The 115,343-nt window shown below is 36.8% G+C and carries 123 protein-coding genes, 2 pseudogenes and 2 other annotated features (1 of these 127 only partly in view); of the genes and pseudogenes, 26 read left to right on the top strand and 99 right to left on the bottom strand.

What is annotated here, in order from left to right:
• Positions 1–259 precede the first annotated feature (259 nt).
• Positions 260–1,150, bottom strand: a complete 891-nt coding sequence (locus tag KHA94_RS12925; protein ID WP_213102548.1) for a superoxide dismutase — start codon at positions 1,148–1,150, stop codon at positions 260–262.
• 360 nt (positions 1,151–1,510) lie between these two features.
• On the opposite strand from KHA94_RS12925, the gene KHA94_RS12930 reads away from it, so the two are divergent.
• The 5 genes from KHA94_RS12930 (at position 1,511) to KHA94_RS12950 (ending at position 4,427) form a co-directional block, all read left to right on the top strand.
• Positions 1,511–2,050, top strand: coding sequence for a helix-turn-helix domain-containing protein (locus KHA94_RS12930; RefSeq protein WP_213102549.1), 540 nt, complete (start codon positions 1,511–1,513; stop codon positions 2,048–2,050).
• Between the two features lie 13 nt (positions 2,051–2,063).
• Positions 2,064–2,285: a PLD nuclease N-terminal domain-containing protein gene (locus tag KHA94_RS12935; RefSeq protein WP_213102550.1), complete on the top strand. Its 222-nt coding sequence runs from the start codon at positions 2,064–2,066 to the stop codon at positions 2,283–2,285.
• Between the two features lies 1 nt (position 2,286).
• Positions 2,287–3,186 (top strand): ABC transporter ATP-binding protein, encoded by a 900-nt coding sequence (locus tag KHA94_RS12940; RefSeq protein ID WP_213102551.1) that lies wholly within the window; start codon positions 2,287–2,289, stop codon positions 3,184–3,186.
• Positions 3,187–3,188: 2 nt separating this feature from the next.
• Positions 3,189–3,974, top strand: coding sequence for an ABC transporter permease (locus tag KHA94_RS12945; protein WP_213102552.1), 786 nt, complete (start codon positions 3,189–3,191; stop codon positions 3,972–3,974).
• A gap of 96 nt (positions 3,975–4,070) precedes the next feature.
• Complete coding sequence (locus KHA94_RS12950) at positions 4,071–4,427, top strand: PH domain-containing protein (protein ID WP_213102553.1); 357 nt, start codon at positions 4,071–4,073, stop codon at positions 4,425–4,427.
• A gap of 179 nt (positions 4,428–4,606) precedes the next feature.
• On the opposite strand, the gene KHA94_RS12955 is transcribed toward KHA94_RS12950, so the two are convergent.
• The 3 genes from KHA94_RS12955 to KHA94_RS12965 form a co-directional block, all read right to left on the bottom strand.
• The gene (locus tag KHA94_RS12955) at positions 4,607–5,026 is read right to left on the bottom strand and encodes a hypothetical protein (protein ID WP_213102554.1); all 420 of its coding nucleotides are present in this window, start codon (positions 5,024–5,026) and stop codon (positions 4,607–4,609) included.
• A 359-nt stretch (positions 5,027–5,385) separates the two neighbouring features.
• Positions 5,386–5,970: an SMC-Scp complex subunit ScpB gene (scpB, locus tag KHA94_RS12960; protein ID WP_213102555.1), complete on the bottom strand. Its 585-nt coding sequence runs from the start codon at positions 5,968–5,970 to the stop codon at positions 5,386–5,388.
• 78 nt (positions 5,971–6,048) lie between these two features.
• Complete coding sequence (locus KHA94_RS12965) at positions 6,049–6,801, bottom strand: segregation/condensation protein A (protein ID WP_213102556.1); 753 nt, start codon at positions 6,799–6,801, stop codon at positions 6,049–6,051.
• A 198-nt stretch (positions 6,802–6,999) separates the two neighbouring features.
• On the opposite strand from KHA94_RS12965, the gene KHA94_RS12970 reads away from it, so the two are divergent.
• Positions 7,000–7,095, top strand: coding sequence for a YjcZ family sporulation protein (locus KHA94_RS12970; protein ID WP_213102557.1), 96 nt, complete (start codon positions 7,000–7,002; stop codon positions 7,093–7,095).
• 159 nt (positions 7,096–7,254) lie between these two features.
• Positions 7,255–7,776 carry a DUF309 domain-containing protein gene (locus tag KHA94_RS12975; RefSeq protein WP_213102558.1) on the top strand — a complete coding sequence of 174 codons (522 nt, stop codon included), beginning with the start codon at positions 7,255–7,257 and terminating at the stop codon, positions 7,774–7,776.
• 79 nt (positions 7,777–7,855) lie between these two features.
• On the opposite strand, the gene KHA94_RS12980 is transcribed toward KHA94_RS12975, so the two are convergent.
• From KHA94_RS12980 to spoIIM, 17 genes are all read right to left on the bottom strand, one after another.
• The gene (locus KHA94_RS12980; RefSeq protein WP_213102559.1) at positions 7,856–8,206 is read right to left on the bottom strand and encodes a GNAT family N-acetyltransferase; all 351 of its coding nucleotides are present in this window, start codon (positions 8,204–8,206) and stop codon (positions 7,856–7,858) included.
• A gap of 1,049 nt (positions 8,207–9,255) precedes the next feature.
• The gene (gene lysA / locus KHA94_RS12985) at positions 9,256–10,575 is read right to left on the bottom strand and encodes a diaminopimelate decarboxylase (protein ID WP_213102560.1); all 1,320 of its coding nucleotides are present in this window, start codon (positions 10,573–10,575) and stop codon (positions 9,256–9,258) included.
• A 320-nt stretch (positions 10,576–10,895) separates the two neighbouring features.
• Positions 10,896–12,362 (bottom strand): spore germination protein, encoded by a 1,467-nt coding sequence (locus tag KHA94_RS12990; protein ID WP_213103239.1) that lies wholly within the window; start codon positions 12,360–12,362, stop codon positions 10,896–10,898.
• Entirely contained in the window at positions 12,352–12,939 is a 588-nt protein-coding gene (spoVAEA, locus tag KHA94_RS12995) for a stage V sporulation protein SpoVABEA (RefSeq protein ID WP_213102561.1), read from the bottom strand. Before spoVAEA ends, KHA94_RS12990 begins: the two co-directional genes overlap by 11 nt.
• 31 nt (positions 12,940–12,970) lie before the next feature.
• Positions 12,971–13,396, bottom strand: coding sequence for a stage V sporulation protein AB (locus KHA94_RS13000; RefSeq protein WP_213102562.1), 426 nt, complete (start codon positions 13,394–13,396; stop codon positions 12,971–12,973).
• A complete protein-coding gene (locus KHA94_RS13005) occupies positions 13,383–14,003 on the bottom strand; it encodes a stage V sporulation protein AA (RefSeq protein ID WP_213102563.1) in 621 nt (206 codons plus the stop codon). The genes KHA94_RS13000 and KHA94_RS13005 overlap by 14 nt, the downstream gene beginning before the upstream one ends.
• Before the next feature lie 112 nt (positions 14,004–14,115).
• Complete coding sequence (gene sigF / locus KHA94_RS13010) at positions 14,116–14,874, bottom strand: RNA polymerase sporulation sigma factor SigF (RefSeq protein ID WP_213102564.1); 759 nt, start codon at positions 14,872–14,874, stop codon at positions 14,116–14,118.
• Between the two features lie 11 nt (positions 14,875–14,885).
• The gene (gene spoIIAB / locus KHA94_RS13015) at positions 14,886–15,326 is read right to left on the bottom strand and encodes an anti-sigma F factor (protein WP_213103240.1); all 441 of its coding nucleotides are present in this window, start codon (positions 15,324–15,326) and stop codon (positions 14,886–14,888) included.
• A gap of 2 nt (positions 15,327–15,328) precedes the next feature.
• The gene (gene spoIIAA / locus KHA94_RS13020) at positions 15,329–15,679 is read right to left on the bottom strand and encodes an anti-sigma F factor antagonist (protein ID WP_213102565.1); all 351 of its coding nucleotides are present in this window, start codon (positions 15,677–15,679) and stop codon (positions 15,329–15,331) included.
• A gap of 288 nt (positions 15,680–15,967) precedes the next feature.
• The gene (locus KHA94_RS13025; RefSeq protein WP_213102566.1) at positions 15,968–17,134 is read right to left on the bottom strand and encodes a D-alanyl-D-alanine carboxypeptidase family protein; all 1,167 of its coding nucleotides are present in this window, start codon (positions 17,132–17,134) and stop codon (positions 15,968–15,970) included.
• Positions 17,135–17,300: 166 nt separating this feature from the next.
• On the bottom strand, positions 17,301–18,605 hold the full coding sequence (locus tag KHA94_RS13030) for a pyrimidine-nucleoside phosphorylase (protein WP_213102567.1): 1,305 nt from the start codon (positions 18,603–18,605) through the stop codon (positions 17,301–17,303).
• 27 nt (positions 18,606–18,632) lie between these two features.
• A complete protein-coding gene (locus KHA94_RS13035; protein WP_213102568.1) occupies positions 18,633–19,457 on the bottom strand; it encodes a purine-nucleoside phosphorylase in 825 nt (274 codons plus the stop codon).
• 15 nt (positions 19,458–19,472) lie between these two features.
• Positions 19,473–20,657, bottom strand: coding sequence for a phosphopentomutase (gene deoB, locus KHA94_RS13040; protein WP_213102569.1), 1,185 nt, complete (start codon positions 20,655–20,657; stop codon positions 19,473–19,475).
• 256 nt (positions 20,658–20,913) lie between these two features.
• Entirely contained in the window at positions 20,914–21,807 is an 894-nt protein-coding gene (xerD, locus tag KHA94_RS13045) for a site-specific tyrosine recombinase XerD (protein WP_213102570.1), read from the bottom strand.
• Between the two features lie 8 nt (positions 21,808–21,815).
• A complete protein-coding gene (locus KHA94_RS13050) occupies positions 21,816–22,046 on the bottom strand; it encodes a YqzK family protein (protein WP_213102571.1) in 231 nt (76 codons plus the stop codon).
• Between the two features lie 309 nt (positions 22,047–22,355).
• Complete coding sequence (fur, locus tag KHA94_RS13055; RefSeq protein WP_213102572.1) at positions 22,356–22,826, bottom strand: ferric iron uptake transcriptional regulator; 471 nt, start codon at positions 22,824–22,826, stop codon at positions 22,356–22,358.
• Positions 22,827–23,041: 215 nt separating this feature from the next.
• Positions 23,042–23,686, bottom strand: a complete 645-nt coding sequence (gene spoIIM / locus KHA94_RS13060) for a stage II sporulation protein M (RefSeq protein WP_213102573.1) — start codon at positions 23,684–23,686, stop codon at positions 23,042–23,044.
• A 167-nt stretch (positions 23,687–23,853) separates the two neighbouring features.
• Between spoIIM and KHA94_RS13065 the strand changes: the two genes are divergently transcribed.
• Complete coding sequence (locus tag KHA94_RS13065; protein ID WP_213102574.1) at positions 23,854–24,417, top strand: GNAT family N-acetyltransferase; 564 nt, start codon at positions 23,854–23,856, stop codon at positions 24,415–24,417.
• Positions 24,418–24,585: 168 nt separating this feature from the next.
• On the opposite strand, the gene KHA94_RS13070 is transcribed toward KHA94_RS13065, so the two are convergent.
• Together KHA94_RS13070 and KHA94_RS13075 are read right to left on the bottom strand one after the other, a co-directional pair.
• A complete protein-coding gene (locus tag KHA94_RS13070; RefSeq protein ID WP_213102575.1) occupies positions 24,586–25,752 on the bottom strand; it encodes a TIGR00375 family protein in 1,167 nt (388 codons plus the stop codon).
• Positions 25,752–26,303 (bottom strand): NUDIX hydrolase, encoded by a 552-nt coding sequence (locus KHA94_RS13075; protein WP_213102576.1) that lies wholly within the window; start codon positions 26,301–26,303, stop codon positions 25,752–25,754. The genes KHA94_RS13070 and KHA94_RS13075 overlap by 1 nt, the downstream gene beginning before the upstream one ends.
• Positions 26,304–26,379: 76 nt before the next feature.
• Here KHA94_RS13075 and mciZ point away from each other — a divergent pair, with 76 nt between their 5' ends.
• Both mciZ and KHA94_RS13085 read left to right on the top strand, forming a co-directional pair.
• Entirely contained in the window at positions 26,380–26,532 is a 153-nt protein-coding gene (gene mciZ, locus KHA94_RS13080; RefSeq protein ID WP_213102577.1) for a Z-ring formation inhibitor MciZ, read from the top strand.
• A 198-nt stretch (positions 26,533–26,730) separates the two neighbouring features.
• Positions 26,731–27,642, top strand: a complete 912-nt coding sequence (locus KHA94_RS13085; RefSeq protein ID WP_213102578.1) for an aldo/keto reductase — start codon at positions 26,731–26,733, stop codon at positions 27,640–27,642.
• A gap of 74 nt (positions 27,643–27,716) precedes the next feature.
• Here the strand turns inward: KHA94_RS13085 and KHA94_RS13090 are convergent, their stop codons facing one another.
• The 5 genes from KHA94_RS13090 to KHA94_RS13110 form a co-directional block, all read right to left on the bottom strand.
• Complete coding sequence (locus KHA94_RS13090; RefSeq protein WP_213102579.1) at positions 27,717–27,962, bottom strand: YqkE family protein; 246 nt, start codon at positions 27,960–27,962, stop codon at positions 27,717–27,719.
• Between the two features lie 38 nt (positions 27,963–28,000).
• Positions 28,001–28,378 (bottom strand): VOC family protein, encoded by a 378-nt coding sequence (locus KHA94_RS13095; RefSeq protein WP_213103241.1) that lies wholly within the window; start codon positions 28,376–28,378, stop codon positions 28,001–28,003.
• A gap of 123 nt (positions 28,379–28,501) precedes the next feature.
• Positions 28,502–29,170, bottom strand: a complete 669-nt coding sequence (locus tag KHA94_RS13100; RefSeq protein WP_213102580.1) for a CoA transferase subunit B — start codon at positions 29,168–29,170, stop codon at positions 28,502–28,504.
• A gap of 20 nt (positions 29,171–29,190) precedes the next feature.
• Entirely contained in the window at positions 29,191–29,880 is a 690-nt protein-coding gene (locus KHA94_RS13105) for a CoA transferase subunit A (protein ID WP_213102581.1), read from the bottom strand.
• A 64-nt stretch (positions 29,881–29,944) separates the two neighbouring features.
• Positions 29,945–31,132 (bottom strand): acetyl-CoA C-acetyltransferase, encoded by a 1,188-nt coding sequence (locus KHA94_RS13110; protein WP_213102582.1) that lies wholly within the window; start codon positions 31,130–31,132, stop codon positions 29,945–29,947.
• 234 nt (positions 31,133–31,366) lie between these two features.
• On the opposite strand from KHA94_RS13110, the gene KHA94_RS13115 reads away from it, so the two are divergent.
• The 3 genes from KHA94_RS13115 to KHA94_RS13120 all read left to right on the top strand — a co-directional run bounded on the left by KHA94_RS13115 (position 31,367) and on the right by KHA94_RS13120 (position 33,544).
• Entirely contained in the window at positions 31,367–32,272 is a 906-nt protein-coding gene (locus tag KHA94_RS13115) for a hydroxymethylglutaryl-CoA lyase (protein WP_213102583.1), read from the top strand.
• Positions 32,273–32,338: 66 nt separating this feature from the next.
• On the top strand, positions 32,339–32,470 hold the full coding sequence (locus tag KHA94_RS26295) for a hypothetical protein (RefSeq protein ID WP_275950896.1): 132 nt from the start codon (positions 32,339–32,341) through the stop codon (positions 32,468–32,470).
• A gap of 135 nt (positions 32,471–32,605) precedes the next feature.
• Positions 32,606–33,544, top strand: coding sequence for an alpha/beta hydrolase (locus KHA94_RS13120; protein ID WP_249365494.1), 939 nt, complete (start codon positions 32,606–32,608; stop codon positions 33,542–33,544).
• Between the two features lie 68 nt (positions 33,545–33,612).
• Here KHA94_RS13120 and KHA94_RS13125 read toward each other — a convergent pair whose 3' ends face one another.
• The 3 genes from KHA94_RS13125 to KHA94_RS13135 all read right to left on the bottom strand — a co-directional run bounded on the left by KHA94_RS13125 (position 33,613) and on the right by KHA94_RS13135 (position 35,564).
• Complete coding sequence (locus tag KHA94_RS13125) at positions 33,613–34,149, bottom strand: hypothetical protein (RefSeq protein WP_213102585.1); 537 nt, start codon at positions 34,147–34,149, stop codon at positions 33,613–33,615.
• A gap of 269 nt (positions 34,150–34,418) precedes the next feature.
• Positions 34,419–34,748: an iron-sulfur cluster biosynthesis family protein gene (locus tag KHA94_RS13130; RefSeq protein ID WP_213102587.1), complete on the bottom strand. Its 330-nt coding sequence runs from the start codon at positions 34,746–34,748 to the stop codon at positions 34,419–34,421.
• A gap of 81 nt (positions 34,749–34,829) precedes the next feature.
• Positions 34,830–35,564, bottom strand: coding sequence for a polysaccharide deacetylase family protein (locus KHA94_RS13135; protein ID WP_213102588.1), 735 nt, complete (start codon positions 35,562–35,564; stop codon positions 34,830–34,832).
• A 218-nt stretch (positions 35,565–35,782) separates the two neighbouring features.
• Between KHA94_RS13135 and KHA94_RS13140 the strand changes: the two genes are divergently transcribed.
• Positions 35,783–35,995, top strand: coding sequence for a CDGSH iron-sulfur domain-containing protein (locus tag KHA94_RS13140; protein ID WP_213102589.1), 213 nt, complete (start codon positions 35,783–35,785; stop codon positions 35,993–35,995).
• Positions 35,996–36,098: 103 nt separating this feature from the next.
• Here KHA94_RS13140 and KHA94_RS13145 read toward each other — a convergent pair whose 3' ends face one another.
• The 3 genes from KHA94_RS13145 to KHA94_RS13155 all read right to left on the bottom strand — a co-directional run bounded on the left by KHA94_RS13145 (position 36,099) and on the right by KHA94_RS13155 (position 38,450).
• Entirely contained in the window at positions 36,099–36,260 is a 162-nt protein-coding gene (locus KHA94_RS13145; protein WP_213102590.1) for a hypothetical protein, read from the bottom strand.
• Between the two features lie 180 nt (positions 36,261–36,440).
• The gene (locus KHA94_RS13150; RefSeq protein ID WP_213102592.1) at positions 36,441–37,136 is read right to left on the bottom strand and encodes an alpha/beta fold hydrolase; all 696 of its coding nucleotides are present in this window, start codon (positions 37,134–37,136) and stop codon (positions 36,441–36,443) included.
• A 309-nt stretch (positions 37,137–37,445) separates the two neighbouring features.
• Positions 37,446–38,450 (bottom strand): ketoacyl-ACP synthase III, encoded by a 1,005-nt coding sequence (locus tag KHA94_RS13155; RefSeq protein WP_213102593.1) that lies wholly within the window; start codon positions 38,448–38,450, stop codon positions 37,446–37,448.
• A gap of 183 nt (positions 38,451–38,633) precedes the next feature.
• Here KHA94_RS13155 and KHA94_RS13160 point away from each other — a divergent pair.
• A pseudogene (locus tag KHA94_RS13160) lies at positions 38,634–39,611 on the top strand (HD domain-containing protein).
• A gap of 166 nt (positions 39,612–39,777) precedes the next feature.
• On the opposite strand, the gene KHA94_RS13165 reads toward KHA94_RS13160, so the two are convergent.
• A complete protein-coding gene (locus KHA94_RS13165; RefSeq protein ID WP_213102595.1) occupies positions 39,778–40,110 on the bottom strand; it encodes a YolD-like family protein in 333 nt (110 codons plus the stop codon).
• A 32-nt stretch (positions 40,111–40,142) separates the two neighbouring features.
• The gene (locus KHA94_RS13170; RefSeq protein WP_213102597.1) at positions 40,143–41,402 is read right to left on the bottom strand and encodes a Y-family DNA polymerase; all 1,260 of its coding nucleotides are present in this window, start codon (positions 41,400–41,402) and stop codon (positions 40,143–40,145) included.
• A 212-nt stretch (positions 41,403–41,614) separates the two neighbouring features.
• Here KHA94_RS13170 and KHA94_RS13175 point away from each other — a divergent pair, with 212 nt between their 5' ends.
• The gene (locus KHA94_RS13175; protein ID WP_213102599.1) at positions 41,615–41,812 is read left to right on the top strand and encodes a YqzH family protein; all 198 of its coding nucleotides are present in this window, start codon (positions 41,615–41,617) and stop codon (positions 41,810–41,812) included.
• Positions 41,813–41,822: 10 nt separating this feature from the next.
• On the opposite strand, the gene KHA94_RS13180 is transcribed toward KHA94_RS13175, so the two are convergent.
• A complete protein-coding gene (locus KHA94_RS13180; protein WP_213102600.1) occupies positions 41,823–42,617 on the bottom strand; it encodes an SDR family NAD(P)-dependent oxidoreductase in 795 nt (264 codons plus the stop codon).
• Between the two features lie 49 nt (positions 42,618–42,666).
• Entirely contained in the window at positions 42,667–43,626 is a 960-nt protein-coding gene (locus tag KHA94_RS13185; protein WP_213102601.1) for an MBL fold metallo-hydrolase, read from the bottom strand.
• Between the two features lie 675 nt (positions 43,627–44,301).
• Here KHA94_RS13185 and tagU point away from each other — a divergent pair.
• Positions 44,302–45,216, top strand: a complete 915-nt coding sequence (gene tagU / locus KHA94_RS13190; RefSeq protein WP_213102602.1) for a polyisoprenyl-teichoic acid--peptidoglycan teichoic acid transferase TagU — start codon at positions 44,302–44,304, stop codon at positions 45,214–45,216.
• Between the two features lie 113 nt (positions 45,217–45,329).
• Here tagU and KHA94_RS13195 read toward each other — a convergent pair whose 3' ends face one another.
• Together KHA94_RS13195 and KHA94_RS13200 are read right to left on the bottom strand one after the other, a co-directional pair.
• On the bottom strand, positions 45,330–46,007 hold the full coding sequence (locus tag KHA94_RS13195; RefSeq protein WP_213102603.1) for an SOS response-associated peptidase: 678 nt from the start codon (positions 46,005–46,007) through the stop codon (positions 45,330–45,332).
• 281 nt (positions 46,008–46,288) lie between these two features.
• Positions 46,289–50,032 (bottom strand): endonuclease, encoded by a 3,744-nt coding sequence (locus KHA94_RS13200; RefSeq protein WP_213102604.1) that lies wholly within the window; start codon positions 50,030–50,032, stop codon positions 46,289–46,291.
• A gap of 420 nt (positions 50,033–50,452) precedes the next feature.
• Positions 50,453–50,676 (top strand) — a binding site (T-box leader).
• A 131-nt stretch (positions 50,677–50,807) separates the two neighbouring features.
• Here KHA94_RS13200 and proC point away from each other — a divergent pair.
• Entirely contained in the window at positions 50,808–51,638 is an 831-nt protein-coding gene (gene proC, locus KHA94_RS13205; protein WP_213102605.1) for a pyrroline-5-carboxylate reductase, read from the top strand.
• A gap of 152 nt (positions 51,639–51,790) precedes the next feature.
• Here the strand turns inward: proC and KHA94_RS13210 are convergent, their stop codons facing one another.
• Complete coding sequence (locus tag KHA94_RS13210) at positions 51,791–52,987, bottom strand: M14 family zinc carboxypeptidase (protein WP_213102606.1); 1,197 nt, start codon at positions 52,985–52,987, stop codon at positions 51,791–51,793.
• A 301-nt stretch (positions 52,988–53,288) separates the two neighbouring features.
• Here KHA94_RS13210 and namA point away from each other — a divergent pair, with 301 nt between their 5' ends.
• A complete protein-coding gene (gene namA / locus KHA94_RS13215; protein ID WP_213102607.1) occupies positions 53,289–54,308 on the top strand; it encodes an NADPH dehydrogenase NamA in 1,020 nt (339 codons plus the stop codon).
• 40 nt (positions 54,309–54,348) lie between these two features.
• On the opposite strand, the gene KHA94_RS13220 is transcribed toward namA, so the two are convergent.
• The 3 genes from KHA94_RS13220 to rnz all read right to left on the bottom strand — a co-directional run bounded on the left by KHA94_RS13220 (position 54,349) and on the right by rnz (position 57,619).
• Positions 54,349–55,680, bottom strand: coding sequence for a sodium-dependent transporter (locus tag KHA94_RS13220; RefSeq protein ID WP_213102608.1), 1,332 nt, complete (start codon positions 55,678–55,680; stop codon positions 54,349–54,351).
• A gap of 127 nt (positions 55,681–55,807) precedes the next feature.
• Positions 55,808–56,024: a binding site (T-box leader), on the bottom strand.
• Positions 56,025–56,115: 91 nt separating this feature from the next.
• On the bottom strand, positions 56,116–56,685 hold the full coding sequence (locus KHA94_RS13225) for a histidine phosphatase family protein (RefSeq protein ID WP_249365530.1): 570 nt from the start codon (positions 56,683–56,685) through the stop codon (positions 56,116–56,118).
• 7 nt (positions 56,686–56,692) lie between these two features.
• Entirely contained in the window at positions 56,693–57,619 is a 927-nt protein-coding gene (gene rnz, locus KHA94_RS13230) for a ribonuclease Z (RefSeq protein ID WP_213102609.1), read from the bottom strand.
• Positions 57,620–57,871: 252 nt separating this feature from the next.
• Between rnz and zwf the strand changes: the two genes are divergently transcribed.
• A complete protein-coding gene (gene zwf / locus KHA94_RS13235; RefSeq protein WP_213103243.1) occupies positions 57,872–59,341 on the top strand; it encodes a glucose-6-phosphate dehydrogenase in 1,470 nt (489 codons plus the stop codon).
• A gap of 129 nt (positions 59,342–59,470) precedes the next feature.
• Here the strand turns inward: zwf and gndA are convergent, their stop codons facing one another.
• The 6 genes from gndA to mce form a co-directional block, all read right to left on the bottom strand.
• Positions 59,471–60,883, bottom strand: a complete 1,413-nt coding sequence (gndA, locus tag KHA94_RS13240; protein ID WP_213102610.1) for an NADP-dependent phosphogluconate dehydrogenase — start codon at positions 60,881–60,883, stop codon at positions 59,471–59,473.
• A gap of 63 nt (positions 60,884–60,946) precedes the next feature.
• Positions 60,947–62,227: a DNA polymerase IV gene (locus tag KHA94_RS13245; protein WP_213102611.1), complete on the bottom strand. Its 1,281-nt coding sequence runs from the start codon at positions 62,225–62,227 to the stop codon at positions 60,947–60,949.
• 155 nt (positions 62,228–62,382) lie between these two features.
• Positions 62,383–62,856, bottom strand: coding sequence for a chemotaxis protein CheW (locus KHA94_RS13250; protein ID WP_213102612.1), 474 nt, complete (start codon positions 62,854–62,856; stop codon positions 62,383–62,385).
• A gap of 309 nt (positions 62,857–63,165) precedes the next feature.
• Entirely contained in the window at positions 63,166–64,284 is a 1,119-nt protein-coding gene (locus tag KHA94_RS13255) for a tripeptidase T (RefSeq protein ID WP_213102613.1), read from the bottom strand.
• A 199-nt stretch (positions 64,285–64,483) separates the two neighbouring features.
• Positions 64,484–66,034 (bottom strand): acyl-CoA carboxylase subunit beta, encoded by a 1,551-nt coding sequence (locus KHA94_RS13260; protein WP_213102614.1) that lies wholly within the window; start codon positions 66,032–66,034, stop codon positions 64,484–64,486.
• Positions 66,034–66,447 carry a methylmalonyl-CoA epimerase gene (gene mce / locus KHA94_RS13265; protein ID WP_213102615.1) on the bottom strand — a complete coding sequence of 138 codons (414 nt, stop codon included), beginning with the start codon at positions 66,445–66,447 and terminating at the stop codon, positions 66,034–66,036. The genes KHA94_RS13260 and mce overlap by 1 nt, the downstream gene beginning before the upstream one ends.
• A gap of 198 nt (positions 66,448–66,645) precedes the next feature.
• Between mce and prli42 the strand changes: the two genes are divergently transcribed.
• Positions 66,646–66,741, top strand: coding sequence for a stressosome-associated protein Prli42 (gene prli42 / locus KHA94_RS26300; protein WP_213102616.1), 96 nt, complete (start codon positions 66,646–66,648; stop codon positions 66,739–66,741).
• Positions 66,742–66,831: 90 nt separating this feature from the next.
• Here the strand turns inward: prli42 and KHA94_RS13275 are convergent, their stop codons facing one another.
• The 17 genes from KHA94_RS13275 to KHA94_RS13355 form a co-directional block, all read right to left on the bottom strand.
• Complete coding sequence (locus tag KHA94_RS13275) at positions 66,832–67,344, bottom strand: L,D-transpeptidase (protein WP_213102617.1); 513 nt, start codon at positions 67,342–67,344, stop codon at positions 66,832–66,834.
• A gap of 48 nt (positions 67,345–67,392) precedes the next feature.
• A complete protein-coding gene (locus KHA94_RS13280; RefSeq protein ID WP_213102618.1) occupies positions 67,393–68,388 on the bottom strand; it encodes an aromatic acid exporter family protein in 996 nt (331 codons plus the stop codon).
• Positions 68,389–68,542: 154 nt separating this feature from the next.
• The gene (locus KHA94_RS13285; RefSeq protein WP_213102619.1) at positions 68,543–69,265 is read right to left on the bottom strand and encodes an amino acid ABC transporter ATP-binding protein; all 723 of its coding nucleotides are present in this window, start codon (positions 69,263–69,265) and stop codon (positions 68,543–68,545) included.
• Entirely contained in the window at positions 69,258–69,917 is a 660-nt protein-coding gene (locus tag KHA94_RS13290; protein WP_213102620.1) for an amino acid ABC transporter permease, read from the bottom strand. The genes KHA94_RS13285 and KHA94_RS13290 overlap by 8 nt, the downstream gene beginning before the upstream one ends.
• Before the next feature lie 221 nt (positions 69,918–70,138).
• Positions 70,139–70,921, bottom strand: a complete 783-nt coding sequence (locus KHA94_RS13295) for a transporter substrate-binding domain-containing protein (protein WP_213102621.1) — start codon at positions 70,919–70,921, stop codon at positions 70,139–70,141.
• A 379-nt stretch (positions 70,922–71,300) separates the two neighbouring features.
• Positions 71,301–71,738: a BrxA/BrxB family bacilliredoxin gene (locus tag KHA94_RS13300; protein ID WP_213102622.1), complete on the bottom strand. Its 438-nt coding sequence runs from the start codon at positions 71,736–71,738 to the stop codon at positions 71,301–71,303.
• 162 nt (positions 71,739–71,900) lie between these two features.
• On the bottom strand, positions 71,901–73,022 hold the full coding sequence (gene meaB / locus KHA94_RS13305) for a methylmalonyl Co-A mutase-associated GTPase MeaB (protein ID WP_213102623.1): 1,122 nt from the start codon (positions 73,020–73,022) through the stop codon (positions 71,901–71,903).
• Positions 73,015–75,210 carry a methylmalonyl-CoA mutase gene (gene scpA / locus KHA94_RS13310; protein WP_213102624.1) on the bottom strand — a complete coding sequence of 732 codons (2,196 nt, stop codon included), beginning with the start codon at positions 75,208–75,210 and terminating at the stop codon, positions 73,015–73,017. The genes meaB and scpA overlap by 8 nt, the downstream gene beginning before the upstream one ends.
• On the bottom strand, positions 75,203–77,029 hold the full coding sequence (locus KHA94_RS13315) for a methylmalonyl-CoA mutase subunit beta (protein ID WP_213102625.1): 1,827 nt from the start codon (positions 77,027–77,029) through the stop codon (positions 75,203–75,205). Before KHA94_RS13315 ends, scpA begins: the two co-directional genes overlap by 8 nt.
• A 433-nt stretch (positions 77,030–77,462) precedes the next feature.
• The gene (locus KHA94_RS13320; protein WP_213102626.1) at positions 77,463–78,761 is read right to left on the bottom strand and encodes a dihydrolipoamide acetyltransferase family protein; all 1,299 of its coding nucleotides are present in this window, start codon (positions 78,759–78,761) and stop codon (positions 77,463–77,465) included.
• 175 nt (positions 78,762–78,936) lie between these two features.
• Positions 78,937–79,920 (bottom strand): alpha-ketoacid dehydrogenase subunit beta, encoded by a 984-nt coding sequence (locus KHA94_RS13325; RefSeq protein ID WP_213102627.1) that lies wholly within the window; start codon positions 79,918–79,920, stop codon positions 78,937–78,939.
• A 15-nt stretch (positions 79,921–79,935) separates the two neighbouring features.
• Positions 79,936–80,931: a thiamine pyrophosphate-dependent dehydrogenase E1 component subunit alpha gene (locus KHA94_RS13330; protein ID WP_213102628.1), complete on the bottom strand. Its 996-nt coding sequence runs from the start codon at positions 80,929–80,931 to the stop codon at positions 79,936–79,938.
• 57 nt (positions 80,932–80,988) lie between these two features.
• On the bottom strand, positions 80,989–82,410 hold the full coding sequence (gene lpdA / locus KHA94_RS13335) for a dihydrolipoyl dehydrogenase (RefSeq protein WP_213102629.1): 1,422 nt from the start codon (positions 82,408–82,410) through the stop codon (positions 80,989–80,991).
• A 12-nt stretch (positions 82,411–82,422) separates the two neighbouring features.
• Entirely contained in the window at positions 82,423–83,532 is a 1,110-nt protein-coding gene (gene buk / locus KHA94_RS13340) for a butyrate kinase (RefSeq protein WP_213102630.1), read from the bottom strand.
• Between the two features lie 136 nt (positions 83,533–83,668).
• Entirely contained in the window at positions 83,669–84,766 is a 1,098-nt protein-coding gene (gene bcd, locus KHA94_RS13345) for a branched-chain amino acid dehydrogenase (protein ID WP_213102631.1), read from the bottom strand.
• Between the two features lie 59 nt (positions 84,767–84,825).
• Positions 84,826–85,725: a phosphate butyryltransferase gene (yqiS, locus tag KHA94_RS13350; RefSeq protein WP_213102632.1), complete on the bottom strand. Its 900-nt coding sequence runs from the start codon at positions 85,723–85,725 to the stop codon at positions 84,826–84,828.
• A 136-nt stretch (positions 85,726–85,861) separates the two neighbouring features.
• Positions 85,862–87,931, bottom strand: coding sequence for a sigma-54 interaction domain-containing protein (locus tag KHA94_RS13355; protein ID WP_213102633.1), 2,070 nt, complete (start codon positions 87,929–87,931; stop codon positions 85,862–85,864).
• Positions 87,932–88,095: 164 nt separating this feature from the next.
• Here KHA94_RS13355 and KHA94_RS13360 point away from each other — a divergent pair, with 164 nt between their 5' ends.
• Positions 88,096–88,332, top strand: coding sequence for a DUF2627 family protein (locus tag KHA94_RS13360; protein ID WP_213102634.1), 237 nt, complete (start codon positions 88,096–88,098; stop codon positions 88,330–88,332).
• Between the two features lie 78 nt (positions 88,333–88,410).
• On the opposite strand, the gene KHA94_RS13365 is transcribed toward KHA94_RS13360, so the two are convergent.
• Positions 88,411–89,139 carry a glycerophosphodiester phosphodiesterase gene (locus KHA94_RS13365; RefSeq protein WP_213102635.1) on the bottom strand — a complete coding sequence of 243 codons (729 nt, stop codon included), beginning with the start codon at positions 89,137–89,139 and terminating at the stop codon, positions 88,411–88,413.
• Positions 89,140–89,177: 38 nt separating this feature from the next.
• On the opposite strand from KHA94_RS13365, the gene KHA94_RS13370 reads away from it, so the two are divergent.
• Positions 89,178–89,321 (top strand): YycC family protein, encoded by a 144-nt coding sequence (locus tag KHA94_RS13370; RefSeq protein ID WP_213103244.1) that lies wholly within the window; start codon positions 89,178–89,180, stop codon positions 89,319–89,321.
• Positions 89,322–89,390: 69 nt separating this feature from the next.
• Here KHA94_RS13370 and KHA94_RS13375 read toward each other — a convergent pair.
• A pseudogene (locus KHA94_RS13375) lies at positions 89,391–89,483 on the bottom strand (sporulation transcription factor Spo0A); the annotation flags it as partial.
• A gap of 445 nt (positions 89,484–89,928) precedes the next feature.
• Positions 89,929–91,014 carry a hypothetical protein gene (locus KHA94_RS13380; protein ID WP_213102636.1) on the bottom strand — a complete coding sequence of 362 codons (1,086 nt, stop codon included), beginning with the start codon at positions 91,012–91,014 and terminating at the stop codon, positions 89,929–89,931.
• 106 nt (positions 91,015–91,120) lie between these two features.
• Between KHA94_RS13380 and KHA94_RS13385 the strand changes: the two genes are divergently transcribed.
• The gene (locus tag KHA94_RS13385) at positions 91,121–91,498 is read left to right on the top strand and encodes a DUF6232 family protein (protein ID WP_213102637.1); all 378 of its coding nucleotides are present in this window, start codon (positions 91,121–91,123) and stop codon (positions 91,496–91,498) included.
• A gap of 65 nt (positions 91,499–91,563) precedes the next feature.
• Positions 91,564–92,193 carry a hypothetical protein gene (locus tag KHA94_RS13390; protein ID WP_213102638.1) on the top strand — a complete coding sequence of 210 codons (630 nt, stop codon included), beginning with the start codon at positions 91,564–91,566 and terminating at the stop codon, positions 92,191–92,193.
• A gap of 41 nt (positions 92,194–92,234) precedes the next feature.
• On the opposite strand, the gene KHA94_RS13395 is transcribed toward KHA94_RS13390, so the two are convergent.
• The 27 genes from KHA94_RS13395 to KHA94_RS13525 form a co-directional block, all read right to left on the bottom strand.
• Positions 92,235–92,897: a M15 family metallopeptidase gene (locus KHA94_RS13395; RefSeq protein ID WP_213102639.1), complete on the bottom strand. Its 663-nt coding sequence runs from the start codon at positions 92,895–92,897 to the stop codon at positions 92,235–92,237.
• Positions 92,897–93,280 carry a phage holin family protein gene (locus tag KHA94_RS13400; protein ID WP_249365495.1) on the bottom strand — a complete coding sequence of 128 codons (384 nt, stop codon included), beginning with the start codon at positions 93,278–93,280 and terminating at the stop codon, positions 92,897–92,899. The genes KHA94_RS13395 and KHA94_RS13400 overlap by 1 nt, the downstream gene beginning before the upstream one ends.
• 16 nt (positions 93,281–93,296) lie before the next feature.
• Positions 93,297–93,485, bottom strand: coding sequence for a hypothetical protein (locus KHA94_RS13405; RefSeq protein ID WP_213102640.1), 189 nt, complete (start codon positions 93,483–93,485; stop codon positions 93,297–93,299).
• 25 nt (positions 93,486–93,510) lie between these two features.
• Positions 93,511–95,229, bottom strand: coding sequence for a phage tail protein (locus tag KHA94_RS13410; protein ID WP_213102641.1), 1,719 nt, complete (start codon positions 95,227–95,229; stop codon positions 93,511–93,513).
• Positions 95,230–95,362: 133 nt separating this feature from the next.
• Positions 95,363–95,593: a hypothetical protein gene (locus KHA94_RS13415; RefSeq protein ID WP_213102642.1), complete on the bottom strand. Its 231-nt coding sequence runs from the start codon at positions 95,591–95,593 to the stop codon at positions 95,363–95,365.
• Position 95,594: 1 nt separating this feature from the next.
• Complete coding sequence (locus KHA94_RS13420) at positions 95,595–95,885, bottom strand: hypothetical protein (protein WP_213102643.1); 291 nt, start codon at positions 95,883–95,885, stop codon at positions 95,595–95,597.
• Entirely contained in the window at positions 95,885–96,277 is a 393-nt protein-coding gene (locus KHA94_RS13425; protein ID WP_213102644.1) for a hypothetical protein, read from the bottom strand. The genes KHA94_RS13420 and KHA94_RS13425 overlap by 1 nt, the downstream gene beginning before the upstream one ends.
• 56 nt (positions 96,278–96,333) lie before the next feature.
• Entirely contained in the window at positions 96,334–98,058 is a 1,725-nt protein-coding gene (locus tag KHA94_RS13430) for a hypothetical protein (protein ID WP_213102645.1), read from the bottom strand.
• Between the two features lie 16 nt (positions 98,059–98,074).
• Entirely contained in the window at positions 98,075–98,881 is an 807-nt protein-coding gene (locus tag KHA94_RS13435; protein ID WP_213102646.1) for a phage tail family protein, read from the bottom strand.
• The gene (locus tag KHA94_RS13440; RefSeq protein WP_338030775.1) at positions 98,878–101,178 is read right to left on the bottom strand and encodes a phage tail tape measure protein; all 2,301 of its coding nucleotides are present in this window, start codon (positions 101,176–101,178) and stop codon (positions 98,878–98,880) included. The genes KHA94_RS13435 and KHA94_RS13440 overlap by 4 nt, the downstream gene beginning before the upstream one ends.
• A gap of 297 nt (positions 101,179–101,475) precedes the next feature.
• A complete protein-coding gene (locus KHA94_RS13445; RefSeq protein WP_213102647.1) occupies positions 101,476–101,787 on the bottom strand; it encodes a hypothetical protein in 312 nt (103 codons plus the stop codon).
• A 90-nt stretch (positions 101,788–101,877) separates the two neighbouring features.
• Positions 101,878–102,477, bottom strand: coding sequence for a hypothetical protein (locus KHA94_RS13450; RefSeq protein WP_213102648.1), 600 nt, complete (start codon positions 102,475–102,477; stop codon positions 101,878–101,880).
• Entirely contained in the window at positions 102,474–102,848 is a 375-nt protein-coding gene (locus KHA94_RS13455) for a hypothetical protein (RefSeq protein WP_213102649.1), read from the bottom strand. Before KHA94_RS13455 ends, KHA94_RS13450 begins: the two co-directional genes overlap by 4 nt.
• Positions 102,848–103,297, bottom strand: coding sequence for an HK97-gp10 family putative phage morphogenesis protein (locus KHA94_RS13460; RefSeq protein WP_213102650.1), 450 nt, complete (start codon positions 103,295–103,297; stop codon positions 102,848–102,850). The genes KHA94_RS13455 and KHA94_RS13460 overlap by 1 nt, the downstream gene beginning before the upstream one ends.
• Complete coding sequence (locus tag KHA94_RS13465) at positions 103,284–103,640, bottom strand: phage head-tail adapter protein (protein WP_213102651.1); 357 nt, start codon at positions 103,638–103,640, stop codon at positions 103,284–103,286. Before KHA94_RS13465 ends, KHA94_RS13460 begins: the two co-directional genes overlap by 14 nt.
• Positions 103,637–103,918 (bottom strand): hypothetical protein, encoded by a 282-nt coding sequence (locus KHA94_RS13470; RefSeq protein ID WP_213102652.1) that lies wholly within the window; start codon positions 103,916–103,918, stop codon positions 103,637–103,639. The genes KHA94_RS13465 and KHA94_RS13470 overlap by 4 nt, the downstream gene beginning before the upstream one ends.
• 198 nt (positions 103,919–104,116) lie before the next feature.
• On the bottom strand, positions 104,117–105,385 hold the full coding sequence (locus KHA94_RS13475; protein ID WP_213102653.1) for a phage major capsid protein: 1,269 nt from the start codon (positions 105,383–105,385) through the stop codon (positions 104,117–104,119).
• Positions 105,379–105,960 (bottom strand): HK97 family phage prohead protease, encoded by a 582-nt coding sequence (locus KHA94_RS13480; RefSeq protein ID WP_213102654.1) that lies wholly within the window; start codon positions 105,958–105,960, stop codon positions 105,379–105,381. The genes KHA94_RS13475 and KHA94_RS13480 overlap by 7 nt, the downstream gene beginning before the upstream one ends.
• A complete protein-coding gene (locus KHA94_RS13485; RefSeq protein ID WP_213102655.1) occupies positions 105,953–107,140 on the bottom strand; it encodes a phage portal protein in 1,188 nt (395 codons plus the stop codon). The genes KHA94_RS13480 and KHA94_RS13485 overlap by 8 nt, the downstream gene beginning before the upstream one ends.
• Positions 107,141–108,871, bottom strand: a complete 1,731-nt coding sequence (locus tag KHA94_RS13490; protein WP_213103247.1) for a terminase large subunit — start codon at positions 108,869–108,871, stop codon at positions 107,141–107,143.
• 25 nt (positions 108,872–108,896) lie between these two features.
• A complete protein-coding gene (locus KHA94_RS13495; RefSeq protein ID WP_213102656.1) occupies positions 108,897–109,253 on the bottom strand; it encodes a P27 family phage terminase small subunit in 357 nt (118 codons plus the stop codon).
• 83 nt (positions 109,254–109,336) lie between these two features.
• The gene (locus tag KHA94_RS13500) at positions 109,337–109,804 is read right to left on the bottom strand and encodes an ATP-binding protein (protein WP_213102657.1); all 468 of its coding nucleotides are present in this window, start codon (positions 109,802–109,804) and stop codon (positions 109,337–109,339) included.
• Positions 109,782–110,084: an HNH endonuclease gene (locus KHA94_RS13505; protein WP_213102658.1), complete on the bottom strand. Its 303-nt coding sequence runs from the start codon at positions 110,082–110,084 to the stop codon at positions 109,782–109,784. The genes KHA94_RS13500 and KHA94_RS13505 overlap by 23 nt, the downstream gene beginning before the upstream one ends.
• A 94-nt stretch (positions 110,085–110,178) precedes the next feature.
• Positions 110,179–110,502 carry a hypothetical protein gene (locus KHA94_RS13510; RefSeq protein WP_213102659.1) on the bottom strand — a complete coding sequence of 108 codons (324 nt, stop codon included), beginning with the start codon at positions 110,500–110,502 and terminating at the stop codon, positions 110,179–110,181.
• 74 nt (positions 110,503–110,576) lie between these two features.
• A complete protein-coding gene (locus KHA94_RS13515) occupies positions 110,577–111,068 on the bottom strand; it encodes a hypothetical protein (protein ID WP_213102660.1) in 492 nt (163 codons plus the stop codon).
• 348 nt (positions 111,069–111,416) lie between these two features.
• Positions 111,417–112,160, bottom strand: a complete 744-nt coding sequence (locus KHA94_RS13520) for a type II toxin-antitoxin system PemK/MazF family toxin (RefSeq protein ID WP_213102661.1) — start codon at positions 112,158–112,160, stop codon at positions 111,417–111,419.
• A gap of 282 nt (positions 112,161–112,442) precedes the next feature.
• Entirely contained in the window at positions 112,443–112,826 is a 384-nt protein-coding gene (locus KHA94_RS13525; RefSeq protein WP_213102662.1) for an HTH domain-containing protein, read from the bottom strand.
• A 265-nt stretch (positions 112,827–113,091) separates the two neighbouring features.
• Here KHA94_RS13525 and KHA94_RS13530 point away from each other — a divergent pair, with 265 nt between their 5' ends.
• Positions 113,092–113,571, top strand: coding sequence for a hypothetical protein (locus KHA94_RS13530; protein ID WP_213102663.1), 480 nt, complete (start codon positions 113,092–113,094; stop codon positions 113,569–113,571).
• 228 nt (positions 113,572–113,799) lie between these two features.
• On the opposite strand, the gene KHA94_RS13535 is transcribed toward KHA94_RS13530, so the two are convergent.
• Entirely contained in the window at positions 113,800–114,354 is a 555-nt protein-coding gene (locus tag KHA94_RS13535) for a hypothetical protein (protein ID WP_213102664.1), read from the bottom strand.
• Between the two features lie 599 nt (positions 114,355–114,953).
• Positions 114,954–115,343 carry the final stretch of a hypothetical protein gene (locus tag KHA94_RS13540; RefSeq protein WP_213102665.1) on the bottom strand. 2,226 nt of this gene lie beyond the right edge of the window, so the window shows 390 of its 2,616 coding nt (coding positions 2,227–2,616); the start codon falls outside the window, past its right edge; it ends in the stop codon at positions 114,954–114,956.

The raw sequence follows: 115,343 nt of genomic DNA on the forward strand, positions 1-115,343 counted from the left end.
GGCTCGAGGTCTTAAGCCGTTCCGACAAAATGGTTAAAGAGCAACCTTTCTGCCGGCCCGTCTTAAGCTGGTCGCCCCTGAGCAAGCCGCCTCCGCTTTTCTGTTTGGTTTGTACAATTTTATGCAGGACAAGTATGGTTATGACAAAAAAGCTATTTTGAATGGGTCTTTAAAGAAAAAAATCAATGGTAGCAACATATAAAGAGGCGAACCTTTAAGAAATAAATCACCTTACTCTCAGTTAGCCTCTATGAATGTATTAATATGGCTTCCATTTAAGCTCAGAAGCTTTTTGAAAGCGCTCCTCTACATTTTTCCAATTAACAAGATTCCACCAATTATTGACGTAGTCTCCACGATTATTTTTGTACTGAAGATAATAAGCATGTTCCCAGACATCTAAAACAAGTAATGGGATTGTATCCCATTGTGTTAAATTCATATGCTTCTCTGATTGTAGAATTTCAAGATGACTTGACCTTGGTGACCAAACAAGTATAGCCCATCCAACACCTTCAACTTGCTTGGCAGCTTCGCTAAAATGCTTCTTAAAGGCTTCAAAACTGCCAAAATATGTTTCTATTTCTTTTAGTAGTCTCCCGGAAGGTTTCCCGCCACCCTTTGGCTTCATATTACTCCAGAATATTGTATGCAAGTAATGACCAGAGCCGTGGAAAGCTAGTTCACGTGACCAATGCTTCACAAGTGCATAATCTCCAGTTTTCCTTGCCTCATCAAGCTTTATTTCTGCTTTATTTAACCCATCGACATAAGATTTATGATGCTTATCGTGATGTAGCCTCATAATTTCCTCTGAAATATACGGTTCCAGAGCATTATATGGGTATGGGAGTGATGGGAGAGTATGCTGACCAACTGCTATGCTTCGTTCATGCATATAAATGCCGCCAACCTCCTGTCTTTCGGCAAAATATTTCTCTATCCCAGCGTGCAGCTCTTCAACCTGTTCCTGTACTTTTGATAAATCTTCAATATTCAATGGATTATTAATTCCTTCCATTATATCGGTAAACGAGTCCATTTTCCGCCAAATCTCAGTATTTTGATTGACATCCTCAGATTTAAGAAATACTCGCATCTCTTGATTCCACATAATTACATCTTGTATATACTCATCCAAACGACTCATTCTTAACCCTCTTTCCTATGAACTTTCTGATTTCCCTTTCTATCGTATGACCGATTGGCTGAAATATTGCATAAACAAAGTAATACGAAAAGCCTTCGGAACAATCATCTCAGTCACCAACGGAAACAGGACTAACTCCATTAACTTAGACAACTGTTCCTGCTATTCCCACAAACATGTTTATTTTTTGGCCACTCCTTCCCTCTCTAGTTACTAGATCTGTCCGATTAACTGCCGCAGCCTGAATTTTGAATAAAATTTCTTCATTCCTTCTGGAAAAATTTTTATAAATTGTATACATTTTATAAAAATAATGCTATTATCATTTTATATAATGATAATGACTTTGGAGGGATTTAAATGACAAGGAAAGCTGATCTGCTCCTTCATCCAATTCGAATGAGAATTGTGCAACAATTGCTACTAGGGAAACCGCTGACAATTGCGCAACTTTTAGATGTTCTTGGCGATGTTCCTCAAGCTACTTTATATCGTCATATTAATCTTTTAATAAATGCAGATCTTATTGAGATAATCGATACGAAAAAAGTAAAAGGAACGGAAGAACGAGTGTTTTCAGTCAAGAAAGAGAACTTACAGGTACCTGAAAGTGAAATAGAAGCTACTTCACAGGAAGATCATATACGTCATTTTTCAGTATTTCACGGTAATTTGCTTCAGTTAGCGACAACTTATCTGACGGAGACTTCACCAAAACAGTATGAAGAAGAAGGATTTGCTTATTGGTATACACCTATTCATCTAACAGACGGGGAATTTCAGGAGCTCGTCCAGTCAATTAATAAATCTATTGAAAAAGTGATAAATAACAAGCTGACACCTGAACGAACCACTCGAATATTTGCAGGCATGTTCATTCCACAAAAATCACGAGAATAAGGAGGAACCGCAAATGCATTATGGCTATGAAATTGGAATAGAAAAACTCGGGAATTGGCTGCCTCTTCTTCTTCCCATCCTCATTTTACAATTAATTTTAATTTCTGTTGCATTATGGGATTTGTTAAAAAGGGAACTTAGCAATGAATATAAATGGCTTTGGATCGCGATAATTGTTTTTGTTAGTATTTTTGGTCCGATTTTGTATTTTACCGTAGGGAGGAGAAGACGGTAATATGAACATACTCCAGGTAAGCCATCTTCAAAAGAATTACGGAGATCATGAGGTCATTAAAAACATTGACTTTCAAATCGATTACGGCGAATGTGTCGCTCTTCTTGGTCCAAACGGAGCAGGTAAAACTACTATTATTAAAATGCTTTTAGACATAACAAAACCTACTGGCGGTCAAATTCTATTCGAAGGAGAGTGTCATGACCAAAAGCGTCAGTTTATAGGATATTTGCCGCAACATCCCACTTTCTATTCGTGGATGACAGGAAAGGAATTGCTCGTATTCATGGGGGGGCTATCAAATATAGATAAGGAAAGCTTAGAACAACGAATAAATGAAATACTAGACTTAGTGGGACTGAGTAATGCGGAAAATAAGCAAATCGGAACCTATTCAGGAGGGATGAAGCAAAGGTTGGGCATCGCCCAGGCACTTATCCATCAACCCAAGTTACTTATTATGGATGAACCTGTTTCCGCACTGGATCCAATAGGGAGAAGAGACATGTTGGAATTGCTAAAATTCATCAAACAGAAATCAACCATCCTATTTTCCACTCATATTCTGCACGATGCGGAAGAGCTTTGTGATAAGATACTTATCCTTAATCAAGGTAAATTACTTGTCAATGGCTACATTAATCAGGTGATTAATCAAAATCAACAACCAGTATTTATTATTCAGGCACCTCGAGTTAACGAGTGGGCTCCACAACTAGTAAACGAAGATATCGTTGAATCTATTGTACAAACAGGAAGTATCGCAAAAGTCCATGTTAAAAACATTGAACAAGGAAGAACTTGGCTATTAGACAATATTTACCGCTTGAAACTGCCTATCCAAAAATTCGAACTAGTACAGGAAAGCCTTGAAGAGATCTTTTTAAGGATGGTGAAGTAAACATGGACCACCTATTTGTTCTATTAAAGAAAGAGTGGCTTGAAGCTAGAAGAAGTTACAAATTATTGTGGTTTCCTGTGGTATTTATGTTTTTGGGAATCATTCAGCCTCTTTCGTCCTATTATTTACCTCAAATATTGCAAATTGCTGGCGGATTGCCTGAAGGTATAGAGATTACATTGCCTAAATTTACTGCAGAAGATGTTCTGGCTTCGACCTTGACTAATCAATTTGACCAATTGGGCTTGATAATTATTGTAATTGGTATGATGGGGATCGTAGTATCGGAAAAAAACAACGGAATGCTCGCGTTTATTTTGACACGCAACACAAGATTAGGAGAGTATTTACTTAGCAAGTGGATTGGGCAGGCTGCTATTGTCGCAGGGTCAGTTGCAATTGGATTTCTGATGGCAATATTTTATACCTCCTATTTGTTTAAGGCTGTGTCATTAGCTAGAGTCGCTGCAGGGCTTGGTGTTTATTACATTTGGTGTCTGTTCATATTAACTTTTGCACTTATGTTGGGTGCGTTACTATCTAGATCCTCGGCAGTCGCTGTATTATCCATTTTTGTTCTAATACTTTTGAAAGCCACAACTCCACTCGGGGCTGGATTTCAAATCTTAAATCCCGCGTATTTGACGAATCATGCGGTCAACATCATGATATCCGGCAATGCTTTACCTCATCTTTTAACAACAGTGACTATTACTTTATTCCTCAATGTACTTTTCATGTTTTTATCAAAATATTATTTAAAAAGAAAAGAGTTGCCCTCTATGTGACTTAATATGTATACCAACAACCATGATGAAGCTTTTGTATAAAGTGAGAATTATTAATAAACCAATCATGCATTTATAACAAGGAGGAGATAAAAAATGAGTATTCAAGTTGTATTGGAAAATAGCGAATTAATATTGGATATTTCAGGCTGGACAGCGGTAACTAATTTAAGACGGAGGATAAAGATTCCTTATAATTCAGTCGTTGACGTACAGACGGGTAATTTCAAGTTTCCCTTGACAGCTATAAAAAGAACAGGCATTACTACATTGGATTATAAAGCTGGGATTTTCCTTATTGATGGAAAAAAACATTTCTTAACCTATCATGAAGACAGTAAAGTAATAATTCTAAGTTTGAAAGAAAATGAATTTGACAAGGTAGTAATTGAAAGCGAAGATCCAGAACAACTAGCAAACAATATTTTGCTTCGTTGCTCTTCACTTAAATAATCAAAATTGCTTAATGATTAAACGGTACACTTTTTTGGACATATAAATTGGTCTTCCTTTATCTTGTCTGAGGGATTAGTCTTTCTCTTTCCCATTTGTAAAATCCACTTCTTTAACTTCTGGAAAGGATTGGCTAGACTTAATAAGAGCAGCTCGAAGGCTGCTCTTTAAGACAGTTATTATTGCGGTTGAACAATATATTCTAATGGCGAACGCAGATTATAGCTATTTTGGCTATTTAATGATTCAAATATTGCTGGTAGTTTTGAAAAATCTATATCTTGAAAATATGATGCAAATTCGATTTTGGAATTGATATAGACTCTTCTCCGATGGCGAAATCCTGGATTTTTCAATAAACAAACAAGTGCAACAATATCTTTTAGTTCTACATCTGCTGAACCTGCTTTAAAAATTGGATTCGATTCGAATGGAGTAAACTCATTAACTAATTCTTCAAAATAACGGACATACAATACATGCAATGTTTTTTCTTGTCCATCTTCTTCAAAAGTTATTTCACTTCTGTTAAAAAAATCCTCAGATGTATTAGATTTTTCCTTTTCGAGTTCATAGCCTTTACACTGTTTAATAAGCATGTAAGCCCCTCCTAGAACATATTCCCCGTGTGTAAAATTACATGAGTAATGCACAAATCTATATTATCATAAAGTTCAACTAACAATCAGTGGTTGTTTTCGTGACCACTGATTGTTAATTGAATTTATCATGAGTAGGCCACGTCTTCCCAAAAGCATCCCTTTTGGTCGTGCGATGAATCTCTGACGAAGCATTCCTTAGCCTCCGGCATTCACCTGACTAGGACATCCTTGTTCGTCGTCGGACTTTACAGGCTATTGAACCCCTACCTAGAATTTTTTATTCCCTAAACTTCATTTCGTTATCGGGCATACAGCCAATTAATCTGCGATAAATAATTTCAACTAAATGACTTAACTTAAGAATCAAAGGTTTCCTTAAACTTATCAAAGAATAAATCTGCTTCATCCTGAAGGAATTCTTCATCAACCTTTTCGGGAAGCGACGGTAGCTCTTCTATTCTTTTTAAACCAAAATAATCAAGAAATTCTTTGGTCGTCCCATATAAATAAGCCCTACCAGTCCCTTCTGCTCTGCCCACTTCTTTAATTAATGCTTTTGCTGCTAATGTATGTAATGGCCTTTCCGTTTTTACACCTCTAATTTCTTCTATTTCCGCTCTTGTAATTGGCTGCTTATAGGCAATAATAGCAAGGGTTTCAAGTGCTGCCTGAGATAGAGTGGCATTGGAAGGAGACACAACAAGTTTCTTTAGATAATCGGAATTTTCCTTTTTAGTAGCTAGCTGAAAGGTTCCAGCTATCTCGACAATTGTTATCCCACGTTCGGTTGTCTTATAATCCTCCATTAACTCTCTGAGCACAGTTTCAGACTGCGACTCGTCCATTTCCAATACAAGGGCAATTTGTTTTAGAGAAAGCCCTTCATCCCCAGCAGCGAATAAGAGACTTTCTACAATTCCCTTCCAATTAATGATCTCCAAGTAATACTACCCCTTTCGTTGTTCGAAAAGTGAGAAACCTTTCAGCTTCTAGTGTCAAATTGAATCAATGGTGCGAAGCTAGATAATAGTTAAAAAGATTTCCGAAAAATTTCTTTCTTGTTCCATATGAATTTCCTTGCGTTTTATTAGCTCTAAGACAGCAAGAAAAGTAACAACAATTTGCTCTCTATCAGGTATTGGAAACAGGTCGTTAAAGCTTTTCCTTCCTTTATATTCCTTTAAATCGTTTAAAATTTCATCCATTCTTTTCTCAATCGGAATTTCCTGACGGGCAATTTTTGTTGTAAGAGGTTTTTGCAATTTTTGCCTGCGTAAAAGCTTCTGAAACGCACCTAACATGTCATAAAGAGTTACATTTATATCAGTTTTCTCAGGCTTTATTTCTTTGGCAAAATCTGATAGGTCACTCGGTGGCTTAGTAAAAATTAAGCCCCTTTCCTGCTCTAATTCTTTCAACTCAACAGCTGCTTCTTTATATTTTCGGTATTCAATTAATCTTTCAACTAGCTCGTCCATTGGATTCTCTTCTTCTTCAATGGAATATTCATTTTCCAGTAATTCCTCTTCATGCTTTGGTAGCAGCATTTTGCTTTTGATTGCTAGAAGAGTTGCAGCCATAACTAAATACTCGCTCGCAATATCAAGCTGAAGCTCTTGCATTGTGTGGATATATAATAAATATTGCTCCGTTATTTCTGCTACGGGAATATCGTAAATATCGATTTCAAGACGATTTATCAAATGAAGGAGAAGATCGAGCGGCCCTTCAAAAGCATCAATCTTTACATTATAATGCTTTATTTCATGCATACTTTCTCACCAAAATTTCTAAGTATTAGTTTCCACATAAAGACTATATTAAGTATAAATTATTCATACACGTTATCCAATAGAAAAATAACTCTTACTAAGATTGGTGAAAATAATGAATCCGCCCATACCATTTCACATATGCCTACATAAGATGATTTTGAACAATAAATTAAGAAGAAACAGGAGGTATTAAATATGTCTGGTGGCTTTGGTTGTGGAGGCACAGGATTTGCCTTAATTGTCGTATTGTTTATTCTATTGATTATTGTAGGTGCTTCTTGGTGCTTCTAATGAAGTAAATCTGAGAGTACTCTTTTAAAGGCGTTAAGATTGCCCGGTTTTATGCCGGGTTTTTATTATGCCTATTTTATTTTAAAATCCTCAATCCAAACATATCAACATCGTTCGCAGCAGGCTTTCTATGGTAATATTAAAAAGGGGGTGTAATGGTTGTTTCCAAAAGAATATATTGAATTTTTAGTTCATTTCCATAGTGATCGAGATTATTTTGAGTGTCACGAGGTGCTTGAGGATTATTGGAAAAGTGTAGACCCAAGTAATAAAAGATCCATCTGGGTAGGTTTTATTTTATTTGCAGTTTCTAATTATCATCATCGGAGAGGAAACTACAGCGGAGCAAAAAGAACATTGACCAAGTCTATCAGCATTTTTCATGCAAATATAAATCAACTATCCATGTTAGGCATAGATAAAGAAAAATTTCTTAAAGATTTAAGATTAAAACATAATGATATTTCAAAAGGAAGTAAATATATAAGCTATAACTTGCCACTTATTGATCAGTCTTTACTCTCTCAATGCATAAATAAATGTCAAAAAGACGGCCTAAAATGGTGTTCTGCTAGTAATTTAGAAAATGTACAGATCATTCACCGCCATTTACTTCGAGATCGCAGTCAGGTCATTAACGATCGATTACTTGCATTAAATAATAAAAATAGCAATCGATAAATCACGATTGCTATTTTTAAATTAGACATTTACAGGAAGCAACAATAAAAACAGAAATTACTCGCTCCCTTATCTAAAATTATCCCTCAAAATCGCATTTTTGAAGAAATGATTTCGTATTTTCGTTTGGTATAAGCTCTTTCGCTGGATACATTTCTTTGAATGCTTTCACCATTGTTTTTCCAATCCCTTGATGCCTATGTGAAGGGGTGACAGAAATATGTTCAATCATTGTAGCACTATCCTGAAATGAAACCCCCATTAAACCAATTATATCGTCCCCATCTTTCCATAAAAATAATTGCTTTGTATCATCATTTTCATATTGCTTCATTGTCTGCTGCAATATTTTTAAATCTTTTTCATTTGGCATAAATGATAACAGGCCCATTGCAATCTTCTCAAATGCTTTCTTATATCGTATTAACATATTATCCCTCATTATTAGAAAAACTTGCGTTTGCCAGGTTTTTCGGCAAATGCTTAGTTTTTCTTATGCGATCTTATTAGCAGAAACTTAATCAATTTCACACATTTTATTTATTAAGCTAATTAATATAATCATTCTTTTTAGCTTAGAAAAACTTGCGTTTGCCAAGTTTTTCGGCGAATGCTTAGTTTTTCTTATGCGATCTTATTAGCAAAAACTTGTAATAATATCTATTATCTGTCCAACCATTATAACACTATTTTTTCCATAAACTCTTCATTTCAAACTTACTAATAATATATGTATCCAGCCTCTCATTGTTCCTTCAGACTAACATTGTCTTTTACTTTGATGGCATAATCACAAACCAATAAAAAAGCCCCCACAAAATGCTAAACACTAAAAATAGAACAAAAAGAAACCAATTATTTTTCTTCATAAATCTTAAGTTGCCCTCCCGTAAACAAATCTAAAAAAAACTTGGACAATTTTATTTTACACGAAACCCATTTATATTTCCATGATCCTAGGTAAAAAAACAATTGAACAAATACGCAAGCGCCTTCGGAACAATTAAAGGACAAATTGTTCCTGAGATGAATATTCAAAGAAGCTTTCCTTAGTGCTCACCTCCGACAAGCACAAGACTAGCCTCACGGAAAGGTGTTCTTTACCTTTCTGAGAGGATTGATCGAAATGTGAAGGCGACTGTTTAGGGACGACTGCATAAGACGAGCCCTGTAAGAAGACGTTCTTTGTCTTCTGGAAGGGATCGGCTTATGACGCGAGTCCCTAGGAGCCGTAACTAGACAAGCTTGTGACCTCGAGGTCGACAAAAGCGCGACGTCCTCCCAAAAGCTTCTCTTTTGGTCGTGCGATGTGTCGCTGACGTAGCTTTCCTTGTCCTGTCGCATTGTCGACACTAGTACGTCCTGTACGTCGGAGGTAGGCGCTGGAGCTGAACGTAGATAAACTATATCTCAAGTTATCAAAAGATAGCGAAAATTATTATTTCCTATACAATAAAAAAACTGCCTAAAAAAGGCAGCTTAATTATTTATCCTTTTTTTAATCGACATGTCCATACGAATTAAATCCTCATAAGTTTCTCGTTTTACAACAAGCTTTGCTACTCCATTTTCAACAAAAACAACAGCAGGTCTTGGCAAGCGATTATAGTTATTAGCCATTGAATAGCCGTATGCACCTGTACAGAAAACTGCTAAAAGATCATTGCTATGTGACTTTGGAAGCGGGAGATCCCAAATGAGCATATCGCCAGATTCACAGCATTTTCCTGCAATTGAAACTGTTTCACTAGATTTCTCAAGAGGACAATTTGCAATTACAGCTTCATATTTGGCTTGATAAAGTGCAGGTCTTATATTATCATTCATACCTCCGTCAACTGCCACATAATTTCTTATATTCGGTACTTCTTTTCTTGAACCAATTTTGTAAAGAGTTGTTCCAGCATCTCCTACTAGTGAACGTCCTGGCTCAATCCAAATCTCAGGCATTTTCATTGAATAATGGGATGCTTGCTTCTTAACTTCTTCAATAATTTCCGCAACATATTGAGCAGCAGGGAGGGGCTGATCTTCGGCTGTATATCTAATACCAAATCCGCCACCTAAATTTAATACCTTCGATTCAAAGGCAAATGCCTCTTTCCAGTCATGAAGTTTTTCGAATAATTTCTTTGCTGCTAAAATAAAGCCAGTCGTTTCAAATATTTGTGATCCAATATGGCAATGAAGCCCAAGTACTTCAATTCTTTCTAATTGAAGAGCCTTTGCCAATGCTTCTTCTGCTTGCCCATTTTGCAGATCAAAACCAAATTTTGAATCAGCTTGTCCAGTTAAAATATAGTCATGGGTATGGGCTTCGATTCCAGGTGTAACTCGTAATAGGATTTTCGTATTCACTCTCATAGATTCACAAATGGAATTAAGCAATTCCAGTTCATAAAAATTATCAACAACAATGCAGCCTATTTCGTTCTTTAATGCCATTTCAAGCTCTTCTTTACTTTTATTGTTTCCATGAAAATGGATTCGCTCTTGTGGGAATCCAGCTGCTAAAGCTGTGTATAATTCACCGCCTGATACGACATCCAGAGAAAGACCTTCCTCATCTGCTAGTTGAACCATTGCAATCGTTGAAAATGCTTTGCTTGCATAAGCCACCTGTGCTGGTATGTTTAAGTTTTCAAATGTTTGTTTAAATCCTCTAGCTCTTTCCCGTATCAAAGAAACATCATATACATATAAGGGTGTGCCGAACTCATTGGCCAGTTCAACTGTATCAATACCACCAATCTCAAGATGTCCTTTCGCATTCACTTTCGAAGTTCCGTGAAAATACATAGTTCCCCCTCTTCCCTATCTAAACTTATATAGAAAAACTTGTCGTTCGCTAAGTCATACTAGCAAATGCTTCGTTTTTCTTATGTGATCTCCTTTGCAGAGACTTAAACGATATCTCATATTTTCTTTATCACGTTAATATGCTTTAACCTTACTAGCCAAAAATAGACAGATTTCACAAGGAATCTGTCTATTCTATTATTTCGCATCTTCAATTATTTAATTTTACAATTATTGAACTAATTTAAAAATATTAAAAATACTTTATCATAAATTGAATTGAATCGCAATTACTATAGTGAAATCTGAGTAATTCGTATTTATTTTACTGATTGCTTATATCGGTTATGCGTATGAACAATACTTGGACGAACTACTGATCCTGGTACAGACGTCCTTACCAATACATTCCATAAAGCTATAGGATGAAATGGGATAAATGGCCATAAATAAGGAATATTGAGTGGTTTATTATTAGCTAGCCAGATAATAAAGAATGTCCCCCCGATTATAAATCCAGGTGCATGAAATATAGCAACAATTGCCAAAAAGATGAGACGCACAATTTTATTTGCGATGCTTAATTCATAGCTTGGCGTAGTATAATTTCCAATAGCTGATAAAGCAACATATAGGATTACTTCGGGTGTGAATAAGCCAACATCAATTGCAATTTGTCCAATTAATACTGCAGCAATTAAACCCATCGCTGTTGATAAAGGTGTAGGAGTATGAATAGCTGCCATACGGAAAAATTCGACACCTAAATCGGCAAGGAATATTTGAAGGATTATCGGAATATTATTTTCTTCATTAGGGCCAATAAATGAAAGCTTTTCAGGTAATAAAGACGGCTCTATTACAAACAGAAACCATAGCGGCAGTAGGAAGAGTGATGCAATGACTCCAAGAAAACGAATCCACCGTACAAAAGTCCCTACTGCTGGTGATTGTCTAAATTCCTCTGCATGCTGCAAGTGGTAGAAATATGAAGTTGGTGTAATCATAACACTCGGCGATGTATCAACATAAATAAGAACATGTCCATCTAGTAAATGTGCAGATGCCACGTCAGCACGCTCTGTGTAACGAACTTGTGGAAAAGGATTAAATCCTTGCTTAAAAATAAATTCTTCAACCGTTTTGTCCGCCATTGTAATTCCATCAATATCAATTGAATTAATTTCTTTTCTGACAATTTCAACTAAATCAGGATTTGCAATATCCTTAATATAGCCAATCGCAATATCTGTTTTAGACCTTTCACCGACACGAGTGATTTCAAAGCGGAGTCGTTCATCCCGAATTCGCCTTCTCGTTAAAGCAGTATTAACAATGATATTCTCAACAAACCCATCCCGTGAGCCGCGTACAACCCTTTCCGTATCTGGTTCCGTCGGTGTTCTGCCTGGATAGCTGCGAACATCAACAACAAAGCCGACGCATTCTCCATCTATTACTACAACGATAAGTCCGGACAATACTTGATCCACGAGTTCATCCATTGTTTTTATTGGTACAATGGATGGATGAACAAGTCTATTTTCAATGATCTCAAAGAGATTGCTTGATAACTTCTCGTGATCGTTTATTGCAACAAGCTCTTCAATCAGTTCAACGATTATTCGAGAATCTGTTAACCCGTTAACATAATAAATTTGAACATTTTTACGAAGAATTTTTAACTTTCTTACACCTAAATCGAAGCTTTTCCCAAGCCCAATTTTCTCTTTCATATATTTTTCTATTTTATCTACTGATTCTGGAATAGGCATTTTATTTTTCATTTTGTTCTCTGTCACGAAATCCGCTCCTTTCCAAAATAAGATCTACTGCTTTTCTTGTAATTGGCGAACCATTTTCATAATGATCTTTCTTAGCCATTTTTCCAATATCTCCAATTCCAACAATGATTGGAACATTAAGCTCATCTAAACAATAAACAGTATCTCCATAAACCCTCCCCATATCCATTTCAGGCAAACCATACTTATCTACCCCGTAAGGAGTTAATACACCATCACGATCGATAGAAATATTTACCCTAGTCCATTCTGCCTGCCTTGTTTTTGCTGCGACAGCAATAATTCCTAAGACCTCAATATCTTTATGACTTGCAACATATTTTAAAGCCTTTTCTCCTGCACCTTCTCCAACAAATCCACTGTCGTCAAACATAACAAAAACAGGATCATGAGGAGCTTTTTTAATTAGTTTAACAAGCACTGGTCCATCCAAAGCTGAAGGATTCCCGTGCGATGACGTGATGCACCTGCCCCCTACCTCTTTTGCAATAAATTCCACGGATCTTCTTGCATAATCATCCCCATCGGTTATTAAAATAACTCTCCTCCTATCATCCATGTTTTTATCCCTTTCCTATTAAGTTGGTTTGTTATTTATTCACAAAATACATCCATTGATAAAGGGAGCCAAAAATTTTCCCAAATACAATAGCCATTAATAAAATCACAATCTGTCCATCAATTCCGATCCTTTTCGCTAGTATCGGAAGTACATTCAGTACTTCAGTTAATGCTGCAGCCAGCATTCCAACAAACACCCCTGCCGCTAAACCAATAGGAATTAATAAAGAAGGTGTGAAAACGAAGATTGGATTCCATAAAGTACACATACCTCCAAGGACCGCACCCATAATAACTGCCCATTCATAAAAACGGATCATTTTCATTGTTTTGGTCAACTGCATGAGTCTGGGAATAATGCCTAACACGGTTAAAAATGCAACGAAACCCGAGCCGACAGCTAGTCCGCCAGCTAGGCCGATAAATATGACTAAGACAATATTAATGGTCGTCAAAATTCTTCATACTTTCTTTGTTTTCATTAAAAGCAATATAGTTATCAAGATCCATTTGATAATTAAAAATTTCTACTTCTAAAGGGCTCGGTTCCTCATTAATGCGCTTTTTAAATAAATGATTAAAAAAAAGGATCATTCCCAATCCTAAACCAAAAGAGTATGGTATTTGGAAAATTAATGGTTTCGAATCAACCTCACCAGTCATAATTGTATAAATTCGCTGTTGAACTTCCTGCATGCTTACGTCCTCATGAAAATTCATTATCGTAAGGGCCGCACCAAAAAATAATAATAGCCAGACTAAAATAAATAGAGGCAATGATACCTTCCGTTTTTTGAAAACAACCTCGATAATTACCTGCGCGGGACCAATTGTTTGAATATCAGCTTCTGGAATAATACTATTTATTGATTTGATCACCTTCATTACATCGATAACAATCATATTTTGATCCTTTTCACTTACCTCATAAATCTTTAAATTTCTTATTTGTTCATAAATATTTTCACCAGCAATAATTTGCGCAATGTCCTTTAGTAAAATGGATTCGTACGGACGAACTTGCAAACGATGTCGCAACCGAATATATACCGTTTGTTCCATTTCATTCACTTCCCACACATTGATTTACTTGTATAAGTAGTATGAGTTACATATATTTACTTCATGATGACCAATAATTGGATAATCGAAAAAGCAAAAAGACCGTACGGATTTATATATCCATACGGTCTTTCATTTGCTGGAGAATCTTTTTTTCCAGCCTTGAAACTTGAACTTGAGAAATACCCAATCTTAAGGCTACCTCAGATTGAGTTTGATCTTTGTAATATCGTAAATAAACAATTAATCTCTCTCTCTCATCCAATTCATTAATAGCTTCCTTTAATGCAATTTTATCAAACCATTTCCCTTCATTGCCATCATCGATTTGATCAAGAAGTGTAATTGGATCCCCATCATTTTCATACACGGTTTCATGAATCGACGAAGGTGTACGTCCTGCTTCCTGCGCAAGAATGATATCCTCTGGAGAAATATCTAGGAATTCCGAAAGCTCATTGACGGTAGGAATTCTTCCGAGTGATTTGGATAATTCATCTTTTGCCTTCCGAATTTTGTTTCCCATTTCCTTTAGTGAACGACTAACCTTTACCGTACCATCATCACGAATAAAGCGCTGAATTTCCCCAATAATCATTGGAACAGCATATGTTGAAAACTTTACATCATAACTTAGATCAAACTTATCAACGGATTTTAATAATCCAATACAACCGATCTGGAAGAGATCATCTGGTTCATATCCCCTGTTTAAAAAGCGCTGGACTACAGACCATACGAGGCGCATGTTTTTTTGTACGATTGTATCCCGGGCACTTTGATCACCCTCCTGGCTCTTTTTAATTAATTCCTTGACTTCATGATCCTTCAAAAATGCTTGGCTTTTCTCCGTTTTTACCTCCACATCCATAGCAAGACTCCTTAATTACACAGCATTTTACTTTTTGATAAATGCTTTCTTAATCGGATCTCTGTGCCTTTCCCCGGTTGCGACTGTATTTCGATTTCATCCATGAAATTTTCCATAATCGTAAAGCCCATTCCAGATCTTTCTAGTTCAGGCTTTGTTGTAAATAGCGGCTGACGAGCTTCTTCTACATCCATGATACCTAAGCCTTGATCTCTAATTGACATATCAATAAAGTCGTCCTCCATTTTGACAGAAATATATACCATTCCATTAGGATCCTGTTCATAGCCGTGAATAATTGCGTTTGTTACGGCTTCTGAAACAACAGTTTTAATCTCTGTTAATTCATCCATTGTTGGATCAAGCTGAGTAATAAAAGCGGCAACTGTTACACGAGCAAATGATTCATTTTGACTCAACGCACTGAATTGGATATGCATTTCGTTTTTCATCATCACGCAACCCCCAGTCTTTGCAAAGCAAATTCTTCAGTCGGCTCTAATCGAATGATTTTAAATAAACCCGACATTTCAAATAATCTTTGAACGGCTGGAGAAATTGCACAGACGACCATTTCACCATGGATCTGTTTTATTTGTTTATATCTGCCAAGAATGACTCCTAATCCAGAGCTATCCATAAAGGTAAGCTTCTCCATATTTAATACAATATGATGGATTTCATAATCTTCAATTGCTTTCGTTGCTTTTTCACGTAGCTCATCTGCAGAATGATGATCTAACTCTCCACTAAGACGAATACATAAGACATCTTTTTTAACTTCTAAATGAATGGTAAGACTCACTACTATAGCCTCCTTATCTAGTATCAACAGTTAAAGCCAGATTTCATTTCAAACTTACTTTAACCGTTTTTTAGGATTGGCTCTACCGATATCACTTAAATTATTTGTTTGCATAAGGACAAAGCTTATAAGGGTCCTTAGCTATTAAATTAAGTAATACACTTTTGGCCTTTTATAGTGAGTCCAATTCGATATTCGATAACCTATTTCCTTCTGTAAATACAAAACTAGTGCTAATTCGCTAAAAGTAGAATACATATCAGTTGATTCGACAAAAGTGAATGTAAATTATTCTCCTGCTTTTGTGAACATTCCAATAGAGCGCTTATACAATGTCCACCAGCTTGCTTCCTTGCTCGATTCTTTTGCTACAAGCGGACTTTTCACTATTGCTTTTCCATCTTGGATCAGTTTCAAGGTGCCAATCTTGTCTCCTTTTTTCACTGGTGCCTTTACATTTTTGTCAAAAACAATAGATTGTTTAATATTTTCAATACTTTCTCCTTTTTTTGTTAATAAGGAAATTGATTCACTTGTTAGAGCTTCGATTTTTTTCTTTTCACCTTTACTAACTGCGACTTTTCCCAATGTTACGTTTCTTTTATACATAGGGTGTGTTTTATATTGGCTAAATGCATAGTCTAGCATTTTTGTCACTTGTGCATTCCGTTCTTTAGAAGTAGGTGCTCCAAAAACAACGGCAATTACTCGCATTCCTTCTTTTTCTGCTGTTGCTGTTAAGCAATATTTTGCCTCGTTAGTAAATCCAGTTTTTAAACCATCAACCCCCGGGTAAAAACGGACAAGACGATTTGTATTGACTAACCAAAACTTTTTATCAGTTCCTTCACGAAGATATGATTCGTATGTACTTGTAAATTTTGTTATATCTTCATATTTAAGCAGCTCTTTAGCCATTTTCGCCATATCATTTGCAGAGCTAAAGTCATCCTTGCCCGGTAGTCCAGTAGCAGATTTAAACTCTGTATTTTTTAATCCAAGTTGTTTTGCTTTTTTGTTCATCATTTTTACAAATTCCTCTTCCGAACCTGCCAGCCTTTCTGCCATAGCAACTGATGCATCATTACCTGAAGCAATGGCGATCCCTTCTAGCATCTGCTTTGTTGTCATTTCTTCTCCAGGCTCAAGAAATATTTGAGATCCGCCCATTGATGCCGCATACTCACTCGTTCGAATTTTTTCGTCCATTGAAAGCTTGCCTTGATCGATTGCTTCCATTATTAGGAGCATCGTCATGACCTTTGTCATACTAGCAGGCGGAAGTTTTTCATTACTATTTTTTTCATATAGTACGGTTCCTGTGTCACGCTCGATTAATATCGCAGATCTTACATTTTGAGCTAAATCTACTTCATTTTCTCTTGCTAAAATTGCAGGAGTAAACATTGAAGATATTAAAAAGGAGATAACTATAAAAGAGACAATTCGTTTCATTACATAACCCTCCATTCTTTATAGCCTCCATCTTTTCCAATTAAAAGAAATTTATACTATCCACTTCATGGTGAAATGCATATTTTAAGCTTTGACAATATTTGGGCCAAAATAAAAAAACGCCAGAGCTTTTTCCTCTGACGTTTTTTCATAATATTATCTCTTCCTACTCAGTAATTTCCTCATGAATAAGAACTGGTGCAGGAACTTTTTTACTTGAAATTGTTATATTCTCATAAAGCTTTGTTTTTACTTCTTCAACATCTTCAAAATTACTATAAATAGTAACAAGAGACTCGCCTTTTTTCACTTGATCTCCAATTTTTTTACGTAGGACAAGGCCAACTGCTAGATCAATAACCGATTCTTTTGTTGCTCGGCCAGCACCTAGAAGCATCGCAGCTGTTCCAATTTCATCAGCAACTATTTCTGATACATATCCATCTTCCTTCGCCTCAAGTTCAATTAAATATTTTGCTTGTGGCAACTTTGAAGGGTCATCAACAACAGATGCATCTCCGCCTTGAGAGCTTAAAAAGGTTTTAAATACCTTTAAAGCAGTTCCGTCATTTATTACTCCTTGGAGCATTTCACGGGCTTCTTTTAGAGTATTGGCTTTTTTAGCAAGATAAACCATATGACTTCCCAATGTTAAACATAATTCGGTTAAGTCCTCTGGGCCTTCCCCTTTTAATGTATCTATCGCTTCTTTTACTTCTAGAACATTTCCAATTGCATATCCAAGTGGCTGGCTCATATCAGATATTACAGCCATTGTGTTTCTACCTACATTATTGCCGATTCGGACCATCGCTTTGGCAAGTTCTCTAGAGTCATCCAGTGTCTTCATGAATGCACCTGCGCCTGTTTTAACATCAAGAACAATCGCATCCGCTCCAGCAGCTATCTTTTTACTCATAATCGAAGCCGCAATAAGAGGAATACTATCAACAGTTGCCGTTACATCACGGAGTGCATAAAGCTTTTTATCAGCAGGTGTCAGATTACCACTTTGCCCGATAACAGCCACTTTATTTTTATTGACAAGATCAATAAATTCTTGGTTTTCTATTTCTACATGGAAGCCTTTAACCGATTCAAGCTTATCGATTGTCCCACCAGTATGCCCTAACCCTCGACCGGACATTTTTGCTACAGGTACATCTAAAGCTGCAACTAATGGGCCTAATACAAGAGTTGTTGTATCACCAACACCACCAGTTGAATGCTTATCTACTTTAATTCCTTCAATTTCTGATAAATCAATCTGATCTCCCGATTGAACCATTGCTAGGGTTAAATCAGCTCTTTCTTTTTCTGTCATCCCTTGGAAAAAGATAGCCATCATTAAGGCACTTGCTTGATAGTCTGGAATGGAGCCATCTGTATATCCTTTTATAAAAAATTGAATTTCTTCCGTTGATAATTCTCTTCCGTCTCTTTTATTTTCAATAATATCGACCATTCTCATTATTGATCACCGCTCCGCTCTAGTTTTTTATCTTGAACCGAGTTCAGCTACGATAGCTTTTACATATTGAAGAAAACTTGCTTTAACTTTTTCTGTTGTTTCTATAACTTCCTCGTGATTGAGAGGCTGATCTAAAATCCCGGCTGCCATGTTGGATATACAGGATATTCCTAATACACTCATTCCTGCATGTCTAGCTACAATAACCTCTGGAACTGTAGACATACCTACTGCATCTCCACCTAATTTCCGTATCATGCGCACTTCTGCAGGTGTTTCATATGTAGGTCCTGTATTTCCAACATAAACACCTTCTTGCACCTTCATGTTTATTTTAGATGCGATTTCTTTTGCCAGCTTTCTTAAATTAGCCGAATAAGCCTCAGACATATCAGGGAAACGAACGCCCATTCGAGAGTCATTTGGACCAATTAATGGATTACTGCCCATATTATTAATGTGATCCGAAATTAGCATTAAATCGCCAGGAGAATAGCTTTCATTCACTCCACCAGCTGCATTTGTCACGATTAATTGTTGAATTCCTAGGTCTTTCATTACACGAACTGGGAAAGTTACTTTATCAAAGCTATACCCTTCGTAATAATGAAAACGCCCTTGCATGGCAACAACCTGTACACCATTTAGCAATCCGAAAACAAGCTGGCCCGCATGTCCTTCCACTGTTGAAATAGGGAAATCTGGGATTTCATTGTATGGGATTTTAACTGCTTCTTCTATTTCATCACCTAGCACGCCTAATCCTGAACCAAGAATTAAGCCAATAATCGGCTGTTTTTGGTATCTTTTCTTTAAAAAACTAGCTGCATTTTGAATTTTTTCATAATCCATTCTAAAATATCCCCCTTAATTCAAATCACCTAAGAAGCTCTCACCGTAAGCAGGCATTTTTACTTTAAAGTTATCTGCTACACTTGCTCCAATATCAGAGAAGGTTTTCCTAATTGAGAGTTCTTTACCATCTTCCATATTCTTCGCATAAACAAGAAGAGGGACAAATTCTCTCGTATGATCTGTTCCATGATGTACCGGATCATTCCCATGATCAGCAGTAATAATTAACAAATCCCCTTCTTTCATTTTTGCAAATACTTCAGGAAGTCTAGCATCATATTCTTCAAGTGCCTTGCCGTATCCTATTGGATCTCTTCTATGTCCGTATAGAGCATCAAAGTCAACCAAGTTAAGGAAGCTTAGACCTGTAAATTCCATATCAAGGGATTGCAGTAATTTATCCATACCATCCATATTAGAAACAGTGCGAAGTGACTTGGTCACACCTTCACCATCAAAAATATCAGAGATTTTTCCGATTGCAATGACATCAAAGCCTGAATCCTTTAACTCAGACATCACTGTACGATCGAATGGCTTTAACGCATAATCATGCCGGTTTGAAGTTCTTTGAAAATTGCCTGGTTCTCCTATAAATGGTCTTGCAATAACCCTGCCGACCATATATTTTTCATCTAATGTCAACTCACGAGCTATTTTACAGATTCGATATTGCTCTTCTATCGGAATAATATCTTCATGTGCTGCAATTTGAAGAACCGAATCTGCTGAAGTGTAAACAATTAGAGCACCTGTTTTCATATGCTCTTCACCAAGCTCAACAATAATTTCCGTTCCACTCGCAGGCTTATTCCCAATCACTTTTCTTCCAGTGCGTGTTTCTAACTCTGAAATTAGTTCATCAGGAAAGCCTTCAGGGAATACTTGAAATGGAGTCTTAATATTTAGGCCCATGATTTCCCAATGACCTGTCATCGTATCCTTTCCATTAGAAGCTTCCTGCATTTTCGTGTAGAAGGCAAGCGGTTTTTCTGCCTTTTCGACACCTTTAATTTCACGGATATTGCTTAGTCCAAGACTCGCCATATTCGGCATATTAAGTCCATTCATTCTCTCTGCAATATGACCAAGTGTATCTGCACTTAAGTCACCAAATTTTTTCGCATCAGGTGCTTCACCAATTCCTACTGAATCCATGACGATAACAAAAATCCTTTTATATGCAAATGGTGTCATGATATTCCCTCCCCAATTTTTGAATACGGTTACAGTAAATTACGTAAGTACACAGGTAACAACGTAAGGATGGAGCTGCCAAAATCACCTGCTTATAAAGATATAAATATAAGTTACCCATTACAACAGCGAATACCCTAATAAACTACCAAAAACGTCAGAAGTCTGACATCTTTATTTTACATAAGATTATGTAAAATTGAAAGAAAAAGCTGCCCAAATTTCATGGCAGCTTTTTGACTGAAAAATAGGTCTTTTAAGCGCGTGGGTGAAACTGGGTATACACATCTTTTAACCTTGTCTTTGTTACATGTGTATAAATTTGTGTCGTTGAAATATCAGCATGTCCAAGCATTTCTTGAACTGCGCGTAAGTCAGCCCCATTTTCTAGCAAATGAGTTGCAAAAGAATGTCTTAATGTATGAGGGGTCAATTCCTTTTCTATTCCTGCTTCTCTTGCCAGTCGTTTTAGTATTTTCCAAAAGCCTTGTCTTGTTAGTCTTTTACCATGATGATTTAGAAAAAATGCATCTTCATGATGTTTTTTTGAAAGAAACTGGCTTCTGCCCTCTTTTATGTAATGATCAAGTGCTTTTGCAGCTGCTTTTCCTATTGGGATAATACGCTCTTTATTTCCTTTTCCAACACATCTGACAAAACCCATTGTTAAATGGACATCTCCCATATTTAATCCAATTAACTCGCTAACCCGAATTCCGGTTGCATATAAGAGCTCAAGCATTGCTTTATCACGAATACCGTAATGATCCGTGTGTTTAGGGGAATCTAATAAGGTCTCCACTTCTTGCATATTTAAGACCTTAGGAAGCGAACGCTCAAGCTGAGGCGATTCAATATGAACGGATGGGTCTTGATCGACTGATTTCTCACGGAGAAGAAATTGGTGGAATGCCCTTATTGAGGCAACATGTCTTGCTAATGTTTTTGAAGATTTCCCCTGATCTTTTAAGTACCCAAGAAAATGAATAATCTGCGCACGCTGAACACTATTAAGCGATAACATATTTTCGACGTTTTTTAAGTATTTTGTGTAGCTTTTTAAATCTCGTTCATATGACATGATTGTATTTTTGGCGAGACCTTTTTCTACGATTAAATAATGTATAAAATCTTTAAGCTCGTCCTCCATTGATTCCACTACTCCCCATTTAAATAAAAAAGAATTAACCGATCTAGCCAGTTAAAGGGCTCGCTGCTGCTTGCACTGGCCGAAACCTTTACAGCCGCTCCCTTTGGCTCATCATATCGATGATAATCTTGATATTCATCATTTAACCACATAATACCATAATAAAAAAGGATTGTGCATCCTGTGAAAAGCACGAATACCTTTATCGTTTGAAATGCAATTAATAACCAAGATCTCATCTTTTACTATCCCCCACAAAATCATAATAGTAAAAGGTATGCCATCTTGGACAAGAAATATACCTAAATCCACCTTAAAAACAATTTTAGAAAAACCCTTTTCTAAATTAATTCGCTTTACTATAAGAACAAGAATTAACTTTGCAAGAGATAAAAATAAAAATTCCAATATAATTAGAAAAGCCTGTAGGACATGCGTTAAAAAAATGATCCAGAAAACGGATCAAAATTTCTTCCGCATACCCAACAGGCAGCTTCATCAATAATCAATAACTATGTTAATTAGCTATAATAGGTTCCAACTTATGATTAGTTGCTTATTTCATTTTCTTCTTCTTTGTTTTTATCATGACAGCGATAGCAAATACCATGGAATGTTAGACGATGGTCTTTAATCTTGAAATTCCATCTTCGCTCAACAACTTCTTCTACATCCTCTAATAAATCTTCCTGGATCTCATCCACTGCTCCGCATTCAATACAAACCAAATGATGATGAAAATGTGCAGCTCCTTCTTGTCTGAGATCATAGCGGGAAACACCATCACCAAAATTAATTTTATCTACAATTTTTAATTCTGTCAGTAATTCAAGCGTTCTATATACAGTTGCTAAGCCTATCTCAGGCGATTTTTCTTTTACTAGGAGGTAGACATCTTCCGCACTTAAATGATCCTCTTCATGCTCTAATAAAACGCGAACGGTCGCTTCACGCTGAGGCGTCAATTTGTAGCTGGATGAATGCAACTGCTTCTTTATTCTATCAATTCTGCTTTCCATTACGAAGTCCTCCTCGCCCACTAACACATTCTCATTATAACAGATATTGGGATAGTTTCAAAATAAAATTATTACAATCAAATGATTATAATTAATATTATATAATATTAATTATAACGAATGCAGATATGGATCTTCTGTTTTTAATTTCTGCTTGTAAATAAAACAAGACGGATAACCGATTATCGGTTTTTCCGCCTTTTTTCTTTGATCTTCTAAGACTGAAAAGAATGAATAACTGATTTCATTAGGAGTGGTGAGATAAAAGCCTCAATGATTGCCGCTGCACATAAGAAAATAATGGCAATTGCAAACGCGATCATATATCTTCCTAATAAAGGCATAATCGGTGGACCTACTTTTTTCATAAATTGTCTGCTTATCATTTTTAAAGAGAAGGAAACGGAAAGTGTTGCCGAGATAATAAAAATCGGAATGATGATTAGATTTTGTGGTAGAACCGATACAAATGAAAGCCAAAAACCATCCCATCCCATTTGATTGACTAAAAAACCTACAGTAAAACCTATTACCATTCCTTTCATGAATAAAAGAATCAAAATTATCGGAAGGCCAATGACGGATATTCCCAATAACCACATTAGACCAATAAATTTCATATTATGAAACAAGCTTTGTCTAAATAAGTCCTGCGATGCCGCTACTTCTTCACTTGATACTTGGCCAAAGAATTGAGACAGGTAGTAAAATAAGTCCTCTTTCTGTGTAAAACTTAAGCTATTGACAATAACAGCACCAAAGATTACACCCATTAAAAATAATACAATCACAAACAAATAAATTGAGGAATGCTCGCGAAAATGATTGGCGACGACGTTCTGGTACATTTTTTTTCTCATTTGCTATCCTCCTGGTACAAATTCAGTTATTTAATTGTATGCCTGTCCTTTTAACGTATGACATTTTTTTAGGAAAATTAAAGACTGGAAAAATATTGTTGAATATTTTAAATTTTGCATTATAATATTCAAAATCAGTTTTTTATTATAAAGGAGGAGGATTTTTGTTGAATCCAATTTTAGTAGATTTTCCAGAGAGGATTGAAACAGAACGACTATATTTACGACCGTGTTTACCGGGAGATGGAATCATCACTCATGATGCCATTGAAGCATCAGTGGATGATTTAAAACCTTGGCTTCCTTTTGCTAACAAAGAGCAAACTGTAGAGGATAGAGAGGCTAATATTCACGAGTCTTATTCAAAATTTTTACTGCGCGAGGACTTCCGCATTCATATTTTTAGAAAAGAAGATGATGTTTTTGTTGGCTCGACCGGGCTTCATCGAATTGATTGGAACGTACGAAAATTTGAAATTGGATATTGGTGTGACTCAAGGCATAAGAAAAATGGATATATTACAGAAGCAGTGGATGCCTTAGTAAAATTCGCTTTAAACCATTTTGAAGCCAATAGGATCGAAATCCGCTGTGATCCAAGAAATACGAACAGCAGAAAAATCCCAGAAAAATTAGGATTCACGCTTGAAGGAATTTTAATCAATGATGATTTAAGTGCTAATGGGAAAGAACTCCGGGATACTTGTGTTTTTGCGAAAGTTAGGAAGTAGTTAGAAAAGCGTAGGCGCCTTCGGAACAATCAAAAAAAGCCAGCTCCTGTTTTGGGGCCGGCTGTTCTTACAAGTATAGGATTGTATTTTAGATTTGTTCCTATCTCTACAAATATTTTAATTTAGAAATTTTGTATCCGTCACGAAACATTTGTTTACACATGAATATTATTCAACTGTAATTTTTCCGTATTTCCCACCACCACCGGCGGAGAGATTTAATTTTCCCTCTCTCGCTTTTACGATGAGTTCAGCCGTTTTTTCTGGGACGATTTCACTTAATTTTTCTAATGGCACTTCATGCAAAATCGCCATTTCCGTACCAAAATGATTGAGAAGCTTTTCAAGCATTTTAGGACCTAAGCCTGGAATGAACTCAAGCGGAACCTGATGGACATATGGCGGCCGATCTGCAGGAGAACTACTCGCTGTTTTTAGCTCGGATATTCTATCTGCGACACCTTTTACAAATTTAGTGCACCCGCAATGACTGCATTCTTGTTTCTCGGGATGAAATGAAGCAAAACACTGTGCGCACACTGTTTGATGATATTTCCCAAGCATCGGATCAAGTCCGTAATTTCCTTTGATTCTTCGGCCTTCTATTCCTTTTAATGCCTTTTTCAGTTCATTAAACGTTGGTTCAGCCATTTGCAGTACATGATATTCCCTTGCAATTTTCTTTAATGAATGAGCATCTGAATTTGTAACAAATGAATAGTCATGCAGCTCTTTAATTTGATCAGCCATAGCAGTGTCTGCACTTAAACCAAGTTCGATGCCGTCGATCATATCTTTATCGAATACCTCTGTCAACGATTGCTGGACGCCTTTTCCATATAAGCTTTTAAAAGGAGTAAATACATGAGCAGGAATAAATAATCCTCCAAGTTCCTTCACTTTCTTTTGCAGTTCACGTCCTGAGGCATAAATTCGTTGCGAGCTGAGTGTAATATTTTTCATATAGTTGGAAAGCCACATTGAAAATTCTCTCATTATTTCTAAGCCTGGAAAATAGCAAAGAACATGAATTGGACCATTGCAGTTTTCATCGAAGATTTCCAGCTCTGATCCTGGTATGATTGTTAAGTCCCCGAATTGTAATCCTCCTTCCGGGTGCTCCGTCACATCCTCAGTCTCCATTAGCTGAGCAATTTCCAAAATGACCTCTGGCGAATGACAGTCGATAATTCCAATCATATTCAAGCCTTTTTCATTTCTTGCGTGCTCAATAATATTTGTAAATGTAAGAGATTTAGCTCCTGTTATTTTCACAGGTTTGCCTGTCATTGTGCGGCCGATATGAATATGTAAGTCAGAAAAGTAATCCTTCATTATTTTTTCAACGCCCTTTGCAGTTGCAGATATTGTACTGCATATGCCGTTTTTGCATCGTAAATTTTCTTTTCTTTTAAAAATTGCTCTGCCTCATCAAGTGTCAGCTCTATTAAATTGACAAATTCGTCTTCATCAAGTGAAGCTGCATTTTCTTTTTGTACAAGCCCTTTCGCAATATATAAATGAACAATTTCATCAGCAAATCCCGGAGATGTATAGAAGGAGATAAGCCAGTCCATTTCCTTGCAATCATAACCTGTTTCTTCTTCTAACTCTCTTTTGGCACATTCAAGCGGATCTTCTCCTGGCTCCAGTTTTCCCGCCGGAATTTCAACAATTGTTTTTTCAAGCGCCTTTCTATATTGCTCAACCATTACAATTTTTTCGTCATCTGTTAATGCAAGTACAGCTACTGCTCCTGGATGCTTAATAATTTCACGCTTGGATGTATTTCCATTCGGCAACTCAACATCCTCTAATTGAAGACTAATTACTTTACCCATGTATATTTTTTCTATGTTGATCGTTTTTTCTTCTAGACGACTCATAACCTATGCCACTCCTGTTCTATTACGATTATGTGTACTCATACATATTATCATACTTTAATTGGGGGAGTATGAGATGAAAGTATATGTTCACGATAAGGGTGTTACGTTAATAGGAAAAGCCTGGGAGATACAAGCAAAATTGAAGGAATATAGGAAGGATTATCGCTTACTCAAAGATTGGGTTAATTTAGAAAATACCCCTCATCAAATTAAGCGGATATATTGAGAAAGTAGCGTATATTTATTAAGTGACCGATATAATTCGAAAGTAGCCGATATATATATAAAGTGACCGATTTATTAAAAAAAGTGACCGATATACGCTGTTCATACACGTTTTGAATACGTGAAGATTCAATTTATTTGTTGTTTGATCCATTCTTTCGTTAAAATAAGAACAAAAGGATGAAATTGAGGTTGTTTTATGAAAAAAAGACAGTTAGGCAAATCAGATTTATTTGTAAGTGAGCTTGGGCTTGGGTGCATGTCACTTGGCACAGATGCAAAAAATGCTACAGCCATTATTGAAGCTGCGTTAGTGGAAGGCATTAATTACTTTGATACTGCCGATTTATATGACTTTGGACAAAACGAGCAACTTGTCGGGCAAGCCTTAAAGACTGTTAGAGATCAAGTTATTATTGCAACAAAGGTTGGAAACCGCTGGAACGAGCAGAAGAATGGCTGGAGCTGGGATCCCTCTAAAAAATATATAAAAGAAGCAGTGAAGGGTAGCTTAAAAAGGCTTGGAACCGACTATATCGATTTATATCAGCTTCATGGAGGAACGATTGAGGATCCGATTGAGGATACAATTGAAGCATTTGAAGAGCTAAAAGCTGAGGGATTGATTCGTTATTATGGAATCTCTTCTATCCGTCCAAATGTTATTCGTGAGTATATCAAAAAATCAAATATTGTCTCAGTCATGATGCAACACAGTATACTAGATCGACGTCCAGAGGAGGAGATGCTGCCGCTTATTCACGAAAAAGGGATCGGTGTCGTTACTCGAGGTCCGCTAGCTAAAGGGATTTTAAGCGGCAAAACGCTTGAGAAAGCTGCTAAAAGTGGCTACCTAGATTATAACTTTGAAGAATTGCAAGTTACGATATCAAAACTTCGGGAAAAACTCACAGATTTATATTCCTTAACAGAAATTGCACTTCAATATAATTTAGCTGATCCAGCTGTTTCTTCCGTGATTGCAGGTGCCAGCAGTGTAGAACAATTAAAAGAAAACGCAAAAGCAGTTCGTGCTAATCCGCTAACAAAAAATGAAATAGCCATCATTCAAGCAATTTCTAAATCAAATCAGTACGATCAGCATCGATAAAAAAGAAATCACAAAAAAAATGAAGGGCTTCACTAAGTCAATATCGACATTAGTGACAGCCCCTTTTCTCCTATTTATTTAAACTCTTTCCAATTCAAATTGCTTTCACCAAGCAGCTCTTCAAAGCTTTTATTCTTTTCACGCAATCTTCTTTCCTCTTTCTTGCGCTGTTCTTCCTCTTCCCTTTTCTTATCTTCTTCTGCTTTTAATTCCTGCTTTGTATCTTTTAACTTTTTCATTAATTCTTGATTCAGCATATCGCCAAGTGTTACTGGTTTATCCTCTTTTTTGGGCTGGGAATGCTGCTTTTTCTTTTTCATTGAAATCCCCTCATAAAATAATGTTGTCCAATATTATATCACTTTTCATTCATAAACTCGAGAAATTCAATGCGATTTCCAAACGGATCATCAATAAAAAAGCGGTTTCTGCCTTCTATTGGCGGTTCTTCTTTTATCAGAACTCCTTTTTCTGTCAAACTATTGCGCAAAACTTCCAAATTCTCTACTACGAATCCAGGATGTGCTTTTTTGGCAGGTAGAAAATCTTCTTGAACTCCGATATGTATTTCCTGATTACCGCATTTAAACCAACAGCCCCCGCGCTTTAAGAGATTTTCCGGCTTTGGAATCTCTTCAAGCCCGAGGATATTACCGAAAAACCCTCTTGCCTGCTCCTCACAGTCTTTTGGAGCGGCTAATTGGATATGGTCGATTCCTTTAAAAGCAAAATTCATCATGTAGTCCCCCTTTTTAGTAATGCGGAAGCGGAGCTAGACAGTTCTCTAACTCGAAAAAATTTATACTTATTCATTTAAATAGCGAAAAGCACAGTATTAATACTGTACTTTTCGAGTAAATTAATAAGCTTCTGTTAATACGTTCTCGTCCACCTGCAGCTCTGCTTCTGTTGATTGAACTACCTCTTCAACGGTATAGCCCTTTGCAACCTCAACGAGCTTTAGGCCAGAGTCGGTAACATCAATTACTGCTCTTTCTGTAATGATTCGGTTTACAACTGATTTTCCTGTTAATGGAAGTGTGCATTTTTTTAGAATTTTCGAGTCGCCGTTTTTGTTCGTATGGTCCATGATGACAATGATTTTCCCTGCACCGTGAACAAGATCCATCGCGCCTCCCATTCCTTTAATCATCTTGCCTGGAATCATCCAGTTCGCTAGATCACCATTTTCAGAGACTTCCATTCCTCCAAGAATGGCAATATTCACATGCCCGCCACGAATCATCGCAAAGGATTCAGCGCTATCAAAATAGGCTGAACCAGGAATAGTTGTAACAGTTTCCTTTCCTGCATTGATTAAATCAGGATCCACTTCTTCTTTTGAAGGAAATGGCCCGATGCCAAGCAAGCCATTCTCTGATTGCAGCACTACTTGCTTATCTTCTGAAATATAATTAGCTACAAGTGTTGGCATACCAATCCCAAGATTAACATAGAAGCCACTTTCAATTTCCTTTTCAGCACGTCTGGCAATTTTTTCGCGAACAGCTGCTTTATCGTTACTCATGTCTTCGTCTCCTTCCCAAATTACTTTGTTAATGTTAGCCTTTCAATGCGTTTTTCCTGATTTCCTTGAATTAAAGATTGAACATAAATGCTTGGCGTATGAATAAAGTTTGGATCAAGCTCTCCGATTTCATAAAGGGTTTCGACTTCAGCAATCGTTACCTTTCCAGCCGCTGCAATCATTGGGTTAAAGTTTCTAGCCGTTTTATGATAAACGAGATTCCCCATCTTATCACTTTTCCAAGCCCTCACTAAACTGAAATCAGCTATTAACGCCTCTTCAAGCAAATATTCTTTTCCGTTAAAGTATTTTGTTTCTTTTCCTTCTGCAATGGGCGTTCCTACTCCTGCAGGCGTGTAAAAAGCTGGAATACCAGCACCCCCTGCGCGGATTTTTTCTGCAAGCGTTCCTTGTGGGAGGAGTTCGACTTCAATTTCTCCTGAGAGAACCTGTCTTTCAAACTCTTTATTTTCTCCAACATAGGAGCCAACCATTTTCTTAATCTGTTTATTATTTAAAAGCAAGCCAAGACCCCAGTCATCCACACCACAGTTATTTGAAATGACGGTTAAATCTTTGACGCCTTTTTCCACTAAAGCTAAGATAAGATTTTCTGGTATGCCACAGAGTCCGAATCCGCCTACCATTAAAACAGCGCCATCATGAATATCCTTCACTGCTTCATTAAAGGAAGTACAAATCTTTTTCATGTCCATTCTCCCCTCTCAATTGAGAACGTTTTATTTACTCTTTATACTTGCTTCCTAAATTGAATTACGCCAGCTCTACCACGGTTGCAACACCTTGACCGCCACCGATACAAAGAGTTGCAAGTCCTTTTTTTGCCTGCCGCTTTTTCATTTCATGAATCAATGTAACAAGGATTCTCGCACCGCTTGCACCAATCGGATGCCCTAAAGCAATAGCTCCCCCATTAACATTTAAAATGTCTTTATTAAAATGCAGCTCTCTGTCAACAGCAAGTGATTGTGCCGCAAATGCTTCATTTGCTTCTATTAACTCCATTTCATCTATAGAAACGGATGCCTTTTCAAGGGCTTTTTTCACAGCGCTGACAGGTCCAATCCCCATAATACTTGGGTCTACTCCTGCACTAGCATTTCCTTTAATCGTGACTAATGGCTGAATGCCCAATTCATCTGCTTTTTTTCTGCTCATTACTATTAGAACTGCAGCTCCATCATTAATGCCTGAAGCATTTCCAGCTGTGACACTGCCATCTTTTTTGAATGCTGGACGAAGGGCAGCTAATTTTTCAGCAGTTGTTCCTTTTTTTGGATATTCATCCGTATCAAAGACGATTGAGTCTCCCTTTCTTTGCGGGATTTCAACAGGGACAATTTCATCTTTAAATTTTCCCTCTTCAATTGCTTTTGCTGCTTTCGTTTGGCTTAAAGCAGCAAATTCATCCTGTTCTTCCCTGTTCAGCTCATATTTTTCACAAAGATTTTCTGCTGTTACACCCATATGATAATCATTGAATGCACACCAAAGCCCATCAGATATCATTGTGTCAACAAACTTCTGATCGCCCATTTTAAATCCATTTCGTGCATTTTTTAATATGTATGGTGCTTGGCTCATATTCTCCATACCACCAGCGACAACGACATTTGCGTCTCCAGCCAAGATTGCCTGTGTTGCCAAATGAACGGCCTTCAATCCCGATCCACACACTTTATTAATCGTCAAAGCGGAAACGCTTTCAGGGAGTCCTACTTTAATTGCCGCTTGCCTTGCTGGATTCTGACCAAGGCCAGCCTGTAATACATTCCCTAGAATAACTTCATCTACCTCTTCAGGTTTCACACCCGCTCTTTCAAGTGCCCCTTTAATTGCCACTGCCCCTAATTCTGCTGCGGATATATCCTTTAAACTTCCATTAAAGCTGCCAATTGCTGTTCGGACTGCGCTGACTATGACTACCTCTATTTGTGTCATCTTACTCATCCTCTCTCGGCTATTTCATTAATACAATTTCGAGAAATAACGCAAAAACCCTTTTATTTTGTCAAAATTTCTATAATTCTTGCATTTACAAATACAAGAACACTAAAATATAGAGAAGAACAGAGCGTTCGCTCAGAATAGTTGAAAACAATTTCAATATTTTAATAAGGCATTTGTAAAAAATGAATTGTACTTCTATTAAACTATGAGATTGGAGAGAGAAACATGACGCTTCAAATGCCCGAAAAAGTAACAATCATTGAAGTTGGTCCGCGTGATGGATTACAAAACGAAAAATCCTTTATCCCAACAGAGATAAAAAAAGATTTTATTAAAGGATTAAAGGATGCTGGATTAACTGAAATGGAGTTGACTTCCTTTGTATCACCAAAATGGGTTCCACAAATGGGAGATGCAGCTGAAATTGTTGCCGATTGCTTAGATGATCGTACCCGAAACATTGTCCTTGCCCCGAATAGAAAAGGAATCGACAGAGTTTATATGACCGATTGTAGTGCCGTTGCTGTTTTTGTTGGTGTCAGCAATACGTTCAATCAGAAAAATATTAATAAAACGACTCAGGAAAGCATGAATGAGTTAACTCCTATTATCGGTGAGTTAAAAGAAAAGAGATTCTTTGTTCGTGCATGCATTTCAACTGCATTCTACTGTCCTTATGAAGGAAAAATGGAATTAGAGGATGTTGTGAGCTTGTGCCGTCAATTTGTGGAGGCTGGTGCTGATGAGCTAAGTGTGGCCGATACAATTGGAATGGCTGCACCCCATGAATCCTATGCATTATTCAGCCGTTTAAAAAAAGAATTTCCTTCCACCCTTATAACTGCTCATTTTCACGACACAAGAAAAATGGCTCTTGCAAATATTTATGCTGCCCTGCAAGCTGGCATAGATCGCTTTGATACTTCAGCTGGCGGACTAGGCGGATGTCCATTTGCTCCAGGAGCAGCAGGAAATGCTGCTACAGAGGATGTCGTCTACATGCTTGAACGAATGGGAATTGAAACAAGCGTAAATTTAGAGAAATTAGTCAAAGCCATTGATGTTGTTCAGCCTTATTTATCACGTTCAATTGAAAGCACCTATTATCGACTTCACATACAGAAAGTTTAATTATGAATAATCTTGTACTTCTTAATCCATCTTATTAGGTGAAGTAATAAGAAGGGAGATATGAAAATGAGCCAAAAGCGTGAAAAGGGCTTCAGCCAAAAAGGTAAACCAAACAGCGATACCGTTAATCCAACGATTGCAGCAGAAGAATTAGAAAAAGCGATCCACCCTACAAAACGACAGAATGCTAAGCAATAAACCGCTCTCTCCAGCGGTTTTTTTATTCCTTCATTTTTTAATACAAGGATCATACTGAAAATGCATTTAATATGTTAAACAACTTTCAAAATGGTAAAATAATAAGAAAAGCGTTAGCGCCTTGGGGGGATGAATTTGAAAAGACTACTCAGGCTTACCCGTTATTTCATTTCCTTCATTCTTTTTTTATCGTCAATTGGAATTTATTTTACGAATCGGCTGATGTATATGAGGAAAAAGGAAGATCAATTTATTCTTGAACGGGAAAAGGAAGCTGGCCGGCTTGATCCAATAGAATATGAAAGTCTGCCGAAAAAAGAAGTGCTTGTCCCTTCTCCGTTTGGTTATGATCTTAAAATGGTCATTATTGAGCCGTATGAAACGAATCGTTATATTATAATTGCTCATGGAGTTACAGAAAACAAAATGAACTCGATTAAGTATATGAACCTTTTTTTGAAGCGCGGATTTAATGCCGTTATTTACGATCATCGCCGTCACGGGGAGTCTGGAGGAAAAACGACAAGCTTCGGTCATTATGAAAAGTTCGATTTAAAAACGATCGTAGATTGGCTAAAAGAAGAAAAAGGTGCCAACATCCTGCTCGGCATTCACGGAGAATCAATGGGTGCAGCAACAATGCTGTTATACGCAGGAATGCTTGAGGACGGAGCAGATTTCTATATTGCTGATTGTCCCTTTTCCGATTTTAAAGAGCTGCTTACTTATCAATTAAAATCAGAAATGAAGCTGCCGCCAAAGCTCATCTTGCCTGTAGCTGATTTATTTTTGCGCATGCGGCAGAAATACTCGATTAAAAATGTCTCTCCCATTTCCTTTATCGAAAATATTCAAAAGCCCATTTTATTTATTCATAGCAAAAAAGATGATTTTATTTTACCATCCATGTCTCAAGATTTATATGAGCGAAAAATAGGGCCAAAAAAGCTTTACTTAGCTACAAATGGCGTTCATGCCCAATCATTGAACGAAAACCCCGATGATTATGAAAAATCGATAGATGAGTTTTTAAGTGAATTTGTATATCCTGACCACCAACAATTCAATCACTAATATGGCCTGGTTTCCCAGGCCTCAGGCTGAAATAGTATTAATTTATACTTTGTCTACACTTTGCGGCCTTATTCTATTTTATCACCCATCGCCTTTCCGTCACTCAAAAGTCCTCTTGCATTTTCGTAATCCCCTAATTTTAAAAAGTAGCGCCCGTTTATTTTTTCAATGATGTGAGCATGTTCTAGCTTTTGATCCTTTCCGAACACCTCAACAGATTTTATTTCCTTACTTTCGATCTTCCCGTAGATGACAGGAATCCGATTTTCCAAATTCCCTTTATAATCATAATCGTAAAATACATCCGTATAAGTGGTCAGCAGTTCATTTTCCTTATGCTCCCAATGATTATGTCCAGCGTTTTCCCATCCGACTTGATCATTTCCTTTTAAAAAAGCCACTGTTATAGCATCAAATTCTCCTTGTTTATTTTTCTGGCGCGTGACATACAGGAGAATGACGCCATCTTTCACTTTTTCTTTATGAATAACTTCCTGTACATTAAACGGAATATCTTCTTCAATTACCTTATTCATTGGCACCGGCCTACAAGCTACCAAAAATAAGGCACACATAATCAAAAGGGTCATCATTTTCTTTTCCACGCTGCTCCCTCCGCTTCACTGACATCTTTACCATTAAATGTTGGTAACGAAGAGAACATGCATTTTTTCGAAAATTTTCCAATAAAAAGGGATATTCCCCCAAAATACTATCGTTACTAGTAATCCTGTAAAGCGAAAACAAGAAGTACTAATTTCAAATAGAACCATACAAATTCAAATACGCCAGAAAGTAAAAAGTGAAACTTCCATCAATAGGGATAACCCTACTAGAAGTTTCACTTACTGATGAACTATCTTTCAATTTTCCGTTAACCAATTGTGCGATCAAAAAAGCTCATTCTTGGATTTAAGTACTCATTTGGACTCTTCAATTGAAAGCAGTTTGCCTTTTCAGAGTAATCTATTTTTAATTGTTCATCGAGAAAAACTTCCTTTGATTTTTCTATATAAATACCGCCTATATTGGTTTTAATTTCGCGATCATCCTCATCCAATTCAGGAACTAACCAGAGAGCCGTTACCCCGCTTACAACACATCCACAGCCCTCTGTATCGTATTTAAGCTTTAAAAATCCTCTTTTATCTGCCATTCGCTCTTTGATTTTTTTTGCTGCTTCTTCGGTTATAGTGATTTGCATTCTTTCTTACCCCTTGCTACCATTTTCCTTTATTGTAGCATACTCTACTTTAAGCCAAGCGATTAGCCGGTAAAGTCACCGTCATACTCCTTCAACTATCTTAATAAAATCATCAAGAGTAGTTGAATATTTTATATAAATTCGCGGTAAAAGATAGAGTTCATCTTTACTCCCCTTTTCAGAAAATAGTTCAGGAGTAGTCGTAAGTCCAAACAAATAGTACTTCTTCGTTTCTGCTACAACCTTATCATTGAATTTTCCATATGGATACGCTAAAGCAATCACTGGTTTTCCCGTTATTTTTTGAATTTTATCCTTGGACTCTTTCAGTTCGTATTCATAATTTGTTATTGTCGTCAAATCAGGATGTGTGGCTGTATGTGACTGGATAGAAATTAATCCAGAATCCGCCATCATTTTTATATCCGACTTCGATAATCGGTTTGAACGGCCAATAAAGTCAGAAATAACAAAAATGGTTCCAGTTGGTTTAAAGCGTTCATTTTTCAGTTTCTGAAAGATAGCAAATGCATTAAGATTGTTTTTATATCCATCATCAAATGTAATGAAAATCGGTTTGTTTACTTTATGGATATCCTGCCACCGCTCAAAAGTTAATAAAGTGTAGCCATGATCGCGCAAATAAATCATTTGTTCCTCAAAATTCTTAGGGGTTACATATAACTCTTTAGAACCATGGCCCTTAAACTCATCTATTGAATGATAAATTAAAATAGGTATATTTCTCCCCGCAAAGACTTGTGATGGAAGCAGTAAAATAAGAACAAATAAGAAAAACATAGAAAACTTTTTCATTAAACCCCTCGCTTTATTCTTTTTATTACTAATTTATTATCCCTCAAAAGCTTGGCTTTATTATTTCTATCTTTTAGTCCTTCTATAGCAGAGCCTGAAAATTTTCACAAGAGAGTAAATCCCCGTCCCTCTACTTTAAGCAATACGTTTGCTTTTTTTCATTTTTCCTTTTAATATGGGAGATAAAATGTGACATTTTTGTGAAGGGATGGTTATGTATGTCAAAGGTTACAATTAAGGTGAATGATAATGGCTCATACCGTATTACGGGGGATGTTGAATTAATCGATGCGGAAGGTAATAAATTCGAAACAAAGCAAACTTTTTCTCTATGCCGATGTGGCATGTCCTCCAAAGCTCCATTTTGTGACGGAACGCATAAGGGCCAATTTGAATCAGTTGTTCGCGCGCCAAAGCCAGAAGAAGAGTAGGAAATTCTGACTTTGCACTTTCAACATGTACAAAAGCTGTTCTTAGTTTTACTTATTCGCTCTTTTAAGCAAAGACTTTATCGAAGCCCAAAAAACGGAGGAATCACCTCCGTTTTTTCTTTTCCTTCCCAGCCTTTGCAGGAGCCACTAGCTCCTCCTCAGTAATCCCCTGCAGAATTTCCCGATCCATGTGACTGCTATCATCTCCTGCACTAGGGGCAAGATTGGGCATTGGAAGCTGCTCAAGTTCCTTTCCTCTTGGCATATAGAAACACCTCCTTAATGTTAAGGTGCTACATCAATGGAAAACTACCCATACAACTTTTAAATATCCTCACAGTACTTATTTTCAAAAATATTTTCAATCCAATCTTAGAGTCAAAAATAATTTAGATGCGCCCCTTTTTTAATTAGAATTAGGATAACAGTGAAAGCTTTCGAAGACTCATGAATGAAGAAAACTTTTTACGGCAGCTAAGAAGGCTGGTAAATTAGCATCATGCACATAGTGCCCAGCATCCTCAATCGTCACCAATTCGCAATTTGGAATAAGCTCAGAAACTTCCTGCAACTTACTTTGAGGAACATGACTGGACGACCCACCGCCTATAATAAGAGTCGGCATACTAATGTCGGTTAGACGTGCCCACCATTCGGGATTAGGTTCATTAAGTTGCCGTATAATCGAAGGCACAACCAGCCAATCAAACGGCAGGGGGTCAGAAGGTTTAGAAGGAACTTCGATCTGCTTATCCGGAAAAGGAGGAGGAGGAGTGTCTTCAACAATCAACCGGTCTATCCTTGACGGAAATGCTTCCGAAAAAAGATAGGATACTGTTCCCCCCATGGAATGACCAATTAGCGTAAACCGTCCCAAATCCATTGCATTCACAAAATGAAGCAAGTCATCGCACATCAGTTCAAAAGTGTATGTACTAGTTCTCGCACTTCCACCGTGACCCCTTTGATCTAAAGCTAAAACGTGATATTTTTCTCCTAATACAGCGGCCACTTGATCCCATGATTCTGCACTCTTTCCTAGCGCGTGAAGTGCAACAATTGGTGGTGCAGAAGGTTCCCCACTCTCGCGATATTGAAAAGTAAGTCCATTCAATTCAATTTGATTCACCCGTGTTTTCATCTCCGATCATCTCCTCGGAAGGGTTTCGTCATTTGAAACCCAATTTATTTAATTTCCAATTCTATATATTCAGCGAATATGTGAGTATTTCCTTCTTAAACTATTCTTCCCTTTCGTTGAATATTCCCTGCTTATCTCAATTATTTGGCCTCTCAGTAGAGTAAAACAACGGGTGTTTTATAACATCAGCAAAAGCAAAAAAGAAAAATCCTTTTTTGAACTTATCTCTTTCTATAAAAAAATGGCTAGAAACCATTCTAAACTTTGAATAATTTCTAGCTTTTCTAAATAAAATCAAATTCATTAGATCTAATTCAGTAAATCTGGTACTCCCCATTTTACAATTAATCCTGTATAAGTAAGTCCTCCCCCGAAGCCATATAGAATGACTGTATCTCCATATTTTAATTTTTTCTCTGCCACCCCTAAACTTAGCGCTAAAGGGATAGATGCAGCGGATGTATTCCCCATATACTCTACACTATACAATGTGTTTTCAATGTTAATATTAGATTTTTCACAAATCGATTCAATCATTCTTAAATTAACACTGTGGGGAACAAACCAATCGATGTCTTCCGTTCTCAGATTTGCCCCTTCTAATAAGGTTTTAATACCTGTTGAAACAGTGCGAACTGCCCACTTATAAACCTCCCTACCATTCTGAACAATGTTTCCGTTTCCCCTAAGCTCCATGCCATGCATTTTCTGAGATAAACCAGTACGATACAGATGTAATCCTCCTTCACCATTGGTCCCTTGGATAAAAGAAACAAAGCTAGGATTTTCATCATCATATTCAACTAAAATAGCACCCGCTCCATCGCCAAAAAGAATACAGGTTGACCGATCCGTGTAATCAGTCACTTTTGATAATGTTTCTCCCCCAATAACCAGTACTTTTCGATGAAGCCCGGAAGTGATTAATCCATTAGCAACGTGGAGAGCGTATGCAAAACCAGCACATGTTGCGTTCAAATCAAAAGCACCTGAGCTTTTAATATTAAATTTCTCTTGAATTTGACATGCCACACTCGGAAAAGGAAAATCAGCTGTAGTTGTTGCCACAATAATTAAGTCGACGTCTTCTACACTCTTATGATAAGTCTGGACAAGATTCTCCACTGCCTTTATACATAAATCTGATGTAAATTCATTTTCTTCGGCAATCCGCCGCTCTCTCATTCCCGTCCTTTGAACAATCCATTCATCATTCGTATCCACTAACTTTTCTAAATCATCATTTGTCATTTTTTTGTTTGGAACATAGCTCCCAATTGCCGTAATACGTGCCTTCGAATTTTTTGAATTCATAGCGCCACCTCTTTTTATACCTTATTATAGCACTAACTATTAGTATCTAGTGCTAATTTATAAAAAAATTCATTCCATACTAATTAACTGAATACTATGTTTGCTATAATTCACTACAGAATAATCGTTTGTAATAGGTTAAAATATAATTTCCGAGTTAGTTATTTTGAAGGGGTGAAGTGAGTGATCGTAACAGATAAAATTTATGGGGGATTTATAATAGATGGAATTCTCGAAGAACTAATTTACAGTAGTCCTGTACAAAGATTAAAAGGTGTTTACCAAGGTGGATCAAGTTATTTAGTTAATCAGGAATGGGATGTTACAAGGTATGAACATTCTATCAGTGTAATGCTCTTAATCAAGAAATTCGGCGGCTCCCTAGAAGAATAAATGGCAGGACTGCTTCACGATGTATCACATACAGCATTTTCTCACGTTATTGATTTCGTATTTGAAAATATTGAGGAGAATTACCACGAAAAAATTTATCATCAAATCGTTACTGAGTCTGAAATTCCTCTTATCCTAAAAAAATATGGCTATGACTATAAAGAAATATTATTAGACGACTCCAAGTGGCCATTACTTGAACAACCAGCGCCTGAGTTATGTGCCGATCGAGTAGACTACACTCTCCGAGATATGTATCATTACGGAAATATCACAATGGAAGAGATTCAGAGTTTTTTCGAGAATTTAATCATAATAGATGGGAAAATGTATCTGAAAAATATCGAAACAGCTGAATGGTTTGTAAAAACTTATTATAAAGAAGTTATTGATTACTTCATGGACCCTCTGAATATATATGGCTATGATTTCTTGGCAAAAACTTTAAAATTAGCATTAGAAAAAAATATTATTAACCTTAATACCTTGCTCGGAACAGATAAAGAAGTAATGCTCTTATTACGTTCATCTGATGACAAAGATATACAAAGTCTTATAAAACGAATTCATCGTAGAGTACAAGTAAAAGAAGATAATAACGAATATGATATACACCGTAAGAATAAAGTGCGACTTATTGACCCTTCTGTCCTTTATGAAAACAAATTAATTAGAGCTTCAAAATTATCAGAGTATGTTAGGAGTATCGGTGAAGACGCAAAGAAAAAATTCAAGGACGGTATGTATGTAAAAATAATTTCTAATTAAATAATATTTTTCTTTTGTGAGCTTTTGACAGAAAAGAAAAGTAATTACCAACGAGACTTCTAATTTGAAGTCTCAATTTAATAAATATAGCCATTCGAATAAAAAACTGAACAATTGAACAGTATATCCTTTCTATTGCTCAGTTTTTATAACGACTAAAAGGCTACTACATGGTAAACCGTACATCCGCTATAGCAGAAATGTGTATCCGGTGTATCTCCTCAAATCGATCTACAATATGCAGCTTTTGATTAATATCATCCCAAAAATGAATATTTCCAATAACAAGTTCGTAATTATTATGCCTATAGTGAGTAATTGTAACGCTTTTTCCAAATTCCATTGCCTCGGAAATGATGTCATTCATGCTCTCAAGCTTTTGTTCATCGATCTCCCGCCTTTGGTCGTACGTATCTTCCTTCGCCCAATCTCTTAATAGCTTTACATGTTCTGGGAGCATCATGGATGTCCATTTTATTCTGCCCCTGTCTCGAATCATGATCCAACCCCCTTATTTAACAAAGTGACCGCCTACATTTTATGACCGCCGACAAGTGTTGCTCTATGTCTGGCCGTTCCCGCAGCTGTATAGGAGACCGCTCTTAGAAGTGCCCCCGCTCCAAACTTCGATCGGATATGGTCAACGGTATAGCCAAGCTCTCTCTTCTTCCAACCATTTTGATCAAAAAGATTGAGCTGCATTTCATTGTCATCAACAAGATTGCCAATGGAAAGAGAAATTTGCCGCACTGTTTTTCCTTCATAAAATTTATGAAAAAGCTGTACACACACACGATAAATATCCATTGTAATGTTTGTTGGCTCATCAAGCGTTTTCGAACGATAAAAGCCGCCGCCTAATTCATCTTGGCTATAGCCTACACCGAAGCTGATCGTCCTTCCAGCTTTCCGATGATTACGTGTCCTTCTTGCCACTTCCTCACACATCTCAAGGATGACATACTTAATTTCATGCTCTTCCTTATAATCCCGGAGCAAGATTTGACTTTTCCCAAAACTAATCTGTCCTTCTATTATCGGTGCCCCGATTTCAGAAAGATCAATCCCCCATGCATGATGGTAAAGCTGATTTCCCATGATGCCGAATTTCTTCTCAAGCTTCTCCAAATCATAATGGGCAATCTGTCCAACGGTAAAGATCCCCATTCCATTCAGCGTTTTTTCCACACGGCGCCCAATTCCCCACATCTCCGATAGAGGTGAAACAGGCCATAATTTCGTTTGGACATCATCGTATGTCCATTCGGCAATCCCCGATCTTTTCGCATCCAAATCAAGGCAAAGCTTCGAAATCAGCATATTAGGCCCAATTCCAATAGCGCATGGCAGCTGAAATTCCCGATCTAAATCATCCCTGATCTTACAGGCAATTGTCAAAGCATCCCCCCAAAGGTGCAGAGCCCCATCCACCTTAATAAAACTCTCATCTACACTGTACGTATGAATCGCTTCCTTTGGAACATAACGATTAAAAACACGGGTAATTTCCGTCGAAACCCTTAAATAGGTTCCCATTTTCGGCTCAGCTACAATAATCCGCGGGTCGTCTGGAATTTCATACAAACGGTTTCCTGTCTTTATACCGAATTCTTTTTTCATCCTTGGTGACGCTGCTAGAACAACACTTCCCTTCCGCTCTTGATTTCCAGCAACAACGAGATAGCATTCAAGAGGATCGAGCCCGCGCATAATAGCGGAACAGCTTGCATAGAAGCTCTTTATATCCACACACAAAATCTGTTTCTTTGGCATCGTGCTGTAATCAATCATAGCTCTTCCTCCTTGAAAAGCAGACAATCTTGTTGGGCGAAACTCCTTAAAAAACAAGAACGTTTGTTCTAATTTTAGTATACACATTATAATAAACGAATATACGTTCTCTTTCAATGGGAATTTCATGACTTATTTCTTATAAAAGGGAATTTTTCCAGTATGTCTATCGACCTAAAAACCGTATAATCGACATGAGGAGGAATTTTTAAATGGATAAGAAGTTCATATTTAAAATGATCCAAAGCTGCCTAAAACAATACAATGAGTCTGTATCTTTTGGCAGCGTGGAATTTGAGGAAATGTATCAAAAAATTAATTTAATGAAAGAAAGTGAAAAGGAAAGTGACTTACATGACATTGTCAATGATGTCGTATATGGCTATATAACAGATTCACCGTATTTTTAGAAATTAATGCTTATTTTTGATTAAAAGCCCTTCTGCCAAGACGCTCAAACAAGCGCGGAAAAAGAGCATACACAATACTGCCTGCATTCATCCAGCGCGGCAAATTAATTTCGCGAGTAGGCGTCAGCATTGCATCCACCACTTTTTTGGCCACATACTCTGGCTTTAACATAAATTTCTTTACATTTTTAACGTATGTTCCTTTTTCATCGGCAATCGTAAAAAAGTTCGTTTCAATCGGACCTGGATTAATGGCAGTCACAAAAATATGATGCTTGGAAAGCTCCATCCGAAGGCTGTTAGTGTAACCGAGGACAGCATGCTTCGTTGCGGAATAAACACTTGATTTCGGTGTAGCAATCTTACCAGCCTGGGAGGCAATATTAATGATGTGGCCGCTTCCCTGCTGTTGCATTTTAGGCAAAACCATACTCGTACAAGCCATTAAGCCGACAACATTAACAGCAAACATCCCTTTAATATCATCAATTTTTGCCTCATGCGCTTCACGAAAAATACCGTACCCCGCATTGTTAACAAGAACATCAACTGAACTTAGCTGCTCCAAAACTTTTGAAAAGACAGCCTCCACCTCGTCCGTGTTTGAAACATCAAGTTTATGTACATCTACATTCACTTGAAAACGCCTTTCTAAATCAGCTTTCAGTGTACCTAGCTTCTCATCGTTTCGGGCGAGCAAAACAAGATTTGCTCCTCTCTCCGCACAAAGGGCCGCCATGGACGCACCGATTCCACCTGAAGCCCCTGTAATAATAATATTTTTATTTTTCAAACGCTCTGACATTGTGTCACCTCATTAACTGCAATTGGGAAGCACCTCTCTTTCCAAAAAGCTAAGCAGAAAAAAGATAAGCTTTCCCCTCTTTATTTATACTAATTGCTCCCAATGCATGCAAATAATCAAGCTGTGCGATTGTTTCAGAAATTGTTAAGGAAAATTCTTTTTTATATACTGTTGGAAAAAGACGCTGACAAATTTCAAAAACAGTAAGGGGCTCTTCTTCCAGCCATTTTTTCACATGCAAGGCGCGCTCATGCTGGCGGACAAGTCTTTTTTCGATAAGTTCATGAACATGATAAATATTATCGCCATGTCCAGAATAACAGAGCTGTATTGGAAGCTGCAGCAGCTTTTTCAAAGACTCATTATATTGCACTTGCGGTTTTGGGCGCTTTGTTTTGCCAGGCAAAGGAGGTTCCATTAATGGATTCGGAGAGATATGTGCAAGTAAATGATCTCCTCCAATAAAAACGCCGTCCTTTTCCCGGAATAAACCGATATGACTCTGAGCATGCCCAGGTGTTTCAATGACCGTCCAACTGTAAAGACCTGGCGGGATGTCCCCTTCCTTCAATTCCCCTGAAAGAGAACGGCTGCAGGAAAAATACAGCGGCTTTTTCATCAAGTCAATAAACGATAAATATTGCTCCGGAATCCCACACCTAGGAAAAAGATCATAGTAGAATTCATCATGTGCTTTTAAAAACGCATCCGTACGATGTAACCATCTTTGATTATTTCGATGTCCATATACATCCAAAGTCTGCGGGAAATAATCTAAAAGACCAGCATGATCAGGATGGTGGTGAGTAAGGACAACCTGCTCAATATCATCAGGCGATAAATGTAAATCTTTTAATTGTGCATTCAAAGCCTCCCATGCCTCTTCCGTTTTTGGCCCAACATCGACAAGCGTCAGCCTTTCCCCTTTCACAACATAGACATTTACATCACCGACAGAAAAAGGTGTCGGAATGACTAATTTAGCAAGGCCATCTTTCCATTCTGCCATTTTTTCAACTCCTCAAAAATTACTATATTTAGATAGAATCAAATTTACATACCTCAAAGGATTTCAGTTTTTCTGATACCATTTCCAACAAAACTTTTATACTTTCTGACCTTTTAAACATAAGTTTAACCTTATTTTTAATTGTTGTCATTATTTTCGCATAATTCAATATACACTAATGGAGAGCAGATAATCTGTGTTTGACTCTAAATGTGGACCAAAAAATTTCATGCTGCATTTGATAAGTTGATAAAGTGAAACTTCCATCAGTGGGGGTTTTTTTCACCCCCCACTGATGGTTAGTTGAACCAATCGGGCTTTTACGGGCAGTTATCCCCCACCTATCTTCCTCGCTTCTCTCTCAATCTTGAGGTGGGGGTCTTACTGCCCGTTAATGCGGGATAAATAAAAAACCTCTTTCAGGTGAATATGTTTTTATGTTTTTATGTTTTTATGTTTTTATGTTTTTATGTTTTTATGTTTTTATATTTTTCAATTAACACTCAAGGAGGGTATGTAATTTATTCCTTTATTACTGAATAGAAATGACTAATAGCTCTTTTTTAAAAGAATAGCCCCTATGACACAGACAGATGGGTAGAGTCTGGTAAAAGATAACATATTTATTAGAGGTTTTAGGCAATCGAATTTTTGTGTAATTGGTAGGGGAAAAGTATGAGATCTGGAAAGAATAGAATGTGGCTCCGCGTAACAGGAATAATTATTCTATTTATTTTAATAGGTACGAGTATTTATGGATATTCATTTTATAAATCTTTGACAAAATCGATTGAAACAATGCATCAGCCTATTGATAGGGGGAAATCAATTAAAAGGCAAGAAGAAATTACACTGACCAAACAAGACCCATTCTCTGTATTAGTGCTTGGTGTTGATGAACGTGAAGGAGATCGTGGACGTTCAGATTCAATTATTGTATTAACAGTTAACCCTAATCAAAACTCTGTCAAGATTCTTAGCATCCCTCGAGATACAAGAACAGAGATAATAGGTCATGGTACAGTCGACAAAATCAATCATGCCTATGCATATGGTGGAGTAGAAATGTCAATAGCAACAGTGGAGAACTTTTTAGATATCCCTATTGATTATTTCATACAAATTAATATGGAGGGTTTTACAGAAATTATTGATTCTGTTGGCGGGGTAACTGTTAATAATGACTTAGAATTCACCGAAGGAGATCAGCACTTTCCACAAGGAGAAATAACGTTAAATGGGGAGCAAGCTTTATCGTTTTCCAGGATGAGATATGATGACCCAAGAGGAGATTTTGGCCGTCAGCTTAGACAGCGTCAAATCATACAAGCCGTACTTAAGAAAGGAGCAAGCCTCTCCTCATTAGCAAACTATAAAGAGATATTTCAAGCATTAGGAAATAATATAAAAACAAACCTAGAGTTTGAGGAGATGATAGACATTCAAAAAAATTATCGGGTTGCTGTCAAAACCGTTGAACAATCATCCATTAACGGGAGTGGGACAAAAATTAACAGCATTTACTATTATATCGTCCCCGATGAGGAAAAAGTACGTGTTCAAGCTGAAATGAAAGAGCATTTAAAATAAAAAAGCAAAAACTAGAAAATAACCGAAGAATTATCTCCTAACAAAAAGGTGTATAAAATAAAACAGTGACTCAAACCTATAAGGTTTTAGCTGCATAATCGTCTTTTAAACTCCTAGCAAATTTTCTGTATCAACTCAGGAGAATTATTTTTCGGCGAGTTAACGAGCGTAGATACCTCATACGTCTCCATCAAGTCCTGATTAAGAGCCTTTAGCAATCCATCAAGATAAGATGGATCTGTAATTGATCGATCTAACCATATTTTTTCATCTTCTGGCTTTAATATAACAGGCATGCGATCGTGTATATCTTTTACAAGTTCATTAGGCGTTGTGGTGATAACAGAACAGGAGAACACAGATTTCCCTTGTGGAGATTTCCAGTGCTCCCATAATCCTGCCATTGCGAAAAGTTCATCTGTTCTCAGTTTTATACGCATCGGGGTTTTCGTTTTATTATCATGACGCTTCCATTCATAAAAACTGTCCGCAATTATTAAACAGCGTCTTTTCATATAAGCATTACGGAAACTAGGCTTCTCCTTTAAGGATTCAGCTCTCGCATTAATCATTTTATAACCGATTTTCTCATCATTAGCCCATGAAGGAATTAATCCCCATCTTAAAAACCCTAATCTATTTCTGCTGCCGTCATTGACGACTGCTAATACAGATTGTGAGGGAGCGACATTATAATTCGGAGCATATAAATCTTGTTCGATAAGTTGTTCAATATCAAATCGATCAATAATTTGTTCAAAAGTCGCTGTTAAAGTAAAACGTCCGCACATCTAAATCACCTCAAGGCTTTGTTTTGTTCATTTTACCAATAATAAGAGGCTGTCACCACTTCAAGAATATTTCCGATTTCCTTATTAGCAAAAAGAAAAAGCTATTCGCAAAGCGATAGCTTTTTTAAATTAGGCTGTGTTAAACTTCCCTGTTGATTTCCGCTGCAGGCACGCGCCTTCCGCTCCAATCGACAACTAAATAGAATTTCCAACACTAAGCTTTAACACAGCCATAAATTAATAAATATGTCCAAAATTTTGATATAACCAAAAACAAATTATTAGTTAGCTTTTTCCCAGATCATCTGCGCCCATTCAGGATGGTCAATGAACGGATTGCGGTTGTGCTGCCACTTTTCATAAATAATATTGTTGCGGTTTCGTTCAAAATCGTCTACTGGGTCTTGATTATTCCATTCTAGTAAGACAGACAGCTTACCGTGATATGGGCTGTTTCCATTTCCAACTTTATCATTCAATTCCAAATCGATTTCACCATTCGTTCCTTCATAGCGAACATCCATATAGAAGAGCATTCTGGCAACATCTCCCTTAACTCTATCTGGAGGTTCCCAAGAGTTCGATGTTTTGAAACAGCCATCACAGCCACTGACTGGATTGCCGCCATTATCAAAATCTAGATTTCCTCTAGTACTATTAATCTGTACATCGGAAGGCCGGAGATGATGAAGGTCCGTACCTGGTCCATTATTTGTCCCAAATCCACCATGGGATTGGGCCCAAACATGCTCACGATTCCATTGACCTACATTTCCGCCATTACTGCTCTTAGGACGGGATTCACCCTTATAAATCAAAATAACATTGTCCTCGTTATTAGGATCCTCATCAGTTTCCTTTAATGCTTCCCACACTTGACTATACGAAATTTTGGTTTGCTCGCTAATAATTTTGTGAAGAGCAAGTTTCAAATCTGCTCCGGTTTTCCCAGCAGCTGGATCATAATAGCCATCAAACTCATTCTTCTCTTCAACAGTTAATGAGAAGCGGGCAGTAATCTCTCCGCCATTTCCGTCCTTGGCCGTAATTGCGATTAAGTAATTGCCGATTTTATCGGTTGGAAGTGTAAGCACAGAACCCGATACAGTACCAATTGTTGTAGTGTAAACCAATGGATCTCCATCTGGATCTGAGAAATGCTCGCTTAATTGAATCGAAACCTTCTCACCAGTTTTGACATTAATTTTGTCTAATGGCTTAGTTAGTACTGGTGCTTTGTTCTCTTTAGGAGCAAATGGAGAAGGAATCTCTTCCCCTTTCGCATTTGTAAATTTAATAGCGGAAGGGTCGACTTTTTTACCTAACGTCCATTGCTTAACATTCTCTGCTCCTCTAATTTCCTTCACCTTATCACTCTCTATTAGAACTTCCTTTATCTCTGTTCCAGTAAGATCAACAACTGTGTCTTTTTGGGCAGAGCTTATGACAACTCTCGTTTTCTTTAATCCTTCCCCTTTAAGGGTGGCAGATTTTTTGAGCCAAATTCCTTCGGTGATTGTCGAATTTTTATCCATGATAATTAACGCATTATCCGGTCCTATGACAAGTTTTTTTGCTTTGTAGTTGACAAGATTGTACACTTTATCATACTTCGGTTCTTCTGGTTTAACGGGTTCTTTTAGAGTCGTTTGAATTAAAACCGGATCATGGTCGCTGGCACGTCCATGTTCTTCCATGAAGCCGGAATTAATATGAACAATATCAACTTCAGTTGAATCTGCTAAATTGTTAGAAACTAAAATATGATCTAAAACTTGAGCATTCCCTTGGTAGTTATAAGTATAGCGCTCATCTGCCGGAACTTTTTCTATCATGTTCGTTAATTCTTGTCCTTTTAATGCTTTCAACGGATTAGAAAATTCAAAATCATTAAAGTCACCAAGCAATACAATATTTGCATTCGGATCCTTTGATTGAACATCCTTGACGAAATTGTTTACAATCGCGGAAATTTCCATCCGCTGTTTTTCACTATTTAAAACTGGAGGCTGAGTTTTTCCAAACAGAGGAAGGTCTCCGCCTTTTGAGTTAAAATGGTTTGCTACAACAATGACATTTTCTCCTTTAAATTCAAACTGTGCGGCTAACGGTTTTCGGCTTGAATTGAAAGCAGAATTTGTAGGATCGATACGACCTGGATTAAGTGTAAGCTTGCCATTTTCAAATCCGACTGCTTCTGTAGCAGAGCCTTTTACACCTTCCATTAGTGATACTCGTTCCGGATTGTAAAGGAAACCAACACGGATATTTCCTCCTGGCTGTCCGCCATCTAATTTATCTACCGGTGAAATATCTGTATAGACATATGTTGGGCCACCTAAAGATACTATTTTTTCGATTAATTTCGCTGCACTTTGGCTTGCATCAGTCGTTCCGCTGTCCGTTGGTCCATCATTATCTTGAACCTCTGTCAAGCCAATAATATCTGGTTGTTTCATATTTGTAACAATAGCTTCTGCTAGTTTCGTAACCTTCGAATCATCTGTTTTCGCTGAAAAGTTTTCTACATTGTATGATGCTATAGTCAATTTTTCATCCTCTGGCGCAATTGCTGTTGTTTCGCGCTCGTTTGCTCCAGGCAACAGTGATGGCAATTTCGCTTTATCACTTAGGATTTTATAGTTGCTGAAACCATAGCTTACAACCCCCTGAATAGATCCATTGAAGCGATCCCCCATTTTAGCTACAAATGAATTATCATTAATATCAATAGTCATTCTTTCTGGGTTAAAATCCGTTTCTGTAATGCGTAACCCACCCGCTTTTGTATTTGTTGGAATATTTTCGGGAACGACGATAATTTCTCCATATTTTTGTGGAGCTACTACCTTTGGATTATTTACTTGTACGAGCATACCCTCAAGGCTCTCAAAAAAGTCAATACCATCAACCTCAGGATTAAAAGCTGTTAAACTATCGCTGTCGATCACTTCAAGAGGCGGCATACGATCGACTCCCAGAACAACAGGAGCAGGTAGGGGCTCATTGCTTTTAATCATTTGAATATTAGTTGCATTTATTTCAGTAACAGGGAGGTCCGTTTGCAGCTTTTCAGCATATCCCTCCAAAACCCATTCTTTCACTTGACCACTAGCTTTTACAACATCACCCACTTTAACATTATGGGATTTTTTATAAACTAAAATGCCTTCAGAAGTGTTTGGATCTTCATCTGGCTGCCTGTCCTGCATATAAAAATTGCTTCCATCAACTACATATGTAACAATTCCCTCAATACCTACTACGTTTTGATCTGCATATGGAGAAGAATGGCCAGCACCCTGAATATCATGAATACGGATCGTATCCTCCTGTTGAATGCTATAATCATACACCTTTACTTCACTGTCTGTTAAACCTGCTTTTACGGCAATGGCTTTGATGGTGACTGGGGCATTTATTTCGATCGGCTCTGTGTAAAGCGTGCTGAATTTAGTAGGTTCTGAGCCGTCTAAAGTAAAATAGATTTCTGCATCTTTAGTAGTTGTCGCTAATTCAACTCTTGTACCTTTGACAACTGCACCACTATCTGGTAATGCAGTTACAGCTTGAACCTTGACAGGGTCAGTATCCTCGACAAATGAATAAGCAGTAGGACTTTTCAAACCTGGAACTGCAAAGTAAGCAGTTAAATTACCAGTAATATTAATTTTTTTTCCTAGATTCTCTGGGTGATCCACAAGATTCAATGCTGTTCTAATAGAACCTGCTGGCAGCTGAACAGGCAAAATTTTCTTTGCATCCGTTTCATCTGCTGAATCTGCAATAGCAATATTAGTGTTCACTGTAAAAGGCCCTTGATGCTGATATTTTGGGCCATTATTAGTAACACCAACAATGTACCCTTCAACCGTGGCAAATCCACTATTATTTGCAATTGCCTCTGCAACCGTAATTGTTTCTGCTGCCTTCGATACATTTCCAAGGAATGGATTAAACAGGCTGAAAATCATTGTAAAAATTAGAGCGAGGCTAAATATCTTTTTCTGAAGCCTACCTTTCATTTGAACTCCCCCAAACCCTCTTAATTATATTAATACCTTCTTCTCATTTAGTTAAGCATTCCTCTATTAACTGCACAATCACATTTTTGTAAATTTTAATTAAAATACCAAAAATAAGAAGATTATACTATTTGTCATATAGGCTTAACTACTCAAATTCTAAGGAAAAGGGATTGACTGAGTAAACATTTTGGCCTTAACGCTTCCTGCTAGAAGGATTAATAGAATTACTTAGTCTATGAAAATCTGCAGCATTAAAACCATTCTTCCATGAAAAAAGACATGGATTAAAAAAGATTGCAAGAAATATTCTGAAATAATACATTGCCGAAACAGAATTTTCTATATTTTTAGATATTAAACCCTTGACAAACTTGCTCGTCCTCGTCCATAATCTCTATTAATATCATTAGACAGAGGAAAACAGCGATGAATAAGGCCAGTAAATGGAACAAAGACGAAAGAGAGTGAAGCTCAGCGGCTGAAAGGCTTCACCGTCCACTTGACCATTGAACCTACCTTATGAGCAGTTAGGAAAACCTAAACGTGTTTCCGGCGTTAACGGAGAAGAGATACCCTTTTGCTGCATTTAAGAAAGGGTAATTAAGGTGGTACCACGAAAACTTAGCCCTTTCGTCCTTTACGGATGAAGGGGCTTTTTATTTTTATTTTTGATAAATGGGGAAATTTTAACTAACTTACACGAACCTTCTCCCTAACGTAAATCAAACAAAATCGTCTACAAAAAAGTTTTATTCATAAGGAGGCATTCAGAATGAAAAAAGTAGCGTTTATCGGTGCAGGTTCTATGGCAGATGCATTAATTTCCGGAATATTAAAAAATAAAATAGTTGATCCACATCGTATTTGGGTAACGAATAAGGCTGATCACGACAAGTTAAAGGAGATGCAAACTCAATATGGAGTTCAAACAACGTATCAATTAGAGGAGATTTTTCATGATGCTGAGATTGTCTTTTTGGCGATGAAGCCTAAAGATGCGGCAGTGGCGATTACTCGAATAAAGAAATACTTAACGCAGGAAATGCTTGTTATTTCCGTTTTAGCAGGAGTGGCGATCAACAGCATCGAACACTTAGCAGAAAAGGAGTTGGCCATTGTGAGAGCAATGCCGAATACTTCTGCTGCTGTCGGAAAATCAGCAACGGCCTTGGCGATAAATGAAAATGTATCTGAGGAACAAGTAAAGCTCGTTACGAAAATATTCGGAACAGTTGGTTTGACTGCAATAGTTGAAGAGGAGCAGCTTGATGCAATAACAGGTTTATCAGGCAGTGGGCCAGCTTATATCTACTATCTTACAGAAGCGATGGAAAAAAGCGCATTAGACATTGGACTTGAAAAAAACGTCGCAAAGGAATTTATTGTACAAACATTGCTTGGGGCAGCTGAAATGCTATCAAAATCAACGAAGGAAACTCAGCAGCTTCGCAAAGAAGTGACAAGCCCAGGTGGAACAACGGAGGCTGGTATAAAAATTTTAGATTCCTATGGTGTACAGAATGCATTTATTGATTGTATTAAAGAAGCGACTGCACAGTCAAAAAGACTAGGACAGGCGTTTAGAGCTAAAATGGAGGTTTAAGTAGGTACATTTAATAACTACTTTACAAGTTGATCGAGTACTTTCCTTGAGGTATGTGGCACATTTCAATATTTTTTTAGCATAGCACTGAGATAAAATAAAAGCCGCCAACTGACTTAACCTTCAATTGGCGGCAAATGAACAAATATTTTTTATAATCCGCCTGGAGTTCTTACGCTTAACGGAATGCTTTCATATTCTTCTGGATTTAATTGATATACAGATCCATCTGTCACGCCATTAATAATGCCCATGAGACCTGTTTCAACCGTTTTTACGAGCTGCCCTCTCTTCTTTTGACCAAAATTTTGCGTTTGCCCACTTACTTCAAAAAGAACTGTTCCGCTCCCATTTAATGCAAACGCGCCTAAAGCTGTTCCTGGTAAGTCAATATTTTGATCGTACAATGAAATATTTGTAAATACAGAATTGCCTTTTTCCTGAAGTGCGTTATATGCCGCTAAATTCAATTGTCTTGAAAAATCATAATTATAGTTCTCAGCGTACGCAGCATATTTTTCACCGCCAGGGCTGTTTGGATGCTTGACGAACTTTCCTGAAATAGACATCGTCACACGATCATCCGTACCTTCTACGTAAGGGAATCCTTGATGATGAAGATCAACGAACACATCCACTTTTCCGAATTGTTCCTTTAAGCCCTTGTAAACATCTCTAACTGTTTGCGCTTCTGGTGTAATAAACCAGCCGTATTTATTAGATGCACCAGGGAAATCTTCAGGCTTTGGAACATAGTTCAAGTCTGGATTAAAGTCTCGGTTCACATCAAATCCTGGGTTGAGATTATAATTATAACTTCCAGGATAATTGTAATAATTCCAGGCAGGCTGGACATTTGCTAACTGAGGGAATTTCGCAACTACCTCCGCCCAATCCATGTCATTCGCACGGCGGTCAAGCTCAGAGCCATCAGCGTTCATCATTGGAATGGCGACGATTGTCAGCTCATCCAAAATCTTTTTCGCTTCTTGTGAATTGCTTGATCCAAGATTTTGCAAAATGTTTAAAAGGGCAACTGTTCCTGTTTTCTCATTTCCATGAATCTCACTCTCGATTAATACAACCTTATCTCCATGGCCAACCGTTACCTTATAGATGTCACGCCCTAAATTTGTTTTACCAGCCGTTTCAACCTTTACTTTGCCTTGGCTAGATTTCTGGATCTGCTCTAGCTTCTTTGTAAGTTGATCATAGTTGATAAACCCTTCAATCGATAGATTATCCCCTTGTTGTGGACTTGGCCCTGGCTCAGCAAAACCAACATTCGGTACAGCCAATAACGATGCAGCTAAAGCTGTTGAACTTAATACCTTCCAAAGCTTATTCATTCTCCATTCCTCCACCCTTTTTTATGTAAAAACAATGTAAGATTTCTACGATATTTCTCCGTTTCCTCTCGCTTTTTTGAAAATGAATACATAAGACTAAAAAAGGAAAAAAAACGCTTGGTAACTAAGTATTCGTTATTTTCTGTTTATTTACAAACGCAAGTTCAATCGAACTATTTCTAGTCACGAAATTTTCAATTCACTAAATATATGAATAAAAAATGTTGTAAGTTAAAATGGAGGAAAAGGAGTAGGCCATTTTGATATACTTAAATAAATTTACAAAAAGGAGGCATTTTCGATGGAAGCAAAGCTTTTTACCCCTTTTTCAATAAAAAATACGACATTAAAAAACCGGATTGTCATGTCCCCGATGTGTATGTATTCCTGCACAAATGAGGATGGCATGGTTGAGAATTGGCATCGGACTCATTATTCAAGCCGTGCGGTGGGCCAGGTTGGGCTGATTATTGTGGAGGCAACCGCTATTACCCCTCAAGGCCGAATTTCGCCAAACGACCTTGGTATTTGGAGTGACGAGCATATTGATGGTTTGAAGGAACTTACCAAATTAATGAAAGAGCATGGTGCTGCACCTGGCATCCAGCTTGCCCATGCAGGCAGAAAAGCAGTGCTTGAAGGTGAAATCATTGCCCCCTCTGCCATTCCATTTAATGAAAAAAGCAAAACACCTAAGGAAATGACTTTAAGTGATATTCACAAAACGATAGAAGCCTTTAAGCAGGGGGCATCACGTGCAAAAAAAGCTGGATTTGAAGTCATTGAAATTCACGGAGCTCACGGGTATTTAATCAATGAATTTTTATCACCGCTGTCAAATAACCGGATAGATGAGTACGGTGGTACTATGGAAAATCGATACCGCTTCTTGCGTGAAGTAATTGAAGCAATACAATCCGTATGGGACGGTCCGCTTTTCGTTAGAATTTCAGCAAACGATTACCATGAAGAAGGCTTAACAGTTGAGAATTATGTACAAATGAGCAGTTGGATGAAGGAACAAGGAATTGACCTTATTGATTGCAGTTCAGGTGCAGTTGTACCAGCTAGGATCCATACATACCCGGGATACCAAGTAAAATTCTCAGACAAAATTAAGAATGAAGCAGGTATTGCAACGGGTGCTGTTGGCTTGATTACCTCTCCCTTACATGCAGAAGAGATTCTGCAAAATGATCGTGCTGACTTAATTTTCCTTGCTCGTGAATTGCTTCGTGACCCATACTGGCCACGAACTGCTGCGAAAGAATTAGGTGTGGATATTGAAGCGCCAAAGCAATATGAACGCGGGTGGTTTTAATATTTTAAAGGGATGGATACAAATGTTCCATCCCTTTTCTCTAAAAAATATCTAATGAATCTATGAACACAACAATAATTATAACCGGTATGATATAACGTAATAAAAAGTGCCAGCTTGTGAAAACAAAATTTAATCCCTTTGATCCTTGAATCATTTCACTTCTCAATAGATCCTTCTTCATTTTAAAGGAGACGAAGATAGAGATGAGCAGTGCTCCAATCGGCATCAGGATATTGCTGACAAGGAAATCTACACTGTCAAAAATAATTTTCCCAAAAAATGTGATGTCTGAAAGTACATTGAATGATAAAGCCGAAGGAATCCCGACTATAAAAATCGCAGCCCCTATGATCCATGACATCGTGCTGCGCCCTCTCGACTTCTTAGTAGTGGTAGCTGCCACTACGATTTCAAGCATAGAAAATGCCGAGGTTAGGGTCGCAAATAAGAACAAGGCTAAGAAGAGCAGCAAAAAGATTTTTCCAAAAATAATTTGATCGAAAACAGATGGCAACACAATAAATAATAATCCCGGTCCTGCTTCAGGCTCAAAGCCCAATGAAAACACAGCTGGGAAAATAGCTAATCCAGCTAGGATTGAAATGATTAGATTCATAATAACAACTGAAAAAGCTGGTTGGAGAAGACTTTCCTTTTTCGATAAATAAGAGCTGTACGTTACCATGACGGAAACCCCTACGCTTAATGAGAAGAATGATTGCCCCATCGCATAAAGGACGGTTTTAGAAGTCAGGCTTGAAAAATCCGGTTTTAAAAAGAACCGTACCCCATCTATCGCATGATCTAATGTGAGAGAACGTATAATTAATACAATAAATAATAGAAACAAGGCAGGCATTAATATTTTACTAACCTTCTCGATTCCTTTTTGTACGCCTCTAGCGACTACAACAATCGTGATGGCCATAAATAGACCTTGGGATATAAGAACGGAAACCGAATCAGATACCGAGCTGTCAAACAAGGCACCATAATCGCCCGTCATTTTACCTGATACCGTATAATATAAATATTGAATAATCCAGCCGCCAATGACACTATAGAAAGATAGTAAAAGAAAGCAAGTAAACACGCCGAGATACCCAATCCAATGCCATTTAGTTCCCGGAGCAATCGCTTTATAAGCAGAAATTGCTTCTTTTCCAGTGCTGCGTCCTATAACAAATTCACCTAATAATAGCGGAAAACCGATAAGCAGAGAAAATATTAAAAATAATAGAATGAATGCACCGCCTCCGCTCATCCCCGTTACATATGGAAGCTTCCAAATCGCTCCGAGTCCAATCGCTGAACCGGCTGATGCCAATATAAAGCCAATTTTCGAAGACCACTGTTCACCTTGCTGCATAACTTCTCCTCCTTTATATGGTAAAAACAATTCAGAAATTGGCCAATTTCTTTAACAAAATTTCAATAATACATTAACACATTAATAAGATAAAATTATCCTAAAAACAAAAAAAGCCCCACACTTCAAAAGGGACGTGATCAATTCACGCGGTACCACCCTTTTTGAAAGCATGTGACTTTCCACTTAATATGTTAACGGTATAACCGTCTTTACTTCCAATAGAAAAAGTAAAGAAAAGCTCCAAGCTGAAATTCATCTTATCTTTGTATCAGTTTCCACCAGCCACTGACTCTCTATCAACAGGGAAATAAGACTTAATAGATTCTCTTCATTGCTTTTTAAATATAATATTTATATTATTGAGATTATAGTATATCTTTAAGCAAGTCAATAAATTTTTTGAATTTTATCGAAATGAAGAATCGAAACTTTTTAAAAGTCAAAATTCAGTTCCTCATCCCAAATCCTCCTTAAGGTCGCTTTCTCATTCTCAATGACAATTTCAAATACATCTGGATTGCTCATTTCCATTAAATGTTCAAATCCATAGCACTCGTCAAAACAACGGAGCATTAAAGTCGTTAAATTACCGTGACTCACTAGAATAATATGCTTATCATCTGACTGGATAATCATTTGAAGCATAGAAGCTGCTCTTTCCATTGCAATGGTATTGGATTCTCCCCCTTCAAAAGCAAGGTTTAAATCCTCAAAACTTTTTTGAAGCTTATCTTGCCAATCCTCTAAATTTAATGAGCTCAGGACACGTTCTCCTAACCTGTCATCCTCAATAATTTTCAAGCCTCTCGATTCCGCCAGCGGACGAATGGTGTCAACCGTACGCTTAAAAGGACTAGAATAAATTCGGTCAATTTCTTTATTTTTGAAAAAAGGTACAAGAGAATTAGCTTGTTCCTTTCCTTTTTGCGTAAGATTTGCTGTGATGGGCTGTCCTTTAGCCTGGGCATGCCGGATTAAATAAATAGTTTTTATTTTGAACAGCTCCTATCTATTTTTCAAGTGGAATATGAATTTCTTTAAAATCCTCTGCTATGACCGTATTTTGAAATAGCTTTTGCGCTTCTTGAACAAGTCTATCCCAATCCGTACGGTCATATCGTGAGCTTATATGTGTAAGACATAGCTTTTTTGCATCTGCTTCGCTGGCAACAGCTGCGGCTTGTAAAGTAGTGGAATGAAAGTATTCGTAAGCAAGGCTTTCTTCCCCAGCTGCGAAGGTGGCTTCATGAATGACCAGATCTGCATTTTTAGCTAATTGGATAGCGGCTTTACATTTTCGCGAATCTCCTAACACAGTCACCACACGTCCTTTTTGAGATGGACCTAAAAATACTTTCGATTCAAGAACTCGACCATCCTCTAACTGTATCGGCTCGCCATTTTTAATTTGTTTATAAATTGGTCCAGGCTTAATGCCAGCATCCATTAGCCTGTCTGCTAATAATGTGCCAGGTCTGTCCTTCTCTATAATTCGGTAGCCATACGAAGGTATACCATGCTCGAGAAGAAGAGCTTCAACTGCAAATGCCTCATCTTCAAAAATAATTCCCTCGTCAATTTCGATTATGTGTAAAGGATATTTTAAATATGTTTGGCTGACCGATAGCGAAATATCAACATATTCCTTCAGTCCTTTTGGCCCGTACAAAGTCAATTCTGAAATGCCGCCTTGAAAAGATCGGCTTGATAATAATCCGGGTAGTCCATAAATATGATCACCGTGGAGATGAGTAATGAAAATCTTTTCAATTCTTCGCGGTTTAATTGATGTATGTAAAATTTGGTGCTGTGTCGCTTCCCCACAATCAAAAAGCCAAATGGCTCCCCGTTCTTCAAGAAGCTTCAAGGCAATTGAAGTCACATTCCGTAGCTTCGCTGGCATCCCAGCACCCGTACCTAGAAAAAAAACATCCATAGAAAACTCCCCCTTACAGAGTTCGTCTTAATTAATATACTTACTATACCATATGGCTAATGAGGGATAGTAATCAATTATTCGCAAAAACTATATGAAAAATTGGGCAAAGTTGAGGAAAATACAGTTTTTTATCTATAGAAGCTTTTACAATTCCATTAAAAGCAGTAATATTGAAAGGTATAATTGAATTATCGAATTGAAATGAGGTCCGTAACCGTGATACATAGCGAAAAACCGATGGGATTAATAATGATTTTTGGAGCAACGGGAGATTTAGCAAAGAGGAAGCTATTCCCATCTCTTTATAGATTGTATCAGGAAGGGAGGCTTTCTGAACGATTTGCTGTTATTGGTGTAGCTAGAAGACCGCTTTCTAATGAAGAATTTCAGAAAAATGTTAAGGATTCTGTCCTTACCGCACTAGGGGAAGCTGGCGATATTAGCGAATTCATCACGCATTTTTACTACCATTCACATGATGTCACAGATTCCAGCTCTTATCTATCCTTAAAAGAAATGGCTCAAAAATTAGATACCCAATATAGCTTAGCAGGCAATAGAGTTTTTTATTTGGCGATGGCGCCTGAATTTTTCGGAACGATTGCCGAGCATTTAAAGATGGACGGGCTTACTGATGTGCATGGCTTCAAACGCCTCGTCATTGAAAAACCATTCGGACATGACCTAGAATCGGCGAAGCAGCTGAATAAACAAATCCGTAAAGCTTTTTCAGAAGATGAAATTTACCGGATCGACCATTATTTAGGCAAAGAAATGGTGCAAAATATTGAGGTTATCCGATTTGCGAACGCGATTTTTGAACCGCTATGGAACAATCGCTACATTTCCAATATCCAGGTGACATCAAGTGAGGTACTAGGGGTAGAGGAGCGCGGTCGCTATTACGAAACAAGCGGAGCTCTTCGCGATATGGTGCAAAACCATATGCTGCAAATGGTAGCGCTACTAGCAATGGAACCCCCTATTCGTCTGACAACGGATGAAATTCGCTCCGAAAAAGTAAAGGTACTTAGAGCGATGCGCTCATTTGATGGAGATATGGTAAACGAGTTTTTCATTCGCGGACAATATGACAAGGGAGTTATGGATAATGAAGAGGTTCCTGCTTATCGCGAGGAGCCGATGGTCGATCCAGCTTCCAATACGGAGACCTTTGTTGCCGGTAAGCTTTTAATCGACAACTTCCGTTGGGCGGGGGTTCCGTTTTACATCCGTACAGGAAAAAGAATGAAGACAAAGTCAACCAAAATTGTTATTCAATTCAAGGATATTCCGATGAATTTGTATTACAAACCCGAACAAACATTAAATCCAAACCTGCTCGTCATCCATATTCAGCCGGAAGAAGGCATTACCCTTTATTTAAATGCGAAAAAAACGGGTCAGCATATGAATGCAACACCGATTAAATTAAATTTTTCCAATAAGGGAGTTCACGGAATTAATACGCCTGAAGCATATGAAAAGCTATTATTCGATTGTATGCGCGGTGACGCGACTAATTTTACCCATTGGGATGAGGTTGCACTTTCTTGGAGCTTTGTCGATAAAATTTCTGAAGTGTGGGAAAACACCAAAGCTCAAAATTTCCCGAATTACAAATCTGGAACAATGGGACCAAAAGAAGCGGATCAATTATTGGAAAAAGACGGATTTTTCTGGTGGCCTGTGACTGATTTGGATGTGGAGAATTGCTAGAACAGCTTTCTAAAAAGGTTAAGAGCAATAAAGGATCTTCGTCTTATTTGCCCATGGGAGTGTAAAATCCATGTTGCAGGTAGTATTAAAAAAAATCGATTGGATTAAAATTCCAATCGATTTTTTGATTTATTTCTCCATCCAATTCGTATGGAACACGCCCTCTTTATCTACCCGCTGATAGGTATGTGCACCAAAGTAGTCGCGTTGTGCCTGTATCAGGTTTGCTGGTAGTACCTCCATGCGATAACTGTCATAATAAGACATTGCCGCAGAGAAGCAAGGGACAGGAATTCCATTTTGAACAGCCACACTAATAATCTCGCGAAGGGCATCCTGATAGCTTTCCACAATTTCCTTGAAATATGGGTCAAGGAGAAGATTTTTCAAGTATGGATCACGATCATAGGCGTCCTTAATTTTCTGAAGGAACTGCGCGCGAATAATACAGCCTCCACGGAAGATCATTGCGATGTCACCATAGCGCAAATCCCAGCCGAATTCTTCAGAGGCAGCCCTCATTTGCGCAAATCCTTGGGCATAAGAGCAGATTTTACTCATATACAGAGCTTTACGCACAGATTCGATAAATGACTTTTTGTCTCCTGAAAATGCTGCTTTTGACGGCCCGCGCAATATTTTACTAGCCTCGACGCGTTCATCTTTCATTGCAGATATAAAGCGAGCAAATACCGATTCTGTAATAATAGGCAGCGGCACGCCCATATCTAATGCACTTTGACTAGTCCACTTGCCAGTACCTTTTTGACCAGCTGTATCAAGAATAACATCCACTAACGGCTTGCCAGTTGCATCGTCCTTCTTCGTAAAAATATCTGCTGTTATTTCAACTAAATAGCTGTCAAGCTCGCCTTTATTCCAATCAGCAAATACCTTATGCAGTTCATCTGCATTAAGGCCAAGAATATGCTTTAAAATAAAATACGATTCACCGATTAATTGCATATCCCCATATTCAATACCATTATGTACCATTTTCACATAATGGCCAGCACCGTCAGGGCCAATAAAGGTCGTACACGGTTCACCATTTACTTTAGCGGAAATATCTTTGAAAATTGGAGCAATAAGATCATATGCTTCCTTTTGTCCACCAGGCATTAGCGATGGTCCTAGCAATGCCCCCTCTTCACCGCCAGAAACCCCTGAACCGATAAAGTGGAAGCCTAATTCACTCAATTCTTTATTACGTCGTTGTGTGTCTGTGAACAGGGTATTTCCGCCATCAATGATAATATCATCCTTGTCGAGCAGAGGTTTTAATTGCTCAATCGTGCTGTCTGTAGGTGCTCCTGCTTTCACCATCAGCATGATTTTTCTCGGTTTTTCAAGAGATTGAACAAAATCCGCCAGCGAATATGTACCATTAATATTTTTACCTTTTATTTCGTTAAGCATTTCATCCGTTTTTTCGCGTGAGCGGTTGTAGACAGACACGGTATAGCCCTTACTCTCAATGTTCATAGCCAAATTTTTTCCCATGACCGCTAAGCCAATTACGCCAAATTGTGATTTTGCCATTTTCTAACGTCCCTTCTAGCCTATAATCCACTTAACTTTAGCAAGATTAAATAGTATATGCAATTATTTATTATCTTTTTTATCAGGTAAATCTCGCAGAAAATCTTTATTAAAACTTGTTTCCGTACCAATATTTTCCTGTTGTTTTTTCAACTCAGGCATTCCTGAAGCACGTTCAATAATTTGCGAGCCGTATTTCTTGCGCAAATTGTTTAATACTTGAAAAAGCGGTTCCTTTTTTGCTTCTTTTTCAAAGCTAAAAAGATCTAGCTGTTTAACCGCCTCATTCTGTTCCACTAAATCCGTACCAGTTATACCTAGCAAGCGGATTGAATCACCATTCCAATGCTTTAAAAACAACTGCTTCGCCGCTTCAAAAATTTCATCACTCTTCTGAATAGGATTTGAAAGTTTTTTGCTTCTTGTTATTGTTTTTCTATCTTTATAACGAATCATGACACTTAATGAAGTTGCGAGAACCTTTTTTCTTTTTAGCCTGACGGAAACGGTCCCTGCAAGATTTTCTATGACACGAAGGAGCTCCTGTTGATTGGAATTGTCCCTTGGTAAAGTAGTAGAATTCCCAATACTCTTAAATTCAGCAGCAGCGTCAGGATCAACATGCCTGTTGTCAATGCCATTGGCTCTTTCCTTTAGACGATGGCCATTGATTCCAAGTGTAGATTTAAGCTGGATTTCACTAGCTTTTGCTAAATCACCAATCGTTTTTATCTCTAACCTGCGTAACTTTTCACCTGTCTTCTTACCGACCCCATGCATTTCTTCTACTTCTAGCGGCCAAAGTATCTTTGGAACATCCCTTTTCCTTAGGACTGTTATTCCCATTGGCTTCTTCATATTTGAAGCCATTTTTGCTAGAAACTTATTCGGTGCGACCCCAATACTACAGGGCAGATCAAGCCGTTCAAAAATCTGCTTTTGAATCGTTTCAGCAATTTCAAGAGGGGCTCCGTGCTCAAAACTTTCCGTTATATCAATAAAGCCTTCATCAATTGATACAGGTTCAACAAGGGAAGAATATTCATTTAAGATTTCAAACATGCCAATAGAGGCGGCTCGATATCGATCAAAATTAGGCTTTTTTACGATAAGCTGTGGGCAAAGCTTTTTCGCCTCCCATAGCGTCATCGTGGTTTTCACCCCAAAGCTCCTTGCCTCATAGCTGCATGTAACAATAATTCCTCTGCGTTCCTCAGGATTGCCTGCAATAGCCAGAGGCATCCCTTTTAGTGAGGGATCATAAGCCATCTCGACTGACGCATAGAAGCTATTCATATCCACATGTAATATAACTCTTCCATTTTTAGGATACATATGTTTCATGCCTGCACTTCCCTGTTCTTATTCTGCTACTATTTTATCAAATTAATAAGGTTCCTTTCATCTTTGGACTAAAATGAGTTTGAATATGCTCGCTTCAAAATGCCGATTAAAAACAAAACAGAGGATGCCTTAAACAATCCCCTGTTAATAAGCAATTATGTAGTTTTTTGCTCTTTCATATATTCTTGAATCTCTCTAATACCTTCAAGGGACTGTACCATCTGAGTTGGGTCAATTAATGTGATAATTCTAGAATTCAAGTTAGCAATTCCTGTAAAATAAGTTGTCTTTTTATAAGCAATAAGACCCAATTGCTTTATTACCCCTTCTGGAATGTTAATTATTTCCTTTGTATCCGATACTACCACACCGATTAAAAGTTCATCAGTTTGCAATACAATTATCTTCGTTGATTCCTTTACTTGAATAGATTGATTATAGAGAACTCTTTCAAAATCGATAACAGGGATAAGCTCTCCCCTTACATTGAATATCCCATTTACATAAGCAGGTAAATGCGGAATTGGTGTAACGCCTTCCATTTTCTCTATTGATACGACAAATCGGATTGGAATAGCGTATTCCTCATTCCCAACTTGAAAAACAACAACTTTATTTGTCTCTTCCAAAATAATACCTCCAGTAAATCAAGTGGGCATTTTCCCCTATATCAATATTACTAAAGGAGGATGAATTTTTGAAGAGAATTTATCTGTAATACTGAAATTCATAGCCATCGGTGACTTTTAGAAAAACTTGGCGTTCGCCAAGTCCTTTTTGGTGAATGCCTTAGTTTTTCTTATGCGATCTTATTAGCAGATATTTTATTGAAAACATACTTTACTTTAATACGTTAAAAAAACTTAAACTTTCCGATTAGCCAAAAAAAATAGAGTGAAAATCCTATTAGATTTCACACTCTATTTTTCCAAATATGATTATGCAGCGATTTCCTCAATGATCGCAATAACCATTTCAGCTAGCTTATTCAGCTCTTCAATTGGCATGCGTTCGTTCGTTGTGTGGATTTCCTCGTAACCGACTGCCAAGTTAACGGTTGGGATGCCAAAGCCTGCAATTACATTTGCATCACTGCCGCCCCCGCTATTTAATAATTCACAGCTACGGCCAATTTTTGCCGCGGCTCTACGTGCAACCTCGACTACATGGTCTCCTTCACCAAATTTGAAACCAGGATACATAACTTGAACTTCAACTTCTGCTTTTCCGCCCATTTCATTAGCAGCACTTTCAAAAGCTTCTTTCATTTTACGCACTTGCTCTTCCATTTTCTCATTAATTAAAGAGCGCGCCTCTGCTAGAATATCAACACGATCACATACGATATTCGTTTGTGTTCCACCTTCAAAGCGGCCAATATTTGCTGTTGTTTCCTCATCAATTCGGCCTAAAGGCATTCTAGAGATCGCCTTAGACGCGATTGTAATAGCAGAAACGCCTTTTTCTGGAGCAACACCTGCATGGGCTGTTTTTCCAAAAATCGTCGCCTTTACTTTTGCTTGAGTTGGTGCTGCAACAATAATATTCCCTACTTTGCCATCACTATCTAATGCATAGCCATATTTAGCAGTAACTAATGATGAATCAAGGGCTTTTGCTCCAACTAATCCCGATTCTTCACCGACTGTAATAATAAATTGAATCGTTCCATGAGGTATACTTTGCTCTTTTAACACCTTAATAATTTCAAGCATGACGGCCAGCCCTGTTTTATCATCTGCTCCTAGAATAGTTGTACCATCTGATACAACAAAGCCATCCTTGATTGAAGGCTTTACACCTTTTGCAGGAACTACTGTATCCATATGAGAAGTAAAATAGATCGTATCAACACCATCTTTTGTACCTTGAAGCGTACAAATCAAGTTGCCTGCACCATGACCCGTCTGTGCTGTTGTATCGTCCTCAAAAACTTCAACACCTAAATCACTGAATTTTTTCTTTAAAACTTTTGCAATTTCTGTTTCATATTTTGTTTCAGAATCGATTTGTACAAGCTCTAAAAATTCGTTAAGCAAGCGATCTTGATTAATCATTACTATTGCCTCCAATATTTTACGTTTCCTTTATTAGTATACCTTTATAAACTCTAATTGCAAAAGATAAGAAACTACTTTATGTTCAAGATAATGGAAATTTTTAAGTTTATTAACGTACTTAAATGGATTTGAAGTTTCAAGATGGTCTTTAAAAAAATCGTATAAAAGGCATTCGCCACTTCAAGATTTTCCCATGTTACAATGGGATATTTCCATGCTTCTTCTTCGGTCTTTTTTCCTGTTTATTCCTTAGCATTTCTAGAGATTGGATAAGCTTGATTCTTGTCTCGCGTGGATCGATCACATCGTCGACCATTCCTCTGCTTGCAGCAACATAAGGATTCGCAAATTTCTCGCGGTACTCTTCAATTTTCTGTGCTCTTGTAGCTTCTGGATCATCACTGTTTTGAATTTCTCTAGCAAAAATAATATTCGCCGCTCCTTGTGGGCCCATTACAGCCACTTCCGCATTTGGCCATGCAAAAACAAGATCAGCTCCAATTGCTTTACTATTTAAAGCAACATAAGCACCACCGAAGGCTTTTCGTAAAATGACTGTAAGCTTTGGAACAGTCGCTTCAGAATAAGCATAAAGAATTTTCGCGCCGTGACGGATTATTCCGCCATGCTCCTGTTTTACTCCAGGGAAGAAACCCGTAACATCTTCAAATGTTATAATCGGAATGTTGAAGGAGTCACAAAAACGAATAAATCTTGCTGCTTTATCAGATGAATCGATATCTAATCCCCCAGCCATAAATTTCGGCTGATTACACACAAGACCGACAACCTCCCCTTTCATTCTCGCTAAACCAACGACTATGTTTTTGGCAAAATCCTGCTGAACCTCCATAAAGGAGCCTGCATCCACTACCTGCTCGATGACTTTACGGACATCGTATGGACGTACAGCATCAAATGGAATGATATCTGTTAAGTCCGGACGGTAATCATCATCTTCAACTGCCTCTGCCATCGGAGGCTTTTCCGTATTATTTTGCGGCAGGAAGCTTAATAATCGGCGAACCTGTTCGATGACCTCAGCTTCTGTCTCCCCTTTAAAATGTGCATTACCACTTATTGTATTATGTACACTCGCACCACCAAGATCTTCAGACGAAATTTTCTCACCTGTTACCGTTTCAATAACCTTCGGACCGGTAATAAACATCTGACTTGTCTTCTCTACCATGAAAACAAAATCCGTAATTGCCGGCGAATAAACCGCACCACCCGCACATGGTCCCATAATCACTGAAATCTGCGGAATTACACCTGAGTATATCGAATTTCTATAAAAAATATGTCCATAGCCATCCAGAGAAACTACACCTTCTTGAATCCTTGCACCACCAGAATCATTTAAGCCCACAAATGGTGTACCATTTTGTGCTGCTAAGTCCATAACATTCGCAATTTTTTTAGCATGCATTTCCCCAAGTGCTCCGCCAAACACTGTGAAATCTTGTGAAAATAAAAAAATTGGCCTGCCATTTACTTTTCCATAACCTGTTACAACACCATCTCCAGGCCCTTTTTGACTCTCAAGTCCAAAGTCTGTACAGCGATGCTCAATAAAAGGATTAAGCTCAACAAATGTACCTGGATCAACTAATAGATCAATCCGCTCCCTAGCAGTAAGCTTTCCTTTTTCATGTTGCTTTTCAATTCTCTCATCTCCGCCACCTAATTCAATTTCTCTTCTGCGATCATATAATTCATTAATTTTCTCATAGATATCTGCCATTATTGCTCCAATCCTTTCTTTTCACAAAATTCATATAGAACGCTGCCAGTTGATTTCGGATGCATAAATGCTACTTCGGCACCGCCGGCCCCAATTTTTGGCGAGTCCTGAAGCATCCTGATTCCTTTTTCTTTCATTTCATTGATACGTTCTTGAATTGAATCAACACCTAAGGCCACATGATGAAGACCTTCGCCGCGTTTTTCAATGAACTTTGCCACAGCACTTTCCTGGCTTGTTGGCTCTAATAACTCAAGCTTTGTTTCACCAGCTTTTAGGAAGGCTACCTTTAGCTTTTCACTCTCTACTTCTTCAATTCCTAACAGCGGGAGCTTTAGAATCTCCGTATAAAAAGGCAGTGCCTCATCAAGTGAGCGAACTGCAATCCCGATATGGTCTACTTTTTTGATCATAGTTGTTTCCCCTCTCAATTTGCTAAACAAATCACTACCTTTAAAAATTATAAGCTTTTCTGACAATAATAAAAATAGATTTACATTAAGAATTCTCTAATAATGTCGAAAATTCCTTTAAACAATCGAACGGTTGTTCATTTTCATTTTTCTTAGTAAAATAGGAATAAGAGAAAATAGATTTAAGGAGGAATTTATTTGTCTAATAAAAAAACGCGAAAAATTGTTGTTTATTTAATGATTTTTGCAATGTTAGCTTCTTCATTGGCCGTGGGCGCGACAATGTTTTTATAGTAGATCTTAGTTAATCATCAAAAAGGGACTGTCTCGAAACAGTCCCTTTTTTAATGATTAAATTAGAGTGAGACTTCCAATAAGGAAATTTCACTTAATCGCGCCATATACTCTCCCAATCTGTTCAAAGTTATCAGAAGAAGTAACAATTAAAATTTTTGTTCCAATTGGAACAATATCATATAAGGATTCTACTGTCTCATTCTGCAGTCGGATACAGCCTTGAGATACATATTTTCCAATCGAGGATGGATCATTAGTACCATGAATCCCATAGATCCTTCCATCTGTTTCGGCAGCATCAAAGCCAATCCATCTTGTACCTAACGGATTATTAGGATCTCCACCCTTAATATCCTTCTTACGGTAGTATGGCTCCACCGCTTTTACCGTAATAGTAAAAAATCCTTCCGGTGTTAAATCTTCCGTTTTTCCAGTTGCTGCAGCCATTACCGTTTGCACTTTATTGTCTTTAATATAGGCCACTTCGTTGTTTTTTTTATTTACGATAATAAATGGATCTCCTGGCATTGGGTTTTGTCCTAATGGCCAAATTGGGGAAAAGATAAAAGTAAGGCAAACAGCTGAAATTATTTTGAGCATATAATCACCAACTATTTTCTAGAAGGAGTTCCTTCTTTTGTTTTCCCCTTAGTTTTTACCAGAATTAGCATGTCCATGCACTTTTTTTCCTTTGGGCAGCTCTTTTGTTGAGCTTTTGACCCATAAATACTGTTCCATTTCTCGAACAAATTGAAAAAGGGCAGCCCTTGCTTCAAATTCCTGTCTAGTCTTCGGTAAATCCATTCTTTTAAAAGAAGCTTTCATGACGAAAAGCTTGTCTAAGAAGTGATCAGCTGTATTTCCAGGATGAATATTTTCCGCTAGTTCTTCAATAAAGTCAGCTATCATCTCCCCCTGTTCAACCGTATGTGAGATCGAAGTGACGATTGGCAGTACACGTTCAATAATCTCAAATTGTTTTTCCCTCATTTTGAAATAATGAAAATAAACATTTTCATTTCGGAGGAAATGATTTTCAACATCTCGAAATGCTAATGATTCAGCCTGTTCAATTAATTTTGTCGTTTCAGTAATTTCGTACCCATCCCAGTCGCTTTCATTTGTCCGTAAATATTTAACAATTTCATCAAAAATTCTTTTGAAATTCTCTTCTATTTGCACCTGATATTCTCTCAGCTTGATATCAAGGCTAGGCATAAAAATATTGGCGACAAGCGCAACACCGATTCCGATCGTAATGATGCCTATTTCATTCAAAATAATATCCCATGTCATTTGGCCAGCTGAGTAAATATGTAATATGATTACACTGCTAGTAACAATTCCATCGCTCTTCCTAAGCATAACAGCAGTAGGAATAAATAAAAGAAGCAGTAGTCCAATCATTAATGGATGGTAGGCAATTCCTTCGAAAATAATTGCACAAAAAACCATTGCTAATAAACAAGCAAAAAAACGATCCCACGACGCTCGAAGTGATTTCTTTTTCGTTACTTGTATACATAGAATTGTTATTATTCCAGCTGATGTGAAGTTTTCAAAACCTAGAATTTGAGCCAAAATAATCGCTGCTGAAGTGCCAATTGCTGTTTTTATGGTTCGATATCCAATACGAAACTTCATATGTATAAACTCCTATTTATGTCCATTATCTTGCGATATAATTATATAGCTTCTTATTAAATTATGTCCCAAAAAAAGAAGATGATCAATAGAGATCATCTTCAAAATGCTATATTATCAAAAATAATGGGGAAAAAACAATACACTATTAACTTTATAATACTTTCTTCAAGAAATCCTTTGCCCGATCTGATGATGGATTTGTAAAGAATTCATTTGGTGGAGCATCCTCCACAAGAACCCCGCCGTCCAAAAAAAGAACTCGATCAGCAACTTCTCTCGCAAAACCCATTTCATGCGTGACTATTGCCATTGTCATTCCAGTATCGGCTAATGTTTTCATAACATCTAACACCTCTTTGACCATCTCTGGGTCAAGGGCAGATGTCGGCTCATCAAATAACATCACTTCTGGCTCCATCGCAAGCGCCCGAGCGATGGCTACCCTTTGCTTTTGCCCCCCTGATAACCGATTTGGATAAGTATCGGCTTTGTCAGACAATCCAACTTTACTTAATAGCTCCATCCCAATTTTTTCAGCTTCAGGCTTGGAAAGGCCTCTTACATTCATAGGAGCATACGTTAAATTTTGTAGGACTGTTTTATGGGGAAAAAGGTGAAAATGCTGAAAAACCATTCCAACATTTTGACGAACCTTCATAATATTTGTTTTTTTATCTGTTATCTCTTGATCTCTAATCCAAATTCGTCCATTTGTTGGCTTCTCTAAAAAATTGATACAGCGGAGAAAAGTCGATTTCCCTGAACCAGATGGACCGATAATGGCAACGACCTCTCCCTCTTTAATTGTAGTTGAAATACCTTTTAATACTTCAAGCTTTCCGAACTGTTTATATAAATTTTCAATTTTAATCACCGCGTCTCATCCTTCTTTCTAATGCTTTTCCGAGGATTGTTAAAATGATTACCATTAAGTAATAAATGAGACCTGCTAATAATAATGGCTCGATGAAGCGGAACTTGTCCGCACCGACTTGATAAGCTCTGCGCATGATATCCATAACTCCGATCGTTGTCACGATCGCAGATTCCTTTGTTAAGGTGATGAACTCATTTAATAATGCTGGCAAAATATTTTTCAATGCTTGCGGCAAAATAATATGAAGCATCATCTTTCTGTAAGGAACTCCAAGTGCCATAGCGGCCTCACTTTGTCCCTTATCAACTGCAAGAATTCCAGCACGAATGATTTCCGAGATATATGCTGCAGAATTCATCCCAAATGCCGAAACAGCGGCTGTAATTGGTTCGATTTGATAACCAAATATTTGTGGTGATCCAAAATAAATGATCATTAGCTGCAAAACTAAAGGAGTACCACGAAATATGGATGTGTAGGCATCAGCAAACCAAACAAGTGGTTTAAATGAACTAATTTTAAAAAGTGATAAAATAATTCCAAGTAAAAACCCTAATAAACCTGCTAATCCTACAATTTGGAGCGTAACACCTATACCTTTTAATATATATGGCAGGGAAGGGAGAATGGAAGAAAAGTCAAGATTCATCCGGAAACTCAGTCCTCTCACTATCTAAGTAAACTATTAGAAACAATTGGCGTTCGTTAATTCCTTCCAAGAGTGCTCAGATTTTCTAAGCAGTAAATATATCTGCAATCATATTGTTTTCGTACAATATAAAGTTATCTCCCTCATAAGCTAAGGGCAAAAACGTTCAGAAGCTTTGGTCACTTCTGAACGTATAAACAACAGTACATACAAAGCTAGCTTTATTCAAACCATTTTTTGATAATGGCATCTATCTCACCATTGTCAATCATTTCTTTTAACACTTTATTGAATTCCTCTGTTAACTTACTATTCTTTGGAAACGCAATTGCGTATCCACCGTCTGCGTCCTCAATTGTGAAACCTTCTAAATCAGGATTATTATCTAAATATCCTTTAGCTACTGTATCCTCAATGACCGCTGCATCAAAACGACCCGCTTTGATTTCTTGAATGATTTCAGGAATACGGTTACGATTCTCAACAGTCATGTCTACTTCTTTAGCTAATTTTTTCGCTTTTTCTTCTTGGATCGATCCTAGCTGCACACCAACCTTTTTCTTACTAAGGTCTTCAACACTTTTAATTCCGCTGTCCTTTTGTGATACGATGATGTGCTTTGAAGTATAATAGGTCTCACTAAAATCCACGCTTTTTTTTCTATCTTTCGTTGCTGACATTGCTGACATAACAAAATCTACTTGACCCGATTGAAGCGCCTGAATTAAACCGCCGAAATCCATATCTTGAAATTTAACTTCATAGCCTAGCTTTTCTGCAACAGCCTTCGCAATATCAGCATCAACCCCGATTATTTCATCGCCTTTTGCAGTATCAATATATTCAAACGGTGCATAGTCTGCCGATGTTCCCATCGTTAAAACTTTCTTATTTGATCCATTTTCTCCTGAACCATTCGATGAATCTTTGTCGCTAGTACCGCATGCTGAAAGTAATCCAATTAATAGAATACTAATGAAAAAATAAGAAAATATTTTTTTCATATTTGTTTTCCCCCTATAATTTTCCGAAAATTAATATTATTAAAATATATCATTAGCGATAGTCTATTAATTTTCAAGCACTTCTTTGGAATTAATAATTATTCACCTTTGTGTATTTTAACACATGATTATATTTATGCAATAAAAATTATAAAATATCAAATATTTTATTATTCTGATAAATCTTTTTTGAGTATTTTATATAAAGTCTGTGTTAAAGCTCAGTGTTGTTGATGCTATTTTGTTGTTGATTGGAGCGGAAGCTGCGAGGAGGCTTCTGGACCGCCTGTGGTCGCTAAGCGCCTGCAGTAGAAATCAACAGAGAAGTTTAACATTGCCTAAAAAAAAAAGCCTCGAAAAATCGAGACTTTCATGATATTTAAACATCCTGACAATATTGTTCAAATGCATTTTGAAGCTTTTGAATAACAGCCATCGGTTCATGGCCTTCAATTTCATGGCGCTCAATCATCGTACATAGCTTTCCATCCTTTAATAATGCAAAGGATGGTGATGAAGGTGGATAACCAGTAAAGTAATTGCGAGCAGCAGCAGTTGCCTCTTTATCCTGACCTGCAAAAACTGTCACCAAATGGTCTGGGCGCTTATCATAATGAAGTGAATGAGATGCAGCAGGGCGAGCAATCCCACCAGCGCACCCACAAACAGAGTTAACCATGACAAGTGTTGTTCCCTTTTGATTCAGGGCTTCTGCAACATCATCAGTTGTTTTTAATTCAGTATAGCCAGCAGCCACGATTTCTTTTCGTGCCTGATTAACAACATCATTCATAAATAAATTAAAATCCATATTCATGTGAAATATCGCTCCTCTATAATTTTAAAAAGCCTTTACTACATCATACCAATTGTTCATGCTCTTTATCAACGTATCGAGTTTATTAGAAAAATGAAGATGAATATTTAACTAATAACAAGTGATATTCATACATGAAAAAGCTGCCAATAAGGTAGCTTTTTATGTCTCTTTTTCTGAATAAGCTCTGAATAAATCTTCTACTGCTGAGGTTACTGTCCGATTTCCAGAAATAACTTCATTCTCTATTTTTGGAAGGAGAGACTTTACTTTTTTGTGATAGAAAAAGCTGAATTGCAGATGATCCACAATCATGGAGTAAAGCCATTCCTTTGTTTGCACCCTTCTTCTTTCTTCAAACACACCTGAAGTCTTTGTTTTTTCCTCAAAAGTATGGATCAATTCCCATATTTCCTGCAAACCTTCATGATAGATGGATGAGCAAGTGACTGCATTTGTTTCCCATCCTTTTGTTGCAGGCTGAAGGAAATGAAGAATCCGATTGTATTCTGCCATTGTTTTTAAAGCAAGCCTTTTGTTTGACCCGTCTGCTTTGTTGACAACAATTGCATCAGCAAGCTCCATGATCCCTTTTTTCATTCCTTGTAATTCATCCCCTGCACCAGTAAGAACGAGAAGCATAAAAAAATCAACCATATCCCTGACAATCACTTCACTTTGCCCAACACCGACGGTTTCAACAAGAATGACATCAAAGCCTGCAGCTTCGCATAGGAGCATCGTTTCTCTCGTTTTTCTATGAACTCCGCCAAGCTTACCTGCAGATGGTGATGGCCTGATATATGCCCTCGGATTTCGCGAAAGCTGCTCCATTCTTGTTTTATCACCTAAGATGCTGCCTCCGCTAATGCTAGAACTCGGATCAACAGCAAGAACAGCAACCTTTAATCCTAAATCACATAAAAACGTTCCAAAGGCTTCGATGAATGTACTTTTTCCCGCACCAGGTACACCTGTTATACCAATACGAATAGTATTGCCCGAATAAGGAAGCAGCTTTTGCAAAAGGTCTTGCGCCTTTCGAAAGTGATGCTCTGCATTGCTTTCAATTAGTGTTATGGACTTGGCTAGCACTGTTCGATTTCCTTCAAGAATACCTTCAGCTAATTCATTAGCTTTCAATTCGGATCTAGTTTTCTTTTGAAACTTTCTATTTTTCACAAAAGCAGTTTCTTGCTGCACCTTAACACCTTTTCGAACGATGCTAGTAAAATCGTCAGGATTTTTCCCATCAAACCATTCAGGTTTTTTGTCTTTATCCATTTGATACTTCCTCATAACCGAGGCGGCTATAGATTTCGCGAATCACTTTTTGAGCAGCTACTGGAATAACTGTACCAGGGCCGAAAATGGCTGCCGCTCCATGCTCATATAAATATTGATAGTCCTGAGCAGGGATAACCCCGCCTATTACAACGAGAATATCTTCCCTTTTAAGCTTTTCAAGTTCTTCAACCAGCTGAGGAAGAAGTGTTTTATGGCCTGCTGCAAGAGAGCTGATCCCAATTACATGGACATCATTTTCAACAGCCTGTCTTGCCGTTTCTTCTGGTGTTTGGAACAATGGACCAATATCAACATCAAAGCCTAAATCCGCAAAAGCGGTAGCAATAACCTTTGCTCCACGGTCATGTCCATCCTGACCCATTTTTGCGATGAGAATTCGAGGTCTTCTGCCCTCATTTTCTAAAAAGTCATCCGTCATTTGCTTTACTTCCGTAATTTCTTCTTCATTAGAGAAAGCTGAGCTGTAGACTCCGCTAATAGAGCGAATGATCGCTTTATGACGATTTGCGACTTTTTCGATGGCATCGGATATTTCTCCCAAAGTTGCGCGTACTCTTGCCGCATTAACTGAAAGCTCAAGCAGGTTTCCTTCTCCTGTTTCCGCTGCTTTTGTAATCGCTTCTAATGCCTGTACTACTTTTTCTTCATCACGTGAAGCTTTTAAACCTTCAAGCTTTTCAAGCTGCTTCAAGCGGACAGCTGTATTATCGATATCAAGAATTTCAATTGGCTCTTCTTGATCAAGACGATATTTATTAACCCCGATAATGTTTTCCTTTCCAGAGTCAATTTGAGCTTGTCTTCTTGCGGCCGCTTCTTCAATTCTCATTTTTGGCAGGCCAGTTTCTATCGCTTTCGCCATTCCACCAAGATTTTCAATTTCCTCTATATGCTCCCATGCACGTTTGATTAATTCGTCAGTCAAAGACTCCACATAGTAAGACCCAGCCCATGGATCGATTACGTTTGTAATACCCGTTTCTTCCTGGAGGAAAAGCTGCGTATTCCGTGCGATACGTGCAGAGAAGTCAGTTGGTAAGGCAATGGCTTCGTCAAGAGCATTCGTATGAAGTGATTGAGTATGCCCCATTGCTGCTGCATGTGCTTCAACTAATGTACGGGTAACATTATTAAATGGATCCTGTTCTGTTAAACTCCAGCCCGATGTTTGTGAATGTGTTCTCAAAGCCATAGACTTCGAATTTTTCGGTCCGAATGTTTTCATCATTTTCGCCCAAATGTATCGTGCAGCACGCATTTTGGCGACTTCCATAAAATAGTTCATTCCGATGGCCCAGAAAAAAGAAAGTCTTGGCGCAAAGGAATCTATTTCAATCCCTGCCTTTAGTCCTGTCCTTACATACTCCAAGCCATCCGCAAGCGTATAAGCAAGCTCTATGTCTGCGGGTGCCCCTGCTTCCTGCATATGGTAGCCGGAAATACTTATACTATTGAACTTTGGCATATATTTGGATGTATATTCAAATATATCAGCGATAATTTTCATCGACATTTCTGGTGGATAAATATATGTGTTACGAACCATATACTCTTTTAATATATCATTTTGAATTGTACCTGATAATTTTTCCTGACTGACTCCTTGCTCTTCAGCGGTAACAATATAAAAGGCCATAATAGGCAAAACAGCACCATTCATCGTCATCGAAACGGACATTTGATCTAAAGGAATTCCGTCAAAGAGTGTTTTCATGTCAAGAACTGAATCAATGGCAACTCCCGCCTTCCCTACATCCCCAACAACTCGTGGATGATCCGAATCATAACCTCGATGTGTAGCAAGATCGAATGCTACAGAAAGCCCTTTTTGTCCCATGGCAAGATTCCGGCGGTAAAAGGCATTACTTTCTTCAGCTGTTGAAAATCCTGCATATTGACGGACCGTCCAAGGCCTATTAACATACATCGTTGGATAAGGACCTCGTGTATAAGGAGGAAGCCCTGGTATTCCATCTAAATGCTGTAAACCTTCTAAATCTTCTTCCGTATAAATAGGTTTTAACGAGATTTTTTCATTTGTTTCGAAAAGAAGATCATCAATCGATACCTTCAAGTCTTGATCTACGTTCTCTTTCCACGTTTCTTTAGCTGACTGGTTTCCTTCGAAAAGGGAAACAGTTTTAAAATCGGGTTTATTAGTCATTGCTTGCCACCTCCATTTCCTTTAACAGAGAAGAAAGAATGTCGAAACAATTGCTACGTATATGAATAAATTGATCGATTCCAGCTTGCTTTAATTGCTCCTGCATTTCTTTCTCAGGACGCCCAGCTAGAAAAACTTTTACATTTCTTTTTTCATCTTTAATTAAACGTACGATTTCTAATGCAGCTTCCTCATATTGCTTGTCCGTACCGCAAATAATGTAATGGTTTAGATTTGCTTCTTTAATGAATTGGATTGCCAATTCTGGCTTTCCTATATTCTCGCTTTTTAGTGCGTGAATTCCTCCTGGAGCAAGAAATCCAGTAATAAAATCCGCTCTAGCTTTATGTGCCTTTAGATCTCCAAGACAAATAAGACCTACTGTAGGCTTTAATCCTGCTTGCTCCATGTTTTCTGCCGTTTTCCGCAGTTTTTCAAATGGCTCAGATAGACGTATTTGCGGTATTACTGTTGTTAATATGTTTTTTGCATTTTTTAAAGGCTGGTCATGTATATTTGCATAAATATTAGTACCAATAATACTTTGCTTTCGTGTAAAAATAGCTTCATTTCTTCGCTGTAACACTTCTTCGATTTGAGCATGAAGCCAGCCAGATTTTAGAGCATTTCCAATACCATCTTTTTCTTCGATTTGAAGAAATAATGCCCATGCCTTTTCCGCTAACTCATTGGTTAAGCTCTCGATATACCAAGAGCCGCCAGCGGGATCAACTACTTTTTCTAAATGAGCTTCATTTTTTAATATCAGTTGTGTATTGCGAGCGACTCGATCGGAAAAAGAAGTTGGTTCCCCTTCAGGCTCATTAAATGGGCTGACATGTAGAAATTGAATTCCACCTAGAACTGCTGCAAATGCTTCGTTACCTGCCCTTAGCAAGTTGACATAAGGGTCATAAACCGTTTTCGTAAAAGAGGATGTTTCAGCAGTAATGACCATTTTACGATCTTCCGTTTTTGCACCGTATGCTTCTGTTACCTTACTCCAAAGAAGCCTTGCAGCACGAAGCTTTGCAATCTCCATAAAGAAGTTAGCACCGATAGAAAACTTAAAAACCATTTTTGATAATATTGTTTCGAGTTTTAAACCACGAAGAAGGAGCTCCTGTATATGGTGCACTGCAGTGGCGAGTGCAATAGCAAGGTCTTGAACAGCGTTTCCGCCAGCATTATGATAAACACTTGTATTAACTAGAATAGTCCGAAGGTTTGGAATCGTTCTATCTGCCGATTGAATGGCTTCTGCCCAATTGTCATAGGCTTCATTATTTGGTGCATGACCTTGAATCGCAGCCGAAGCTAATGGATCAGCGGCAATATAACCAGAAATTTTATCACAATTCGCTAGATTGGATAATATGGAGAGAATTTGACTTTGATTGTCATTTGCTTCCACACTGAATGGGTATTTTGTGTATACTTTCTCAGCTAGCGCTTTAATGTCGTTCAGTTCTATTTTATTTGCATTAAAGGCTATGGCCGTTTGTCCTTTATCAAGAGCAGACAATAGTTTTTCTTGGAACTCTTCTCCATTTTCAATTTTTTGCGCGATTTTCCATTCTTCTGTAACATAACCAAGGGAATTATTCCCTCTACGAAAATCTGCTTGTCCTGGAAATTGAGATATTTTTTGGTGTTCAAGATCCTCTTTCGTATAAAGCGGTTTCAATTCAATGTTTTCAAATGTTTTTGTTTTTAAGGAATTAACTGCTTTTCCTTTCAATGCTTCCTCTGCTTTTTGTGCCCAATCATCAAGTGAATATGTTTGAAATGATTCATTTACCATATCTTTTAGTGTCATATTAACTGTCTAAAGCAGACAGCTTTCCCTCCCTTCATAGATACATAAGACCGTCCATTTTTTACTGGAGGTTTTAGCTAGAGAAGCTTTCCATTGGAGCGGAATTATATCAAAATTCATAAAAATCATGACATTAATATTTTATTATACATATTTAAAACAAGCAATTACGGTTCTGTCTCCAATATTAAGGAACCTCACAAATAAAATTCTGTTTCGCTCATTCTTTTTGTCCAATTATTAGTCTTATTGTCCGTTCTAAGAATTTATTTTTCAAAATCTAATGATATTGTCAGAGTTCCTAACTTTATTGTTAAAGTTCACATTTTTATGACCTTTTGCGCAGTTTAGGATAGGAATAGTGCCCCTTATAGTGAGTACTTAAAAAGGCTGCCGAGTCTTTTTCGGCAGCCTTTTATTTAGAAAGTCCGTATTAATATACAGATGTATTTTCTTTTGAAGTATTTTCAAGAATTTCTTTTACGCGCTGAAGGAATTGGCCGCAAATAAGACCGTCTAGTACACGATGGTCAAGTGACAGACATAGGTTGACCATATCGCGGACAGCGATCATTCCGTTATTCATAACAACCGGACGCTTCACAATAGATTCCACTTGAAGAATCGCTGCTTGTGGATAGTTAATGATTCCATTTGATTGAATGGAGCCAAATGAACCAGTGTTATTTACAGTGAATGTACCACCTGTCATTTCAGCTGAAGTTAACTTACCTGCACGAACCTTCCCTGCAAGCTCGCCAATCTCACGTGCAATGCCTTTGATTGTTTTTTCATCAGCATTTTTAATAACTGGTACAAATAATGCATCATCTGTCGCTACTGCGATAGAAAGATTGATATCTTTCTTCTGAACGATTTTGTCGCCAGCCCACATTGAGTTAATTTGTGGGAACTCTTTAAGTGCTTGAGCAACAGCTTTTACGAAGAATGCAAAGAAAGTAAGGTTGAAGCCCTCTTTTTTCTTGAATTCATTTTTAATGGAATTTCGGTAATTAACAAGATTTGTAACATCCACTTCGATCATAGTCCAAGCGTGTGGAGCTTCATGCTTACTGCGAAGCATGTTAGCTGCAATTGCTTTACGAACACCAGAAACAGGAATTTCAATGTCACCTGATACAACTGGCACATTTGGAGCAGGTGCAGCTTGTTTTGCAGGAGCTGGAGCTGCTGCTGGTGCTGCCTGTGCAGGTGCAGCTGGTGCAGCAGTAGCTGCTGTTGGAATATTTCCAGACTCAATAATTTTCGTTAAATCTTTACGAGTAATACGGCCGCCGGCACCAGTACCCGCTACTTGATTTAAATCAATACCATGCTCTTGAGAAAGCTTTAATACAGCAGGTGAATAGCGAACTTTGCTGCCATCCTCTGCTACAGGTGCAGGAGTAGCTGCCGCTGTTGGTGCAGCACTTGCCGCAGCAGCTGGTGTTTCTGCTTGTGGAGCTGGAGCTGCTTCTTCTGTACCGCCGCCTTCTGTTTCGATCGTAAGTATTACTGCACCAACCTCATATGTTTCACCTTCAGCAGCAATTAATTCTTTAATCGTACCGGTAAAGGAGGATGGAATTTCTGAATTTACTTTATCTGTTGTTACTTCCGCAAGTGCGTCATATTTATTTACTTTATCGCCAACTGATACTAACCATCTATTAATTGTACCTTCTGTAACACTTTCCCCTAATTGAGGCATTTTAATTTGTTCGATAGCCAATGGAATTGACCTCCTTCTAACATTTGAGTGTCTTGGTGTTAAAATTTATATAGCTAGGCTCTTCAGCATTTCTTATTATCTACCATCAACGTACAGAACGTACTAGTGCCGACGTTGCCACAGGACTTGGCTGCTTTTAGTCGACGTTCCACTGCAAAGCGTTTCAGCTTTTCTATTAATATTCAGCAAGCTCTCTAGCTGCTTTTTCTACTTTATCAGGATTAACCATAAAGTATTTTTCCATTGTTGGTGCATATGGCATAGCTGGTACATCAGGACCTGCAAGACGCATAATTGGAGCATCAAGCTCAAATAAGCAATTTTCAGCGATAATCGCAGCTACTTCACCCATAATGCTGCCTTCTTTATTATCCTCAGTTAATAGTAATACTTTACCCGTTTTTGAAGCAGCTTCGATGATTGCTTCTTTGTCAAGAGGATAAATCGTTCTTAAGTCAAGAACGTGAGCCGAAATGCCATCTTTTGCTAATTTTTCAGCAGCTTGAAGTGCGAAATGAACACATAATCCGTAAGTGATTATAGTAATGTCTTCACCTTCACGTTTCACATCTGCTTTTCCAATTGGTAATACATAATCATCATCTGGAACTTCACCTTTAATTAAACGGTAAGCACGTTTATGTTCAAAGAAAAGTACTGGATCTTCATCGCGAATTGCTGCTTTTAATAAGCCTTTAACATCATACGGTGTAGAAGGCATAACGATTTTTAAACCAGGCTGGTTAGCAAAAACTGCTTCTACAGATTGGGAATGATATAATGCACCGTGAACTCCGCCGCCATATGGTGCACGAATAACCATTGGACATGTCCAATCATTGTTTGAACGGTAGCGGATTTTTGCAGCTTCAGAAATGATTTGGTTTACTGCTGGCATAATGAAATCAGCAAATTGCATTTCAGCAATTGGGCGCATGCCGTACATAGCAGCACCAATACCAACTCCGGCAATAGCAGATTCTGCAAGTGGTGTATCAAGTACACGATCTTCTCCGAACTTGTCGTATAAGCCTTGAGTAGCTTTGAATACTCCACCTTTTCTTCCAACGTCTTCACCTAAAACAAAGACCTTTGGATCTCTTTCCATCTCTTCGCGGATAGCCATAGTAACCGCATCAATATAAGAAATTACAGCCATTTTTGTTCCCCCTTACTATTCAGCATAAACGTATTTCAATGCATGTTCCGCTTCAGCATATGGTGCATTTTCAGCATATTCTGTCGCTTCATTCACTAAACTCATTATACGATCATTAATTTCCTTTTCTTTCGCATCATCCATAACTCCTGCTTCTTTTAAATAAGCACCAAAAGTTATAATAGAGTCTTTCGTTTTTGCTTCTGCTACTTCATCTGGCGAACGATAGCTGCGGTCATCATCATCAGAAGAGTGTGGTGTTAAACGGTATGATACTGTCTCAACTAATGTTGGTCCTTCACCACGACGGCCTCTATCAGCTGCTTCTTTAACAGCTTGATAAACTTCAAGTGGATTATTACCATCAACAGTAATTCCCGGCATACCATAGCCAATTGCACGATCAGATACTTTCTCACAAGCTAATTGCTTTTCAATTGGCACTGAAATTGCATATTTATTATTTTCACACATAAAGATAACAGGAAGTTTGTGAACTCCAGCAAAGTTTGCTCCTTCATGGAAATCACCTTGGTTAGATGATCCTTCACCGAAAGTTACAAATGTAACTAAATCTTTCTTTTCCATTTTTCCTGCTAATGCAATACCAACAGCATGTGGCACTTGTGTTGTAACTGGTGAAGAGCCTGTTACGATACGGTTTTCTTTTTGACCAAAATGTCCAGGCATTTGACGGCCACCTGAGTTTGGATCTTCAGCCTTAGCAAATGCAGAAAGCATTAAATCTTTCGGAGTCATACCAAAAGTTAGAACTACACCCAAATCACGATAATAAGGCAGTGCATAATCTTTCTCTGTTTCAAGCGCAAAAGCAGCTCCTACTTGAGCAGCTTCTTGACCTTGACATGAAATTACGAAAGGAATTTTCCCAGCACGGTTCAAAAGCCACATACGCTCATCAATACGACGGGCTAATAGCATGGTTTCATACATCTCTAATACTTTTTCATCACTTAAACCTAAATCTTTATGACGATTTTTTTTAGCCATTTTATAACCTCCTAAATGAGTATGTATGGAGCCCCTAAAGAGGCTCCTAAAATACAATTAAGAATGGATTGCTTTACCTTCAACTGCTAATGCAGCCTCACCAATTGCTTCAGATAATGTTGGATGTGGATGGATCGTATGTGCCACTTCCCAAGGTGTTGCGTCAAGAACTCGCGCAAGACCTGCTTCTGAAATCATATCTGTCACATGTGGTCCAATCATATGAACGCCAAGAATGTCGTTTGTTTCTTCGTCAGCAACAATTTTCACGAAGCCGTCTGATTCACCAAAGACAAGAGCTTTTCCGATGGCACGGAATGAGAATTTACCTGTTTTAACTTTAAAGCCCTTCTCTTTTGCTTCGTCTTCAGTATACCCAACGCTTGCAGCTTCTGGTGCACTGTAAATACATTTTGAAACAAGTGAATAGTCAATTGGTGATGGATTTTGACCAGCAATATGTTCAACTGCCACAATTCCTTCATGAGAAGCCACGTGTGCAAGCTGAAGTCCGCCAATTACATCCCCGATTGCATAAATATGAGATTCTTTCGTTTGGAAAAACTCATTTGTTACAATATAACCTTTTTCCACTTGGATATCTGTGTTTTCAATTCCGATTCCTTCTGTATTAGCTTGACGGCCAACAGATACAAGAATTTTTGCTGCTGTAAATTCTTTTTGCTCACCCTTAACTTCAGCAGAAATTGTTGCATTTCCTTTTGTTTGCTTAAGAGTTTCTGGAAGAACTTTAGCACTTGTAATAATATTTATGCCTTTCTTCTTCATTAGGCGCTGCATTTCCTTAGAAATTTCTTTATCCTCTGTTGGGATAATACGGTCTGCATATTCAATTACCGTAACATCTGCCCCAAAGTCAGAAAGCATAGAAGCCCATTCGATTCCAATTACTCCACCACCAACGATGATAATTGAGTTTGGAATCTCTTCCATTGCAAGTGCTTCATCAGAAGTCATTACATTTCCGCCAATTTCTAAACCTGGCAAACTTCTAGGGCGAGAGCCTGTAGCTACGATGACATTCTTAGGAACAAGCATTGCATTTTCTTCACCGTTGTTCATTTCTACAGAAATAGTTCCAGGCAGTGGAGAGAAGATAGATGGTCCTAAAATACGACCAATTCCTTCAAAAACATCAATTTTCCCTTGCTTCATTAAATGCTGAACACCTTTATGAAGCTGGTCGACAATTTTCCCTTTACGCTCTTGAACTTTGCTAAAGTTAACTGTTACATCACTTGCTGAAACACCAAATTCTTCACTGCGTTTTGTTGTAGCGTAAACTTCTGCACTTCTTAGTAATGCTTTACTTGGAATACATCCTTTGTGTAAGCATGTGCCACCAAGTTTTCCTTTTTCGACTAGAGCTGTTTTTAAACCTAGCTGTGAAGCACGAATGGCCGCAACATATCCACCTGTTCCTCCACCTAGTATGACTAAATCGTATTCTTCTGCCACTTTATTTCCTCCTTACTGAACAATTGCTGCTTTATTTACATTACCTGGGTATTCTTTTTCATTTTCTTCACCACGAAGAACTCGAAGCGCTCCTTCTGCTAGAGCTTGTAATTCGTTTTCTCCAGGTTGGACGATTACATCTGCAATCCAATTAATACGGTCGCTAATTTCTTTAACAAAATCTTTACCGTAAGCAAGTCCGCCTGTAATAATAATGGCATCTACTTTTCCATTAAGTACAGCACTTGCAGCACCAATTTCTTTTGCCACTTGGTATGCCATTGCTGAATAGACAAGCTTCGCATTTTCATCGCCGTCTTCAATCATTTTTTCAACTTTAACAGCATCGTTTGTACCTAGATAGCCAACAAGTCCGCCTTGTCCAACTAGCTTCTTCATCATTTCTTCACGGAAAAATTGACCGGAATAACATAATGAAACTAATTCACCCACTGGAACTGTACCAGCACGTTCTGGGCTGAAAGGGCCTTCTCCGTGTAAACCATTATTTACATCAATAACTTTTCCCTTAAGGTGGGCACCAACTGTAATACCTCCACCCATGTGAGTAATAATTAAGTTTAATTCTTCATATTTTTTGCCTAATTCTTTTGCTACTCTTCTTGCTACAGCTTTTTGATTTAAAGCATGAAAAATACTTATTCTTTCGATTAGAGAAAAACCGGAAATGCGTGCAATTGGAGCTAATTCGTCAACAACAACCGGGTCAACGATATATGATGGGATATTTAATGCAGTAGCAATTTCATATGCTAAAATTCCACCAAGATTTGACGCATGCTGTCCTGCAAAACCTTCTCGTAGATCCTTTAGCATGACATCATTTACTGCATATGTTCCGCCTTCAATCGGTCTTAATAAACCGCCTCGTCCGCATACGGCGCTTAGCTTAGAAACATTAAATCCTTCTTCATCTAATGTTTCAAGGATGACCTTTTTACGGAATTCGTACTGATCAATAATATTTTCGAATGAGTTGATGACATCTGTATCGTGGCGTAATGTTTTTTCTAAAATAGAAATATCATTATCGAATACTCCAATTTTCGTTGAAGTTGAGCCTGGGTTGATAACGAGAATTCGATGGTCTTGTTCTAGCACAATTAAACCTCCATTAGAAAAGCGATTTTGCTCACCAAATTAGACGAAACATCTAATTCGGTGAGCGATTACTAGGTTATCCATTACTTCTATATGAGATTAAGTCACTGAATGCTCAGCACTTATTATTCAGTTATTACTTATGACGGCTTAAAATATGGTGACCGTTTTGAAGGAATTGGCTGCGAGAATTACGCATTCTTTCAATTCTTTCTTCTACCATACGGTCAGCTGCAACATATGTTGGGATATTATCACGTTTTGAAATTTCAACAACTTTTTCAATGCTTTGATAAAGTCCTTCAACTTTTTTCATTGCACGCTCAGCATTATATCCGTATAGTTCATCAGCTACGTTAATAACACCACCAGCATTGATTACATAATCTGGTGCGTAAACGATTCCCATTTCATGGATTACATCACCATGACGCTCTTCTTTTAATTGGTTGTTAGCTGATCCAGCAATCACTTTTGCTTTAAATTGTGGAATTGTATCGTCATTAACAGTCGCACCAAGAGCACATGGAGCGTAAATATCACATTCAACACCATAAATTTCGTCAGGGTCAACTGCTTTTGCACCGAAATCATTAACTGCACGTTGAACCGCTTCTTTATTAATGTCAGTTACGATTAATTGTGCGCCTTCTTCGTGTAAATGTTTACATAGGTTGTATGCTACGTTACCTACACCTTGTACAGCAATAACTTTACCTTCTAATGAATCAGTTCCAAATGCAGCTTTAGCAGCAGCCTTCATACCAACGTACACACCGTAAGCTGTAACAGGAGATGGATTACCTGAAGAACCGAATGCTGGTGAAATACCAGTTACATAATCAGTTTCTTCGTGGATTAGATCCATATCAGCAACAGTTGTACCAACATCTTCTGCTGTAATATAGCGTCCATTTAAGCCTTGGATGTAACGGCCAAATGCACGGAACATTTCTTCGTTTTTATCCTTTTTAGGATCGCCGATAATAACTGTTTTACCACCACCAAGGTTAAGACCAGCAGCAGCATTTTTATAAGTCATACCTTTTGCAAGACGTAATGCATCCTCAATAGCTGCCTCTTCTGAAGCATATGTCCACATACGAGTACCACCTAGTGCTGGCCCTAATGTAGTATCATGAATAGCAATAATTGCTTTTAAACCAGATGTTTTATCTTGACAAAAAACCACTTGCTCATAATCATATTTTTCTAGATATTTGAAAATTTCCATTTGAATATTCCTCCTCAAAATTCTTATCGTATTTTAATTAAAACTGGCTATGTAGCCAATTATTTAGCAGAACAAATTGCTAATGCTAAAGAATATAGTTTGCTTTCTGCAGAATCTGCTCTCGATGTTAGCACAATCGGTGCTTTTGCTCCTGCAATAACAGCTCCAACTTTTGCTTTTGCAAAATAAATTAACGATTTATAAAGTGCATTACCAACTTCAATCGTTGGCACTAATAGAATGTCAGCTTGTCCAGCGACTTCGCTTTTTATTCCTTTATGTTCAGCAGCGATTTGAGACACGGCATTATCTAAAGCAAGTGGGCCATCAACAATACAATTTGTTATTTGTCCACGCTTATTCATCACTGATAATGCTGCAGCATCAAGTGTTGCTTGCATAGCAGGATTTACAACCTCAACAGCAGCTATAGGAGCTACAAGTGGTTTATCAATGCCAATACTTCTCGCAATCCCAACTGAATTTTTGATAATTTGTGCCTTTTGATCTAAATCTGGTGCAATATTCATTGCTGCATCAGTAACAACGGTGAACCGATCATAGCCTGGCACTTCAAAAACAGCTACGTGGGATAAAACACTTCCAGCTCTCAAACCATATTCTTTGTTTAAAACAGCCTTTAATATGGTAGCAGTCGGAACATTCCCCTTCATTAAGACATTTGCTTCATTCAACTTTACTGCTTTTACAGCATGCTCAGCAGCAGAACTGCTTGAGTTCGTATGAATGATTTGAATTTTTTCACTTGAAGCAAGACTACCGTGCTCTTCCATTATTTGAAGAATTTTTTCTTTATCTCCAAATAATAAGAACTTTGCCAAGTTCCGTTTTACTGCTTCAGAAACGGCTTCAATGACTTCATGATCTTCTGCGGCAGCAACTGCTACAGTTTTTTCTTCATATTGGGTTGCTCTCTGTATAAGCGAATCCAATTCCATGTCTGTCTCAACCCCTTTTCAAAACGTGTTGCAACATTACACTATTTAAAATGCAAGAAGTGTGCCAAGTTGAATCCTTAATGAAAACGCTTTTTTTACATCAATGACACATGAAAAAAATTGCGCATTATGAAAATTATTGCACGCCATTATTTGCAATCCCGTATTTTTCGAGTTTATAGTATAAATTTCTTACAGATAGACCAAGAGACTTTGCTGTAACGGTTTTATTTCCATCTGTTTTTTCTAGCATTTGTAAAATCATTCTTTTTTCATACTTTTCGACAAGTTGTGCTAATGTTTGTCCTTGTTCAAAATTCGTTGATATTGCATGAATTTGTGCATGACTTTCAGTCTTTACTAATTCTGGTACATGATGGTCATTTAAAACATTTTCATTGTAGCTCATAAAAATAATAGCTCTGCCCAGAATATTATCTAATTCCCTTACATTTCCAGGCCAATCATACATCATTAATTTCTTCAATGCTGTTTCAGAGATACTCTCAACATTCCGGCCATATTCTTGATTAATTTTCTGAATGAGCCGGCTGCACAGTAAAGGAATGTCTTCCTTTCTTTTTCTTAATGAAGGGATATGAATTGGCATCCTATTTAACCGATAATATAAGTCTTCCCTAAAAGTTCCGTTTGCAATTCCCTTTTCTAAATTTACATTTGTTGCAGCTATTACCCTCACATTTATCTGAATCGGCTTTGTCCCACCAACACGTGTAATTTCTTTTTCTTGCAGGACCCTTAATAGTTTTGCTTGAGTATTAGCAGATAACTCGCCAATTTCATCTAAAAAAATACTTCCATTATTTGCTTCTTCAAAAAGTCCTCTTTTTCCTCCCCTTTTCGCACCTGAAAAGGCTCCTTCCTCGTAGCCAAAAAGCTCACTCTCTAGCAATGATTCTGATAATGCAGCACAATTTACTCGAATAAATTTGTTATATTTTCGATCACTGCCATTATGAATTGCATGTGCAAAAAGCTCTTTACCTGTTCCTGATTCCCCTCTTAGCAATACTGTTGCAGGTGTTTTTGCACCTAAACGCGCTTGTTCAATTGCAATCGTCATTTCCTCTGACATTCCAATAATATCTTCAAACGAGTATTTTGCTTCAAGATTTCGAATGATTTGCCTTGCTCGATTTAATTCTCTATTTAAGGCTTCAATCTCTGAAACATCGTGAATAACCCCGACACTTCCCTTTATTTTTCCATCAACTATGACGGGAGCAACATTTACCACGACTTCTTTTTTCTTTGGTCCTACACGCATAGCCACTCCTCTTACTGCTCTACGCGTTTGCAGAACCTTCATATGCACACTCTCACCTTCTGAAATATCAGCGGTTGCTGGCATTCCTATTACTTTTTCCTCTGATAGACCAGTGATTCTAGAATAGGCAGGGTTAATCAAAAGACCTCTACCGTTTTCATCAACTACAGTAATGGCTTCGTCACTGGATTGGATAATAGCTTGAAGCATTGTTTGAATTTCTTTTAAATTGGTGATTTCCTCAGCAAGATTCATTACTTCTGTCATATCTCGAAAAACAGAAAACGCCCCAATAAGTTCGCCATTTTCATCAACCATTGGAATTCTTGTCGTAATGACCTTTAAGCCATTATCTAAAATAAGCTCCTGATTTGCCTCAATCCTCCTTGTTTCTAATACCCTTTGTAAGTGACTTTTGGATATCACATCGAGAATATGCTTACCAAGTGCTTCCTTTCTTTTTGTTCCAATCATCTTTTCAGCACTTTTGTTAATTAGAATAATTTCGAAATCCTTATTGATCCCAACCATTCCATCGCCCGTTGAGTTAAAAATTAAATCATGTTTAAATTTTTCATTTTGAATACGTGAAATTAAATCCTCTTTTTCCTCAATCAGCTTAGCTATTAAAAATGCTACACTTCCTGGAATTAATACTGAGTTTTTCCTTTTTGCTTCCCTAAGTTCAAGAAAAACATCTTGATTTCCAGTTACCTCTATAATGATATCAATGTCATTGTTAATAAATTTTCTCCAGTCTGTTCCTGTAGGAATATCTTCTTCCTTTGCCATAAATATGCCCGATGCATTCGGATTACTGTCGACAACAGCGATCACTTTTAACATTGCTGTCTCTTTCATTATTCTTAAGATCGCCGTACCACCTTTACCTGCACCAACAATCATAACTGTTTGCATACGTTGTATACCTCTTTTGTTTGAAATTTATTTCATGAATTTCCTATCTTTTATGCAAATTATTTCATATAGTTATATTTTATACATAATTATATGGCTTGACAAATTTCCTTATTGATTTATTATTTTTTATGAATGCAATTATTGAACGAAGGGAATCTCCTATGGTTAGAATTATTGCTTTACTGATACTACTAATACCCGGTTTTTTGGCTGTATATGGAATAAAATTAATGAGGGATATGGTGTTTGGCAATTTACTAAGTCCATTCCCATTCTTATGGCTTCAATTTCTTACTGGGCTTCTTCTATTTCTAATTGGTCTTGGCTTTGTGGCTGGCTTTATCCTCTACCGTGATCGAAAAAGAAATAAAGTACAAGTACGTTTTCAAAGAAAATAAAAAAGCATGGCAAAATTAAAATGCACCCGAAGTAAAGGTCATTTTAAAACGCCATGCTTTTTTTATTCAATATAATGTTTAACAATACTGCTCTCTAATTTTTATTGCTTTTACAGGGTCGTCCGTTATAAACGCTGAACATCTTGCAGCAAATAATCGGTGCATCGTATTTTCCTTATTTACTGTATAAGGCCTAACAGCAATTCCGTATTCCATAGAAACCTTAATTAATTCCGTTTTGGCAATTGTATATTTTGGATGGATGCTTTTTGCTCCAATTGATTCTGCATATATCCACGGCATATAAAGACCTTCTGAAAACAATGGTGCTGTCTCTATTTCAGGAGCCATTCTGTAACACTTTACAATACTATAATGGTTAAATGAAGAAAGAATAACACGATCAGTCATGTTGTAGAAACGGACTAGAGCTATTACTTTTTCCTCCATGCCTTCATATGGAAAAACACCATTTTTTAGTTCGATATTACAAATAATATGGTTCGTTTTCATCCATTCCAAAACTTCAAATAATGAAGGAATGGGTTCTTTTTTTAGAAATGTTTTTTTTTGATAACTCGCGTCTAGCTTTCTTAACTCTTTAAATGTAAAATCTTTTACGAAGCCCTTCCCATTCGTTGTCCTATCTACTTTTTCATCATGGATGACTACGATTTCACCATCATTTGTTAGTTGAACGTCTAGTTCGATCCCATCAGAACCAGCGTATTCAGCTTCTTTAAAAGCTATCATGGTGTTTTCAGGGAAAAGGTGCGAGTAGCCTCTATGTGCAAAAATAAGTGTCATAAAATCAACCCTTTTTTAATGAATTGGATGATAAAATGATGAAACATTTACAAATTTCACCAGAAACAGCCATAAAGCTTGCAGAAAAATTAAAGCTTCCTATTGAGCAAATCATGCATATGCCTCAGCATATTTTGCTTCAAAAAATGATGGAACTAGATAAAAAAGAAAAACAAGATTAATCCATAAAAAAGCGCTCCCAATTTGAGAACGCAGATTATGAGATATGGTTAAAATGATTTCTAACTCTTTCAAGAAGCTTTATGTTCCAACCTTAATTTATCAGCGACCATCGCAATAAATTCACTATTCGTTGGCTTTGCTTTTGACATACTCACTGTATAGAACGTTGGTATATAAGGGTTTGATGGACTTGTATAATAATTAAAATTAAGAAGTTTATCGGTTTGTATTTAGTTTATTTATTGGTCAATTGCATAAGATGTTATTACCATTTTAACCACAGTACCTGATCATTATCAAGAGTTTTCTGTATATAATAGAAGAAATAATTTAATATTATTATTCCTCAACCTCTACTCCACAATATCCTCAAACTGTATCATTTGTAGGGAGTTGCAAATTTGTAATACCCTGTCTCCCAAATTTGAGGGTTAGCTTCTGAACAATTCACAACTTACTTCTGAACCCCCATTTAAAGTGGGAGGATCAAATTTTGTTCACCTTGTGAAACAAGTTCTGAATCATTCGGATTATATTCGATATCTCTTATAATATGATGTCAAATAAAAATCCCTCTAATAAAGAGGGAAAAGATAATCATTTTTCTTACTGTCCTATTCGATATGGCTCTTTCAATGGTTCTGGAAATTTAAAGGTCAAAGTATGATTTTGTTTATCGTAAGTATAGCTAACATCTAAATCTAAAATACTTGTAAAATCTTCAATTGAATATGGATTTAATACATCCCAATTGTAATAACCTTGTCTACTTCTCTTATCTTCAATAATTAATTCTTTATTGTTTTTAGGATTTAATAGTTTATAAACAATATAATAGGGAGAATCTAAACTTGAATTGTCAATGTATTTCCTCTCATCTGTAAAGATAGTTCCTCTGCCCCACGTTATACCTTTAAAATCTTCGGGTAGATTTTTTGATTCGAAATCATAAAAACCAATTGCAACAGATTGCACATCTTCTATAACTCGTTTATTTAAATACAGTTTACCTTCAAAGGTAAAATGCTTAAACATTGTGTATTCTCCAAATTTATCATTATTTGAATAAAGAGTTCTTTGCCCATCACTAAATTCAAAAATTATACGTTTGAATTGAATTTCAGGCATTTCAAAAAGTTTTTTGTATTTATCTTCTAATTCGAATTTTCCTTGCTTACCTTGAGGAAACTTAATAAGCTTTTCATTTATTGAATTGCTCCTAGTTGCAAAATCTTTTTGAGAAATTCCACTCTTAATATCCTTGATAAGACTGTCCATTTCTGCATTTAGTAAGGAATATTCCTTATCAATATTTTCTTTTGGTTTATCTGGTTGAGTAGTCTTACCTTCTAATAATGCTAATTTTGTCTTGGATGGAGTCTCATACTTAACTCCTACTTCGTTCTTTTGAACAAATAGTCCTCCACCTAAACCATATAAGCCACCAAATTTGTTTTGATAAGAGTAAACTCTAAATTCCTCACCTTTATGCGCTCTTTTGACTACTGATGATATGTTTCCTTTATCATCTAGCTTAACAACTGGCGTTTCTCTTAGAATCGTTACCTTTCCAATCTGCCCCTGTTTTAGTTCCGTTTTTCCCCACATTACCTTTGCTGATGCATCACTTGTTGAAAACAAAAACATAAATAAAGCAACAAAACTTAAAACTAACACTTTCCTGATTCTCATTTACTATTCCTCCTGTTTTATGTAGTGCAAATATACCATTCTATAAATGTTAAATATATCCTCTTTTTATAGAATATATTATAATTTGTACAAGGAGGGCAAAATCATGGAAGAACATGTATTTTTGGAAAATGATGATATTTTAATAACCAGTACTAGATTAGTTGTAGGGAACAAAACCATTGCTATAAGTTCTGTTTGCTCAGTAGAATTGGATCGAGAGGAAATAAAACCACCTTGGATTGGCATTGCCTTTACATTAATCGGACTAATAATGATTTTTCTGCTTAATCCCCCATCTATAGGATGGATAATCACCTTCTTAGGTGTCTTAATAATTATAATTGTGTTATTCAGAAATAGAAAAGAAGCTGTAATCATTGAGTTGTTATCAGGGGAAAACGAATATATTTCTAATGAAAAAATCGAAAATCTCCAATCTGTGTTTACAGCGATAAATGATGTGATAATTTTTAGAGGATAATTATGATTGAATCTTTAGTTTTTAATATTCGTAGTATACAAAGATGATGATTAAGGGGAAAACGAATGAAAAAGTTAATTAGGATAACCGCACTAATACTTTTGGGACTAGTTTTACTGACATACTACAAACCAACCAAATACAAATCAGAAAACCTCCCTTTCTATGAGTATACTGATATTTTAACTGGGCAAGAATGGAGAGTAGTAAAGGTTGATAATGAAATAAATGAGTTTCCGATCAACATTTTTGATAGGCTGTCAGGGAGTAGATACGGAGAATACATTGAGTTAAGAAATGAGTTAGATACACTTGAAAAAGTTAAGGAAGATAATGAAGAAATTCATCGTAATTACAATGATTCCCGATACACAGGCGGACTTACGCTTGATGACCTAGGCTATAATGGTGGAAGCACATTAAATGATTGGGAATTAACTTCACTACTTCACAAAGAAGCACAAAAGAGATTGAAGAAACAACATGATTTATATTTAGACGCCTCTAATAAGGCTTATGATTTAAAAGGTGAAATGAAGATGTGGGAAGGCTTATTAACAACTGAGGCTTGGGAATTGCGTAATACCGTAAGTATCATGAGGATTGTATCCATAGTGGCATTACTGCTTGTAATTTTTTACAGCAAAATTTTTAAATTATCTAAGAAAGTTTTTTCATTTATCATCAATGATTAGATTTGAGCCCATCTCAAATGAATGAGAAGGGCTTTTTAATACTACTTTTTCTTTGCAAAATCATAGAATCCACTATTTTTAAAAGCACTATCAATAATAGACATAGTTTCTAAAGTGTTCAAACTTGGCTTATAAGTCTCTGATACTGCTCCGATACTAATTAATCGGTTAAGCATATTCAATTGTCCAGAAGTTAATTCACTATGTTCAATTGGTTCAAATCTTTCTTTTAACATTTCTTCATCCTCCTCATTACATACAATTACAGGCGGTTTCTTTCCTGCTCTTAAATCTGCCAATGACAATCCAAAGGTTAATTGAAAGTGAGGGTAATCAACAAAACCTGTCCATCTTCCTCCCCACTCAAGCCCTAGAGATTCACCAATAGTACCGACTCGCTTCCATCTTGAATCAACATTCCAATTAATCTTTGTTGGATCATCTAAAACGCAAAAATCAAAAGCAAGTCCGAAATTGTGATAAGAGTATCCACCTTTTGCATTAGTTACAATCTTTCCTGCAACTGTTCTTCCTTGGGCATATAGTGCGTCTTGTTCTGCAAAAGACCTAAAACCATGTGTAATTAAAATGTAAATTCCTTCTGAATGACATTTCCTTACAAGTTTAATTGCTTTGCTATGTATAGATGGATGGACATTAATGAGTTTACTATTCGCCTTGTTGATTAAATAGTTTATATCCATTATTTATCACCTTTGCCAACTTTATTTGGATCAAAATACTTAGTAAGGAATTTTAAATCAATCCCTATTCGGCTAAAGTTTTCAACGATACTTAACCCTTCATACGCAACAATTAGACCAACACCAATTTTAATAATTATTCCATTTGAACCTGTAAATGCATCAACAAAAATTAAAAAAGCAAGTGCTACAAACTCACCTACTTTTCTAATTAATCCTATGTAATTGATAGAACTATTGATCTTCTTTTCTGCGCCTGCTGCGAGAAGTCCTGTCACAACATCAAACAAGATAAAGCCTAAAGCTAGATACCAAACATTACCTACAATTGTTGTAATATCAAAACCATTTAATAAATATTGTACTTGTTCCATTTTTTCCATTTAAGTTATTACCTCCTTATTGTGGTGCGTTAATAGAATCACTTGGTACAATCATTTGTACCGCATGTTTGTTGATTACAATGTCACCAATATTCACCATTAATATTTGTGGATTGTTTAATGACTGTGTGAATTCCACAGCATTATAATCTGTAACATTAGCTTTTAATGATTGTCCGTTTACAAGAAAAATTGTAATATCCATTCTAATTTCCTCCTAAATTTTTATATTATTTTGCTACGAATTTATTGTTAGCCCATGCAACAATTTCACTTTCTTTTTGACGTAAAGCATTATTTAGTTGAGTTGTTGTAACTAATCCATTTGTTACTTGTAAAACCCATGATTGAGTAGCAACTCTTGCCCATTGCTCGTAAAGATACGAAGCATTGCAATTGGCATTTACATTTACTTCACCACTAAATTCAGCTTTTCTTCCATTATCAACACGAAAGCCTGATTGTGCGACTAAAGGTGCTCCTGTTGCATAAATACCATATCCTCCATTTGCTGCTAATGAGATTGAACCATTACTACTCATACGGAAACCATTAGCATCATTTGAATGCAAGGAGTGAGAGCCATAAACAGACGTCATGGTTAAGGTTGATCCGGTACCATTTCCAACTACAAAACGCTCACCGTACACGTTACCTCCGTCAATCCTTGTTTGACCTTGTGTACTTAGGTTAGTAAACGTCACAAGCCCTTGCATATTCAAGTTCTGAGCCATTAAAGAAATCGAATAGGGATCTTGAGTAATCATAGATGTAACAGTTGGCCCGTTATACTCTGAATAGCTAACTTTAGATTGTATTTGCCCAGCTTGTATTGATAACTGTGATTCAGCATTTCCCATGCGACCATTTAACTCCGTCACACCCAATTGAATATTGTCAGCTTTTATTTCTAGGGTTGCAATCGATTCATTGACGGATTCAACTTCCATGGTAATACGATCATTTGTCTGCTCTATTTTAGAGCGAAACTGCTTGGCATTTTCGTTTATTTCAATCTTAGTTTCAGTCAGTAAATCTGATAGAGTTTGCTTCCTATTGCCAAGTGTGACTGTATCGGCAGAAGGTGTTTTAGGCTTACTCTTTTTAGCCATAATTCGTGTTTGAAACTCAATTCCTAACTTTTCATGGATTAGCCAAATGGTATCCCCTAATTCGGCTCCCTCTAATAAGATTGCTTCAAGCTCGATCGATGCTTCGGGAGTATCTACCAACTCACGTTTTAACCTTTCGATCATAGTAGACGCTTCGATGATATCGTCGTCTCTCACAGGCTCAGCGTGACGCTCACCAAATACAGAAACATTAGGTGATGTATAGGTGACTTGTAGATTATTGCCCCCATAACCACGGATAACAGTGGCTAATTTAGTAGTATCCACATTTTCTTTAATAGCTTTAATATTATGCTTGTACCTAAACTGGTAATCATCATCCTTGCCAATCTGCTGATAGATTTTAAGGTGTCTATTAGGCTCAATCTTTACCTCACAGTTAAAGGCTTCACATGCTTTACGAATTAGTGATAATGCATTATCCTCACCAAAATTAAAAAGAAGCTGTGGAGGGATGCTGTCCACAACTTCAAAAGTCCATCCGGTGCCAGATAGGATAAAAGCAAATGCATTTTCTGGATACATTGTTCCTCCTTGGATGTCATAAACTTGGTGATCAATCAAATCGAAAAAAACATGTGGAGCATGAATCTGTTTTCTATAAATCTCTTTAGCAATCTTTTTGATTCTATACTCATGCCCTTCATGCTCAATGATTGATTCCTCAACTATCAGATCCCATGCATGACTATTATTCTCCGAATTAATAAACTGGCAAGAAAGTGAAAAGTCGCCATTCACTTCTTCATTAATTTCCAAATCTTTATAATCCGTTAATCCTTCAACATTTCCATGTAAGTCTTTTATAATTAACAAGATATTCCTCCTTTCCTGTTTTTAGGGAAAATAAAAGAGAGATACAAAATGTATCTCTCTTGGTTATGTAATCTCAAAAAATCATAATAAATCTTGTGTTTTATTACCTGTTTATAGGCATAAAAAATACACCTTACTCTGTAGGTGCTTCTGCCGGCTTCGTATATTTCATTGTTTCCACGTACTCTGATTCCGTGATATATCCCTTTACAAGTGCATTATCAATCTGTTCCAATGTGTATGTTTTAGCAGCAAACTCTTTGACTGGCTCATGATAATCCGCAACCACTGTTTCAAATTTACGAGTTCCGTACACATAAACACAAACTGCATATTGCTTTGTTAATAAAGGTATAATAGTCATTTTACATTCCTCCCATTAATATTTCTTCCATAAATTCAAGCAAGGTAGTATTTGTTTCAGCTTGAGCAATTTTTAACATAGAATTTTCTTGTTCTAATATTTCTAGTTTTTCCTCAAGAGTGGGTTCGGGTATTGTTTCAGGTTGTCTGTGCTTAATTATCCAATCTTCAGATGGCTCAATTAACATACGAGAACCACCTTCACCTATTTCCCACATACCTTGATCATTTTCATAAGTATCTCCAACACCTAGTCCTTCTGCTGGGTCAATATACTCCTCTAGCTCTTCCATTATGTCAACTCACCCTCTTTAAATGGTACTCCCCAAACCTCGATTGTACCTCTAGTGAACCCTCCAGATCTGGTGTTAGACAATCCAATTTGGTATGGAGCTTTTCCGTTTATTCTCAAAGGAAAAATCATGTTGTATTCTTCATAAAGTAGATTCTGAGAATCGCTTGTAAGTTGCTTGGCTGACAACCATCCTTTTAAATTAGTACCACCACCAACGTTACCTCCCATCCCATCGTTACTTTTCCATCTCCAAAACTCAAATACTAACTCACCATACAACTCATTATGAGGATATGAGCTAGAACTAGGAAACGTTAACACCAATGGTATTAGATTTCTGAACGAGTTGTTTAGTTGATATTTTAATGGTGATGTTTCGTTCATTGCCATTTTATATCCCAATGTTATAAGTGAGCTATCTTGTGTCGCTCCAAAGAATTCGACATTTATAGAACATATGACATTGATGCTGTACAACTTGAGTCCATGGATACATTTTTCATAACAAATTTTAACTTACTGAACTCATTTTGAAATCGTTGATTAAATGAAATAAATGGTGATGTTGGAGAAAGTTCAATGGTGTTTAGTAATTTCCACTCATCGTTGCTACCACCACCGCTAGGCTTTGCATTTACTTCATTTAATGCTTTAACTATGTCTTCTTTTTCTGTAGTGGTTAAAGTTGTCAAATCACCAATTTGGGATGTTTCCGCCTTTTCATCTAAAGTAGTTTGTAGATTCATAATATCAGAGATGCTATGCTGATGAGTAATATTTGCTTTATCTAATAAAAGTGTATCAACGCCTTCAAATCGTTCATTAGTCGTTTGTTTTATTTCATTTATTGCACTAACTATATTTTCCTTTTCAGTGGTCGATAATTCATTTAAAACCCCAATTTTATTGTCAACATCAGTGACGGATTGTGCAGTTGCATAATGAGAAGGTAGATTTCCTCCAAGTTTTGCAGCATCATCTGCTGAATCAACATTTGTGATATTCACTTCACCTGTTTGACCATTTACGGACTTAACTTTACCCTCAACGACATTACCGTGCTTATCTAATACTTGACCTGATTCATTAAATCCAGCTACAGTTTTTCCTATGTCGGAAGAGGGGATTGCTCCTACATCTGAAGCATTTAATTGAACATCTCCATTTAAATCTGGTGACTTTCCACTTACTGTTGAAACTGCCCCTTGTCCATCGATACCTCTTTGCGCTACTAATGTCCAGTTGACACCTTCAACTGGAGTTACGCCTATGCAATCTTGCATACATCTCCAAGTTGAACCGTTGTAACGGACTTCGTTGTTTGTAATGTAATTAGTGGTAGAAGAGTATTCACCTAAATGCTTGGATGAATTTACAAGGGATTGAGCATTTGTTGCTGATTGATTAGCTGAATCGGCTGCAAGTAGTGCATCTGTAGCATTATTTAATGCAATATCTCCTACTTCTTTGGTGTATATAGCTTGTTCATTCGCATAATCACCTTGAGTTTTTGCATGGTTAGCTTGATTCTCAGCGTTTATTGAAGCAGTATTTGCTGATAGAATAGCGTTTTCTATATCTGTCAAAGCAGTTGATATATTAGTCTGTCTTTCATTCTCAGCAAGAATACGAGTATCCTCAGCTAATTTACGTGCATCTTCATTGCTTTCTCTTACTGTTTCCTGTGATTGACGAATTGCTTCGGCATTTTCCCTTACTGTTTCTGCTGTCGTTATTTGAGTGTTTAACTCTGTGACTTCAATCATTAATTGTTGAAGAATAGTTATGTTTTTATCGTCTTCACTAATACCTGTAGTTCCGATACTTTGAGATAAAATTATCTTAAATGTCCTCGAAGAAATACGCTGAAGGATATCAAGGCTATAGAATTGAATCTCAAGTAAACCCTCACCATGAACTTCCATTTCCGCTTGACCGATTTCATAAACTACTTTATTTCCTTCTGCTGTTAATAAGCGAGAAATAACTTTCCCATCTGGTCTTTTATAATTCACAATAATTTTTCCGATATTCTCTAAATTAGCATCTACTCCGTTATCTAAAACTACAAATTCAAGAATATTGGAATCCTGTTGAATAAATTGAGGAGTAGGAAGCATATTAACTTGTTTTAAATCAATTACTATAGATCGTTTTGTTAATGTTTCCAACTATCACCGCCTCCTTCTAAATGTAATAGAATCGGAAATCAAAGCTGATTGTAAATGGAGATGTCGCTCCAAATATTTCAAACTCATTCCATCCTTTTTCTACTAACTTGATTAATTTCTTATTCGTATCCTTAAAAATAGAAAAACCGTTCTTTAGTGAACGGATTCCATCAAGTGTGATAACATCACCTTCCACTGTTGAGCCATTATAAAGCCAAACATCACCAGTAGTTATGTTTCTTATATATAGATTATTTGAAGCTCCATCGAATGTGATTTTCAATGGGAATCTACAAGGATCTATCTTAACGTCTCCCTCATTCCATACCTTGAAAGTAGATTGATTAAATGTGTACTGCACAGGTTCATTTGAAGATACCTGTAAATAACCATCTGTGTATGATGGGTTTAGAGTTGTTCCCATACTTTCTGCGTATGGAGACGATGATATTAAATCAAGCGTAAATAATCCAACATTATGATTTATTCTTTCAGGTGTAAATCGTGTAGCTGTACGTACTTTCCAACGTTTTTTAGGTTCAAACTTGTCAATAATGTAAAACTTTGTTTTAGCGTTAAAAAGCCTAAATATTTTACTTCTTGAAAAATGGTAATCTACTCTATTCTTTGCTTCCATTAAAAATGAGGCACGCATTGTGCGCCCCTCATAAGTGGTTTCGATATCTATATGTCCATCCATACTATCAACGGTTGTAGTGTCGTGTCGAGGTGATAGGGAGTCCATTTCCAACTTCAATCCACGCAATCCATATTGTTTTAGGTCAAATCGAATACCGTCTAGCGTTTCAATATAAAACATCATCTCACCCCATTTACACGCATATTATTTGAAAAAGTATTTCCGATTTCAGTTGCAATGTGTTGGATATCATAATCATCTCGTACATAAAAGACGGCACCCTCAAACATACGAGCGAAACTATTCATTCCGTTAAATGTTGAATTTGCTCCTGCGAACGAACTATCTATCTTATTGATGTGTGTATCAACAGGATTAATGTTAGGGAAAGCAGCATTCGCCATTTCATCAGCTGCTTGCTTGATATTCCTTATCGTACCATCAAGACCTTGTTCTAAACCTTCACCAATAAAGCCTCCGTATTCCATCATCAACCTTGATGGAGAACGAATTCCAAAGAAGTTTTTAATGGTGTCGCTGATACCACTAGCGATATCTTTAGCTTTATCCCATACAGCAGTTGCCATTGAACCGATACCATTAATTAATCCTTGAATGATATCTTTCCCTATTTGCACTAAGTCTATATTCTTAAAAAACTGCTCTGTATTTTTCCATATATTCTCTGCAGTTTTCTTTATAGTTTCCCATGCACCTTTCCAGTCCCCTTGCATTATCTTCATTACTGTTTGGATGATGCCTAGCACAATATCGATAGAAGTCTTAACAATTGATTTGATTAACTCCCATGTCACCTTTACAACATTTGAAATGATTGGCCATACTGTTTCAAATACTCCTTTGATTAAGCCCATCACCATTTTTATAGTCGCTAAAATTGACTCAAAGTAATTTTTAACAATCTCCATGATAAACTTTCCGTTTTCATCCCAAAAGTCTTTAAATTTATCAAGAAGTCCTTTAACAAAGTCAACAACTTCGCTAACAATTGTCGAGATTGTATTGCTGATGGCTTCAAATGCAACTATAGTAAACTCTTTTATTTTATTCCAGGCTTCATCAACCATTTCACGGAACCAATCAACTTTGTTATATGCAGTCACCAAAATTGCAATAATTCCTGTAATAGCAGCAATCGCTATAGTAATAGGATTAGTTAAAAGTGCTAACACACCACCCATTTCTGTAACTGCTGCAATAACAGGTGCAATTGCAGTTACGATTGAGCCAATTGAGGATATAAGAGTACCTAGTATAATGAGAACAGGTCCAATTGCAGCCGCTATTCCTGCAAAAATAACAATCATGTTTTGCACAGCAGGTGATAGATTGTTAAACCAATCAGCTAATTGCTTTATCCATTCCACAAGTTTTTCAAGCGCTGGTTGCATGTTCTCATAAATAGAAATAGCTGCTTCTTCTAGAGCAGATTTCATTTCTTTTAAGCGACCTTGAAGGTTGTCATTAACAATTGCAGCCATATTTTCAGCTGCTCCACTACTATTGTTAATAGCGTCGGATAACTTATCGTAATCTTCTTGACTAGCATTGATAACAGCAAGGGCACCTGCCATCGCTTCTTTACCAAATATTGTGGCTGCATATTTTGCCTGTTCAGCTTCCGTAAGTCCATCAAAGGAGCCTCTTAATTCTACCATTACCTCATCAAGCGTTTTCATTGATCCATCAGTATTTGTAAGAGAAATACCTAGGTCATCCATTGCGGTTTGCATCTTTTTAGTTGGATTAGCCAAGTTAGTCATCATTGTTTTCAACGATGTTCCTGCTTGCGATCCTTTAATCCCTGCATTAGCCATTAAGGATAAGGCTTTCGATGTGTCCTCTACTGTATATCCTAAGGCACCAGCAACAGGAGCAACATACTTAAATGATTCACCTAGCATTGAGACATTGGTATTTGCATTCGAAGAAGCAGTTGCCAACACATCGGCGAAACGGCCACTATCAGCTGCACTCATACCAAAAGCGGTAAGTGCATCTGTTACAATGTCGGATACCATTGCTAAATCTTCACCCGATGCAGCAGCTAGTGACATAACTCCATCAATACCTCCGAGCATTTGCTCAGTATCCCAACCTGCCATAGCCATGTAGTTTAAAGCGTCAGCTGCTTCACTTGCACTAAACTGTGTTGTCGCTCCTAGTTCCCTTGCTTTTGCTGTTAAAGCTTCTAGGTCAGAGCCTGTTGCCCCAGAAACAGCTGCCACCTTTGACATACTTGCTTCAAAGTCAGAACCAACCTTTGCCGCAACTGCCGCTATCCCCATAATTGGTGCGGTGACTTTCGCAGTCAAACTTTTTCCTGCGTCTCCAACCTTTTTACCTATAGCGCCTATCTTACCGCCTAACTTTTCAAACTTACTTTCTGTTGAAGACAAGCTTCTTTCCGCTTCAGAATTATCTATAAAAATAGAGCCAAAGAGCCTAAAGATTTCCACGAACGTCACCTCCAACACAGGAATCTAGTATTTCTTTAACTTCTGAGAGTATTTCACTTTCAGATTTTCCCTCGATTTGTTCCGTTAATTTCTGAGGACTAAAAAACTCGGTAAACGGAATAAAGCTATTTTCATCCATCCATGCATACCTTGCTGCATAGAGTTGGAAAGCCTTTTCCTCTGCTTGTTTTTCAAACGCTTTTAAAATGAGTTCTGTTCCATCCTCAACATCTAAATCAATTATTCTTTCAATGTTCCCGTAACGTTTAAAAAGCAGGTCAATGACCTCAATGTGATCTATTTCCCTGCTAATTTTAAAAAATTTGCTAATCCTTTTTGTTCTTTGAAAAGCTTAAATATTTCAAGTGTGTCCTCAATTTCTAACTCTTTAAATTCTTTTGCTTCGAGTCCAACTAGTTCAGCTAAAAATGCACTTACTTCCTCTTCTGCAAGATGAACATTTTCTAATATTCGTTGTACAAATTCGATACCAAGTTGAATTTGTGAAATCTCTTTACCAATCTCAATTTTCAGATTCATCTTTTTTAGAATCTTACTCATTTTAAAAATATCTGAAGTTTTCAAAGGTCTCATCTTAAACTTTTGCAACTAAATCACTCCTCTTAATAAAATAAAAAAGGATAATGAGTCCTCATAATGGACTAACTATCCTAAAAGTTAATATCTAAATTTAAATATTTAAGGTGCTGGTACTACTGGTTTTGGGTAGAAGATTGCAAATGGAGGATTATCTAAATCGGAATCATCATAATGTCCTTCAAATTCCATTGCAATTACTGCTTCTCCTTTATCCTGAGTCTGTAAAGATAGTCCTGTGGTATTGAGCGCATTGTAAATTTGGATAATTACTGGATCTGCAGTTCCTGACTTCTTCCCGACAAAAGTTATGTTTTCAATATAGTCCGTAATTTCAATGTAGTTTTTTGCTTTAATGATGTCATGGGTAGTATTTGTTTCGGTATCAATTTCACTAGCAGTCAATGCTTTTGCAAGTCCTTCTTTAGTTACCTCTAAGACATTCGCAACCATCTTAACTTCCCAACTATCGATGACCTGCAAGCCTTTCGCTTTTCCTTTTACACCATCAACTTCAATTCCCCTAATTTCTGGTACAGCTGAGAATTGACCACCGCCTCTTGTTGCACCAAGAAGTTTTCCTTCTGCTACTGCTGTATCAAATGTATCTGTTTCCATTTCGTAGTTAATAAAAAATGCCCCTGCATCTAGGAGCAAATTCTCTGCCGTTTTGGCTGTATATCCGCTATAAGTTTTACTCATTCAAAAAGCCTCCTATCAAAATATCGTAATTGGAAGATTAACTTCCGTCTTTTAATGTTTGTATCATCCTCATCAAGTGATGGTAGTCTGTTTTCTCGGTAAATACTGAACTGGATATGATCATCGGTGTGTTTGTAGTAGTTTAATTCTTTCCACAATTTACTCGCTAAACTTTCCAATTCAGAAGTGTCAGACCTGTTATCCCAAATATCCACATCCAAGTTAAACACTTCTTGCTGCTCATTTGAATAAGCATTGGGAAGGTTAAACACTATGTAAGGAAATTGAGCCGTATGAGGAACTTTTTGAAAATACACTTGAGGATGATAAAGTTTTAATAGCTTCATTAATTTTTTTCTTAATATAATCATTATTCTTCACCATCTGGACTTACAAATTCTTCTTCGCTGATTAAACCCCTAACTCTATTTTCGTCTGCAATTGCAGATAAATATTGACCTTGAATAATTCTGATCTGGTCAATATTCAGATAGACAGAATCTCTTAAAATTCCCCTAGCAGGTTGCTTATGTGTTCCAAGTTCGCTATCCGCTCCATACCATGTGTTGTGTTTTAATCCAATTTGTAAATCAGATTCCTTTCGCCTAACCCAATATTGTGTTGAGCGATATAAACGTCTATTTTTCTTCATTCCCGGAAGCTTTCTCAACCTTTTCAACATTTCTCTACGAATATATTTTGCCGAATCTCGAAGAGCCGCTCTACTTAACTCTTCAATCGAGTACATAGCTTTATCGACACTGGAAGTAAATTCAACGCCATTTCTTTTAAATTTAACTACAGATCTAGGCATTGCCATTTTTCTTCACTTCCTCGCAAGTTAATTCGATTGTTTCAAAATTACCCATATTCATAGTGTTAGCAGTCTTAAATCCTTTTGATTGTAGAGGTAAGTAATCACGAATGACTTTGTACCTTTTACCCTCAAACTCTATTTCACTTTGTCCTTCATACTCGTATTTATTAACAACAAACACGATTGAGGGCTTTAAATCATGTGTAGCCGCTGCATAATGTTCAGAACGTGAAACAGACAAAACATCACATAATATAGTTGTTGGCACTTCAAAATCAATAGTGTCGCCCATTTCATTTTCTCCATGTGAAATATCAATGAGAGTTAATTCGTAGTCGAATGTCATTTAGCAACACCACACTTAATGATTAAATTGTGCAATCGAAACTGTAAGTGTCGAGGTATACCATCCATATTGTCACGGTTGAGATATCTCCATGTAGAAAAATCAACAATAAACATCAAATGATAAGGGTTAGCCAAATCAATGACTAACCCTTTTTCATCCTCTAATTCTTTAATGATCCCTTTTATAATAAACGTTAAATAGTTATCTCTGACATTCGAGCGTAATCCTATTCTATCTTTGACAAGTGATAATATTGTATCATCGTAATTTTCCACTAATTATCACCGACTTCTTCAACGAAGATAATGCCACGTTTATTTTTAGTGGAAGTTAACTCCTCTATTCGTTCTTTTTTTACACGTCCTGAACGGGGGAATTTATCCCCTACTCGATAAACGTGATTACCATCTTCTAAGTGAAGTTATTTATTACTATGTATTTTGCCATATCCCTTCACCCTTTCATTTAAACATCTATACAGCAGGTGCATAGTTAACTAAAACAAATGCACCATTGTTCGCTGGCTTACCGTCATAACGAGCTGTACCTTTAAACACAGTTTGGTCTTCAACGAAACGTACATCGGATGAAGTTGCTAATTGTACCCCACGTCTTTCACCGAGCATGTACTGTTTAAAGTCACCAAATACTAATGCATCATCAGGAGCATATTGAGAAAATACAACTCGAATACCTGCGATATTAGGATTATCTACCCCTTGCACAACCTGACGACCATCAGAAGTATTTACAATTGTCTGTGGAAGGATGTAATTGTAGTAAGTAACACGCTTCATAACAGCAATTACCTCACCCACTCCATCTTCTCCATTATCAACAGCCCCAACCAATGGAAGCAGTGAGCCTAATTTAAAATCAGAAGTTTTAGATGCTGATGTTACAGCAGGAATAATTCCTTCTGGTTGCTTACCAATTGCACCTGTTCCATTTAAGATTGATTTGTCAACTGCCTTAGCGATAGCACGAGCGATTCTATCTTCAACAAAATTAGCTAAATCAATCATGCTATCCTCTAGGATTGAATTTGGAACTGGTACAAATCCACCGACTTTATAACCATCTAATTCTACCCCTTCAAATGCTAATGCCAATTCTTGTACTGAACCTGTCATTTCAGTCCAAATTGCTTCAGGAATTGCACCATCCACAATCGCACGAGCAGTACCATTCAATTTCATCACTTCAACTTCTTTATATAGGCTTGAATAATCTCCAATCATCGGTTGGATTTTATCCATTACCGCCTCTGGAATTAATAAGCCTTCACCAGTTAGAGAACGCTTATTTAATACCGCCTCACGAACTTTACCATAAAACTCCTGTACTTCTTCCATGTTTAAACGCTCCACCATTTGAGAGCGAGTCTCGTATTTGTTAACTTTCATTCTTGATTCCTCCTTAAAATTATTAGTGGTTTTATTTGCTTTATTAGAACGTGTATTATTACTAGGTGCTTGACTATTTAATTGTTCAAGCTCTCCTTCAAGTTCTGTAATTTCTGATTCGAGATTACTTTTCTTATCGCTAAGTTCTTTCTTTTCATCCTCAAGCTTCGTTATTTCTTCTTCTACTACTGCCACTTCTTCATCGGTATTAGCTTCTTCAATGGAGGCTTCTAGCTCCTTTGAACGCTTAGCAAAATTCTCTTCACTGATAAGTAATTCAGCAAGAGTAGATTTCCTTTGTTCAATTTTCTTCGATAACATTAGTTGCTTTAACATCTTTTCAATCTCTCCTTTAATTGATTTTTCTTTTGTTCCCGTTTTCTTTCATAGTGATCGTTATATTGTGCTTGCCTAGCTTGTACACCAGTATCAGAGTAAGCAGGAAAAGTAACTACCGATACTTCATGTAAATCAATCTCTTTTAAAATCCACTTTACTGTGCCATCTTCACGGAAATCTGTTTCTTCATTTAAGATATTGAATCCAAATGAACACTGGTCAACATCTCCACGCTTTACACGCTCGTATAAATTAACTGCATCAGAATCATTAGGATTAATAGTAATTCGCCCCCAAAGACCATGACTATCAACCTTTAATTCTAGTGTCTTTGATTTATTGCGACCAAGCACTAGTCCTGTATCATGGTTAATTAATGCTCGGATATCATTTCCTAATGTTTTATCAAAAGCACTAGGATCAACCTCTTCAAAAGCACCTCTCCATAATTCAGTAGGATTATTAAATACAGCAAAATAACCTTCTATGTACATTTCGTCATTATCTTTTTCTGCTCTTGTATTCAAGTCAGATTGTAAGCTTCTAAATTGTCGTTCCTTTTCTCTATTCATCTTTACCACCACCTTTCAGCTTAGATTGATTCCCAATCTTATCTAGTGGAATAAAATTCTCCAAAATAACTAATTCAGATAATCCTTCCCTTGGTGACAACCCAATCCAATCCCTAACTTCATTACCTATCATAAGTCCTCTGACATACATTTCTGAGCCAACTTGAGCTAACTCTTTAAGGTCATAGGCATATAGACTTCTAGGATTAAATTTGAAATACAAATCCGGACTGTATAAAAGTTTTCTTGTTAGCTCTTGTTCCATTCCCTTTGCAATTGGAAGGATGGTTGAATTAATAAAATTGTTAAATTCATCTTTGTTATAGGTTCCAACTCCAACAAAAAAAGCAGGTACTCCAAGTAACCCTGCTACTGTTTTTTTATCCAATTCAACTGCATCATTAATTGCCAAATCATTAAGTGATAATGGTTTTACCTGTTCAACTTCCAGTAATTCAGCAGGAATAATCCACGGCTTACCTGCCTCGCTAGATTCGAGGTACTTACTATACACAGCATCTCTACCTTCTTCACTGGATAACTCTGCTGTATTGGCATCGACTTTAACAATCAGAGAAGGCATATATTTTCCACTCATAAAACTTTTCTTTGTTGCAGTAGCTTGTTTTAAATTGTTAACAATATCCTTTAAAACAAACCTATACCCCTGTCCTATGTACGGTTTATCTGGTTGCGGATTAATCATGAAATGTAAGACTTCATCATGATTGTATGGCTTGTTTTCATGATAAATCTTATAAGCATTATCAGTGTCTACAAACCGAACCTTCGATGGACTTAATGGAATCAACTCGTCTATCAATCCATCGTTAAATTTTGGAAAGATAATACTATTTCCATCTCCATCTAAAAGCATGGTGTAAACAATGTTATATATCCAATTTTTCCTTGTCATTAAACTGTATGGATTAACATCTAGTTTTCTCGATAATTGATTTTTAACTCTAATATCACCATCATCAGTATTCTGCATTAAATGAATTGTCATCGAAGAAATAAGTTCTGCAATTCTATGAACTGCCATTCTAACTTCAGGATTATCAGAAATTTTAGTGTAGCCTGGAATCACTAAAGTATCATAGGCTTCCTGACTTAAAAACCAACTCCTAGCATTTTTAGGTTGCGAAGACTTCCTTTTTAAAAAATCTAACCATCTCATCTAGTCACCTCCCTTCCCTAACCATTTTCTTGCGGATGTTGATCTTTCCATGTTCTCAATTTTTCTTACTGCACCAAAAACAGAAGCATCAAATAAATCTATTCGACTGTTATCTTCAACTTTTTCGTACTGAATCATATCATCAGTCTTTTCTATGGCTCTCACATTTTGAACACAATATTCATAAGCATCAGAACCAAGATAATAAAAATTACCGTCTTTAGTTTTCTTTTCGATCCTTCTAAAGCCCTGCGATTTCTTATGAAAATACTGCGGCTCATCCACAATAGAAAAACCTTTTCGCTTCATTCCAAGGAAAAACTCTTGACCAAACTTACGGTCAAATCCAACTTGTTTAATCTTAAATCCCATTTGTTTCATTTGAACAAACCACTTGATAACATCATCATGGTTGACAGTTGGAGTGTTAGTCATTGTCAGCCATCCATCATCCTTCCAACCAAACAACGGAATATTGTCCTCATCAGCTTTTAAATGAGCAGCGACAATTGGGAAGAATGCATGTGTAATTGCAATATCAATGTCATTATAAGAGCCGTATAATGCCGAAGCTGTTAAATCATGCATCTTCGATAAATCAGCACCGCCATACCAATCTATAGGTAATTTCGATAGTGCTTGTAATTTTTGCTCTAATGATTTTCCAGTTAGATTTAGCTTTTCTTCTACTTTGCGGTTAGAGTTTCTAAATTCATCCAAATTGAAATAAGCCTTCATTGCTGAAGTATAAATATTTAATGACTTCGCAAGGAAAGATTTTCTTTGTTGTGGATCATTCTGAGCTTCAATTGCATCATTCATCAATTCCTGTCCTGAAACTGATACATTATAATTTGGATTAGCTTTTTCATGTTCGATTGGATTTGTATAATCCACATTACCATTCTCATCTTCATCAGCTTTTGTGATGAATACAAAAAGTTGTTCATCCTTAGCAGTACCATCTAGGACTTTTTGACAATATTTCATTCGGTTGTAACAAAAACTGTTCGGATTGTCTCCTGCTGTAGTAATTCCAATACACAAACTATTTCGATAAGCCTTTCCTGATTCTCGAATCGTATTGTATTGACTAGCATTTTTATATAGATGTAACTCGTCCAAAATTTGAATGAGCGTATTTAAACTATCCATACGGTCACTGTTACCAGCTATTGTTTCAATTCGCATGTATCCGTCACCAAGATCCCCACTGATACTATGTTCTTGGTTGTTATCAAGGATACGAAAATTCTTTTCTTCACCCATTTGTCGCAAGTTATAGAGAAGAAAATTGAAACTTTGCATGGCTTGCTTTAACATTGCACCAACAATAATTATTTCCGCACCTGATTTTCTTTCAAGTAAACCCAATCCCCATGACAATGCTGAAACAAATGGTGTCTTCCCTTGCTTTCGAGTAAGCATAATAAATGATTCTTTAAATTTTCTTAGAATCGTACCTTTGTGATAAAAACCAAGTAAATTATAGACAACAAATTTCTGCCACGGTTCCAATAAAAAAGGCTTACCTCGTAATGGGTAGCCTCGCATGTCCTCACCTTTTTGGTGTACAAACGTCTTTTCAATTATCTGTATAACAAACTCTGCATCTTTTGGATTGAAGTCGTAATCTGGATTTTCTAAATCATTCATGAACCTTTGACACATTTGTATTGTTTCTTTACAGGCAACTTTCCGACCACCTACAATACTATTCGCATACTCCATTACTGTGTCATAGTTTTTATGCTCTTTATTCAAGATTACTTAGCACGCTCGCAAGTGTGGATTTATTTTTATCTCCACCATTATTATTTGGTTGCATGGTAGATTTAGGATTGAGGCAAAGACGATCGGAGTATGCTAATATGTCCTTCCTCAACGATTCCAGCGTTGCAACAATTGGTGATTTTTTCGCACCGCCTGCAGCTGTATAACTCTCGTATTGATATCCACCAGTTTCAAACTCATCATTCAATTTTAAGTACTGATAAACAAGCTCTGAATAGATGTCAATTAGGCGATTATATTGGGTTTTGTGGACTCCCAAGCCTTTCATATCAGAAATTGTCCTGCGTTTAATTGTTTCCTTCGTTGGGATTTTTGTCACCGTCTTCACCTCCAAAAAAATATTTTCAAAAAATCCGCTCTATTGGAAAGCCTTCCACCCCTTCGGTCCTATAAGTAAAATTTTTATTTTTTAGGACAGGGGGGATTATCACTTTCAAAGGTATCAAACCATTTGTTGATAATCAGCAATTGTAAGTCTTTATCGCTTCTCTCATCGTCATTAATAGCTCGTTGTACACATTCCTCTCTAGTTGCATGAATGTGAATGATATCTGTAGCTCTCAATCTATTGAATAAGTATTCTCTGTCTATTTGCTTGGGTAAACCAGCGACAACCCATATATTGTTACAGCGCATCAGCTCACGGTATTCAATTAAAGAATAAATGTGTTCTCTGATGCTCAACGAAACATTGAGAAGATTATCGCCAGTATTTGTTTTTCCTGCCAAACTAATAGACTGTTTTAAATAATCCAAGTCAACAACCATATCCCCAACATGCATGTGTTTTTTAACATAGGTTGTCTTTCCACTTGCAGGGCTTCCCCAAACAATATAAACTTTTATATCATTGCCTTCCTTGTAATGCACCTTCCACCCTCCCTTGCCAACGTTTACCTACTTCTGATATCTCATTCGTAATTCGATCATGCATTCGTTCATGGCACTTACTGCATAGACTAATGAGATTATCGCTGTTAAGCTTATACTCTGGATAATGCTCAAGAGGAAAGATGTGGTGCACCATTGTTGCAACTGTAGTCTTTCCATAACGCTTACACTCTCTGCATTCGTAATCATCCCTACGCAAAACATTCTCACGCTTGTTAATCCACTTCTTACTTTTATAAAATGGATTGGTTTGTTTCATGTCCTTCCATTCTTTCTGTTTACAATATAAAAAACAGCACCAGTAATAAATAATGGCACTGTCAGGAATTTAGTTAGAAACCATCCAAGCTCAATCACAGTGATGCAACTCTTTCCATACGATCTAATCTTAAATTTAAAGCTTGAATTTCCATTTCCTCTTTATCTGTAAACTCCAAATATTTCTCAATATAATCTACTCCATCAACAGTCAGCACTGCATAACACTTACTACTTTCGAAAGGTGTAGGGTAAATTTCTAATAGCTCAATATATCCTTTTCTCTCCATACGCTGATAATCAAACAGGTTGTTAACTTTTCCGTTTATATCTGAAATCAAGAACTCTGCATCCATATTATCAAGACTTCGTGTAAACTCATAAATAGCTAGCAATATCGCTATTCTAGTTTTATTCATTTCATCCTCTCCCATCGTTTTAATATGTTTTAAAGCAAAATAAAAAAGCACTCCAGAAGGAATACTTTACTTACTTAGTTTGTTTTACTAGCTTGTTTAAATTCATCTCTATCCCATTGTCTTTGTTGAGCTTTCGAAAAGTTTTTAATAACAATTAATTTCCAAGAATCATACTGCTCTTCTAATGTAAAAAGAAATGATTTATCCTTTGATTGATCTAATCCATTTTGAATATGTTCTGGAACCATTCCAAACTCTTCTCTGTATGAGTTGGCTAGATATTCATTATTTAGAATAATTTCTCCATGGCTACTAATAAAGTGTTCAAAGTGGTTATTAACTTCATTAACCAAAGCATTAATCAAAAATTTCTCTCTAACATTTTCTTCTTTTATTAAATATTCAATTCGACTCTTTAATTCATCAGTTGAATTTATAGAAATACTATCTTTTTTACCTAAAAGGAATGCAAGATTAAATAATAACCCTTTAAACTCCTTATCTGTTTGTTCAGAAATAGTTTTCAATTCTTCAAGTGATTGAATAAATGTATTTAATCTATTCATCTCTATCCCTCCTTCCCGCCAAATTACCTACTAATTCGACTTTAAGAAGGAAACATCCTGCAATTTTCCTATAATATTGTAATTTCCTGTGAGTTTTTCTATCTACAATATAAAATTAGGGTAGGGAAGTAGCATATTTTTCCCACACAACGAAAAAGACCTCCAACACTAGGGAAGGAAGTCCAAATTAGAAATAATTATTAAAATGTAAAAGTCCTTAGATAATACTAAGGACTTAGTCCAAATTGGACTTTAATGTAGTGGTTGCTATGTAACTATTACGTCTCAATTACTTAAAGTAAAAGGACAGCGTATGTTTTAACTATCTTTATAATAGTACTCATTTGATTAAATGTCAACGGTTTTATTACCATTTATTATCTTTTCTTGTTCAATTAATTTTGTTATTAACTCCTCATTTTGTTTGCTCAACGAGTCTATCTGTTCTTGTAGCAATTTGTTTGCATAAGGTGAATGAGATTTTATTAATGCCATCTCTAACTCTTCCATTATAGGAGTGTTTGCCAACGAGCCAATAATACCTTTTCTAGTAATTCTATTTTTTGAAACTGATTTTATTTGATGCACTTGAATATATGAGTCATTTTCAAGTTGCGGATAATCCTTTTTGTAAACAGGAATAAAAGTTTTCTTTATATTAGTGGGTACTTTATCTAAGTTAATACTATTTTGAGATGTCAATGGAACAACCACAACCATAGAAGTGTAGTCTGCAATAACAATGCCAGTATGGGTAAGTGAAAATTCTCTTCCTATATTCGTTACACCGAAATCAATACTTAACATTTTTCCTCTGCTGAAAGTCTGATTAAAATGAAATTCAGATCCATCATCTTTGTTATACTTTCTAATCAGATGAGTTTTATAGCCAAAAGTTCCATAATCCTTTAGTGTTCCTTGCCATAATATTGACTTAATTGCTTGTTCAACTGTAATATTTTCATACCATTTTTTAGTTACAAATGAACTATTGGCAATTTCTTTCTTTAAATCGTTGTTTGATAGGGCTTTATCATTTAATATCCGTTTGTTTTTGAGTAATGAAAGAACTTTACCTATATTTACATTCATCCTAACACCTCCAATCTTCCCTATATTATACCATATTTCGATAGGTTAATAGGAGAAAAGTTGGAGAAAGTGAAAATGAGTTTTAGGTCTTCACTCCGACTTACAAGTGAGTAATATTCTCTATTTTACTTTTCCGTTACTCTCGGGAAAGAGCCCTAAAGGCTAAATATTATTGGAACAATTTCTCATACCTTTGATTTGCTCAAATTATTATAGGGACACCCTCCTTTTAGTTGGATGTCCCTAGTTGCCCTTACGGCTCAGTAATCACAAAGGATATGTTTAATCGATGTTACTATCAATAGTATATTTTTCTTTTAAAACAAAATGTATAAACATAATTCTAACAGCTAACATAAACTTTTTCTTTTCGTTTAAAGATTCTGGGTTCCTCAAGTACTCTTCCAACTCTTTTGTATCTATTTTACCAAAGGAAGCCAACGTCTCGTAACTAATTCCTAAATTTCTATGCAATAAATCAATAATATCACATACTCTTTGAGTTTCATCGATATCATCCATACGTGCTAATAAGGTACTAATATCGATTGGATGATATAAATCACTTGAATCATTAGTACAAATAATCTTTTTTATTAATTTATCTGACATTTTGTATTTAAATTTCAATTTCTCTATATTATCTTCTAATTTAATTTCTTCCATATCTACTATTCCTCCTTGGTATTTATAGGTTTAACTATACAAAATCAAAAAAATAAAGTAAATCAAAGAAATTTTTGAAATATACGGAAAACAACCTATAATTTAGATACTAGGTTATCTCATATTGAAAATTTGTCTATTTATCAACAAATCTAACTTTTATAGTTAATGAATTACATAAATAGAAAATATTACTTGACTATCACAACTACAAAGATGATACTAAAATAGTATTTAAAAATAGTAAAAAGGAGATTGATAAACGATGCGTATTTTAAAAAGTATGGTATTGTTCTTTACCCTAGGACTTCTGTTAGTCTTAACTCCAAATTTTGCTAACGCTGAGCAGGGTGATACTATACCTGAAGGTAACCAAGAATCTATACGAATACCAATTGTAGAGCCAGAGGATTCATCTGAAGATTCTTTACAAAAATTTTCAGCTGCTAGTACTAATAACATTGGGTATGTAGATGTATGGGTAACTAATAACCCTAAGAAAATTAATTGGGAAGTAGTTGTATATGCTCCGTATAAAGGTAATGGATTTACCGGCCATTTTAGTATCACAAATCTAAGTACAGGCCTCAGCCATGGTAGTTACGATATTACAGGCATGAAAGGTAGTATAAGTCCACCGATTTATAGAGGCAAATATGGTGGTAGACTTTCTGGGGTTCTTCTTTATAACGGTGTTACAACTGGTGTTACATTATCATCTCCATACCTAGTCTGGACTATTTAGTAATAAAAAAGGATATTAATAAATTCAAATTCCAACGTTAGCAATAATTACAAGAATCACTTACTAAGTTGACGGTTTCTTGATTTATATAAGATAAGGAATTTACAACCAATTAATAATAGATTATAATATTCCTTGAAAGGGAACTTTATAAGCTTCCCCTTCAAGTATTGGTTAGAGTATTATCGGTTCCTTCTTCTAGTCCTTGTCCGACTTGGAGAAGGTTTTTTATTTTGCTTCACCAACTTGTAGATGCTTCCAACTTTTTCTATTAACGATATTCCAGATACTTCTATAACCTTGTCCAAATGCTTCAGCAGTCATATGTATAAATTCACTTATCTTATTATCCTCATCAGACTTCCATTTCTGCAATTGCTCTAAAATTTCACAAACTTCTGCTTCTGTTAATCTCTTACCTTTTCCCATTTTTAAGCGTGTACTTTCGTGGTATTGCCCTTTTCTATCACATAATTCTAAGTTATGTATTCCATTCACATGTTTTAAATGTGATTTAATGTGATCTACTTCAATTCCACCTCGCTTAAACATTTCCAATGGAATTCCAGAATGAGAAGCCATAATTGGACGATGAACTCCAAAACTTCGCTTATGTCCCTTATCATCAATAAGTGAACAATAAATATAGCCATTACTATTTGGGTTCAAATTCAAAAACCTGTTACTTTTCTTTGACCATATTCTTCCATTAATTGTATCAGCTAAATAGTTACTAAAACCAATATTACTTGGAATTGGCGTTAAAATTACTTCTTCTCCCATATCTAACATCTCCCTATAAAAATAATAAAAATCCAAGGAAATTTCTCCTTGACTCATAAATCCGTTTTATGTATAATGTAAATTAAGGATAATTATGCAAATCTTCATAAAAACAAAAAAACGAATACCCTTCTACGTTCCTGTTTTTTCAATCTCCATTTTCAAATCCATCTCACCCCAAATAATAATCAATTCGAATAAAGCGTAATCCGCCACATCACAGACTGGTTGCATGATAACCCTATCGCATGAGTTTATTTAGTTGTAATGGAGATTATTGCAATCTCTATAAATAATTCAGCCCAATCGATACTGGGGAGAAATCAGCACATCTCAAACTGAATTATTTATACAAATTACAATAAATTTCTTGCACTTGTAAATCACATGTGTTAATATTTTGATAAGTATGTGTATGTTTGTTAAAAAATAAATGAAAAAGCAGAGAGGGAAAGTCACCTACTTTGCCTGATACATTCGGTGCTGCGACAATTGCTAGCTTCGCATTCCAGTCCCTCTTCCATTAGGAGATAGCTTATACACTATTAAAAAACGCTAGAACCCTTGTAAGTAAAGGACTCTAGCGTTCTACTAAAATATTAACCGTGACTTTTTCTAAAACAACTTAGGAATGTTTCTCTGTGTGCTTGATATAGGCAATTTAACAGGTTCAATTTAATTGAAGCATACTTTTTATCATCAATATCCTTGAGAATACTGTACATTGTATCAGGTTTAATTTTAAGTTTACCAATTTTATTTAGGTAAAACCTCATAGTATCTGATAACATCATGTTCTTTTCCTTCTTAGCATAGTTTTTTGAATGAATGGATTCTAATGCTTTTGTTAATTCAGCAATTAACTCCCTCACTTTTTCTCTTTGCTTTCGATTTGCTTTATTAATATCCACCTTATTTAAAAACTTCCCAATATTCCACGTTTTAACTTCATTTGCATCAGGTAAATTACTTAAAATGTCATACATGAA

This window comes from Cytobacillus citreus, from assembly GCF_018343665.1.
In the GTDB taxonomy this organism is placed as follows: domain Bacteria; phylum Bacillota; class Bacilli; order Bacillales; family Cytobacillaceae; genus Cytobacillus; species Cytobacillus citreus.

What these genes read in the sequence shown, in the direction of transcription:
- KHA94_RS12925 (WP_213102548.1), bottom strand. Translation starts at nt 1,150, where the DNA reads ATGAGTCGTTTGGATGAGTATATACAAGATGTAATTATGTGGAATCAA.
- KHA94_RS12930 (WP_213102549.1), top strand. Translation starts at nt 1,511, where the DNA reads ATGACAAGGAAAGCTGATCTGCTCCTTCATCCAATTCGAATGAGAATT.
- KHA94_RS12935 (WP_213102550.1), top strand. Translation starts at nt 2,064, where the DNA reads ATGCATTATGGCTATGAAATTGGAATAGAAAAACTCGGGAATTGGCTG.
- KHA94_RS12940 (WP_213102551.1), top strand. Translation starts at nt 2,287, where the DNA reads ATGAACATACTCCAGGTAAGCCATCTTCAAAAGAATTACGGAGATCAT.
- KHA94_RS12945 (WP_213102552.1), top strand. Translation starts at nt 3,189, where the DNA reads ATGGACCACCTATTTGTTCTATTAAAGAAAGAGTGGCTTGAAGCTAGA.
- KHA94_RS12950 (WP_213102553.1), top strand. Translation starts at nt 4,071, where the DNA reads ATGAGTATTCAAGTTGTATTGGAAAATAGCGAATTAATATTGGATATT.
- KHA94_RS12955 (WP_213102554.1), bottom strand. Translation starts at nt 5,026, where the DNA reads ATGCTTATTAAACAGTGTAAAGGCTATGAACTCGAAAAGGAAAAATCT.
- KHA94_RS12965 (WP_213102556.1), bottom strand. Translation starts at nt 6,801, where the DNA reads ATGCATGAAATAAAGCATTATAATGTAAAGATTGATGCTTTTGAAGGG.
- KHA94_RS12970 (WP_213102557.1), top strand. Translation starts at nt 7,000, where the DNA reads ATGTCTGGTGGCTTTGGTTGTGGAGGCACAGGATTTGCCTTAATTGTC.
- KHA94_RS12980 (WP_213102559.1), bottom strand. Translation starts at nt 8,206, where the DNA reads ATGTTAATACGATATAAGAAAGCATTTGAGAAGATTGCAATGGGCCTG.
- lysA (WP_213102560.1), bottom strand. Translation starts at nt 10,575, where the DNA reads ATGTATTTTCACGGAACTTCGAAAGTGAATGCGAAAGGACATCTTGAG.
- KHA94_RS12990 (WP_213103239.1), bottom strand. Translation starts at nt 12,362, where the DNA reads ATGAAAAATAAAATGCCTATTCCAGAATCAGTAGATAAAATAGAAAAA.
- spoVAEA (WP_213102561.1), bottom strand. Translation starts at nt 12,939, where the DNA reads ATGGATGATAGGAGGAGAGTTATTTTAATAACCGATGGGGATGATTAT.
- KHA94_RS13005 (WP_213102563.1), bottom strand. Translation starts at nt 14,003, where the DNA reads ATGGAACAAACGGTATATATTCGGTTGCGACATCGTTTGCAAGTTCGT.
- sigF (WP_213102564.1), bottom strand. Translation starts at nt 14,874, where the DNA reads ATGGATGTGGAGGTAAAAACGGAGAAAAGCCAAGCATTTTTGAAGGAT.
- spoIIAB (WP_213103240.1), bottom strand. Translation starts at nt 15,326, where the DNA reads ATGAAAAACGAAATGCATATCCAATTCAGTGCGTTGAGTCAAAATGAA.
- KHA94_RS13025 (WP_213102566.1), bottom strand. Translation starts at nt 17,134, where the DNA reads ATGAAACGAATTGTCTCTTTTATAGTTATCTCCTTTTTAATATCTTCA.
- KHA94_RS13030 (WP_213102567.1), bottom strand. Translation starts at nt 18,605, where the DNA reads ATGAGAATGGTCGATATTATTGAAAATAAAAGAGACGGAAGAGAATTA.
- KHA94_RS13035 (WP_213102568.1), bottom strand. Translation starts at nt 19,457, where the DNA reads ATGGATTATGAAAAAATTCAAAATGCAGCTAGTTTTTTAAAGAAAAGA.
- deoB (WP_213102569.1), bottom strand. Translation starts at nt 20,657, where the DNA reads ATGACACCATTTGCATATAAAAGGATTTTTGTTATCGTCATGGATTCA.
- xerD (WP_213102570.1), bottom strand. Translation starts at nt 21,807, where the DNA reads ATGGAGGACGAGCTTAAAGATTTTATACATTATTTAATCGTAGAAAAA.
- KHA94_RS13050 (WP_213102571.1), bottom strand. Translation starts at nt 22,046, where the DNA reads ATGAGATCTTGGTTATTAATTGCATTTCAAACGATAAAGGTATTCGTG.
- fur (WP_213102572.1), bottom strand. Translation starts at nt 22,826, where the DNA reads ATGGAAAGCAGAATTGATAGAATAAAGAAGCAGTTGCATTCATCCAGC.
- spoIIM (WP_213102573.1), bottom strand. Translation starts at nt 23,686, where the DNA reads ATGAGAAAAAAAATGTACCAGAACGTCGTCGCCAATCATTTTCGCGAG.
- KHA94_RS13070 (WP_213102575.1), bottom strand. Translation starts at nt 25,752, where the DNA reads ATGAAGGATTACTTTTCTGACTTACATATTCATATCGGCCGCACAATG.
- KHA94_RS13075 (WP_213102576.1), bottom strand. Translation starts at nt 26,303, where the DNA reads ATGAGTCGTCTAGAAGAAAAAACGATCAACATAGAAAAAATATACATG.
- mciZ (WP_213102577.1), top strand. Translation starts at nt 26,380, where the DNA reads ATGAAAGTATATGTTCACGATAAGGGTGTTACGTTAATAGGAAAAGCC.
- KHA94_RS13085 (WP_213102578.1), top strand. Translation starts at nt 26,731, where the DNA reads ATGAAAAAAAGACAGTTAGGCAAATCAGATTTATTTGTAAGTGAGCTT.
- KHA94_RS13090 (WP_213102579.1), bottom strand. Translation starts at nt 27,962, where the DNA reads ATGAAAAAGAAAAAGCAGCATTCCCAGCCCAAAAAAGAGGATAAACCA.
- KHA94_RS13095 (WP_213103241.1), bottom strand. Translation starts at nt 28,378, where the DNA reads ATGAATTTTGCTTTTAAAGGAATCGACCATATCCAATTAGCCGCTCCA.
- KHA94_RS13100 (WP_213102580.1), bottom strand. Translation starts at nt 29,170, where the DNA reads ATGAGTAACGATAAAGCAGCTGTTCGCGAAAAAATTGCCAGACGTGCT.
- KHA94_RS13105 (WP_213102581.1), bottom strand. Translation starts at nt 29,880, where the DNA reads ATGAAAAAGATTTGTACTTCCTTTAATGAAGCAGTGAAGGATATTCAT.
- KHA94_RS13110 (WP_213102582.1), bottom strand. Translation starts at nt 31,132, where the DNA reads ATGACACAAATAGAGGTAGTCATAGTCAGCGCAGTCCGAACAGCAATT.
- KHA94_RS13115 (WP_213102583.1), top strand. Translation starts at nt 31,367, where the DNA reads ATGACGCTTCAAATGCCCGAAAAAGTAACAATCATTGAAGTTGGTCCG.
- KHA94_RS26295 (WP_275950896.1), top strand. Translation starts at nt 32,339, where the DNA reads ATGAGCCAAAAGCGTGAAAAGGGCTTCAGCCAAAAAGGTAAACCAAAC.
- KHA94_RS13130 (WP_213102587.1), bottom strand. Translation starts at nt 34,748, where the DNA reads ATGCAAATCACTATAACCGAAGAAGCAGCAAAAAAAATCAAAGAGCGA.
- KHA94_RS13135 (WP_213102588.1), bottom strand. Translation starts at nt 35,564, where the DNA reads ATGAAAAAGTTTTCTATGTTTTTCTTATTTGTTCTTATTTTACTGCTT.
- KHA94_RS13140 (WP_213102589.1), top strand. Translation starts at nt 35,783, where the DNA reads ATGTCAAAGGTTACAATTAAGGTGAATGATAATGGCTCATACCGTATT.
- KHA94_RS13145 (WP_213102590.1), bottom strand. Translation starts at nt 36,260, where the DNA reads ATGCCAAGAGGAAAGGAACTTGAGCAGCTTCCAATGCCCAATCTTGCC.
- KHA94_RS13150 (WP_213102592.1), bottom strand. Translation starts at nt 37,136, where the DNA reads ATGAAAACACGGGTGAATCAAATTGAATTGAATGGACTTACTTTTCAA.
- KHA94_RS13155 (WP_213102593.1), bottom strand. Translation starts at nt 38,450, where the DNA reads ATGAATTCAAAAAATTCGAAGGCACGTATTACGGCAATTGGGAGCTAT.
- KHA94_RS13165 (WP_213102595.1), bottom strand. Translation starts at nt 40,110, where the DNA reads ATGATTCGAGACAGGGGCAGAATAAAATGGACATCCATGATGCTCCCA.
- KHA94_RS13170 (WP_213102597.1), bottom strand. Translation starts at nt 41,402, where the DNA reads ATGATTGATTACAGCACGATGCCAAAGAAACAGATTTTGTGTGTGGAT.
- KHA94_RS13175 (WP_213102599.1), top strand. Translation starts at nt 41,615, where the DNA reads ATGGATAAGAAGTTCATATTTAAAATGATCCAAAGCTGCCTAAAACAA.
- KHA94_RS13180 (WP_213102600.1), bottom strand. Translation starts at nt 42,617, where the DNA reads ATGTCAGAGCGTTTGAAAAATAAAAATATTATTATTACAGGGGCTTCA.
- KHA94_RS13185 (WP_213102601.1), bottom strand. Translation starts at nt 43,626, where the DNA reads ATGGCAGAATGGAAAGATGGCCTTGCTAAATTAGTCATTCCGACACCT.
- tagU (WP_213102602.1), top strand. Translation starts at nt 44,302, where the DNA reads ATGAGATCTGGAAAGAATAGAATGTGGCTCCGCGTAACAGGAATAATT.
- KHA94_RS13195 (WP_213102603.1), bottom strand. Translation starts at nt 46,007, where the DNA reads ATGTGCGGACGTTTTACTTTAACAGCGACTTTTGAACAAATTATTGAT.
- KHA94_RS13200 (WP_213102604.1), bottom strand. Translation starts at nt 50,032, where the DNA reads ATGAAAGGTAGGCTTCAGAAAAAGATATTTAGCCTCGCTCTAATTTTT.
- proC (WP_213102605.1), top strand. Translation starts at nt 50,808, where the DNA reads ATGAAAAAAGTAGCGTTTATCGGTGCAGGTTCTATGGCAGATGCATTA.
- KHA94_RS13210 (WP_213102606.1), bottom strand. Translation starts at nt 52,987, where the DNA reads ATGAATAAGCTTTGGAAGGTATTAAGTTCAACAGCTTTAGCTGCATCG.
- namA (WP_213102607.1), top strand. Translation starts at nt 53,289, where the DNA reads ATGGAAGCAAAGCTTTTTACCCCTTTTTCAATAAAAAATACGACATTA.
- KHA94_RS13220 (WP_213102608.1), bottom strand. Translation starts at nt 55,680, where the DNA reads ATGCAGCAAGGTGAACAGTGGTCTTCGAAAATTGGCTTTATATTGGCA.
- rnz (WP_213102609.1), bottom strand. Translation starts at nt 57,619, where the DNA reads ATGGATGTTTTTTTTCTAGGTACGGGTGCTGGGATGCCAGCGAAGCTA.
- zwf (WP_213103243.1), top strand. Translation starts at nt 57,872, where the DNA reads ATGATTTTTGGAGCAACGGGAGATTTAGCAAAGAGGAAGCTATTCCCA.
- gndA (WP_213102610.1), bottom strand. Translation starts at nt 60,883, where the DNA reads ATGGCAAAATCACAATTTGGCGTAATTGGCTTAGCGGTCATGGGAAAA.
- KHA94_RS13245 (WP_213102611.1), bottom strand. Translation starts at nt 62,227, where the DNA reads ATGAAACATATGTATCCTAAAAATGGAAGAGTTATATTACATGTGGAT.
- KHA94_RS13255 (WP_213102613.1), bottom strand. Translation starts at nt 64,284, where the DNA reads ATGATTAATCAAGATCGCTTGCTTAACGAATTTTTAGAGCTTGTACAA.
- KHA94_RS13260 (WP_213102614.1), bottom strand. Translation starts at nt 66,034, where the DNA reads ATGGCAGATATCTATGAGAAAATTAATGAATTATATGATCGCAGAAGA.
- mce (WP_213102615.1), bottom strand. Translation starts at nt 66,447, where the DNA reads ATGATCAAAAAAGTAGACCATATCGGGATTGCAGTTCGCTCACTTGAT.
- KHA94_RS13275 (WP_213102617.1), bottom strand. Translation starts at nt 67,344, where the DNA reads ATGCTCAAAATAATTTCAGCTGTTTGCCTTACTTTTATCTTTTCCCCA.
- KHA94_RS13280 (WP_213102618.1), bottom strand. Translation starts at nt 68,388, where the DNA reads ATGAAGTTTCGTATTGGATATCGAACCATAAAAACAGCAATTGGCACT.
- KHA94_RS13290 (WP_213102620.1), bottom strand. Translation starts at nt 69,917, where the DNA reads ATGAATCTTGACTTTTCTTCCATTCTCCCTTCCCTGCCATATATATTA.
- KHA94_RS13295 (WP_213102621.1), bottom strand. Translation starts at nt 70,921, where the DNA reads ATGAAAAAAATATTTTCTTATTTTTTCATTAGTATTCTATTAATTGGA.
- KHA94_RS13300 (WP_213102622.1), bottom strand. Translation starts at nt 71,738, where the DNA reads ATGAATATGGATTTTAATTTATTTATGAATGATGTTGTTAATCAGGCA.
- meaB (WP_213102623.1), bottom strand. Translation starts at nt 73,022, where the DNA reads ATGGATAAAGACAAAAAACCTGAATGGTTTGATGGGAAAAATCCTGAC.
- scpA (WP_213102624.1), bottom strand. Translation starts at nt 75,210, where the DNA reads ATGACTAATAAACCCGATTTTAAAACTGTTTCCCTTTTCGAAGGAAAC.
- KHA94_RS13315 (WP_213102625.1), bottom strand. Translation starts at nt 77,029, where the DNA reads ATGACACTAAAAGATATGGTAAATGAATCATTTCAAACATATTCACTT.
- KHA94_RS13325 (WP_213102627.1), bottom strand. Translation starts at nt 79,920, where the DNA reads ATGGCTGTAATTTCTTATATTGATGCGGTTACTATGGCTATCCGCGAA.
- KHA94_RS13330 (WP_213102628.1), bottom strand. Translation starts at nt 80,931, where the DNA reads ATGGCTAAAAAAAATCGTCATAAAGATTTAGGTTTAAGTGATGAAAAA.
- bcd (WP_213102631.1), bottom strand. Translation starts at nt 84,766, where the DNA reads ATGGAAATTTTCAAATATCTAGAAAAATATGATTATGAGCAAGTGGTT.
- yqiS (WP_213102632.1), bottom strand. Translation starts at nt 85,725, where the DNA reads ATGGAATTGGATTCGCTTATACAGAGAGCAACCCAATATGAAGAAAAA.
- KHA94_RS13355 (WP_213102633.1), bottom strand. Translation starts at nt 87,931, where the DNA reads ATGCAAACAGTTATGATTGTTGGTGCAGGTAAAGGTGGTACGGCGATC.
- KHA94_RS13360 (WP_213102634.1), top strand. Translation starts at nt 88,096, where the DNA reads ATGGTTAGAATTATTGCTTTACTGATACTACTAATACCCGGTTTTTTG.
- KHA94_RS13365 (WP_213102635.1), bottom strand. Translation starts at nt 89,139, where the DNA reads ATGACACTTATTTTTGCACATAGAGGCTACTCGCACCTTTTCCCTGAA.
- KHA94_RS13370 (WP_213103244.1), top strand. Translation starts at nt 89,178, where the DNA reads ATGAAACATTTACAAATTTCACCAGAAACAGCCATAAAGCTTGCAGAA.
- KHA94_RS13380 (WP_213102636.1), bottom strand. Translation starts at nt 91,014, where the DNA reads ATGAGAATCAGGAAAGTGTTAGTTTTAAGTTTTGTTGCTTTATTTATG.
- KHA94_RS13385 (WP_213102637.1), top strand. Translation starts at nt 91,121, where the DNA reads ATGGAAGAACATGTATTTTTGGAAAATGATGATATTTTAATAACCAGT.
- KHA94_RS13390 (WP_213102638.1), top strand. Translation starts at nt 91,564, where the DNA reads ATGAAAAAGTTAATTAGGATAACCGCACTAATACTTTTGGGACTAGTT.
- KHA94_RS13395 (WP_213102639.1), bottom strand. Translation starts at nt 92,897, where the DNA reads ATGGATATAAACTATTTAATCAACAAGGCGAATAGTAAACTCATTAAT.
- KHA94_RS13400 (WP_249365495.1), bottom strand. Translation starts at nt 93,280, where the DNA reads ATGGAAAAAATGGAACAAGTACAATATTTATTAAATGGTTTTGATATT.
- KHA94_RS13405 (WP_213102640.1), bottom strand. Translation starts at nt 93,485, where the DNA reads ATGGATATTACAATTTTTCTTGTAAACGGACAATCATTAAAAGCTAAT.
- KHA94_RS13415 (WP_213102642.1), bottom strand. Translation starts at nt 95,593, where the DNA reads ATGACTATTATACCTTTATTAACAAAGCAATATGCAGTTTGTGTTTAT.
- KHA94_RS13420 (WP_213102643.1), bottom strand. Translation starts at nt 95,885, where the DNA reads ATGGAAGAGCTAGAGGAGTATATTGACCCAGCAGAAGGACTAGGTGTT.
- KHA94_RS13425 (WP_213102644.1), bottom strand. Translation starts at nt 96,277, where the DNA reads ATGGCAATGAACGAAACATCACCATTAAAATATCAACTAAACAACTCG.
- KHA94_RS13435 (WP_213102646.1), bottom strand. Translation starts at nt 98,881, where the DNA reads ATGATGTTTTATATTGAAACGCTAGACGGTATTCGATTTGACCTAAAA.
- KHA94_RS13450 (WP_213102648.1), bottom strand. Translation starts at nt 102,477, where the DNA reads ATGAGTAAAACTTATAGCGGATATACAGCCAAAACGGCAGAGAATTTG.
- KHA94_RS13455 (WP_213102649.1), bottom strand. Translation starts at nt 102,848, where the DNA reads ATGATTATATTAAGAAAAAAATTAATGAAGCTATTAAAACTTTATCAT.
- KHA94_RS13460 (WP_213102650.1), bottom strand. Translation starts at nt 103,297, where the DNA reads ATGGCAATGCCTAGATCTGTAGTTAAATTTAAAAGAAATGGCGTTGAA.
- KHA94_RS13465 (WP_213102651.1), bottom strand. Translation starts at nt 103,640, where the DNA reads ATGACATTCGACTACGAATTAACTCTCATTGATATTTCACATGGAGAA.
- KHA94_RS13475 (WP_213102653.1), bottom strand. Translation starts at nt 105,385, where the DNA reads ATGTTAAAGCAACTAATGTTATCGAAGAAAATTGAACAAAGGAAATCT.
- KHA94_RS13480 (WP_213102654.1), bottom strand. Translation starts at nt 105,960, where the DNA reads ATGAATAGAGAAAAGGAACGACAATTTAGAAGCTTACAATCTGACTTG.
- KHA94_RS13485 (WP_213102655.1), bottom strand. Translation starts at nt 107,140, where the DNA reads ATGAGATGGTTAGATTTTTTAAAAAGGAAGTCTTCGCAACCTAAAAAT.
- KHA94_RS13490 (WP_213103247.1), bottom strand. Translation starts at nt 108,871, where the DNA reads ATGGAGTATGCGAATAGTATTGTAGGTGGTCGGAAAGTTGCCTGTAAA.
- KHA94_RS13505 (WP_213102658.1), bottom strand. Translation starts at nt 110,084, where the DNA reads ATGAAACAAACCAATCCATTTTATAAAAGTAAGAAGTGGATTAACAAG.
- KHA94_RS13510 (WP_213102659.1), bottom strand. Translation starts at nt 110,502, where the DNA reads ATGAATAAAACTAGAATAGCGATATTGCTAGCTATTTATGAGTTTACA.
- KHA94_RS13515 (WP_213102660.1), bottom strand. Translation starts at nt 111,068, where the DNA reads ATGAATAGATTAAATACATTTATTCAATCACTTGAAGAATTGAAAACT.
- KHA94_RS13520 (WP_213102661.1), bottom strand. Translation starts at nt 112,160, where the DNA reads ATGAATGTAAATATAGGTAAAGTTCTTTCATTACTCAAAAACAAACGG.
- KHA94_RS13525 (WP_213102662.1), bottom strand. Translation starts at nt 112,826, where the DNA reads ATGGAAGAAATTAAATTAGAAGATAATATAGAGAAATTGAAATTTAAA.
- KHA94_RS13530 (WP_213102663.1), top strand. Translation starts at nt 113,092, where the DNA reads ATGCGTATTTTAAAAAGTATGGTATTGTTCTTTACCCTAGGACTTCTG.
- KHA94_RS13535 (WP_213102664.1), bottom strand. Translation starts at nt 114,354, where the DNA reads ATGGGAGAAGAAGTAATTTTAACGCCAATTCCAAGTAATATTGGTTTT.